At 58.3% G+C, this 115,343-nt stretch carries 99 protein-coding genes, 1 tRNA gene and 4 pseudogenes (1 of these 104 cut by a window edge); 49 read left to right on the top strand and 55 right to left on the bottom strand.

What is annotated here, in order from left to right; translation table 11 throughout:
- The first annotated feature begins 175 nt into the window (after positions 1-175).
- Both A0U92_RS15760 and A0U92_RS15765 read left to right on the top strand, forming a co-directional pair.
- Complete coding sequence (locus A0U92_RS15760; RefSeq protein ID WP_077813948.1) at positions 176-814, top strand: TetR/AcrR family transcriptional regulator; 639 nt, start codon at positions 176-178, stop codon at positions 812-814.
- Between the two features lie 162 nt (positions 815-976).
- Positions 977-1,369, top strand: coding sequence for a YidB family protein (locus tag A0U92_RS15765; RefSeq protein WP_077813949.1), 393 nt, complete (start codon positions 977-979; stop codon positions 1,367-1,369).
- Between the two features lie 122 nt (positions 1,370-1,491).
- Here the strand turns inward: A0U92_RS15765 and A0U92_RS15770 are convergent, their stop codons facing one another.
- The 5 genes from A0U92_RS15770 to A0U92_RS15790 form a co-directional block, all read right to left on the bottom strand.
- Entirely contained in the window at positions 1,492-2,346 is an 855-nt protein-coding gene (locus tag A0U92_RS15770; RefSeq protein WP_077813950.1) for an aldo/keto reductase, read from the bottom strand.
- 324 nt (positions 2,347-2,670) lie between these two features.
- Positions 2,671-3,117, bottom strand: a complete 447-nt coding sequence (locus A0U92_RS15775) for a DNA polymerase III subunit chi (protein ID WP_077813951.1) — start codon at positions 3,115-3,117, stop codon at positions 2,671-2,673.
- Positions 3,118-3,125: 8 nt separating this feature from the next.
- Entirely contained in the window at positions 3,126-4,592 is a 1,467-nt protein-coding gene (locus tag A0U92_RS15780; protein ID WP_077814511.1) for a leucyl aminopeptidase, read from the bottom strand.
- A gap of 211 nt (positions 4,593-4,803) precedes the next feature.
- Positions 4,804-5,847, bottom strand: a complete 1,044-nt coding sequence (locus tag A0U92_RS15785) for an MYG1 family protein (protein ID WP_077813952.1) — start codon at positions 5,845-5,847, stop codon at positions 4,804-4,806.
- Positions 5,848-6,012: 165 nt separating this feature from the next.
- Positions 6,013-7,170: an MFS transporter gene (locus A0U92_RS15790; RefSeq protein ID WP_077813953.1), complete on the bottom strand. Its 1,158-nt coding sequence runs from the start codon at positions 7,168-7,170 to the stop codon at positions 6,013-6,015.
- Between the two features lie 438 nt (positions 7,171-7,608).
- Here A0U92_RS15790 and cysQ point away from each other — a divergent pair, with 438 nt between their 5' ends.
- Positions 7,609-8,400 (top strand): 3'(2'),5'-bisphosphate nucleotidase CysQ, encoded by a 792-nt coding sequence (cysQ, locus tag A0U92_RS15795; protein ID WP_077813954.1) that lies wholly within the window; start codon positions 7,609-7,611, stop codon positions 8,398-8,400.
- A gap of 13 nt (positions 8,401-8,413) precedes the next feature.
- Here the strand turns inward: cysQ and A0U92_RS18055 are convergent, their stop codons facing one another.
- Positions 8,414-8,569, bottom strand: a complete 156-nt coding sequence (locus tag A0U92_RS18055; RefSeq protein WP_222927832.1) for a hypothetical protein — start codon at positions 8,567-8,569, stop codon at positions 8,414-8,416.
- Between the two features lie 12 nt (positions 8,570-8,581).
- Here A0U92_RS18055 and A0U92_RS15800 point away from each other — a divergent pair, with 12 nt between their 5' ends.
- From A0U92_RS15800 to A0U92_RS15810, 3 genes are all read left to right on the top strand, one after another.
- Complete coding sequence (locus tag A0U92_RS15800) at positions 8,582-9,616, top strand: L-threonylcarbamoyladenylate synthase (RefSeq protein ID WP_077814512.1); 1,035 nt, start codon at positions 8,582-8,584, stop codon at positions 9,614-9,616.
- Positions 9,613-10,155 carry a hypothetical protein gene (locus A0U92_RS15805; RefSeq protein WP_077813955.1) on the top strand — a complete coding sequence of 181 codons (543 nt, stop codon included), beginning with the start codon at positions 9,613-9,615 and terminating at the stop codon, positions 10,153-10,155. The genes A0U92_RS15800 and A0U92_RS15805 overlap by 4 nt, the downstream gene beginning before the upstream one ends.
- Positions 10,156-10,383: 228 nt before the next feature.
- The gene (locus A0U92_RS15810) at positions 10,384-11,811 is read left to right on the top strand and encodes an FAD-binding oxidoreductase (protein WP_077813956.1); all 1,428 of its coding nucleotides are present in this window, start codon (positions 10,384-10,386) and stop codon (positions 11,809-11,811) included.
- Between the two features lie 45 nt (positions 11,812-11,856).
- On the opposite strand, the gene A0U92_RS15815 is transcribed toward A0U92_RS15810, so the two are convergent.
- Both A0U92_RS15815 and A0U92_RS15820 read right to left on the bottom strand, forming a co-directional pair.
- Complete coding sequence (locus A0U92_RS15815) at positions 11,857-12,489, bottom strand: LysE family translocator (RefSeq protein WP_077814513.1); 633 nt, start codon at positions 12,487-12,489, stop codon at positions 11,857-11,859.
- A 119-nt stretch (positions 12,490-12,608) separates the two neighbouring features.
- Positions 12,609-14,978: a TonB-dependent receptor gene (locus tag A0U92_RS15820; RefSeq protein WP_236748384.1), complete on the bottom strand. Its 2,370-nt coding sequence runs from the start codon at positions 14,976-14,978 to the stop codon at positions 12,609-12,611.
- A gap of 410 nt (positions 14,979-15,388) precedes the next feature.
- On the opposite strand from A0U92_RS15820, the gene A0U92_RS15830 reads away from it, so the two are divergent.
- The 3 genes from A0U92_RS15830 to A0U92_RS15840 all read left to right on the top strand — a co-directional run bounded on the left by A0U92_RS15830 (position 15,389) and on the right by A0U92_RS15840 (position 17,910).
- Positions 15,389-16,900: a replicative DNA helicase gene (locus tag A0U92_RS15830; protein WP_077813958.1), complete on the top strand. Its 1,512-nt coding sequence runs from the start codon at positions 15,389-15,391 to the stop codon at positions 16,898-16,900.
- A 430-nt stretch (positions 16,901-17,330) separates the two neighbouring features.
- Entirely contained in the window at positions 17,331-17,666 is a 336-nt protein-coding gene (locus A0U92_RS15835) for an oleate hydratase (RefSeq protein ID WP_187668799.1), read from the top strand.
- Positions 17,656-17,910, top strand: a complete 255-nt coding sequence (locus tag A0U92_RS15840; protein WP_077813960.1) for a hypothetical protein — start codon at positions 17,656-17,658, stop codon at positions 17,908-17,910. The genes A0U92_RS15835 and A0U92_RS15840 overlap by 11 nt, the downstream gene beginning before the upstream one ends.
- On the opposite strand, the pseudogene A0U92_RS18395 reads toward A0U92_RS15840, so the two are convergent.
- From A0U92_RS18395 to A0U92_RS15880, 8 genes and pseudogenes are all read right to left on the bottom strand, one after another.
- Positions 17,860-18,274, bottom strand: a pseudogene (locus A0U92_RS18395) (transposase); the annotation flags it as partial. The gene A0U92_RS15840 and the pseudogene A0U92_RS18395 overlap by 51 nt on opposite strands.
- 176 nt (positions 18,275-18,450) lie before the next feature.
- Positions 18,451-18,642, bottom strand: a complete 192-nt coding sequence (locus A0U92_RS15850; protein WP_077813962.1) for a hypothetical protein — start codon at positions 18,640-18,642, stop codon at positions 18,451-18,453.
- Positions 18,643-18,652: 10 nt separating this feature from the next.
- On the bottom strand, positions 18,653-19,789 hold the full coding sequence (cydB, locus tag A0U92_RS15855) for a cytochrome d ubiquinol oxidase subunit II (RefSeq protein WP_077813963.1): 1,137 nt from the start codon (positions 19,787-19,789) through the stop codon (positions 18,653-18,655).
- A 13-nt stretch (positions 19,790-19,802) separates the two neighbouring features.
- The gene (locus A0U92_RS15860; protein WP_077814515.1) at positions 19,803-21,428 is read right to left on the bottom strand and encodes a cytochrome ubiquinol oxidase subunit I; all 1,626 of its coding nucleotides are present in this window, start codon (positions 21,426-21,428) and stop codon (positions 19,803-19,805) included.
- Between the two features lie 89 nt (positions 21,429-21,517).
- Positions 21,518-23,215 (bottom strand): thiol reductant ABC exporter subunit CydC, encoded by a 1,698-nt coding sequence (gene cydC, locus A0U92_RS15865; protein WP_077813964.1) that lies wholly within the window; start codon positions 23,213-23,215, stop codon positions 21,518-21,520.
- Positions 23,212-24,894 (bottom strand): thiol reductant ABC exporter subunit CydD, encoded by a 1,683-nt coding sequence (gene cydD, locus A0U92_RS15870; RefSeq protein WP_077813965.1) that lies wholly within the window; start codon positions 24,892-24,894, stop codon positions 23,212-23,214. Before cydD ends, cydC begins: the two co-directional genes overlap by 4 nt.
- Positions 24,895-25,157: 263 nt before the next feature.
- Positions 25,158-25,562, bottom strand: coding sequence for an ArsR/SmtB family transcription factor (locus tag A0U92_RS15875; RefSeq protein WP_077813966.1), 405 nt, complete (start codon positions 25,560-25,562; stop codon positions 25,158-25,160).
- Positions 25,559-26,215, bottom strand: a complete 657-nt coding sequence (locus A0U92_RS15880; protein ID WP_077813967.1) for a peroxiredoxin — start codon at positions 26,213-26,215, stop codon at positions 25,559-25,561. The genes A0U92_RS15875 and A0U92_RS15880 overlap by 4 nt, the downstream gene beginning before the upstream one ends.
- A 105-nt stretch (positions 26,216-26,320) precedes the next feature.
- Between A0U92_RS15880 and A0U92_RS15885 the strand changes: the two genes are divergently transcribed.
- From A0U92_RS15885 to A0U92_RS15895, 3 genes are read left to right on the top strand one after another with little or no spacing between them, the layout of a single operon-like run.
- Positions 26,321-27,265, top strand: a complete 945-nt coding sequence (locus A0U92_RS15885; RefSeq protein ID WP_077814516.1) for an MBL fold metallo-hydrolase — start codon at positions 26,321-26,323, stop codon at positions 27,263-27,265.
- 43 nt (positions 27,266-27,308) lie between these two features.
- The gene (locus A0U92_RS15890; protein WP_077813968.1) at positions 27,309-28,994 is read left to right on the top strand and encodes a bifunctional protein tyrosine phosphatase family protein/NAD(P)/FAD-dependent oxidoreductase; all 1,686 of its coding nucleotides are present in this window, start codon (positions 27,309-27,311) and stop codon (positions 28,992-28,994) included.
- A 2-nt stretch (positions 28,995-28,996) separates the two neighbouring features.
- Positions 28,997-29,770 carry a sulfite exporter TauE/SafE family protein gene (locus A0U92_RS15895; RefSeq protein WP_077813969.1) on the top strand — a complete coding sequence of 258 codons (774 nt, stop codon included), beginning with the start codon at positions 28,997-28,999 and terminating at the stop codon, positions 29,768-29,770.
- A gap of 283 nt (positions 29,771-30,053) precedes the next feature.
- On the opposite strand, the gene A0U92_RS15900 is transcribed toward A0U92_RS15895, so the two are convergent.
- A complete protein-coding gene (locus A0U92_RS15900) occupies positions 30,054-30,950 on the bottom strand; it encodes a LysR family transcriptional regulator (protein WP_077813970.1) in 897 nt (298 codons plus the stop codon).
- Positions 30,951-31,064: 114 nt separating this feature from the next.
- On the opposite strand from A0U92_RS15900, the gene A0U92_RS18685 reads away from it, so the two are divergent.
- From A0U92_RS18685 to A0U92_RS15915, 3 genes are all read left to right on the top strand, one after another.
- A complete protein-coding gene (locus tag A0U92_RS18685) occupies positions 31,065-31,301 on the top strand; it encodes a hypothetical protein (RefSeq protein WP_077813971.1) in 237 nt (78 codons plus the stop codon).
- Between the two features lie 103 nt (positions 31,302-31,404).
- Positions 31,405-32,082 (top strand): peroxiredoxin-like family protein, encoded by a 678-nt coding sequence (locus tag A0U92_RS15910; RefSeq protein WP_077813972.1) that lies wholly within the window; start codon positions 31,405-31,407, stop codon positions 32,080-32,082.
- A gap of 110 nt (positions 32,083-32,192) precedes the next feature.
- Positions 32,193-32,912, top strand: a complete 720-nt coding sequence (locus A0U92_RS15915) for a glutathione S-transferase family protein (protein ID WP_077813973.1) — start codon at positions 32,193-32,195, stop codon at positions 32,910-32,912.
- A 409-nt stretch (positions 32,913-33,321) separates the two neighbouring features.
- Here the strand turns inward: A0U92_RS15915 and A0U92_RS15925 are convergent, their stop codons facing one another.
- Both A0U92_RS15925 and A0U92_RS15935 read right to left on the bottom strand, forming a co-directional pair.
- Positions 33,322-33,711, bottom strand: coding sequence for a transposase (locus tag A0U92_RS15925; RefSeq protein WP_222927833.1), 390 nt, complete (start codon positions 33,709-33,711; stop codon positions 33,322-33,324).
- Positions 33,712-33,892: 181 nt separating this feature from the next.
- On the bottom strand, positions 33,893-35,167 hold the full coding sequence (locus A0U92_RS15935; protein ID WP_236748184.1) for an MFS transporter: 1,275 nt from the start codon (positions 35,165-35,167) through the stop codon (positions 33,893-33,895).
- Positions 35,168-36,189: 1,022 nt separating this feature from the next.
- Here A0U92_RS15935 and A0U92_RS15940 point away from each other — a divergent pair.
- The 3 genes from A0U92_RS15940 (at position 36,190) to A0U92_RS15950 (ending at position 39,614) form a co-directional block, all read left to right on the top strand.
- Complete coding sequence (locus A0U92_RS15940; protein ID WP_077813975.1) at positions 36,190-37,776, top strand: carbohydrate porin; 1,587 nt, start codon at positions 36,190-36,192, stop codon at positions 37,774-37,776.
- 70 nt (positions 37,777-37,846) lie between these two features.
- Entirely contained in the window at positions 37,847-38,860 is a 1,014-nt protein-coding gene (locus tag A0U92_RS15945; RefSeq protein WP_077814517.1) for a ketopantoate reductase family protein, read from the top strand.
- The gene (locus tag A0U92_RS15950; protein WP_077813976.1) at positions 38,850-39,614 is read left to right on the top strand and encodes a class II aldolase/adducin family protein; all 765 of its coding nucleotides are present in this window, start codon (positions 38,850-38,852) and stop codon (positions 39,612-39,614) included. The genes A0U92_RS15945 and A0U92_RS15950 overlap by 11 nt, the downstream gene beginning before the upstream one ends.
- Positions 39,615-40,014: 400 nt before the next feature.
- Here the strand turns inward: A0U92_RS15950 and A0U92_RS15955 are convergent, their stop codons facing one another.
- The 10 genes from A0U92_RS15955 to A0U92_RS16000 form a co-directional block, all read right to left on the bottom strand.
- Positions 40,015-40,491 carry a MarR family winged helix-turn-helix transcriptional regulator gene (locus A0U92_RS15955; RefSeq protein WP_077813977.1) on the bottom strand — a complete coding sequence of 159 codons (477 nt, stop codon included), beginning with the start codon at positions 40,489-40,491 and terminating at the stop codon, positions 40,015-40,017.
- Between the two features lie 619 nt (positions 40,492-41,110).
- Positions 41,111-41,506, bottom strand: coding sequence for a DUF4440 domain-containing protein (locus A0U92_RS15960; protein WP_077813978.1), 396 nt, complete (start codon positions 41,504-41,506; stop codon positions 41,111-41,113).
- Between the two features lie 28 nt (positions 41,507-41,534).
- The gene (locus tag A0U92_RS15965) at positions 41,535-42,104 is read right to left on the bottom strand and encodes a nuclear transport factor 2 family protein (RefSeq protein ID WP_077814518.1); all 570 of its coding nucleotides are present in this window, start codon (positions 42,102-42,104) and stop codon (positions 41,535-41,537) included.
- A 25-nt stretch (positions 42,105-42,129) separates the two neighbouring features.
- Complete coding sequence (locus A0U92_RS15970; protein WP_077813979.1) at positions 42,130-43,365, bottom strand: amidase; 1,236 nt, start codon at positions 43,363-43,365, stop codon at positions 42,130-42,132.
- 28 nt (positions 43,366-43,393) lie between these two features.
- A complete protein-coding gene (locus A0U92_RS15975) occupies positions 43,394-43,876 on the bottom strand; it encodes a flavin reductase family protein (protein ID WP_077813980.1) in 483 nt (160 codons plus the stop codon).
- A 92-nt stretch (positions 43,877-43,968) separates the two neighbouring features.
- Positions 43,969-44,931: a PDR/VanB family oxidoreductase gene (locus A0U92_RS15980; RefSeq protein WP_077813981.1), complete on the bottom strand. Its 963-nt coding sequence runs from the start codon at positions 44,929-44,931 to the stop codon at positions 43,969-43,971.
- On the bottom strand, positions 44,928-45,662 hold the full coding sequence (locus tag A0U92_RS15985; protein ID WP_077813982.1) for an SDR family NAD(P)-dependent oxidoreductase: 735 nt from the start codon (positions 45,660-45,662) through the stop codon (positions 44,928-44,930). The genes A0U92_RS15980 and A0U92_RS15985 overlap by 4 nt, the downstream gene beginning before the upstream one ends.
- Positions 45,659-46,132 (bottom strand): aromatic-ring-hydroxylating dioxygenase subunit beta, encoded by a 474-nt coding sequence (locus A0U92_RS15990; protein WP_077813983.1) that lies wholly within the window; start codon positions 46,130-46,132, stop codon positions 45,659-45,661. Before A0U92_RS15990 ends, A0U92_RS15985 begins: the two co-directional genes overlap by 4 nt.
- On the bottom strand, positions 46,129-47,409 hold the full coding sequence (locus A0U92_RS15995) for an aromatic ring-hydroxylating oxygenase subunit alpha (RefSeq protein ID WP_077813984.1): 1,281 nt from the start codon (positions 47,407-47,409) through the stop codon (positions 46,129-46,131). Before A0U92_RS15995 ends, A0U92_RS15990 begins: the two co-directional genes overlap by 4 nt.
- A 50-nt stretch (positions 47,410-47,459) precedes the next feature.
- Positions 47,460-48,614, bottom strand: coding sequence for an acyl-CoA dehydrogenase family protein (locus A0U92_RS16000; protein WP_077813985.1), 1,155 nt, complete (start codon positions 48,612-48,614; stop codon positions 47,460-47,462).
- Between the two features lie 568 nt (positions 48,615-49,182).
- Between A0U92_RS16000 and A0U92_RS16005 the strand changes: the two genes are divergently transcribed.
- Positions 49,183-50,751, top strand: coding sequence for an aldehyde dehydrogenase family protein (locus tag A0U92_RS16005; protein WP_269466628.1), 1,569 nt, complete (start codon positions 49,183-49,185; stop codon positions 50,749-50,751).
- A gap of 20 nt (positions 50,752-50,771) precedes the next feature.
- Positions 50,772-52,913 carry a PQQ-dependent dehydrogenase, methanol/ethanol family gene (locus A0U92_RS16010; protein WP_077814520.1) on the top strand — a complete coding sequence of 714 codons (2,142 nt, stop codon included), beginning with the start codon at positions 50,772-50,774 and terminating at the stop codon, positions 52,911-52,913.
- Positions 52,914-53,233: 320 nt separating this feature from the next.
- On the opposite strand, the gene A0U92_RS16015 is transcribed toward A0U92_RS16010, so the two are convergent.
- Complete coding sequence (locus A0U92_RS16015) at positions 53,234-61,105, bottom strand: Hint domain-containing protein (RefSeq protein WP_077813986.1); 7,872 nt, start codon at positions 61,103-61,105, stop codon at positions 53,234-53,236.
- Between the two features lie 527 nt (positions 61,106-61,632).
- On the opposite strand from A0U92_RS16015, the gene A0U92_RS16020 reads away from it, so the two are divergent.
- A complete protein-coding gene (locus A0U92_RS16020; protein ID WP_187668968.1) occupies positions 61,633-62,916 on the top strand; it encodes an autotransporter strand-loop-strand O-heptosyltransferase in 1,284 nt (427 codons plus the stop codon).
- Positions 62,917-63,557: 641 nt separating this feature from the next.
- Here the strand turns inward: A0U92_RS16020 and A0U92_RS16025 are convergent.
- The 8 genes and pseudogenes from A0U92_RS16025 to A0U92_RS16060 all read right to left on the bottom strand — a co-directional run.
- Complete coding sequence (locus A0U92_RS16025; RefSeq protein ID WP_077813987.1) at positions 63,558-64,073, bottom strand: hypothetical protein; 516 nt, start codon at positions 64,071-64,073, stop codon at positions 63,558-63,560.
- Positions 64,070-66,055 (bottom strand): heavy metal translocating P-type ATPase, encoded by a 1,986-nt coding sequence (locus A0U92_RS16030; protein WP_077813988.1) that lies wholly within the window; start codon positions 66,053-66,055, stop codon positions 64,070-64,072. The genes A0U92_RS16025 and A0U92_RS16030 overlap by 4 nt, the downstream gene beginning before the upstream one ends.
- Positions 66,052-67,188, bottom strand: a complete 1,137-nt coding sequence (locus A0U92_RS16035) for an SPFH domain-containing protein (protein WP_077813989.1) — start codon at positions 67,186-67,188, stop codon at positions 66,052-66,054. Before A0U92_RS16035 ends, A0U92_RS16030 begins: the two co-directional genes overlap by 4 nt.
- The gene (locus A0U92_RS16040; RefSeq protein ID WP_077813990.1) at positions 67,185-68,228 is read right to left on the bottom strand and encodes an SPFH domain-containing protein; all 1,044 of its coding nucleotides are present in this window, start codon (positions 68,226-68,228) and stop codon (positions 67,185-67,187) included. The genes A0U92_RS16035 and A0U92_RS16040 overlap by 4 nt, the downstream gene beginning before the upstream one ends.
- Positions 68,225-70,027 (bottom strand): SPFH domain-containing protein, encoded by a 1,803-nt coding sequence (locus A0U92_RS16045; protein ID WP_077813991.1) that lies wholly within the window; start codon positions 70,025-70,027, stop codon positions 68,225-68,227. The genes A0U92_RS16040 and A0U92_RS16045 overlap by 4 nt, the downstream gene beginning before the upstream one ends.
- A 134-nt stretch (positions 70,028-70,161) precedes the next feature.
- Complete coding sequence (locus tag A0U92_RS16050) at positions 70,162-70,848, bottom strand: Fe2+-dependent dioxygenase (protein ID WP_077813992.1); 687 nt, start codon at positions 70,846-70,848, stop codon at positions 70,162-70,164.
- Positions 70,849-70,976: 128 nt separating this feature from the next.
- Positions 70,977-73,148 carry an alkaline phosphatase family protein gene (locus tag A0U92_RS16055; RefSeq protein WP_077813993.1) on the bottom strand — a complete coding sequence of 724 codons (2,172 nt, stop codon included), beginning with the start codon at positions 73,146-73,148 and terminating at the stop codon, positions 70,977-70,979.
- Positions 73,149-73,617: 469 nt separating this feature from the next.
- Positions 73,618-74,172: pseudogene (locus A0U92_RS16060) on the bottom strand (IS701 family transposase); the annotation flags it as partial.
- A 161-nt stretch (positions 74,173-74,333) separates the two neighbouring features.
- Between A0U92_RS16060 and A0U92_RS17555 the strand changes: the two are divergent.
- Together A0U92_RS17555 and A0U92_RS16065 are read left to right on the top strand one after the other, a co-directional pair.
- A pseudogene (locus A0U92_RS17555) lies at positions 74,334-74,432 on the top strand (IS5/IS1182 family transposase); the annotation flags it as partial.
- Positions 74,433-74,471: 39 nt separating this feature from the next.
- The gene (locus A0U92_RS16065) at positions 74,472-74,786 is read left to right on the top strand and encodes a hypothetical protein (protein ID WP_149026502.1); all 315 of its coding nucleotides are present in this window, start codon (positions 74,472-74,474) and stop codon (positions 74,784-74,786) included.
- Between the two features lie 68 nt (positions 74,787-74,854).
- Here A0U92_RS16065 and A0U92_RS16070 read toward each other — a convergent pair.
- The 6 genes from A0U92_RS16070 to A0U92_RS16095 all read right to left on the bottom strand — a co-directional run bounded on the left by A0U92_RS16070 (position 74,855) and on the right by A0U92_RS16095 (position 79,019).
- A tRNA-Ser gene (locus tag A0U92_RS16070) sits at positions 74,855-74,945 on the bottom strand.
- A gap of 57 nt (positions 74,946-75,002) precedes the next feature.
- Positions 75,003-75,638 carry a phosphoribosylanthranilate isomerase gene (locus tag A0U92_RS16075; RefSeq protein WP_077813995.1) on the bottom strand — a complete coding sequence of 212 codons (636 nt, stop codon included), beginning with the start codon at positions 75,636-75,638 and terminating at the stop codon, positions 75,003-75,005.
- 13 nt (positions 75,639-75,651) lie between these two features.
- On the bottom strand, positions 75,652-76,359 hold the full coding sequence (gene pyrF, locus A0U92_RS16080; protein WP_077813996.1) for an orotidine-5'-phosphate decarboxylase: 708 nt from the start codon (positions 76,357-76,359) through the stop codon (positions 75,652-75,654).
- 3 nt (positions 76,360-76,362) lie between these two features.
- A complete protein-coding gene (locus A0U92_RS16085; RefSeq protein WP_077813997.1) occupies positions 76,363-76,734 on the bottom strand; it encodes a lipopolysaccharide assembly protein LapA domain-containing protein in 372 nt (123 codons plus the stop codon).
- Between the two features lie 94 nt (positions 76,735-76,828).
- Positions 76,829-78,229, bottom strand: a complete 1,401-nt coding sequence (locus A0U92_RS16090; RefSeq protein WP_077813998.1) for a glycosyltransferase family 4 protein — start codon at positions 78,227-78,229, stop codon at positions 76,829-76,831.
- Between the two features lie 250 nt (positions 78,230-78,479).
- On the bottom strand, positions 78,480-79,019 hold the full coding sequence (locus A0U92_RS16095; RefSeq protein WP_149026503.1) for a hypothetical protein: 540 nt from the start codon (positions 79,017-79,019) through the stop codon (positions 78,480-78,482).
- A gap of 247 nt (positions 79,020-79,266) precedes the next feature.
- Here A0U92_RS16095 and A0U92_RS16100 point away from each other — a divergent pair, with 247 nt between their 5' ends.
- Positions 79,267-79,656: a hypothetical protein gene (locus A0U92_RS16100; RefSeq protein ID WP_236748185.1), complete on the top strand. Its 390-nt coding sequence runs from the start codon at positions 79,267-79,269 to the stop codon at positions 79,654-79,656.
- 70 nt (positions 79,657-79,726) lie between these two features.
- Here A0U92_RS16100 and A0U92_RS16105 read toward each other — a convergent pair whose 3' ends face one another.
- Genes A0U92_RS16105 through A0U92_RS16120 form a run of 4 tightly spaced genes read right to left on the bottom strand, consistent with a single transcriptional unit; the run spans position 79,727 to position 81,997 of the window.
- A complete protein-coding gene (locus tag A0U92_RS16105; protein WP_077814001.1) occupies positions 79,727-80,251 on the bottom strand; it encodes a 6-pyruvoyl trahydropterin synthase family protein in 525 nt (174 codons plus the stop codon).
- A complete protein-coding gene (queC, locus tag A0U92_RS16110) occupies positions 80,244-80,993 on the bottom strand; it encodes a 7-cyano-7-deazaguanine synthase QueC (protein WP_077814002.1) in 750 nt (249 codons plus the stop codon). The genes A0U92_RS16105 and queC overlap by 8 nt, the downstream gene beginning before the upstream one ends.
- Before the next feature lie 2 nt (positions 80,994-80,995).
- Positions 80,996-81,631, bottom strand: coding sequence for a 7-carboxy-7-deazaguanine synthase (queE, locus tag A0U92_RS16115; protein WP_077814003.1), 636 nt, complete (start codon positions 81,629-81,631; stop codon positions 80,996-80,998).
- A 42-nt stretch (positions 81,632-81,673) separates the two neighbouring features.
- On the bottom strand, positions 81,674-81,997 hold the full coding sequence (locus A0U92_RS16120) for a YnfA family protein (RefSeq protein WP_077814004.1): 324 nt from the start codon (positions 81,995-81,997) through the stop codon (positions 81,674-81,676).
- A 245-nt stretch (positions 81,998-82,242) separates the two neighbouring features.
- Between A0U92_RS16120 and A0U92_RS16125 the strand changes: the two genes are divergently transcribed.
- Positions 82,243-82,638, top strand: a complete 396-nt coding sequence (locus tag A0U92_RS16125; protein ID WP_077814005.1) for a hypothetical protein — start codon at positions 82,243-82,245, stop codon at positions 82,636-82,638.
- 393 nt (positions 82,639-83,031) lie between these two features.
- On the opposite strand, the gene hmpA is transcribed toward A0U92_RS16125, so the two are convergent.
- Positions 83,032-84,246, bottom strand: a complete 1,215-nt coding sequence (hmpA, locus tag A0U92_RS16130) for an NO-inducible flavohemoprotein (protein ID WP_077814006.1) — start codon at positions 84,244-84,246, stop codon at positions 83,032-83,034.
- 121 nt (positions 84,247-84,367) lie between these two features.
- On the opposite strand from hmpA, the gene A0U92_RS16135 reads away from it, so the two are divergent.
- The 7 genes from A0U92_RS16135 to A0U92_RS16165 all read left to right on the top strand — a co-directional run bounded on the left by A0U92_RS16135 (position 84,368) and on the right by A0U92_RS16165 (position 89,659).
- Positions 84,368-84,826 (top strand): Rrf2 family transcriptional regulator, encoded by a 459-nt coding sequence (locus A0U92_RS16135; protein WP_077814007.1) that lies wholly within the window; start codon positions 84,368-84,370, stop codon positions 84,824-84,826.
- A 96-nt stretch (positions 84,827-84,922) separates the two neighbouring features.
- Positions 84,923-85,801, top strand: coding sequence for a metal ABC transporter solute-binding protein, Zn/Mn family (locus A0U92_RS16140; RefSeq protein WP_077814008.1), 879 nt, complete (start codon positions 84,923-84,925; stop codon positions 85,799-85,801).
- A complete protein-coding gene (locus tag A0U92_RS16145) occupies positions 85,801-86,568 on the top strand; it encodes a metal ABC transporter ATP-binding protein (RefSeq protein WP_077814009.1) in 768 nt (255 codons plus the stop codon). The genes A0U92_RS16140 and A0U92_RS16145 overlap by 1 nt, the downstream gene beginning before the upstream one ends.
- A 72-nt stretch (positions 86,569-86,640) precedes the next feature.
- Positions 86,641-87,438 carry a metal ABC transporter permease gene (locus tag A0U92_RS16150; RefSeq protein ID WP_077814010.1) on the top strand — a complete coding sequence of 266 codons (798 nt, stop codon included), beginning with the start codon at positions 86,641-86,643 and terminating at the stop codon, positions 87,436-87,438.
- A gap of 112 nt (positions 87,439-87,550) precedes the next feature.
- The gene (locus tag A0U92_RS16155) at positions 87,551-87,910 is read left to right on the top strand and encodes a hypothetical protein (RefSeq protein ID WP_077814522.1); all 360 of its coding nucleotides are present in this window, start codon (positions 87,551-87,553) and stop codon (positions 87,908-87,910) included.
- A 171-nt stretch (positions 87,911-88,081) separates the two neighbouring features.
- Positions 88,082-88,771: a Fe2+-dependent dioxygenase gene (locus tag A0U92_RS16160; protein ID WP_077814011.1), complete on the top strand. Its 690-nt coding sequence runs from the start codon at positions 88,082-88,084 to the stop codon at positions 88,769-88,771.
- 42 nt (positions 88,772-88,813) lie between these two features.
- On the top strand, positions 88,814-89,659 hold the full coding sequence (locus A0U92_RS16165) for a hypothetical protein (protein WP_236748186.1): 846 nt from the start codon (positions 88,814-88,816) through the stop codon (positions 89,657-89,659).
- Positions 89,660-89,783: 124 nt separating this feature from the next.
- On the opposite strand, the pseudogene A0U92_RS16170 reads toward A0U92_RS16165, so the two are convergent.
- Positions 89,784-90,012 (bottom strand): annotated as a pseudogene (locus tag A0U92_RS16170) (aldehyde dehydrogenase family protein); the annotation flags it as partial.
- A gap of 121 nt (positions 90,013-90,133) precedes the next feature.
- On the opposite strand from A0U92_RS16170, the gene A0U92_RS17910 reads away from it, so the two are divergent.
- Positions 90,134-90,310, top strand: a complete 177-nt coding sequence (locus tag A0U92_RS17910; RefSeq protein ID WP_187668800.1) for a hypothetical protein — start codon at positions 90,134-90,136, stop codon at positions 90,308-90,310.
- Between the two features lie 115 nt (positions 90,311-90,425).
- Here A0U92_RS17910 and A0U92_RS16175 read toward each other — a convergent pair whose 3' ends face one another.
- A complete protein-coding gene (locus A0U92_RS16175) occupies positions 90,426-90,707 on the bottom strand; it encodes an Rdx family protein (protein ID WP_077814013.1) in 282 nt (93 codons plus the stop codon).
- 124 nt (positions 90,708-90,831) lie between these two features.
- On the opposite strand from A0U92_RS16175, the gene A0U92_RS16180 reads away from it, so the two are divergent.
- Positions 90,832-91,632: a deaminated glutathione amidase gene (locus A0U92_RS16180; RefSeq protein ID WP_077814523.1), complete on the top strand. Its 801-nt coding sequence runs from the start codon at positions 90,832-90,834 to the stop codon at positions 91,630-91,632.
- A gap of 218 nt (positions 91,633-91,850) precedes the next feature.
- A complete protein-coding gene (locus A0U92_RS16185) occupies positions 91,851-94,373 on the top strand; it encodes an excinuclease ABC subunit UvrA (RefSeq protein WP_077814014.1) in 2,523 nt (840 codons plus the stop codon).
- A gap of 233 nt (positions 94,374-94,606) precedes the next feature.
- Here the strand turns inward: A0U92_RS16185 and A0U92_RS16190 are convergent, their stop codons facing one another.
- On the bottom strand, positions 94,607-95,809 hold the full coding sequence (locus tag A0U92_RS16190) for a glycosyltransferase family 4 protein (protein WP_077814015.1): 1,203 nt from the start codon (positions 95,807-95,809) through the stop codon (positions 94,607-94,609).
- A gap of 99 nt (positions 95,810-95,908) precedes the next feature.
- Between A0U92_RS16190 and A0U92_RS16195 the strand changes: the two genes are divergently transcribed.
- The 3 genes from A0U92_RS16195 to thrS all read left to right on the top strand — a co-directional run bounded on the left by A0U92_RS16195 (position 95,909) and on the right by thrS (position 99,820).
- A complete protein-coding gene (locus A0U92_RS16195) occupies positions 95,909-96,850 on the top strand; it encodes a tetratricopeptide repeat protein (RefSeq protein WP_236748187.1) in 942 nt (313 codons plus the stop codon).
- 46 nt (positions 96,851-96,896) lie between these two features.
- Positions 96,897-97,814 (top strand): glycosyltransferase family 9 protein, encoded by a 918-nt coding sequence (locus A0U92_RS16200; protein WP_077814525.1) that lies wholly within the window; start codon positions 96,897-96,899, stop codon positions 97,812-97,814.
- A 77-nt stretch (positions 97,815-97,891) separates the two neighbouring features.
- Positions 97,892-99,820 (top strand): threonine--tRNA ligase, encoded by a 1,929-nt coding sequence (gene thrS, locus A0U92_RS16205; protein ID WP_077814016.1) that lies wholly within the window; start codon positions 97,892-97,894, stop codon positions 99,818-99,820.
- A 101-nt stretch (positions 99,821-99,921) separates the two neighbouring features.
- On the opposite strand, the gene A0U92_RS16210 is transcribed toward thrS, so the two are convergent.
- Complete coding sequence (locus A0U92_RS16210) at positions 99,922-100,425, bottom strand: Rrf2 family transcriptional regulator (RefSeq protein ID WP_077814017.1); 504 nt, start codon at positions 100,423-100,425, stop codon at positions 99,922-99,924.
- Between the two features lie 262 nt (positions 100,426-100,687).
- Here A0U92_RS16210 and A0U92_RS16215 point away from each other — a divergent pair, with 262 nt between their 5' ends.
- The 6 genes from A0U92_RS16215 to rimI all read left to right on the top strand — a co-directional run bounded on the left by A0U92_RS16215 (position 100,688) and on the right by rimI (position 105,413).
- Complete coding sequence (locus A0U92_RS16215; RefSeq protein ID WP_236748188.1) at positions 100,688-101,722, top strand: ABC transporter substrate-binding protein; 1,035 nt, start codon at positions 100,688-100,690, stop codon at positions 101,720-101,722.
- The gene (locus tag A0U92_RS16220) at positions 101,719-102,735 is read left to right on the top strand and encodes a FecCD family ABC transporter permease (RefSeq protein WP_077814018.1); all 1,017 of its coding nucleotides are present in this window, start codon (positions 101,719-101,721) and stop codon (positions 102,733-102,735) included. The genes A0U92_RS16215 and A0U92_RS16220 overlap by 4 nt, the downstream gene beginning before the upstream one ends.
- Positions 102,732-103,442, top strand: coding sequence for an ABC transporter ATP-binding protein (locus tag A0U92_RS16225; protein WP_077814019.1), 711 nt, complete (start codon positions 102,732-102,734; stop codon positions 103,440-103,442). The genes A0U92_RS16220 and A0U92_RS16225 overlap by 4 nt, the downstream gene beginning before the upstream one ends.
- 215 nt (positions 103,443-103,657) lie before the next feature.
- Positions 103,658-104,239 (top strand): malonic semialdehyde reductase, encoded by a 582-nt coding sequence (locus A0U92_RS16230; RefSeq protein ID WP_077814020.1) that lies wholly within the window; start codon positions 103,658-103,660, stop codon positions 104,237-104,239.
- Positions 104,236-104,952 (top strand): tRNA (adenosine(37)-N6)-threonylcarbamoyltransferase complex dimerization subunit type 1 TsaB, encoded by a 717-nt coding sequence (gene tsaB, locus A0U92_RS16235; RefSeq protein WP_236748189.1) that lies wholly within the window; start codon positions 104,236-104,238, stop codon positions 104,950-104,952. The genes A0U92_RS16230 and tsaB overlap by 4 nt, the downstream gene beginning before the upstream one ends.
- A 17-nt stretch (positions 104,953-104,969) precedes the next feature.
- On the top strand, positions 104,970-105,413 hold the full coding sequence (gene rimI / locus A0U92_RS16240; RefSeq protein ID WP_236748190.1) for a ribosomal protein S18-alanine N-acetyltransferase: 444 nt from the start codon (positions 104,970-104,972) through the stop codon (positions 105,411-105,413).
- A gap of 10 nt (positions 105,414-105,423) precedes the next feature.
- On the opposite strand, the gene ung is transcribed toward rimI, so the two are convergent.
- Together ung and A0U92_RS16250 are read right to left on the bottom strand one after the other, a co-directional pair.
- A complete protein-coding gene (gene ung / locus A0U92_RS16245) occupies positions 105,424-106,125 on the bottom strand; it encodes a uracil-DNA glycosylase (RefSeq protein ID WP_077814023.1) in 702 nt (233 codons plus the stop codon).
- A gap of 195 nt (positions 106,126-106,320) precedes the next feature.
- The gene (locus tag A0U92_RS16250; RefSeq protein ID WP_077814024.1) at positions 106,321-109,431 is read right to left on the bottom strand and encodes a Hint domain-containing protein; all 3,111 of its coding nucleotides are present in this window, start codon (positions 109,429-109,431) and stop codon (positions 106,321-106,323) included.
- A gap of 417 nt (positions 109,432-109,848) precedes the next feature.
- Between A0U92_RS16250 and thiC the strand changes: the two genes are divergently transcribed.
- The 5 genes from thiC to A0U92_RS16275 all read left to right on the top strand — a co-directional run.
- The gene (thiC, locus tag A0U92_RS16255) at positions 109,849-111,687 is read left to right on the top strand and encodes a phosphomethylpyrimidine synthase ThiC (RefSeq protein ID WP_077814025.1); all 1,839 of its coding nucleotides are present in this window, start codon (positions 109,849-109,851) and stop codon (positions 111,685-111,687) included.
- 210 nt (positions 111,688-111,897) lie between these two features.
- A complete protein-coding gene (locus A0U92_RS16260; RefSeq protein ID WP_077814026.1) occupies positions 111,898-113,064 on the top strand; it encodes a cysteine desulfurase family protein in 1,167 nt (388 codons plus the stop codon).
- A 24-nt stretch (positions 113,065-113,088) separates the two neighbouring features.
- Positions 113,089-113,403: a ferredoxin family 2Fe-2S iron-sulfur cluster binding protein gene (locus A0U92_RS16265; RefSeq protein ID WP_187668801.1), complete on the top strand. Its 315-nt coding sequence runs from the start codon at positions 113,089-113,091 to the stop codon at positions 113,401-113,403.
- Between the two features lie 73 nt (positions 113,404-113,476).
- Complete coding sequence (gene mnmA, locus A0U92_RS16270) at positions 113,477-114,568, top strand: tRNA 2-thiouridine(34) synthase MnmA (protein WP_077814028.1); 1,092 nt, start codon at positions 113,477-113,479, stop codon at positions 114,566-114,568.
- An 83-nt stretch (positions 114,569-114,651) separates the two neighbouring features.
- Positions 114,652-115,343, top strand: partial view of a response regulator gene (locus tag A0U92_RS16275; RefSeq protein ID WP_077814029.1) — the 5' portion only. It continues 97 nt past the right edge of the window; 692 of the gene's 789 nt are visible here — the first part of the coding sequence; its start codon is at positions 114,652-114,654; its stop codon lies beyond the right edge, outside the window.

Here is a 115,343-nt window from a genome sequence, read left to right on the forward strand (position 1 = left end):
ACTGCCAGCAGGCAACCTCCCTCAGGTCGGCCGCCTTCATCTGACGATGCTCGTTTCGCCTCTGTCGCCATGGACGCTCCTTGACGCTGACCGAACCGATCGGTCAGCATGCACCCTATCGGCTTTCCCTAAGGCGTCAATCACGCCTGCATCCCCCACGGCACCAGAGAAGATCATGCAAGACCAGGATACCTGCTCACCGCAACAGCCCGGAGATGCCTCCTCAGCCAAACGGGAGCAGATCCTGAAGGGAGCCCACGATATTTTCGCGGAACATGGCTACGAGGGCGCAAGCATGTCCGTTATCGCGCGCCATGCGGGCGTGTCGAAAGGCACGCTTTACAACTACTTCGAGAACAAGGCCGAGCTCTTCACCGCCGTTGTGAAGCAGAAGGCCGAACGGGATCTCCCGGCAGCCTTTCGCCCGGTGAACGCCGATCTGCCACCTCGCGAAACCCTCAATGCCCTCGCCCGCTCGATCATCGCCCTCATCATCGCCCCGACAGCGCTCGCGCTCTATCGGGTCATCATTTCAGAAGCGCGGCATTTCCCTCATCTTGCCGAGACGTTCTGGGAACACGCGCCCGCCATCTGCATCGACACACTGGCCCGATGGCTGACCGACCGGACCGAGAAAAAGGAGCTGAATGTCCCCGACCCGATGTTCGCTGCCGAGCAGTTCTATACCTTGTGCCAGACCCGTATCATCACACGTCGCCGCTTTGAGCTGCCTGTTTCCACGACGGACGCTGATATCGACCGGATTGCCGACGCAACCGTGACCATGTTTCTGGCAATGTATTCTGCAAGCTGAAATTTTTGTCATGATGTGAATCGTGGCCGAACTCCATGCCCTGCCACCCGTTCAGTCTCCAGACAGACAAGCGGCTCTGCATCCTGTCAGCCCTTATATCAGAAACGCCCTCCGACAGAGACAGTGACGTCCGCTTGCCGTTTACGGTTAAAGGAGACTGTCATGACCAAGAGAATGAACGACAATCTGCCCGGCGTTCTGAATGACGCAGTTGATTTCGTGACAAACGCCCGGAAGGATAATTCAGGACTCGCCTCTGCTGTGAGCGAATATATGGGAAAAGAAGGCGCGGTCGGTATTCCGGAAGTTCGCCACCGTGCTCACGAAGCGGGTCTGGACGGCCTTCTTCAGGGATGGAGAGACGCGATCAGCAAGACGCCAGCCACAGAGGCCGACATCAAAACACTGATTCCCCATGGTGTCATCAACAGGTTTGCAAGGGAAACAGGGCTTTCTCCGGACGCCGTGATTTCAGGCCTCGCTTCAGTCGTCCCCGGCATTGTCTACCGCAACGCCAGACAGGCCGAGGCAAAACAGAAACCAGAAGTCCTGTAAAACGCCGTTATAGCTATAAGAATAACGAGACAGCGTTCCGGCCTGAAGACCATTCTTCAGGCCGGAAACTGTCATGTGAAGAAGGGAAAAAGCGGAGAACTGATCCGATCTCTCCGGCTTCCTCAGATCACCTCAAGAGCAACCTTCTTTCGGGGAGGAGAGAACGCCTTGTCCAGCGCAGTCAGGTCGCCTTCCTTTAATTTGATTTCCTGAGCAGCAATGTTCTCACGAAGATGTTTCTTCGATCCCGCCTTGGGGATGGCAATCAGAGAAGGCTGACGCAGAACCCACGCCAGAGCGATCTGCGCCGGAGTTGCTGGCCCGAGACTTGTAGTGTGGTGCTGGGCAATTTTCGCCAGCACATTATCCTTCAGCATCCCGCCCCCCTGACCAAGCGGCGAGTAAGCCATCGTCACCACCTGACGCGCCTGATTCTCCTTCAGAAGATCGAATTCGATTCCACGATGGCTCAGGCTGTAAAGAACCTGATTGGCAACACAACCGTCACCCTGACCGGTCTGAATCACCTCTTCCATCGCGTCCGTGTCGAAATTCGAGACGCCCCAGCTACCGATCATCCCACGATCGCGCAATGTCTCGAAAGCTTCAAATGTTTCCTCAAGAGGGATATTTCCCTGCCAGTGCAGAAGATAGAGATCCATATGATCGGTACGGAGCCGCTTGAGAGAGTCGGTGCAGCTCTTGAGCACACCTTTGGCTGACGCGTTCGAGGGCAACACCTTGCTGACGAGAAACACGTCGTTCCGTCGCTTCTCTATCGCTTCTCCCACGACACTTTCAGAACGGCCATTGCCATACATTTCAGCCGTATCAATCACGCGCAGCCCCGCATCGAGACCCGCCTGCAGACTGGCGATCTCATCGCTGCGCAGGGAAACATCGTCGCCCATGTTCCATGTGCCCATGCCTAAAGCCGGGACTTCGACGCCATTCTTGAATCTGACCGTGCGTGTCATGACATCTTCCTTTCAGGAAAACTGTCTGCAACATTCATCATACGGGATTTGCGGTCGTGTCGCAGACTATCGTTCGCAATCCGCTTTTGTATTCTCAGAGATGGTCACAACGCAGCAGAACGGAAAATGATCCACGCTCGAGAAAAACTAGCGCCAACCAGAAAGCTGCTCTTCCTAAGCTCTGATAAAAACAAAGTTTTTGGTAAAGCTTTTTTCAAAAAGTTTTAGAGAACGCCCCCTTTTTGAAAAAAGGCGGCACCCAAAAACTTTTCCTGTCTTTACAGAGATGCGTGCGAGCCAGCTTCTGGAAAGCAAGACTTGCCTTCAGCGCGCCCTTGTCCAGCCCTTTGCTTCCTGTTTCCAGTAGGCCAGCGTGTGCCCGGCGTCACGCAACGCCACCCAGCGCACACGCGCCGCCGCGACCGCCGCCTCATCCTGCCCGTCAAACAGATCGAACACACGCTCGAACGGCTCCAGGGGAAGAACCTTGTTCACGCCAGTAAGAAACAGGAAATCTGCCCCATTGGGAACATCATCGCCCGCCGTAATCCACACGGGCTGACGCTCGGGATATTTCCCGCCCGTCGCGGCGTGTGGGAGCCACACAGGCTCCACGACTTTCCAGAGCGCATCATCAAGAGCGGCGACCGTCTCCGGGTCACCGCATCTGACGACGGCTCTCCTGCCCGCGTCCAGTGTGCGGCCCAGCAGCACCGGCAACGCTTCAAACGCGCCGGTGCGTGTCAGATGGTAGAAGCCGACTTCGGCCACCGGCCCTGTCAGCCCTCGAACTGACGCACGAACCGGTCAAGCAGGCGCACGCCGAAACCGGACGCGCCTTTTGGAGAACCGGACTTCGCCTTGGTCGCCCAGGCCACGCCTGCGATGTCGAGATGCGCCCACGGCGTCTCACCCACGAAGCGCTTGAGGAACTGCGCCGCCGTGATGGACCCACCCGCGCGACCACCGCCGATATTCTTCATATCGGCAATATCGGACTTGAGCTGCTTGTCGTATTCCTCGCCCATCGGCATCCGCCAGAGCTTTTCCTGCGTCGTGGCGCCTGCTTCCGTCAGTTTCTCGGAGAGCGTGTCATCGTTCGAGAACAGGCCCGCATATTCGTGGCCCAGACCAACAATGATCGCCCCTGTCAGCGTGGCGAGATCGATCATGTAACGCGGCGAGAACGTCTCACGCGCATACCAGAGCACATCAGCCAGAACGAGACGGCCTTCCGCATCGGTGTTCAGCACCTCGATGGTCTGGCCAGATGCGCTGCGCACCACGTCGCCGGGACGCTGTGCGTTGCCGGACACCATGTTCTCGACGATACCGATCAGACCGACCGCATTCACTTTCGCCTTGCGACCAGCCAGCGCCGCCATCAGACCGGTGACAACACCTGCACCGGCCATGTCCCACTTCATGTCTTCCATGCCGGCGGCAGGCTTGATGGAAATGCCGCCGGAGTCGAACGTCACGCCCTTGCCGACAAACGCCAGCGGCGCGGAGTCATCACCGGCACCATTCCAGCGCATCACCACCATACGCGGCGGGTTGTCACTACCCTGCGCGACACCAAGCATGGAGCCGAACTTCAGCTTCTCAAGCGCGGGAACGTCGAACACTTCGACTTCGACACCGAGTTTTTTCAATTCCTCGGTGCGTTTGGCAAATTCAATCGGTGTCAGGACATTGGCGGGCTCGCTGACCAGATCGCGCGTCAGGGTCACACCCTTCGCCACGGCTTCCCAGCCAGCCCACGCGGCTTTCGCACCCGCCACATCCCTGGTCAGAATGGCGAGAGAAGCCAGCTTCGGCTTGTCGTCCTTCTTCTCCGTCGTGCGGTAGCGATCGAAGTGATACAGGCCGAGTGACGCGCCAAGCGCTACATGCACTGCCAGTTTCGGATCAAGCGCCGCCGTGGACACTGCGCCCTGAACATGCATGGTCAGCGTCTGCGCCGCCGTGCCGCCGATCTGCTCGGCTGTTGTTTCGGTCAGGCTGTCCTTGTCCCCAAGGCCCACCAGCACAACGCGATCCAGCTTCGCACCCGGAGCCAGCACCACGCAGGTTGCGCCACGCTTGAAGGTGAAAGACGCCGCTTCTGCGGCACGGGTGAGAGCCCCGTCGGTCGCCTTGTCCACAGTAGCGAAAAACTCGGACCGCGCCGTATCGGCGAATTCGGGCAGCGCCAGAGCACCGCTGGTAGGGAGCGCGAGGTCGGAGAAGCTGATCTCTGTCACGTTGACGCCTTTTCCTTGTCTGACAGGCGCGACGACGGACCGGTTCCGCTGCCCCACCCGGAGCTATCCACTGTTAGAGGTAGCGAGGGGGACGGTGGTTGGCAACGGCTGGCATTGCTTCACCTGAATGTGTTGCGTGTTTCAGGGTCCCGGGCTCTGCCCGAACCCGGCAGGAACCGCTGGTCCCTGCACCCTGAATGCTGGGTAAAACTCAGGCTGACTTGCCGCTTTTGAGTGACTCGTCGATCTGCAAGGCCAGTTGCGCCATTTTCAGCGCGCCTTCGCGGCTTCCAGCGCCACAGATGAAGCGGGCCGGATGCGCGAACACCGCATCCGGCACACCCGACACTTTCGCCAGTTCCGCTTTCTCCAGACCACCCCACGCTTCCGGAAGGGAGACGCGCTGGCCGAAATCCCCACGTGTCGGCGAAATCGCCTTCACATTCCACTGGCCGTTATTGGTCGGAGACACCACATAAACCACAGGCAGGTCATTCTCGAAGATCATTTTCTCGGTCGGCATGCCCGTGTCCATCAGCAGGATACGCTTGTCTTCGGCCCTGGCATAAGCCTCCATCACCCGGCTCGCAGCTTTCAGGCTGGCCCGCACACGGTCCAGAGAATTGACCAGATGCGCCGCGACGGCACTGGCGGCATTGGCGAAACCAGTGGTTTCACGGGTGTTTGCAACATCCGCTCCGTACAGTTCCGTCGTATCCCACGGCGGATTGCAGGCCGAAACAATATCCGCCAGCGAGAGCTTGCCCATCTTGGCCACGCCATTGTCGTCCAGATCGACAGGAAGGATCAGCGACTTGTCGAGCGTCTGCCAGATCGACGCCACATCGGTTTCACTGACCGGCGTCTTCAGGACCGCGCCGAGAATATTGCGGATCGCAGCCTTGCCGTAATCCTTCCAGAGCAGCCCGGCGGCGCTGTAAGGCGTGCCATCGTCCCGTAGCGGCTTGACCCGCATGTGATGATCGTAACGACCTTTGGGAGGCGCATACTCACCGCCGACATCGAACACGATATCCGCAGCCTGAATGTCTTCCGGATTACGCGAGCGTACAAAGGTGAGGCGTCCGCCATCATGACCGTTCAGCACGCGGCCGCGCAGATCACCCTCCGGCTCAAGCGCGTAATGCAGGATCACGTAGCCCAGCGTTTCATCCGTATGGAAATTCCCGGAATGGGTCAGAGCCCGAACGGGGGAAGCCTGCTGATCCAGACCGATGGGAGTATGTTCTGACATGAAAGAATCCGCTGTAGCCGAAAATAGTTTCAGAGCCCGATCGGGTCAGGCCGTCTCCGCCCGAACCGCACATCAGTCTCTCAGTTCATGACCCGCACCCGATCCGGTGCCGGATACATTCCTGACCTGAGAGCCTCTCATGCCGCAGAGAAACCGGTTACACAATCAGCTTCGCGCGGAAATGACCTGCAGCGTCAGGGCTCCTGCGGCCATCAACCCGCCAAACAACGCAACCGCACTCCAGCCGCCAGTGACCCACGCGGCCGAGGCGCCCGCCGCACCAGTTGCGCCGCCGAGAAACATCACCCCCATGAAAAGCGTATTGAGACGGGAGCGCGCTTCAGGACGCAGGGCGTAGACGATATGCTGATGCGAGACCAACGCACTCTGCACCGCGAAGTCCAGCAGAATACAGCCGACAACCAGCCCGGCCAGAGACAGCCATGTACCAAAAAGCACCCACGACAGAAGCGTGAGAATTGTCCCCGCCAGAATGGCCCGGTGCGGCCCGTGCCGGTCGGCAAACCGTCCGGCGAGCGGAGCCGCCAGTATCCCCACAGCGCCCACGATCCCGAACAGTCCGGCGGACTGCGCGCTGAGATTGAAGCGGGGCTCCTGCAGATGCAGCGCCAGAATGGACCAGAAGACGGAGAACGTGCCAAACAGCAGCGCCTGCGTGAAAGCAGCCAGTCGCAGCGCCGGAAACTCCCGCCAGAGATGCGCCAGCGACACCATGAGACTGGCGTAGCTGTGCTGCGTATCGGGACGACTATAGGGCAGCAGCAGACGCATCCCCGCCCCCGCGCCCAGACTCAGCGGCACGCCCAGCCAGAACATCTCACGCCAGCCCGCGTGATCCGCCACGAATCCGGCCAGCGTCCGGCTGAGCAGGATGCCGCACAGCAGTCCGGACATGACCACGCCCACGACCGCACCGCGCCGTTCCGGTGGCGCTAGATGCGCCGCAAACGGCACGATCTGCTGGGCGACAGTCGCGGCGGCCCCGATCAGCAGCGAGCCGAGCAGTACGATCCCCGCACCGGGGGCGAGCGCCGTCACCGCCAGCGCCACGGCCAGCAGCACGAACTGCCAGACAATCAGTTGACGGCGTTCAAGCAGATCTCCCAGCGGCACCAGCGCGAACAGCCCCAGTGCGTAACCAAGCTGCGTGGCCATGGGGACGAGCGCCGTGAGACTGCTCGGCATCGCCCGCTCCATGACGCCCAGCATGGGCTGATTGTAATAGATACTGGCGACGGCGAGACCGGTGGCGGCGGCCATTGCGAGTGTCATCCCGCGACCGGGAGAAGAAGAGGCGGTCATATGGCTTCCTGAAAGGGACTACGGTCCATGAATAGCAATCTGCCCGAACGATTCCCTACCCTGTTCTCTTTGTGAAGAGGTCCAAAGAGCAATATTCTTTCCTTCGCCCATTGATTTAACAAGTCGGAATCAATGGGGCTGCGTCCTTTTGCGGGGTTCGGGGCAAAGACCTGAAAAGCGGTCTGCGCCGGTCATCCGAAGACCCATCCAAAAGAAGCCAACGCGGACAGTATCCGAAACGGATATTGACCGAGCCAGCTTTCCCGCCGCCCTTTCCTTAACCGGTGTACCTAAAATGGAGGAGACAGAAAATAGATGCCCCGCCTGAAACAGCTGAGCCACTGGACCGTTTCCTGCTCACGCCACAAAAGACAGACTGAAACAGGCGGTCACCAGATAATCAATTGCGCCTTCACTTCTGGGGAGTAAGAAAGAGATATGACGCTTTCCAACGCTCCGGTCTCTGACGCCGCGCTCCTCGCCCTCGCCCTCCGTCTCGCTCGCGAGGCCAGCGACATCATCAACGCCATCCGGGCCAAAGGCTTCGTGACCACCACGAAGTCGGACCGCTCTCCGGTGACGGAAGCCGATCAGGCAGCGGAGAAGCATATTCTGGCCGGACTGCGCGCCGCTGCACCCCACATTCCGGTGATTGCGGAAGAAGAGATGGCGGCGGGCATCCGCGTGAAAGGCGGCGCGGAATACTGGCTGGTCGATCCGCTGGACGGCACACGGGAATTCGCCGCCGGACGTGACGACTTTACCGTGAATATCGGGCTGGTGCGTGATGACCGGGCCGTTCTCGGCGCAATGGCGCTCCCCGCTTACGGACAGTTCTACACCGGCGGCGAAGGGCTGGGAGCGACCCGCTATGACGCCGATGGTGAGCATGCAATCCATGTCCGCAAGGCGCCGAAGGACGGACTGGCGGTCCTCGCCTCCCGGCATCATGGCGACGATCCGGCCCTGGAGAAATTTCTCGGTGAGCGTCCCATCGCCTCGCTGGGCAATATCGGTTCGGCCGTGAAGTTTGTCCGTGTGGCCGAGGGTGTGGCGGATTTCTATCCGCGCCTCGGACCGACAATGGAATGGGATACGGCGGCCCCTCAGGCCATTGTGGAAGCAGCGGGTGGTCAGGTCATGCTGCTCGATGGCAGCGGCCCTCTCCGCTACAGCAAACCCGGCTGGAAAAATCCGTTCTTTGTCTGTACGGGTGATCTTGGCGACTGAGGCGACGGAGCGATCACGCTCCGCTGCCGGTTTTCCTGTCGCAGGACGGGATGGTTCGGTGACAGTCGCGGTTCAGGCTGGGTGGAAAACGGCCGCGTCCTGCGACGGCGAACGCCTGAAATCCAAACTGGCCGTTTGTCGCCATTCCGTGATAAGCCGACAGCCTCATCTGAGGAGCCGTATGACCGACCGCCTTGTTTCCGATGACGCAGAGCAGCCCGAGGGCCTGATCCGCGCCGCAGAACTCCTGCGCGACGGCCGTCTTGTCGCGTTCGGAACAGAGACGGTCTACGGCCTCGGCGCGGATGCGACCAATCCTCTCGCGGTGGCCCGTATCTTCGAGGCCAAGAAACGCCCAAGTTTCAATCCGCTCATCAGCCATTTTCCGAGCGCAGATGACGCCTTCAGACATGTCGTCGCAACACCGCTGGCCCGCACGCTGGCGGACCGTTTCTGGCCCGGCCCGCTGACCCTTGTGCTGCCACGCCGTCCGGACGGTGAGATCTGTGACCTCGCTGCCGCCGCGCTCCCCACAGCGGCCGTGCGTGTCCCGGCACAGGACACCGCGCTCGCGCTGCTGCGCGCCGTCGGACGACCGGTTGCAGCCCCTTCCGCCAATCCGTCCGGCGCGGTGAGTCCTTCCGACGCCGATCATGTGCTGGATGGGCTGGCTGGACGCATTGACGCGGTGCTTGATACCGGCCCGTGCGCTGTCGGTCTGGAAAGCACCATTCTGGATCTGTCCGGCGAGACGCCACGCCTGCTCCGTCCGGGCGGCGTTACTGTCGAGGATATTGAAGCCGTCATCGGTCCTGTGGAACGTCATCGTGACGCGCAGGAAACGGGCGCGCCCGTCGCTCCGGGCATGCTGACCTCGCACTACGCGCCCGGCCTGCCCGTCGTGCTCAATGTCCGGTCAGTGCAGTCCGATGATGCGCTGCTGGCGTTTGGTCCCCCGCTGAACGGTGCGCGCGTGACGTGGAATCTCAGTGAGACCTGTCGTCTGGATGAAGCGGCCTCGCGGCTGTTCGCGGGCCTTCGTTATCTCGACCAGCACGGCACACAGGCCGGATGCAGGCGGATCGTCGTGCAATCGATCCCTGAGACAGGTCTGGGCCTCGCCATCCGTGATCGTCTTGGCCGGGCAGCCGCCCCACGTCCAGCTTCCGATGCCTGTCAGGACGCCCCTTCGACACAGGAGCATCACGTCGCATGAGCGACTCGTTTGATCCGAAAGAGCTGAAAGTCCTCTCCGATATTCTGGCGCTGGTGCTGGAAGATCAGGCTGGCCAGTCGGAAGCCGCTCTTTCCGCCCTGCGCGCGCGGGCGCAACGCAACAAGATCACCGGCGGCGCTCTCAAGAACCTTTTCACGGCGATCGCCCCTAATCCTCCGAAACGGACCGGCGCGGCGGCTCCTCGCCCACGCGCATCCCGCTCGGCGGCGGCAGGGGACGTTCAGCTCGAACGACAGCGTGTAAGGGAGCTTTCAGAAAACCTGAACCGGCTCGACATGGAGTTGCGTAATGTAAGGGCGTCCAACGCGTCCCTGAAGGCGGAACTGTTCCTGACCCAGCAGGCGAGGGCGGAAACCCAGAGCCTGCTGGTGGCCGCGCAGTCAGCCACGCACACCCGGTTCGGCCTGATCGGCGTCGTCCTGCTGGTCGGCTGTATTGCGGGAGTCGCGGGCGGCGAACTGTTTCACTCGCTGAAACCCGCTCCCCACCATGTTCCCAACGCCGTTTATCTTCACTAGGGGCGTTATGCACGTTGCCTCATCCGCTCCCAACTCATGAGGGCGGATTCATCTTTTTCTGGAAGTAAAAAGGCTTTTGCTTATCAGGAGACCAGTCTGCCGCTCTCTGACCCAACAAGGTTTTTTAATTCTTCTTTTCAAAAAAGAACCGGGAACAGCGCCAACTTCAGTTCTGAGTCCTTCAGCATTATATAGCGCCCCTTCAGGCCCATATCCGGACGAACCAGCATGACCAGTCTTCCTCCCGCCCTGCTCGATGCTCTCACAAAGGCTCTCGGCCCCGGTGGTCTGCTGACTGATGCCAGCGACATGACGCCGTACCTGACCGACTGGCGCTCGCTGTTCCACGGCAAGGCCGTCGCCGTCGCGCGTCCGGCCAGCACGGCAGCCTGCGCGGAAGCCGTGCGGCTGTGCGCGAAGCATAACGTCCCCGTCGTGCCGCAGGGCGGCAACACCAGCATGGTCGGCGGGGCGACACCGGATGAGACAGGCCACGCGCTGGTCATCGTCACCAGCCGCATGAACAGGGTGCGCGAGATCGACCCGATCGACAACACGATGGTTGTGGAAGCGGGCGTGACGCTGAAAGCCGCGCAGGACGCCGCGACGGCTGCCGGACTGATGCTGCCGCTGTCCATTTCCTCGGAAGGGTCGGCGGAGATCGGCGGCGTGCTGGCCACCAACGCGGGCGGCAACAACACCGTGCGTTACGGCAATGCCCGTGAACTGGTGCTTGGCCTCGAAGCCGTGCTGCCCGACGGGCAGGTGCTCGATGTGATGCGTCGTCTTCGCAAGGACAACACCGGTTACGCGCTACGCCAGCTTTTCATCGGCTCGGAAGGTACACTCGGTCTCATCACCACAGCCATTCTCCAGCTTCAGCCGAAGCCGAAATCCGTCGAGGCCGCCCTCTGCGCCGTCGCGGACGCCAAGGGCGCGCTGGCCCTGTTCTCGGCCTTCCGCAACACGGAGCCCAGCGCGATTCAGGCGTTCGAATTCATGTCCGGCCTGAGCATGAACCTCGTCAACACGCTGATCCCCGATGCGTCCCTGCCGCTGTCAGAGGCTGCTCCCGGCTATGTGCTGGTGGAACTGGCGAGCCCGCGTGAAGGCGGAGCCCTGCGTGACCTGATGGAAGAAGTGCTGGGCAGGGCCTTCGAGGACGGACTGGTGAGCGACGCCGTGCTGGCGGAAAGCGAAACACAGCGTCTGGCCTTCTGGAAACTGCGCGAGGAACACGCCGAAGCACAGAAGCGTGCGGGGGCTTCCGTAAAGAACGATGTTTCCGTACCGCTCTCCGCCATTCCGACCTTCATCGACCGCGCGACCGCAGCCTGCGAAGCGCTGATTCCCGGCATCCGCGTGGCCCCGTTCGGCCACATTGGCGATGGGAATATCCACTTCAATCTCGTCCAGCCGGAAGGCGCGGACGGCAAGGCGTTCCTCGCCCGCGATCACGAGATGATGGACACGGTTGCGGGTATCGTAAAGGAACTCGGCGGCTCCTTTTCCGCCGAGCATGGCGTCGGTCAGCTCAAGACCTACATGATGCCGGGCTGGCGCGGTGGCGCGGAACTGGACATGATGCGGCGCATCAAGAGCGCGGTGGACCCGGAAGGGATCATGAATCCAGGGAAGATTTTCCCGGCAGCCTGAATGATGACTCTCCCTGCCGGGAATGCTTTTTTCCGGCAGGAAGTTTCATGCAGCCGGTTTCAGTTTCAGCAGGGCCAGTCCGAAACAGGCGAAGATGCCTCCCGTGATCCGGTTGAACCATTTTCTGACTGTCGTGCGCACCAGAAACCGTGACAGTGACCGTCCACCAAAAGCGTAGACGCCATACCAGAACCCTTCAATAGCGGCGAAAGTCACAATCAGAATAAGAAATTTCGGACAGTGCGCCTTTCCGGGGCTGATGAACTGAGGAAGAAACGCAGCCGCAAACAGCAGCAGTTTGGGATTGCTGATACCCACCGTGAACCCTGCACGAAACAGAGTCTTCCCTGACGGTGTTTTCCTGTTTTCCCTATATTGAACCGGGATGGATGAAACTTCCGCACACCATGCTTTGACACCAAGGAAGATCAGATAAGCCGCGCCCATATAACGCAACATGTCGAACACGCCCGGAAGAGCCAGAAGAACTGCCGCCAGCCCCAGAGCAGACGCCATAAGGGTCAATACAACGGCTGAAACACAGCCCAGCATGGCCACAGAGCTCCGTTGCCATCCAACTTCGAGACTACGTGTCATGATGTGCAGCATATTCGGACCCGGCGTGCCCGAAAGCAGGAAGACCGTCGCAACAAACAGCCACCATGTATGAAGAGTCATCAGCCGGATCATCCCGTTTCTGAAAAAAGAACGACAGGCTACCATATGCAGGAAATAGAGCGATATTTCAGGACGATCGAACTCCTGAAAAGGATCGACCGTCCTGAATGCCTTACGGTTTAATAAGCAAAGCTGACTTCACCCATGAACATACGTCCGGCGGACGGTGTTGCACGGTTGGAGAACAAGCTCTGATAGTTCAGACGGTTGGCAAGGTTGTAGCCGTTCATGGACAGTTTCCAGTGCTTGTTGAAACGATGCGAGACCATCGCGCTGAAATCCAGATTGGCTGGCACGCGGTAGGTATTGGCCGCATCAAGCCACACATGCTGACGCCACGTCACACCGCCGCCGACAGTAAAGTTGTAGAGCGTATTCGGGAAGGCGGCATAGGCCGTCCACAGGGTTGCCTGATTATGCGGAACATACTGGATATTCTTGCCACGATTGGCAGCCGTGGCTGAAGAGGTAGTCGAACTGTCGTAAAGCGCATAGGTCGCGGAAACATTCCAGCCCGGCAGGATGATCCCGCCCACGGAAAGCTCCAGTCCCTGATTGCGCTGACGGTCGGTCGAACCTTCGATGGTTCCGGTAACAGGGTCGGCGTTGAGAGCATTGCCTTTCTCAAGCCGGAACAGGGAGCCTGTCACGCCCATGCGTCCATTGAGCAGGCTGTATTTCGCACCCACTTCATAAAGCTGGGATTTTTCCGGACTGGCATAGGAATTTGTTCCAGGCCGGATCGGCACTGAACCGTTGGTGACATACATGCCCATCGGTGTGGTCGAACTGGACCATGTGAAATAGTACATCTGCCTGTCATCAGGTGTGATCATCAGGCTGACATTCGGATTGAAAACACCCGTGGTGTTATGAAAATGCTGGTCAGGGTTGGTCGCCACGTCCCCGCCCTTGAGATTGTAGCTTGTCTGCCAGCGATCCCAGCGGAAACCTCCTTTGACAGACAACCATTTTGTGAACCAGATCTGATCGAACAGGAACAGTCCCGTATCAAAACCATAGCCGCTGCTGTCAGCTTTCGCACCGAGCGAGCCCAGCTTCACCAGTCCAGCAGGATTGGCGTCTCCCGGCACCATGTCCAGATTTCCAACGTGAGGATTGGGGTTGACCAGATTGGCGTAAGGCTTGGAATTCAGGTAGGTGGACTGGGCCCGCACATCATTCACCCGCTCGATATCGAACCCGGCGACCAACTGATGTTTCAGAAAACTGGTGTTGAAATTGGCGACCACGGACGCCACATTCTGCACCGACCAGCTTCTCTGCTGATACGGCAGAGGCGCGAAGTAGGTTCCACCACCCTTGCCATTACCGGCCCCGACCGGGCCGGATCTCGCTACCAGCGCATCGGAAGGATCGCCAAGAAAGTAGTTGTTGACGCAGGTTGCGTCACAGGTGGCCTTGGATGCCGCGAAATTCCGATAATACTCGCCGCCCCGCAGATCATTATAAACCGTGATATTGTCGTTGACCTTATATGTAAAACGCGCTGTTTCCATATTGTCATTTGTGGAATTGTGATCGCTGTCCGTGCCATACCAGTTCGTGCGGCGCACTCCATATTCGGTAATCGGTTTTCCTGTGGATGAGCCGGGCGGCTTCACGACAGGCACGCCAAAGTCAGGAATCGAATCTTCCTGCTGATGCATGTATTGCAGCACCAGTGTTGCGCGTGATCCCAACCCAAAGGCGATCGAGGGCGCGATCCCCCAACGATGCGAATAGAGATAATCGCGACCAACGATGTTATGCTCGTCTCCCATCCCGGTAATGCGGAAAGCCGTTGTCGCGTCGAGCCGCTGGTTGACGTCGATTGTGCCGCGGTAATAACTGCCGGACCCGCCGTTGAACTCGGACCGGTAGTGATTGTCGAGACCGGGCGTCTTGGTCACCATATTGATGGCGCCACCCGTCGTTCCATTTCCAAAGACTTCCGAAGACGGTCCCTTGATGACGGAAACGGATTCAAAATTGAAAGAATCTCTTGAATAGACACCAAAATCACGAAGACCATCTTCATAGATGTCATTCTGTGCCTGAAAGCCGCGGATCAGGAACTGGTCTCCATTCATGCCGCCGGCGCCTTCACCGATCGAGGCCGTGACGCCAGGCACGTTGCGGAGCGCTTCATCAAGTGACTTGACGTTCTGCTGCTGCATAAGAGCCTGCGGAACCACATTGATGTTCTGCGGTGTGTGCATCACATCCTGTGGCATCCGGGAAAGACCGACAGACGCGTGCATCGTGTTGAAACCATGACCGGTCACGGTGACCTGCTCATCGCCATGAGCGATCACGCCGCCGCCCAGCACTGCGCCTGCTTTGGTCTGTTTCCCGTTTTTCTGCATGGCAGAATCCTGGGCTTTTCCGGGATGCTTGCGGTCCACGCCCTCTTTGATCGCGACCGTATCCGCACCGTACGCCTGAGTTGTGATCAGCAAACCTCCCGCCATGGAAAGGGGTTTCATATATGCGCGGATAAAATCACTCACCTGCCGTATCTCTCTCTATGTCAAGGATTACGCTGGCTTCATAAGCGAATTGATAATCAGTTGCAACAACAATGATACACTCGGCATCACTTCTGATACTTTTTTGCAACAGGTGAATTCCCCATATGAGAGGATGCAAAATCTGCATTCATTTCAAATAACCATTTTAATTTATAAATATTGTCATGAAGATATTCAGCAGTCAGTGTCGCAGCCGGATCTCAGACCATTTCAGAGTCGACGCCGCTTTAGTATTCAGCAAAATCAGCCATCCACACTCATGGCCGCCAATGCTCCTGTCACGACCCAACAGATAACGTCATCAGATCTGGATCAAGTCAGGTCTGGGCGCATCGCGTCCCTGATGATAAAGAAGAGCGGTGACCATGACCGACTCTCCCACCACCCCTGCCGCTGACGGCGCACTTCTTGGCGTTTCACTGCGTCAGCCCCCTTCCAATGTGGACGCCGAACAGGCGCTCCTTGGCGCACTGCTGACCAACAACAAGGCTTATGACCGCGTCTCCGACTTCCTGACCGGCGCGCATTTCGCCAATCGGGTGAACGGCGCGATCTATGACGCGATCGCCAAGCGTATCGAGGCAGGAATGCTGGCCGACCCGGTCACGCTCCGAGCCACGCTGGAAAATTCCGGGATTCTGGATGCGGTCGGCGGCCTGCCCTATCTCGCCAGACTGCTGACGGCGACGGTCGGCATCATCAACGCTGGTGACTATGGCCGGGCGATTCAGGATGCCTGGATTCGTCGCCAGTTGATCGATATCGGCGAAACCATCGTCAACAGCGCCTTCGGCAGCACCGATCTCGACGGACAGGACCAGATCGCCGCCGGTGAGGAACAGCTTTTCCGGCTGGCCACCGACAAGGGGCAGGACGGCGGCTTCACCGGCTTTGACCGGGCGCTCGCCTCCGCCATCGAAACCGCCGAAAAAGCCTTCCGCAACGAAGGCGACGTGTCCGGCCTCACCTCCGGTTTGCGCGACTTCGACAGGAAGACCGGCGGCCTGCATCCGTCCGATCTGCTGATTCTCGCCGGCCGTCCCGCCATGGGCAAGACCGCGCTCGCCACCAAGATCGCCTTCTCCGCCGCGCGCGCGCTGCTGAACGCCGCCCGCGACAAAGGTGAAGGCGTGCAGCCGGAAGGGGCTGTCGCGATCTTCTCGCTCGAAATGTCATCCGAGCAGCTCGCCACACGTATTCTCTCCGAGCAGGCCGAAGTTTCCGGTGAGCGCATCCGTCGTGGTGATATCGGACAGAAGGAATTCGACCGGTTCGTGCGCGTCAGCCGTGAGCTGACCCAGATTCCACTGGTGATCGACGACACTCCCGCCATCTCGCTATCGGCCATGCGCACGCGCTGCCGCCGTCTGAAACGGACCAAGGGGCTGAGCCTCGTCGTGGTGGATTATCTCCAGCTCATGCGCCCAGCCGTCGGCACACGTCCGGACAATCGCGTGCTAGAAATCTCGATGATCACGCAGGGCCTGAAAGCCATCGCCAAGGAACTGGAAGTGCCGGTCATCGCCCTGTCCCAGCTTTCCCGTCAGGTGGAAAGCCGAGAGGACAAGCGCCCGATGCTCTCCGATCTGCGTGAATCAGGCTCGATCGAGCAGGACGCCGACGCCGTGATGTTCGTCTATCGCGACGAATACTACCTCCAGCAGCGTGAGCCGAAAGAAACGGCTTATGATTCGTCTGATAAATATCAGGCGGCGCTGGAAGACTGGGGTCGCAAGATGGAGCTGGTCCACAACAAGGCCGAACTGATTCTTGAGAAGCAGCGTCACGGACCGACCGGCACGGTGCAGCTTTACTTCGAAGGCCAGTATACCCGCTTTGCAGATCTGGATACGGTGCATGAAGAGTATGAACGGTAAAGATCTATAATCAATAAGGAATTTTTGAATCGGGATGTTGCTCTTTAAAAGAGTAGTGTTCCTTGATGCTTTTTGGAAAAAACTTCACCAAAAAAAAGTCTTCATGGATATTGCAATATATATATAATTTTTGTAATTTATTTAAGTATATGTATTTTATAGAAGAATATTGAATTTCAGAAAACCATTCTACAAACAAAAAACTTTCCGATCAAGTAAGACTATCTTCTGCCACGACACGCACCTTTCTGATCGAGTTAAAAACAAAATCACTATCCGACCCAGCGAACCAGGTGAGCAGATGAACTACCCAGCCTGACAGCAGCAGTCCTGTGCGGCGATGTGCAGAAAAACCAATCTCTGCCGGATTGGAACGCCCTGACTCTGACCGGCAATGCACGGCGGGAGATCAACGCGCTCATTCTCCCGGATGAGGAAGAAATTCACGAGCAAGATCATCAGCGGCGGGCTGTCCACCGACTTCCGGAAATCGAATTTCTGTCTATTCTGGCGCTCGATGTTCACATTCGAGCCTTCACACAGCGTGATCGAGATGAAGCGCTATCTCGCCCGTTTTGCGCATCAGATCCTCGGACAGAAGGATCTGCACACACTGAAATTCACCAAATATAATCAGCAGGAATCTCTGGACAAACCCTGGCGACATGGCTTGCTGATCAAGGTATGGTGTTTCACCGCAGCGCAGGTCACGAATGTCGCCGTCGATTTGCCGGGTAGAAAGAAAATCACAACCCATGTCGACTGAGTGGAAAGCGGCACGGAACATGGCGTCGATCCTGATCCAGACGAACTGGTTTTCATCACCAACGGCTCAATGGTATAAAATTCCAGTTGGGGTGATCACCATGCCCCTGCGCCGACCGATACGACCCCATCAAGGACGGCAGCATCTGATGGTTGTGGCGCAACATCGCGCCGCAGAATCCGGCGTTCGGGCTGCCCTTTATTTTCTTGCCAGCGTCATAGCCGCACGACCCGCCATTTTCTGAAGTTTTTACCGACTGTCTGTCGACGATATCTACCGAACGCGTAGCATTCCGTCCGTCCAGATCGCGCGACAAGGATCACGAGAATAAGGTTGATTTCATCCCAGCGCCCTCGTGGATCTACTGATGGAAATAGCCCTGCACAGTCGTGAACACCGGAGACTGTCGCGGCAACTGTCGCCACTGGCAGCCGGTCGTAACGCTATGAAAGATCGCCTCCATAGCGCGGTGCAGGTCAATCCGCCATAGTCTCCCACGTTGCTTACTCCCGGACATCAGCGGAGCAATCAACGCTCATACCGCATCGCGCAGCATACTCAAGGTCGTCCCTTTGATGCTGCGCGCGGATGGTTTCAGTCCGGACCATCCAGATCTCTTCAGATTATCGCAAATCCATAAATTATAGCCACTGGAATCACTTAATTCATTCCCTGCCAGACAGTCAGGGAAATAAACGACTGATATATATGACTGCAACAATATAAAAAGTCAGGTAAAGCATGGGAATAAAGAAAATAATTTGTTCCAGATCACCCATCATGATCAGATTTCCTTTTCCGAAATGTGTTCATCCTGAGCGTCCAGCAGGATGGCTCCCGCACCGGAGATGAGAATGATCATCACCGTGCCAACCACCCATGCGAAATACCAGGGCCCCTGATCGCCGACGAAAACGGCGAACAGGAGCGAGACAACCAGAACTGCGGCCAGACCAGCGAGACGTATGATATTCATGACACTCTCCTCAATAACTGTGATTATCGTGAATCACATCCGCAGTGCGGACTTTGCCGCGCATGACGTAATAACACCATGATGTGTAGGACAGAATGATCGGCACGAAGATCGAGGCGACGACCAGCATGCAGGTGAGACCATAGGCGCTGGCCGTGCTGTTCCAGATCGTCAGACTCTGATCGGGTGTTGTAGAAGATGGCATGAGAAACGGAAACATCGCGCTCCCCACGGTGCAGATTGTACCGATCCATGACCCCACACCGATCCACCAGGCGAGGACGGGACGGTTGGTCTTCACCATCATCGTGCCGAGCAGCATGCAGGACACTCCAAGCAGCGGCAACAACCAGAGAGCTGGATGCAAATGGAAGTTTTCCAGCCAGCCACCAATACTGACAGTCACATGCTGCCCCTGCATCGGATTGGCTGGCATGCCGGGATTGCCGTTGTCCAGATGAAAACCGTTCAGACGGCTTATGAAAACACCACCAATCACAAACAGAACAGCAGCCGTCACGCCACCACGCATTGCATAGCGACGGGCACGGCCATGAATGGGGTCCTCTGACCGCAGCATCAGCATGACGCCACCCTGATAGACGCTGAGTGCCACCGACATCAGTCCACACAGGATCGCAAACGGATTGATCAGATAAGAAAAGAACGATTCATCCTGATAATACTGACCGGTCCAGCCGAAATGATAGCCCACCCCCTCAAGCACGTTTCCAAAAGCTGCACCGTAAATGAACATGGGCAGCGCACCGGAGATCAGGAATACGCCGTCCCAACTGGCGCGCCAGTGTTTGCTGTCGGCCTTGGAGCGGTATTCAAAAGCGACCGGCCTCAGAATCATGCTGAACAGCAAAAGGATCATCACAACATAGAAAACTGAGAATGACGTCGCGTAGAGCGTCGGAAACGCTGCAAAAATAGCGCCGCCTCCGAGAATGAACCACACCTGATTGCCGTCCCAATGAGGCCCGATGATGTTGAGCGCCGTGCGACGCTCGCCATCATTACGACCGACAAAGCGCAGCAGGGTGCCCACGCCCATGTCCATGCCGACCATCACGCCCAGTCCGATAAACAGGACGCCCAGAATGCCGGCCCAGACAAGTTTCAGAATTGCGTAAGTATCCATTTCAGATAATTCCTTACGAAGATAGGGAAGATGCAACAGAGAAGGCACTCTTCCCGTCGGGAACGATGCTCAGATGTGTATCGTGCGTTTCATGCGCATCGTGATCGGGACCAAGTCGGGCGTATTTGAACATCAGGAAAAGTTCAGCTGCGATAAAGATTGAATAAAGCAGCGCGAATCCGGCCAGAGAGAAAATCATGTAGCCGACGCCATGGCTGGACGCAGACAGGAAAGTCGGCAGTCGGTTGAAAACGGTCCATGGCTGACGGCCTGCCTCTGCTGTAATCCAGCCAAACTCCGTAGCGAGGATCGGCAGTGGGATAGACCACATGCAAAGTTTCAGTAGCAGACGGTTTTTTTCCAGACGGTTTTTCAGACTGACATAGGCGGAAAAGGCGAAAACGGCGAAGAACCACAAAGACAGAAACACCATGATCCGGAAAGCCCAGAAAGTGACAAACACATTCGGGAGAATATCCGGTTCGGTCTGCTGCACGACGCTGGCCAGCCGGTCCGCAGGAATATTTGTTACATCCTGATTGGGGGCATGACGCATGGCCAGAAAGCCGAAACCCATATCGGCTTCATGCGCTCTGAACTGCTCCAGATCGACGGCATCATGAGTCCTGCTGTATTGATGCAGGGCTGAAACAGCCTGAATACCCGAGATAATATGCGGACCGGCCTGCTGCTCCAGTTCGATCATGCCGGTAACCGGCGTATCAAAACTATGGGTTACAAGTGGCGTGAGAACGAAAGGCACACCTATTTCAAGATGGTTTTCCTGTTTCGCATCGTCGGGAAGGGCAAAAGCCAGCCAGGGCTCGAAGGGTGGGTTGGTGGTGTGCCAAACGCCCTCGATCGCGGCGATCTTGGTGGGCTGGTGTTCGTAATCAAGACGTCCAAGCACGTCACCCAACGTAATCACGGCAACGGTTGAGATGATGCCGAAGAGCGCCGCCATGCGGAAAGAGCGCGCGGCAAAAGCCTTGTGTTTCCCGCGCAGGATATAAAAGGCGCTGATGCCCATGACGAACATGGCGGCCGAGACATATCCGGCTACCGAAGTATGAACGAACTTCGCCTGCGCATCCGGATTAAAGATCACCTTCACCACGCTGTCGAACTGCATACGCATGGTGTCCGGATCGAAATGCGCGCCTTCAGGCATGTTCATGCTGGCATTGGCCACCAGAATCCACAAAGCCGACAGGTTGGAACCCAGCGCAACAAGATAGGTGATCGCCAGATGCGCCTGCTTGCTTAACCGGTCCCATCCGAAAAACATGAGACCAACAAAGGTTGATTCCATGAAGAAGGCCATCAGCCCTTCAATGGCCAGCGGCGTGCCGAACATATCACCGAAAAAACGGGAATACATCGACCAGTTGGTGCCGAATTCAAATTCCATCGTGATGCCGGTGGCGACACCGATGGCAAAATTGATCCCGAACAATTTGCCCCAGAACTGGGCCATGTCCTTGTAGATCTTTCGGCCGGTGACGACGTACACCGTCTCCATCGCCGCCAGCATGAACGTCAGTCCCAGTGTGAGGGGGACAAACATGAAGTGATATAACGCCGTCAGCGCGAACTGGAATCGCGACAGATCAACGACATCCGGATTAATAAGGTCCACGATCATTTCTCCTGATCTCTGCAATCTGACCTGCCCACTCCGTGCGCAGAGTCATCGATCGTACCGTCTGGCACGCAGTCATCGTCATCTCATCGCGGCCTCCCGCGATCTGTCGTGTTTTCATGAAATTGCCGGTTTGCGATTTCCACTGTCCGGTCCAGAAAAGGCAGGACTGTCGTGCGATGCGTGATGCAGAGGAGCGTCACATCATGGGACAGGGAGGCAGTCAGAGCGGTCATCACTGCCCGTTCCGTCTCCGCATCCAGTCCTTCGGTCGGTTCGTCGAGGATCAGCCAGCGCGGACGACGCAGCAGCACGCATGCCAGAGCCAGTCGCCGCCCCTGTCCACCGGACAGGCAGAGACCGGCTTCACCGACAAGAGTATTCAGTCCCGCCGGTGTCTGATGCACGAAGGACGCTAGTTGCGCTGTCTCAAGCGCCGCCCACATCGCGGTTTCGTCTGCTTCGGGACACGCCATTGCCAGATTGCGGCGAATACTTCCCTGAAACATATGCGCGTCCTGCGAGAGTATTCCGACCGTTTCAGGCAGGGTGTCTGTGTCCAGCCTGCTGACGTCCACGCCGCCAAAGCGCATGACGCCTTCCTGATATGCGATGAAACAGAAAAGAAGATTAACAAGAGTGCTTTTTCCCGAACCGGATGGCCCTACAAGCGCCACGCGTTCACCCTGCCGAATTGTCAGGTTGGCGTGCCGCAGCACCCAGCTTTCATCGGACGCATAGCGCGCGCCGAGATTGCACAGTTCCAGATCAAGAGGCGCGTGCGGCAGCGCATTCCTTTCTTCCGGCGTATCATCATTCTTTGGTCCACACAGCGTCAGGAGACGCTGCTCAGAAAGCCGAGCCTTTCTCTCCATCTGTCGGGCTGCTGACAGTGGCGTCACATTTTCAAATGCGGCCAACGCTCCAAGCGCCAGCATCGGCAGGCAGGCGGCGGAGAGAAAGCCTCCCTCTCTGGCAGTCGCTGCGCAGATCAGAACGCCAACTGCGGTCAGCATGGCCAGCACACCAACCAGAGCCCTGTTGGCGCCTTCAATCATCGCAAGCTGCATCCGGGCCTGTCGGACCGCTATCTGCCGCTTTTCCAGTCGCTGTGTCATCGCGGGGCCTGCGCCCAGAAAGGCGATTTCATCCAGACTTTGCAGCACCTCGACCAGATCGCCGTGCATGGCATCCTGATGCACGACCATGCGGGCTGTAGCCCGATCCGAGAGCCATCCCGCCATCCGCGGCAGCACCACGCCGGACAGCAGCAGCCCTGCCGCCAGTACAAGTCCGGCCATCGGCGCGAAAAACGTGGTCAGTGCGACGCAGGTTACACCGCATACTACTGCCGTGACACGCGGCACCCTGACGTCAAGCCAGACATTTCCAGCGCGCTCCGTGTCGGCGACAAAGCGAAAAAGCTGTTCACCACTCCGGCGTCGGGCCAGCAGTTGCGGAGGAAGCGCAACCAGACGCGCGAAGCTCCAGGTACGAACCTGTCCAATCCGACGCAGGGTGACGTCGTGGGTAACCACCCGCTCGCCATAACGGGCCAGAATCCGGGCTGTCGCCAGAAAACGCACCCCGGCGGCAGGAAGAAACATGTTGAAGGCGTCACGGGCCGCCAATCCCGCCAGACCGGCGACGGCCGCGCTCGCCAGCAGCCAGCCGGACAGGAACAGCAGACCGAAATTCGCCAGAGCCGCGAGGGCAGCGAGCGCCAGACCCAAAATCATCTGACGTTCGGTCGAACGGGGCGGCAGGGAAAAATCCTGTTTCATGCCGCAACTCTTTCGTCACAGGTGACAGTCCGTATCGTGCCGCCGTCAATCAACAGCAGATGATCTGCGTCTTTCATCAGTCTCTGCCGGTGCGTTGAAACGATGACGATCCGCCCCTGCACGCAACGACGGATCGCATCCGTCACGCGTTTCTCGCTGTCTGGATCAAGGGAGGCTGTTGGTTCGTCGAGAAACAGGATGTCAGGCTTGCGGATCAGCGCCCGCGCCAGAGCCAGTCGCCTTACCTGCCCACCGGAGAGCCGTGCGCCGTGCTCACCGATAAGGGTTTCAAAACCATTTGGAAGCTTCTCAATGAATGAGAGAGCATCCGCTTCCAGAGCTGCGGCACGGAGGCTGGCGATATCCGCCTCCGGCGCACCGAGGCGCAGGATTTCAGCAACAGTGCCGTAGGGCAGGCAGGGGCGTTGCGGCACCCAGCCCATTCGTGACCATGCGTCGTCGATTGGCTGCCCCTGAGCATCCAGAGCGCGCACGCTGCCTGTGACGGGCGTATGCAGCCCGAGCAGCGTGCGCATCAGGGTCGTCTTGCCGGCGCCACTTTCGCCGATCACAACCGTCAGTTCATCACGGGCAAACCGGCAGGACACGTGAGTCAGAACAGCCGGGTTTGTGCTGTCATAGCCCAGGGAAAGATCGTCACAGACGAGGCAGGCGGCAGGTCGGTTTGAATCATGCTCCGCCGCCGTCACTCTTTTTGGCGTTTCAGGCAGGATCAGGAGAGCATCGATCCGCTCCATCGCGACTGTGGCGTTCTGTCGCGCGTGGTAGCTGGCGGAAAATGCCCTCAGAGGCATGAAATATTCCGGAGCCAGCAGCAGAACGAGAAAGGCGGTGCGGAAATCCGCGTGACCGGCCAGCAGGCGGGAACCGAACACAACCGCGATCAGGGCGATCGACAGGCTGGCGAAAAATTCGAGTGTGGCGGAGGTCAGAAAGGCGATGCGCATGACCGATAGCGTCGACCGCCGGTAATCATCGGCCATGGTTGCAACGACATCCACGGCCTGCCGCGCATGGCCGAAGAGCCGCAGGGTTGTCAGTCCCTGAACAAAATCGAGGAAACCGGAGCCGAGCAGAAGGAGGCGGGTCCATTGCCGGTCCATGATGGCCTGCGCCCGATAGCCAACAAGCGCCATGAACAGGGGAATCAGGGGGCCGGTACAGGCCAGAATCAGAAGACTCCAGCCATCAAGCCCCGCGACGCAGGCCAGAATCATCAGCGGCAGGACGACCATCATCGCGGCTTTTGGCAGATATTGAGCGATATAGGGTTCCAGCGCGTCGATGCCGTCCACCATGGTCGTGACGGTTTCTCCTGCGCCGCGATGTGCAAGACTGACGGAATCGGTCCGCAGCAGATGCCCCAGCACGTCTGCCCGGAGGGTGGTGGTGACTTTCATGCCTGCTGTGGCTGACGCCATATCAGCCAGCCAGACCAGAACTGCGCGCCCGGTCAGAAGTAATACCAGCCACTCAATCTGGCCGACTTCGTCATGAAAGCCGCGCCCCCTGAAGGTCAGGTCATCGACGATCCCACCGAAAACGAACAGTTGCAGCACCAGAAGCGCCGCTGACGCGCTGCCCAGACTCAGCGCCACACCCAGCCACAGTCTGGCGCGTGACGTCAGTCCTTTCAGCTTTCCGTGTCCTGTCTGCATTGACTGCGCACTTCCACCTGCTGCGCGGCAGGATCTGAATTACTTTCAATTATTATGAAAGCATAACTTAAAATAATTATGAAATTATTAAGCGTCAAGAGTTCTCGTCCTCGTGCATCACAATGCTGGAAGGATGCTCTTGCAGTGCTCTCTCCTGGAACAGGCACAAAAAAGAGGGCCTGTGGCCCTCTCCTTATCAAGCAGATTTTCTGAATATGCTTCTGCTTAAGTTACTGTAAGATGAAGAAAATGAATAAGAAACGCTACTCTCGTCTCTCCGCGGGACTGACCCGCGCAAACACGGCCCCGGTCTCGTCTTTTCCTGCATGGTGGATGGGAGGAGGGCGTGTGACCGACCCTGCTTCTGAAGAGGGTTGCGTATCCCACATGCCAAGGAGGGACCGCAGCCATTTCTCAGCTTCGATGTTTGCGAAACTATAAAAAATCGTACGCGAGTCCCGCTCGGTTCGAAGAATACCGGCACGACGCAGGATACCAAGCTGCTGACTGAGGGTCGGCTGGCCAATTCCTGTGCTGCTTTCCAACACGCCTACGGCATGCGGACCATTCAGCAGTTGCGCCAGAATCATGAGTCTCTGCGACTGGGCAAAGAGCTTCAGCCGCTCGGTCAGTCGCCGCGCCTCTTCTGATGTCATGGCGCTGCTCATGAATGATTTTCCTGCCTGATCTGCATGAACCACGCCGGTCCTGCGGCTGCCGCGTCTTCCTGAGTCTGAACGGCCGGCAGAACGGTAGCGTCTCCGGGTTGCCATCCCGCCGGAGTCAGCACGTCATCCTGAGTCACCTTCTGCAGGGCGGCAACCAGACGAAGCATTTCCGTCACCGAGCGACCGACAGACATGGGATACCAGGTAATGGCGCGGATAATCCCCTCCGGATCAAGGATATGGACTGTCCTGACGGTAGCGCTGCTCTGCGCCGTGAGATCCAGCATGCCGTAGGCCCGGGCCACGGCCATCGAGGGGTCTTCGATGATCGGAAACGGAACTGTCACGCCGAACTGGGCGCGGATGGCCTCAATCCAGGCCAGATGGGCGGGGAGGCTGTCCACGGAAAGTCCCAGCAGGGCGCAGTCAAGTTCTTTAAAGCGGTTAAAGGCTTGGGAAAATGCAAGAAACTCGCTGGTGCAGACCGGCGTAAAGTCCGCAGGATGGGAAAACAGCATGACCCAGTGCCCTCGCAGCGAACTCAGCTGCAAGCGCCCATGCGTTGTGCGCGCCACGAAATCGGGCGCCCTGTCGCCAATACGCGGGAAAACTTCAGAGACCTCATTGCAGGCCATCGAAACTGAATTGCTCATTGTCTGGCTTATAAATCCAACTCTCTCCTTGACGCAACAAAGTTTCATTATTAAATAAACAAATAGACCATACTTAAAAAATTAAGTTAATAAATGGGGGCCGCCATGCCTGATCCCACTTCTTCTTCCGATCCTGCGGTGACTGTCGCCGTCGCTCAGATCCGTCAGGTCGAGCAGGGACAGGCCCGTTCTCCGGTTGTCCATACCATCTTTGACGAGGCGACATTCACGGCCAGTCATATCGTTTATGATCCGGTAACACGTGAAGCTGCCATCATCGACAGTGTGCTGGACTATGAGGCTTCATCCGGTCGCACCAGCCACGCTTCCGCCCGGAAAATCGTTGATTATGTGCATTCGGAAAGGCTGACGGTGCAGTGGCAGCTTGAGACCCATGCTCATGCAGACCATCTCTCCGCCGCCCCGTGGTTGCAGCAGCAACTGGCCGGCAAACTGGCGATCGGGGCTGAAATCACGCGTGTGCAGAACGTCTTCGGCAAGATATTCAACGCAGGGACGGAGTTCGCGCGTGACGGCTCCCAGTTCGATCATCTGTTTCGGGATGGTGACCGTTTTTCCGTAGGCGGAATTGAAGCCATTGCCCTGCATGTGCCCGGTCACACGCCTGCGGACATGGCGTTCATCATCGGTGACGCCGCCTTTATTGGCGACACGCTGTTCATGCCGGATTATGGCACGGCCCGCGCTGATTTTCCGGGTGGTGACGCCCGTCAGCTTTTCCGTTCCATCCGTCGGCTGATGGAGCTTCCCGATGCGACCCGCGTTTTCCTGTGCCATGATTACAAGGCGCCCGGTCGTGACCATTTCGCATGGGAGACGACGATCGGCGCGGAACGGACCGGGAATATCCACGTCCATGATGGCGTCAGTGAAGATGAATTCGTCGCCATGCGTACGGCCCGCGACGCCACCCTGTCACTGCCCAACCTGATCATGCCTTCCGTGCAGGTGAACATACGGGGCGGTCACATGCCCGAGCCGGAATCCAACGGCACGCGCTACATCAAGATCCCGATCGACACGCTCTGATTGTCAGCCTTTCTCCTCTCTCAACGACCGGGAAACCTGCCTTATGTCCTTTCGCTCCCTGACACCCGACTTCGCCATTTCTCCTCAACTTTCCGTCGCAGATGTGAACGCGGCGGCGTCACAGGGTTTCAGGACCATCATCTGCGCCCGTCCTGATGGTGAAGGCGCAGGACAGACTCCTGCGACAGAAATAGAGCAGGCAGCGCGCTGTCGAGGGTTGGAATTCGTGGCGATCCCCGTTCGTTCCGGTGCTTCGCCCGATGATAATGCTGTGGCAGCCATGAGCGCCGCATTGAAGCAGATGCCGGGACCAGTGCTGGGCTATTGCCAGAGTGGAAACAGGGCGGCGCGTCTCTGGGCGCTCACGCAGGTAGGCGCCCTGTCGAAAGACGCCATCCTGATGGCGGGAAGAGCGGCGGGAATTGATCTGTCCCCGTTGGGGGACCGTCTGGACGCGGCGTCACACTCCCCCCACAGTTCTGCGGGGAAAGCTCCGTCGCGCCGCTTCAACATCGTGATTGCCGGTGGCGGTGCGGCCGGTCTGTCCACCGCAGCCAGTATCCTGAAACGTCGACCGGATGTTTCAGTGGCGATCATCGAGCCTTCGACCAGTCATTATTATCAACCCGGCTGGACACTGGTGGGTGGTGGTGTCTTTACACCCGAGCAGACACGGCGCTCAGAAGACAGGCTGATTCCATCCGGTGCAATATGGATTCGCCAGTCGGTCGCGGCCTTTCACCCCGATGCGCGGGAAGTGCTGCTGGATGACGGCAAAGTGTTGTCCTACGATATTCTGATTGTCGCAACCGGTCTGTCTCTGGACTGGGCCGGGATTGCCGGCCTGACAGAGACTCTGGGCAGAAATGGCGTCACCTCGAATTATCGTTACGATCTCGCGCCCTATACCTGGCAGCTTGTGCAGGGATTATCGCGCGGCACGGCCCTGTTCACGCAGCCACCGATGCCCATCAAGTGTGCTGGCGCTCCCCAGAAGGCGATGTATCTCTCCTGTGATGCATGGCGGCGACGGGGTGTGTTGAAGGATATTTCCGTTCAGTTCGATACTACCACACCAGCGCTGTTTGGTGTGGCTGCCTATGTGCCCGCGCTTATGAACTATATCGAGCGTTATGGGATCGATCTCAGGCTGCGCTCGAAGCTTATTGCTGTGGATGGACCCCAGCGTGTGGCGACTTTTGAACATGTAACGGATAACGGCACGACGCAGGTTCAGCGTTCCTTCGATATGCTGCATGTCGTGCCACCACAGGTCGCGCCGGACGTGGTCAAAAACAGTCCGCTTGCGGGCGCAGACGGATTCGTATCCGTGGACCCGGCGACCCTGCGTCACACCACCTTTGCCGATGTTTTTGCTTTGGGAGACGTAGCCGGGACTTCGAACGCGAAGACAGCGGCCGCCGCGCGTAAACAGGCGCCTGTCGTTGCGGTCAATGCGCTTGCGGCGCTGGATGGCAAGGCTCCTGTCGCCATCTATGATGGTTATGGCGCGTGTCCTCTGACAGTCGAGCGCGGACGGATCGTGCTGGCCGAATTTGCTTATGGCGGCAAGCTGGAACCCACTCTGCCGCTGTGGCTGTTGCGGGGCACGCAACCAACCCGCCTTGCATGGTTCCTCAAGGAAAAAGTGATGCCGTCACTCTATTGGCATGGCATGCTGCGCGGTCATGAACTGCTGGCATCTCCCCGGAAAGCGCCGGGAGCCTGATCATGAGCATTGATCTTCCCCACCTGTTGCTGGAGATCCTCTCCGGCTCGCTCATCGGCTTCACGCTGGGGCTGATCGGTGGTGGTGGATCGATTCTGGCGGTTCCGTTGATGGTGTATGTTGTGGGCGTGAAAAATCCCCACGTCGCCATCGGCACCAGCGCTCTGGCCGTTGCGGTCAATGCGCTGGCAGGACTTGCACAACATGCGCGCCTCGGCACGGTCAAGTGGCGCTGTGCAGGGCTCTTTGCTCCCTGTGGTGTGTTAGGTGCGTTCGTCGGCGCCACGCTCGGCAAGGCGATGGATGGTGGACGTCTGCTGTTATGTTTTGCGCTATTGATGGTTGTGGTGGGCGTCCTGATGTTGCGGAAGCGGAGCAATCAGGGATGCGTGGGAGCTGCTTGTAACCGTCAGAATGCCCCCCGTGTGATTACCTATGGGTTGGGCACCGGTCTGTTGTCAGGTTTTTTTGGTATTGGCGGCGGCTTTCTGATCGTGCCGGCGCTCATAGCATCCACCGGCATGCCAATCCTGAATGCCATTGGCACGTCGCTGGTCGCTGTTGCGGCTTTCGGGGCCAGTACGGCGATCAGTTATATGACTTCCGGTTTGATTGATTGGAGTCTGGCTTTACTTTTTATTCTGGGTGGGATTATCGGCAGCTTTGGCGGAATGAGGGTCGCCAAGTCACTCTCGGGAACGACCGGTGCGCTGACTGCGCTGTTTTCTTGCGTCATCTTCTGCGTGGCCGGCTATATGATCTGGAAAAATATATAATTGAATTACACAAAACGGGTCATTATTACTTATAGATATCATGATTGATCTGATTCATCTGACTATTTTTTGTAATAAACAGGTTTTCCAAAAAATATTTCCAAGTTTCCAGATTCAAAGTATTTTTGATTGAGGTTTTTTCTATTTAATTCTGATCACGTCGCACATTCAACTCATGGCAGCCCTCGGACTGTCTGTTCGCGGCAGTTGCCAGGTCTTTTCTACCGGGGTGTCTGGAAGACAGGGCGCGCCGGTTGTTTCGAGGACTGAGACGACCCGCGATTCAGACCGGGAGGTGGGTGGTCGCTTTCATGATGCTTTCCACAAAATCTGCAAAATGACGGGCTTTGGCCGTTATCATTCGTCCTGCGGGAAAGACGGCCCATAAATCAATTGACGGCAAAGACCACGCTTCAAGAACACGAACAACAGCACCATTTTCAAGTTCTGGCGCGAACATCCAATCGGACGTGATAGTCAGACCCATATCCGCCAGAACGGCCGCCCTCAGACCCTCAGCCGCGCTGACCCTGAGGCGTCCGTTGACAGAGACCGATGCCGCAGCGCCCTCCCGCAGGAAGGACCACGCGTTTGGCAACTGGCTGTAAATAATCGCTTCATGGTTCGCCAGATCCGCCGGAGAACGCGGCGTTCCAACACGCTTGAGATAGGCAGGCGTGGCGAGGACCGAACGTCCTCCCGTTGCGATCTTCCGGGCGATAGCAGTGGAATCCGCAAGCGTCCCCATCCGCAAGGAAATATCGACGCCTTCCGCCACGAGGTCGATCATCCGGTCATCAAGAATGATCTCCACAGTCAGTTGAGGGTGCTCTGCCAGAAATCGTGGTAATTCCGGAATAATATGGAGCCGCGCGAATGTCGTTGCCGCTGAAACCCGCAACCGCCCTGACAGACCTGCGCTTGTTCCTTTGGCGGCAAGCTCCGCCTCATCAGCCGCCTGAATGGCGTTCCGTGCCCGCTCGTAGAAATTCTGTCCGGCCTCGGTCGGCGTCAGACCATGTGTGGAGCGGATGAGCAGACTGACCTGAAGGCGCTCTTCAAGCTGCGCGACGGTTTTGGATACCGCCGGTTGCCCTACGCCAAGCTGCCGGGCGGCAGCCGAGAACGAGCCTGCGTCCACCACGCGGATGAACGTGACCATTGCCTGATAACGATCCATGATATTCCTCCAGGGAATGATCCTTATCGCCTCAAGCACTCTCCCCTGTCGAGCATGGAAGAGGCATCTCTGGTGTATCACCCCGGGCAGGCCGGGTTTCAAAGGAGCCCAGAGATGTTCGGCCCATTCCTACGCGCTACGTCTGGACCGGTCGTCGCAGACAGTCTGCTGGTTTTTCATCTGACAGGCAGCCTGTTGCACGCCGCCTTCGCCTTTCTGGGATATGTCATTTCCGACCGACCGGACCGTCTGCGACACAACCTGCCGCTCGCCCCATATGATCGTGCAACCTTCTACGTCGGCGGAGCGCACGGATACACCGATTATCCCCACACCAAAGTCTCCGAGTGACAACCATTCCGACATGGAATGACCAATAGTCCTTCATACCGTCATCCCTGAAAAAACCAGCGGCCTTAACGTCAGACGTCGCTTCATCTTAAAGGAATTACCCATGTCTCTTCAGGCAAAACTCGACGCATTCAAAGCAGACTTCGAAGCAGGCAAGCCGCCTTACAATGTGCCCGCTTCTGTGATTGAGGTCATGCACCGTGCGACGGCTGAACTGATCGCCGCGCGCGCAGCAGAAAAGGCGCTTAAAGCAGGCGACAAAGCGCCGTCTTTCACCTTGAACGACCCGGAGGGCAAATCGGTCTCCTCTATCGACCTGCTGCAAAAAGGCCCGCTGGTCATCAGTTTCTATCGCGGTGTGTGGTGCCCCTATTGCAACATGGAGCTTCAGGCTCTCGAGGCTGCGCTGCCATCTTTTCGCGAACTCGGCGCAAGCCTGATCGCCATCTCACCGCAGACGGCGGTGAACAGCCGCAAATCGGTCCGTCAGAATCATCTCGACTTCCCGATCCTGTCAGATCCGCACAACGACGTTGCAGCAGCATTCGGTCTGCGGTTCGTGCTTCCGGACTATCTCGTGGACCTTTATACCAACCTGAAGAACGATCTTCCGTCCTTCAACGGTGATGACAGCTGGACTCTGCCGATGCCCGGCCGTTTCGTCATCGGGCAGGATGGCGTGATCCTCTATGCCGAGGTCAATCCCGATTACACCCGCCGCCCGGAGCCGGAAGACATGCTTCCTGCGCTTCGGAAAGCAGCACAGGCTTCGGTAAAATAACTGCAAGAATTCTGGTTTTCGGATGTGGCCCTGTTGAATATCGGTTCAGGGCCATTCCGGTCGCCATAAGGCAAAAGCTTTTCCTACAACGACCTCGAAGGAACTGGCACATGCTCCATTTCTACTACGGCCCCGGCCCGAACCCGATAAAGATTGCGCTGTTTCTGGCTGAAACCGGAATGCCTTTCGAAGCCATACCGATCGATACCTATCGTGGCGCCCAGCATGAGGCCGCGTTCCGGGCCATCAATCCAAATGGCAAGGTTCCCGCTCTCGTGGATACGGATGGTCCACAGGGCATTCCTGCAACTTTGTTCGATTCTACAGCCATCCTGCTCTATCTGGCCGAAAAAACGGGACAGTTCCTCGGAGAGACTCAGGACCGCCCCCAACTCCTCTCCTGGCTGATGTTTGTTGCAACGGGTCTTGGTCCCTTCTCAGGGCAGGCTGTACATTTCCAGCATGCGGCGCCAGAGGGTCTGGACTACGCGGTCAACCGATACCGCCGTGAAGCGGAACGGCATTATCAGGTTCTGAATGATCATCTGGACGGTCGATCTTTCATTGTCGGAGATCGTTATACGATCGCGGATATGTCCGCATGGGGCTGGCTCGACCGGGCGGCACGCGTCATGAAAAACGAAGACAGACCGCTGGAACGCTGGCCCAGTCTTGCCCGTTTCATGGACATGATGAACGCTCGTCCGGCAGTGGAGCGTGCGCATGCCATCATGAACGGGCACGCATTCAAGACCGTCATGGACACCGACGCGCGCCATGCCATGTACCCGACCAGCTTTCCTCCGGTGTCAAAAGGCACAGTGTCATGAGCGAACCCGAACTCCAAAATTCCCACCCTTGTTGGTCATAGCGGCGAAAAACCTCTGCCCGTTTTTGAATCAGGCTTGATCCTGCTGGATCTGGTCGAAAAATTCGGTGCTTTTATTCCGAAAGATATTACTCATCGGACAGCGTGCCTGAACTGGCTGTCCTCGCAGGCTGGCAGCGCGCCTTGTATTGGCGGTGGTTCTGGGCACTTCCACGCTTATGCACCCGAAAAAAATCGAATAAGCGATCAATCGCTTTGTCATGGAGACCAAATGGCAGTTGGATGTGCTTGAGCGGCGGCTGACAAAGGATGGTAACCACAGTTTTACGGCGGCGAGGTTAAGAAAGGCGAGAAACGATTTTCTTGTCTTGTCATAGCGTGTGGCGATACGTCGAAACTGCTTCAGCCTGTTAAATACGGTTGCACTCCCTGTAACACCGGAAATCGCAGGGACTATCCTCTCTGCGGTTTGAACGCGACAGGATAACAGGAAGAATACCTCGAAAAAGCAGGTTCTCCCGTATCCTGTCGCTATCATACCCCTTGTCGGCCAGAAGTCTGCGTGGCGTCACGACCGGCAGGTCCATCTGGGCATCAGCGCCGGAATAATCAGAACCTTCCCCACCCGTCAGGTCGAAGCAGGAGGGGTCTCTGGCCGTCAGCACGGGCGTGGATCTTGCTCGTAAAGCTGCCACGGCTTCGACCAGAACCTTCCTTGTGAGTCCCTCTTTTGCGCCAGCCACCTGGCTGTGAGTCCGAACGACCGTGCTGTCGATCATGTGCTGCCAGTTATCGCCCATTCTTCGTCCGACAGGTCGGCACGCAATTCACTGGTCTCCGCAAAGACCTGCGTTGAATCACGCCCAAATCAGCCGGAAAGACCCGTTGTCAACAGAACCTAGAAAGCTTCATCATCAAGCCAATCCGTCAGATCCCAGGACTAAACACGTAAACAACTAAAAAAGATTACCGAATTGCCTATCAGACCACCTCTTGTAATGCAGGCATATCTGATATCCGTTCCATTCGACCCAGCCCGTTACAGAGTGTACGGTAAGACGGGATGCATAGCAGTAGTAAAACGCCTCCCAGAATGCTGGCGGTACCAGCCACCAGTGCAATAGATGTGCCGATGCTAGCAGCTGAATGAAAGACATGGTCATTCAGAGCACCGATAAGAAGAGATCCTCCTGACAATCCACCAATGGCGTTGCAGAACAGCATGGCAGCGGAAAAACGTGCCCGCATGGGGGCAGGCACAGCAATCTGGAGAACTGTTGCCGAGGGAGGCATCGGGAAAGAGGCAAAGAAGAAGGCGACGGAAAAAGAGATGATGGCCAGATGGGTGTTCATTGTAGTGACGCTGATGACAAGCGGTATGCTTGCTGCAAAGGCTGCACTGCTTGCTACGAGTTGAGGCGCGTACCAGAGGCCGCGCTTCGTCAGGATGTCAATAAGCCACCCACTTGTAAAAGCTCCGCCACATCCGGCGACAATAACAATTATCCCTAACGTCAGCCCCAGTTCGGTGTGCGACATGTGATGAATACGCATCATCTGTGCAGGCATCCAGCTGAAGAGGGAAAAGAGGGTAACGGCCAGAAGCGTATATCCCAGCATATGCAGGCTGAAAAAAGTGCGGTGATTTCTGAAGAATGAAATCGCCACAGAAGTTGTTGCAGGCCTGGCAGGGACTGTGCGGCAAGAAGGCTCGTGAACTGTAAGGGCAATGATGATACCGAGAAAGATACCGGGAAGCCCGACAACCATAAAGCATATCTGCCAGGCATGCAGGATCATGAAATGGTGTTGCTGCACAAAAGCCAGAAGCCAGCCTCCAAACAGGAATGCGCAACCTGATCCGAGAAAAGATCCCAGAAAAAAGAACGCCAATGTACCCGCCAACCGCTCACGGGGCACCGTGTCTGCAATGTAGGAGTACACCGCTGGCGCAAGAGCCGCCTCTCCCAGCCCTACGAGCACCCGGCACAGGAAAAGTGACCAGAAGCTGTTGCAGAGTCCGCACGCCATGGTCGCAAGGCTCCACAGGATCACACCCCCAACGATGATGGGTGGACGTGGATATCGGTCGCTCATGCTGGCGAGAGGGAAGCCAAGAATGGCGTAAAGCAGAGAAAATGCCAGACCGTTGAGACAGGCAAACTGCGTATCACTCAGCAGCAGATCAGACTGTATGGGCCCGATCAGCAATGCAAGAATTTGTCGATCGATGTACGACAGGAGATAGGCAACCATGAAAAGGCACATGGTATTGATTTGCCTCACGCGCGTCATTTCGTTGCTCCGCAACTGCTTGGACATGCGCCTTTCGGGCTACATGTATTGCATTCAGGGCTTCCTGACCGGGTGTCAGGAAGAATGGGGAAAAGGTTCAACGGCATACTGGTCATGCAACGGATATTCCTCGGACCGACGCTACATGTCGTCGAAATGTACTGAGATGTATGACTTGTTCAGTGTATTAGCGCTGATATCGGTTCGCACCTGCACGCGTCCGGTCAGGAAAAACTGCAACACCAGAGCGTCATGTCCAGTCCTGATGGAATACATCAAACAGGATGCGCTCTTGAATCAAGCATGGCCAGACATAACAACCCCCACACATTTAACAATCCATTTCATGTGATATTGATCCTATTGGTCATTTAAAAACGATCTCGGAACATGATTCGAGGCGATATGATTTCGATATCGCAATGGGCCAGATTCGAAAGCTTCATGTCAACCGCTTTTGCGGGACACAACAAAAGGAATCGAACTCACATCGAGATATCTTATCTTTATAAAAGGATTATTTTAATTCAATTTCATTATTTTATTTTTTTCTCTGAATGATTCGGACATTCTCATCTCGATTGACCGCTATTATATGCACGAGAAATGAGCACAAACCAGAACGAAAACAGCCAAAATGCTCATTTTATGTGCACATTCGAAACGAAAATAATATAATATTTATATTGATGATTTTTCTGTTGAAATTTCTTCTAATTACGGACCTATAATAAATCATCGAGGCACGCACCAACCTGATGGGCGCTCATTGCGGAGTTGCAATTAAACTATGCCAGAGATGGACAAGAGGCAGAAAAAGGGAAAACGATTTCCCTCTCCTGCATGTACCCCCCCTCGCTTTGATCACGACGCCTGAACGCTGTGTTTCTCGTTCTATTTTCGTAGGTTTTTCATTTCAATATCGAAATGATACCGCAGTATCGCTATCCGTCCCAACATCCTCGCGTGGAGCTTTTCCCTACATGCAGCATCGCTTCACAGCTCATGGAGCTTCCTGTTTCGTCCTCGCCGTCTGTAGTCTCCTGTGTGTTCCTGAAGGTCATGCCGCCGTGGCGCATGAGCCGGTGACGTCAAATCGGCAGAAAGCCATTGCCGGCACGTCGGTTTCGATACTGCCGGTACAGACAGGCACATCAGTTGCTGCCGACAACGAACAACGGCGTCACGATGAACTGACGGTTCATGGTAAGGCGCGGATCATGGATGATAGTGACTCCATGTCTGCGCCTAATAACATCAGCACCAAGATCATGCCGGCAGTTCCGGTGGCCGTGGAGGAGAACAAGCCCCAAAAAGGGTTTTTCCATGATGTTCTCTCGCCCCTGAAAGAGCACGGAATCACGTTCCATGCGCTGCTTCTGGACAATTTTGTCAGTAATGTTGTCGGTGGCGTAAAGCCCGGCACACGTCTGCAGAATTCGTTGGGCGTCATTGAGACCCAGATCAATCTCGAAAAACTTCTCGGCTGGAAGGGCGCACAGATCAATTTCGGAGAGGATATCTTCTTCCTGCGCAATAACGACCGTAAATGGTCGCAACAGGTTGGAGACAGCATCATCGGGTACCAGCCTCCTCATCTGTTCCGGGGCAACTATCTGAGCGAACTGACGCTCGATCAGAAACTTTTCAATAACAAGCTCGAAATAGAGGGCGGTCGCGCCAACATATCACGTTACTTTCTAGTCCCGAACTGCAACCAGATCCTGACCTGCTTCAAGGATGTGTGGTCTCAGGACGCCGGTATCAGTACTTTTGTCTATGCCACATGGTCCGGACACGTCGTGTACCATTTCACACCGTCATGGTATTTTCAGGCGGCAGCAACCGAGGTGAACAACACCGTCTATTACACCAACGGGTGGGAATGGAACACGAAGAACGCCAGCGGAGCTACCGGTGTGGGTGAGGTGGGCTACAATCGGGGCTTCGACAAGACGGCTTATCCGTCGATGTTCGAATTCCTCGGGTTCTACAATTCATCTACCGTCACAGATCCGATCAGAACCGTGGCTGGCACATCCAAACTGTACGACAAAAACTCACCCGTCCAGACGCATACGGGAATGTCGGGCATCTTCTTCAGTGGCCAGCAATATGTCTGGCGCAAGGACCACGGCACCTCACGCAATCCGCATGGAATGGCTCTTGCTGTGTATGGTGGCGCCGGTTCCGGTTTCCAGACCTATGCGCCCGTGCAAGCCGAAGCCTATCTGGGAGCTTTCGTGCAGGCTCCATTCGCCTCGCACCCGCTGGACAGCTACGGCATCCAGTTGCACTGGACCAAGCTCGGCTCCCGTGAGGAACAGTTTCTGGCGGAAGCCAACAAGCTGAGCGGAGGAGACGGCCGGCGTCCCAACGCGGCCCATCTCGTGGTTGATGTTCATGCACACACCTTCCTGTTTCCCAATGTGGCGCTTGAACCCAGCCTCCAGTATGTGATCAATCCGAACACATATTACGCTCCGATGACCCGCCAGCATCCGCATGATGCTCTTGAGGTTGGCGCCACGTTGTTCGTCTATCTCGACAAGATGCTGGCATTCCCATGAGAGATGGTGGAGTGACTGGTATGGAAATATTGAGATTTCGACAGATATTGTCGAAATGGATGATAACCGGATGAAGCGTGAACCGCGCATCTGCATCGCGGGGATGGGGGCGATCGGGAGCCTGCTTGCAGCCTCCCTGTCCTCACGGCCGGTAAACCTGTCTCTGGTTGCGCGCGGAGAGACACTCCGCACGCTTCAGCAGAACGGGCTGACGTGCCGAAAAGACGGCCAGGTAACGACGTTCCGTGTTTCGGCGGATATCCGTGCACCAGACGAGATTCAGGACGTCATTCTTCTTGCCGGGAAGGCTCATCATCTGCCGGATCTTGTCCAGACGATCCGGCATGCTGTGGGGCCAGAAACATGCGTGGTACCCGTGGTCAACGGCGTACCGTGGTGGTTACTGCCACAGCTCGGAATCGGACCTGAAGCCGTCGCGCGTGTCAACGGCATCCTTGACCCCGAAAACAGACTGTCCGCTCTGCCTCCGACCTGCATCGTCGGATGTGTGGCCTATGCTTTTGCAAGAGTGGAAAAGCCCGGCGAAGTGTCTGTCGAGGGCCCTTCGCGCTTCGTGATCGGAGATGCTGTCGGGGGAAGCAACACTCAGGCCAGAACCGTCATGGGCTGGCTGGGTGAAAAAGACACGCTGTTTCAGATTTCTACAGATATGAAAACAGAGATCTGGAACAAGCTGTCTCTCAATGTCGCCACCAACTTCCTGTCGGTCCTCTGCGAAACCACTCTTGAGGGGCTGGTGACAGATGCAGCGATCAGACCACTGGTGAGCCGGTGCCTGTCGGAAATTCTGATGCTGGGACAGGCCTGTTCCATCGAAAGGCTTTTTCCGGTCCCGAAAGGCATGGAGATCATCAGTGCAGGCGGGACTCACGCCACCTCCATGCTACAGGACTTTCACGCAGGACGTCCACTGGAACTGGCAGCGCTTGGTGATGTCATCATCGCGCTGGGCCGACACAAGAGTGTGCCCCTGACCACCACCGAAACCCTTCTGGGTTTGACGCGGTATGCCTCGACCAGACGCAACACGACACATACGAAAGGAACACTCCATGTCCATTGATCAGCAGCATGCAGAGAAACGCCTGCGTATCCAGCTTGCAGAGTGTTATCATCTGATCGATTATTACGGCTGGACGGAAATGATCTTCAATCATATTTCCGTACGACTGCCCGGCGAGCCACGGCGTTATCTGGTGAACGCATTTGGACTGAATTACGATGAAGTGACACCGGACAACCTGCTGGTTGTGGATGCGGACGGTCAGTTACTGAGTAACGCCGAGGATAAGCCCAATCCGGCCGGCTTCGCCCTGCATGGTTCAATTCACGGCGCGCGGGATGACATCCACTGCATCATTCACACCCACACGAATGCCGTCTGTGCTGTCGCGATGAAAAAAGATGGTTTCAGCTACGACAATTTCTATGGGGCGCAGCTTTTCGGCCGGGTCGGATATCATGATTTCGAAGGCATCACGCTCTATGATGACGAGCGGCCACGCATGCTCGACAGCCTTGGACAGAAACATGTTCTCGTCCTCCGGAACCACGGTATTGCCGTTGGAGAAAGCGATATAGCCCGTACCTTCTTTCTGCTCTGGGTTGTGCAGCGCGCTGCCGAGATCCAGTGCCAGACGGGGATGATACCGGGAGCTGACATCGTGTTGCCGGACACGATCCGGCAGCGCTGCTCGGAAGATGCGCAATCCGTGATGACCCATTCCAGTGCGGCCCAGAAGATGTTTGATGCGGCGGTCCGGAAGCTGCGCAAGGAACGCGGTCCCTTGTGGAAAGGTGATGAGGGCTGCGTGTAACCGGCTCCCCCGCCATCGGACCAACCGGCGGTTCTCTTGCGGAAAGAGGGGCGAGTCTGTGAGAAAGCGCGTTCCTCACCAAACGGACATACCCTACCCGATCATAAGGCTGAGACCGCAGATGCAGTCTCAGCCTGTTTTATGTCAGCAGAGCAGAGCGCTCAGGCCGGACTGTTTCACACATTTTCTGGCGTGATGAAGGTCAAATGACGTCGGCTCACAGGCGGGGCAGATCAGTCATTCCCCTGCCCCGCCATCGCTGGCTCACCAAACGGGAAATGCGGCGCATCAGGAAAACATATCCGGGGACGTTCATCCCTCAGGATCTTCCGCCGTCTCGCTGTGGAGGGCATGCAACCCGGAACAATCGGAAAAAGGCGCTCAGAACCGCTTGCCGCGATCAGTAAAGATTATGATAGATCTTGCGTGACGCTACCAGAAGATTCTGTATTTCAGTATCTTCGAAGTCATGGAATGCCCGCTCGAAGATGAGAGAGGCAATAGACCTTACGTCTGCAAAGATCTGACGCCCTTTGTCGGTCAGTTGAACCTCGGTCACGCGGCCATCACTTTCGGAGACGGCCGTGCTGATCAGGTCTTCACTCTCCATGCGATAGATCAGTTTGGTCATGGTGGAAATGCGAATGACCGCAAGATCCGCGATGTGGCTTATCGGGGCGCGGTCGTGCTCATGCAGAATCGCCAGGACACGCCAGCGTGAAACATCCATCCCGACACGCTTGAGGTGTCCATCCATGCGCATCTGGTACAGGCCAACCAGCCGGGCAAGATGAAAAAAGGGAGAGGCTTCCGCTGAAAAGAGGGGATCGCGTGGGTCTGCGCTGCGCCATACCTTGCTGCTTCGTCTTCTGACCACGGGCTGCCCTCTTCTGGATCGCTCAACCCCCTAGCTTGTTTGAAGGGGACTGTGAAGCATCTTTATGTGAAGCGTATCCGGGGCCACACGGCTGGAGCAGACGGAATATCCTCCCGCCGGACAGAGTGGGAACGTCCTGTTTTCCAGCTCTTTTCCTGCTGGAAAAGGCATCTGCTTTTTCGTTTGCTACCCTGTTCGGTGGTGATTGGCTGCTGTCCGTCCGCCAGACATCTGCCCGACGACCTGTTTTTTCTGAGCAGAAGGAAGGCGCAATATCCTTTGGGAGGGCAGGACTGTAAGCAGGGACTGCGCCCCAAACCCGGCGGTGTGGGGGCGTTCGGCCTGCATCCTGTCGTTCCTGAAGATGAAATCGGCCAGCCTGTGATAGCGGAGGCCATGGAGATGATGTTGGTCTGCTGCGAGAATAGGCAACACAGCCCGTTTGTCACTTCGTTCATCGGAACGACCAGCGTACGCGCCGTCTTGCTGATCAGATCGCTCGTAACCAGCTTCGGGCGGGTGGCATTTCCGGGTCGGCAACCCGTCTCTGACCCTGCTGCTTTTGGTCTCTCCCTGCCCCGATCACGGACTCGGGCATCGGAACAGGGAGAGGCGTTTGTCAGGGCAGGAAGGTTTCCTGCAGGTAGTTCCAGAGCAGTTTCTCACCCGTGCTGTCGGGGACGAGCAGAACGCCGGACCAGCGTTCCGTGCGGGTGTCGCCCTGTGTCTGCTCCTCGCGGTAGGTGACAAGCAGGCTGTTTCCAACGCTGGCCTGAATGTTCACGTCGTGGATCTTCATCACGAGACCGGGGCGTGAGCCGTACAGTGACGGAAGCACACCCGCGAAAGCATCGCGTCCGATAGGACGACCTGCGGCCCCCACCATGCGGAAATCAGGGGTGAAATGTTCAAGAAGCGCCTGCGGATCGCTGGTTCCTTCGCCGCAGAACCAGTTCTGAAGAAGCACATGCAGTTCAACGATTTCGGCCGAAGCCGCAGATTTCGGATCGGTCATGAGAATGTTCCTTTGTTCAGGAGGACGATCAGGGGTTCATCAGGACCGAATGCGTCGGAACGCTTTCGGCCCAACCGGAAGTCAGCGGCGCGATGAAGACGTTTTCCGTGCGTGTCCGTGCGATTTTCCAGACACCGTCTTCCTTGCGGAAAAGATTGTTGAGCCGACTGGACCGCAGCAGGGAACGACCATCGCTGAAGATCCACGGCTGGCAATGCACCCACTGTCCATCAGCCGTGTCTCCATGGACGTGGATCTGCTCGGAGGTGAGGTAATGCACATTGAGCAGAAGCGCCGGGTCCCGCTTCTCTCCCCAGAAAGCCTCGAAATGACGACGGATGGCGGCTTTGCCAACGCATTGTCCGAACTGGCCGGTGTAGTATTCTCCCACACCCTCCCAGATCGCGTCTTCCGTATAGAGATCCATGATCAGATCGATCCGCCGAGCATCATCCACATTCCCGATTTCCGGGCATGGTGTGTCGCACAGGAACATGTAGCGGGCCTGAATACGGCGCACGGCCGCTTCTCCCTCCAGATCCTCGATGCGTCGTTCAAGAGAAGCGACCAGATCCACCAGTGATGCGTTATTAACCATTTCGATCTCCGTCGTATCCGGGGCGTCAGACATGCACTGACGGGACAGGGCGTGAGGGCAGCACCGTTTCGGCCCAGGCGGCCTGATCAAGCAGGGTCTCGTCCTCTCCGAACGGCGCGAGGAGCTGCACGCCCACCGGCAGCCCATGCAGACCTGTCAGGCCCGGCAGCGTGACAGTCGGTAGTCGTAACAGCGTCCACAGACGGCTGAAGAGCGGGCTTCCTGTGCCTTCGGACAGGAGGGGAGCCACATCGGGAGCGGCGGCGGCGAGAACAGCCGTCCCGGACGGCACAAGAGCAGCAAAGCGGGACCGCAGTTCTTCCGCACGTGCCAGCGCATCCCGATAGGTGGCATAGTCGATGCGCTGCCCGGCTTCCAGAAGTCCGGTGATCTGATCGCTGAGTTGCACACGCCGCTGAGTAAATTCCCACGCGAGAGCCTGCGAGGCTTCATAGCTCATGATCGTGATATGCAGGCTGGCGGCATCCGAAAAGTCGGACAGATCAAGCTCCACAACGTCCACATGCGCACCGAACAGGCGAGCAGCTTCTTCCACGGCATGACGCGTGCCTTCTCCGGCTTCGTCCCAGTGCGGGGTGCGGCACAGAGCGATGCGTGTCGGAGCCGTAGGAGAGAGGTGGCTCGTGGTGGCGACTGGCCCCTTAAGGACGGCGTCAGCTCGAGCCGCAGTTGCGACGTCACGGGTGATGGTGCCCAGCGTGTCAAACGAGGGCGCCAGGCTCTTGATTCCTGCCGCAGCGTAACGTCCGTAGCTCGGCTTGAAGCCGACCGTGCCGCAATAGGATGCGGGGCGTGTCAGGGAAGCCGCCGTCTGGGAAGCGAGACCGATATCGATCATGCCTGCCGCGACTGCTGCCGCTGACCCACTGGAAGAGCCGCCCGGTGTGCGGGTGACATCATGCGGGTTGACGGTTGGACCGGGCCGGAAGAAGGCGAATTCGGTCGTGACTGTCTTGCCCACGCAGACCGCACCGGCATTGCGGAGCTGGGTCACACAAGCAGCATCGCCCCGACTGTGGTTTCCCGTATAGATCGGGGAACCATGCTCTGTGGTGTATCCCACCGTATCGATGATGTCCTTCACCCCGACACTCAGTCCGTTCAGCGGTCCTGCGGGTGCCTGCTCGGCCTCCATCCGGATACGCACCGGGTCATAAGTCGTAAAAGCCCTGACCGTGCCTTCACAGGTTTCAATGCGCTTCAGGAGAGCAGTCGCGGTATCCATCGGGGAGTTGGTCATGTGTCACCTCATGAGTATCGGAAGATGGTCAGGCCGCGAGATCGAAGGCGCCCTTGAAATACAGCAGCGGGAGCGTGGACTCTTCGGTGTGCATGGTGACGCTCACGGGGCGGGCGAGAAAGATCTCGTGGGTGCCGCCACGCAGGGTTTCCACGACTTCGACCCCGATCTGGACAAGCGCATCACGCACAAAGAACAGGCCGTCCTCATGCCATTCGCATTTTTCCTCGAAAGATTTTCCATCCGCCTTGCCCGCGAAATGAAAGGCGAGATCCTGCTGCGTGCTGTTGAGAATGCTCAGGCCAAAACGGCCGGTTTCCTCAATGGCGCTACAGGTGGCGCTTTTGTTGTGCAGGCACACCAGAAGCGTGAGAGGATCGAGAGACACCGAACTCAGGGCGCTGATCGTGGCGCCGCGGTCACCGTCCGTACCACGCGCCGTCACGACGGCAACACCGGTCGCGAAATGGGACATGGCGCGACGGAAAATATCAGGGGTGACGGTGGTCATTGGTCTCTCCAGGCCATGCAGGCGCTTGCCCGCGTCATCTTTACGCCGCCATCGGCACGATGACGGCTGCGTTGCACGGTGGGTTGGCGATGTCAGATATCGACAACCAGAAGGGGGGTTTTGGAGCGCGAGCAGCAGAGTGCGATCTGATCGGTCCGTTCATCTTCCGTGAGGTATTCGTCGCGGTGTTCAGCTTCACCTTCCAGCACACTGACAACGCAGGTGCCGCAGATGCCCTGCTCGCAGCTCAGGGTGACTTTCACGCCCGCCTTGCCGAGAGCGGTGGCGATGGACTCATCCGAGCCCACCTCCACGCGCACGCCGGATTTGGCGGCGAGAACGGTGAAGCCCTCTCCGCCTGTGACGGGCTGGGCTGAAAAGGCTTCACGGTGAAGGAGGCTGTCCGGATAGCCGAGCTTGTGTCCGGCTTCGAACACGGCATCCATCAGCCCGATCGGCCCGCAGGTATAGACATGCGCCTCTGCACTGGCCGCTGCCGGTTTCAGAGCCGCCTCCAGATCGAAGCGGGCGGCATCCTTGCTGCTGCGGTCGTGAACAATCACTGAATCCGCGAATGGCATTTCTGCGAGAAGAGGGGCGAAGACCGGATTGCGCGCCACGTAATGAAGTGTGAAAGCACGTTTGCGGTCGTACAGTTCATAGGCCATCGCGATGAGCGGTGTGACGCCAATGCCGCCACCAACCAGAATGGTGTGCTCACCATCCGGGGCCAGCGGAAAGAGGTTACGCGGCAGACCGATGGTCATCGCCTGACCGGGGCTCACCTGATCATGCACCGCCTGCGAACCGCCGCGCGAAGCAGGCTCACGCAGCACGGCGAGACGGTAACAGGACCGGTCGGCCGGATCGCCGCACAGGGAGTACTGTCTTACCAGACCGTCACCCAGGAACAGATCGACATGCGCTCCGGCTTCCCATGCGGGAAGAGGAGAACCGTCTTCGGAGATCAGCGAAAAGGAGAGGACATCGCCCAGATGTTCGGCGGCGCCTACCTTGACGGACAGGGTCTGTCCCGAGGGTGTGCTGGCATTCATCGCATATAGAGCCCACAGTTGATGTCGATGATGGAACCGGTGATGGAACCGGCGTCCGGACGGGCAAGTTCCGCTACCATCCGGGCAACGGTCACGGGGCTACCCGGCTGTCCGGTCGGCAGGCTGGCCATGGCGCGACGGGCGTTTTCCTCACCGATGGTTTCCGCCACGGAAGGAAGGTCGAGCGGACCGGGCGCAATGGCGTTCACCGTGATGCCGTGCGGCGCCAGATCGCGGGCAAACACCTTGGTCAGCGTGTGCACGCCTCCCTTGGAAGCCGCATAATGCGCGCCCGTTGCCGTACCGCCGTTTTCACCGGCCAGAGAGCCGATATTGACGATGCGGCCACCGATGTCCCCTGCCCGCAGACGCCGCGCGAAACGCTGGCATCCGAGGAAGGTGCCACGCAGGTTCACAGCCATGATGGCGTCGAACGTTGCGATATCGATGTCGAGCACCTTCTCCGCCTTCATGACGGCGGCGTTATTCACCAGAAGCCAGGGGAGGCCGAGGCGCGCCTCGACCGCATCCAGCGCTGTCTCCATGGCCTGTTCCGATGAAACATCCAGAGCCACACCCATGGAGTCCGGACCCAGCCCGGCCGCCATGGCGCATGCCGCCGTCTCATCGAGATCGGCGATGGCGACACGATAGCCTTCGGAGGCCAGATACCGCGCGATGCTGGCACCCAGCCCTCTGGCGCCGCCGGTGACGAGGGCGACGGGCTTCAAAGGATGTAACTCACGGCTGTAAGCGCTTCGGTGGAGGTCAGAAGACGGACGATCTTGCGATCGATCTTCAGCGCCCCATCAATGCGGACCAGCCGGAAGGTGACATTCGCGGAGTAGTAACGCTCGCGCCCCTGACGCAGCTCCGTCAGCATCTGCGCACATCGCAGCGTGCAGCTCTCAGCATTGCTTTCCAGCATACGGTAGCGGGCCTGCAGACGAACCGTTTTGGCGGGAGGTGCCGCCGAAATGGCGCGCCCGTTCAGCAGACGCTCGACCCGCTTTTCACGCATTTCTGCATTGTCATAGGCATAATTCAGAGTTTTTTCGAACTCTTCCGTGTCCGGATCGATGGGAACCACATAGATGCCGCTGGGTGTGTAGAGTGACAGCCACTCCCTGAAGTCGCCATGATCCAGCATGTCGGCCTCAAGTGTGATCATCTCGATGGCTTCGTTGAGGGTAATGCTCATTCCCCGTTCTCCGCTCTGACGGTTTTGCCTGTCATATCGACCAGCCACTGCCGGTAAGCTGCGCGCATACCCGTTTCCGCGCTCACGTCACTGAACAGGTTTCCATCCTCCCGCTGCGCTTCATGGCCAAGACCACGATTGAGCAGGATCGAGATGTCGCGCCCGGCCAGCGAACCGCGCTGCACACGATCCCATGCCTCGGAATCATCCGGTGTCCCAAAGCCCATTGGTCCCTGAAAATGCTCATGCAGACGCAGGCGCATTTCATTTCCGAGTTCCGGACCACCATCCATGCCGATCGCGATATGACGGATTTCCGTTTCCATGACGGCCAGCGGGCGCAGTACCCGGAAGAAGGCCATTGAACAGGCCAGATTGGGGAAGAGATTCAGGTTGAAGCCTGATCCGCCCACGGCGCGCACGATGCGACGCACCTGCTCGTCGGGATAATCCTTCGCCAACTCGTCAGCGAGTTCCTGAAAACGCTCGGGAATGGGTGCTTCAAGATTCTCGTCCAGATCGACCAGATCGGGGATCATCACCATGACGGAGTGACCATGCCCGAGATCCTCGACGTAGCCATTGCCTTCCACGAAATCGAAGGTGTTCTGCGTCTCGCTGTCCACGGAATCCAGAAAGGATTTGTGCACGATCGGGAAGTGATAAGCATCCGTCGTGTTTTCGAGCTGAATTTTCCAGTTACCGGGGAACGTGAACTTGTGTTCGCCCATGGTCTTGATCGGCCAGCCTGCGCCCTGCTTCATGAACAGGTCGATCCACGGCTTTGTGCGACCGAGCCACGCATCCAGCGACATGATGTCATGATCAAAGCTTGCAAAGATCAGGCCGTTATATTCTTCGACGCGCAGCGAGATGAGCGGATAATTGCTCTTGTCGAGCTGGCCCGTATAGCCTTCCTGAAAGGGAACGCCACGCAGAGCGCCGTCGAGACCATAGGCCCAGCCGTGATAAGGGCAGACGAAGCTGGCCGCCTTGCCTTTCTTGTGCTCGCACACCGTCGCGCCACGATGACGGCAACGGTTGAGCATGACGTGGACTTCGCCCTTGCGGTCACGGGAAACGATGACCGGGTGTTGCCCTATGAACGTCGTGATGTAATTGCCGGATTCGGGAAGATCGCTGCGGTGGGCGACCCAGATCCAGTTGTGCATGAAAATGCGGTCCATTTCCATGTCGAACAGATCGGGGTTGCTGTAAATCGAACCATCCGCGCTATCCTCGTTTACGAGAGTGGTCGGGTCCGGAAGAATGTCCATCTGTCTGATCCTTGCTCTTCGTGATCTGATGTCGTGACAGCGTCAGCTGATCAGGGATAACCAGGGCGGCCACCGCGGCCCAACATGACCTTGCCGGCAGCTTCGTAATTTCCGCGCGCCATGAAGGCGTGTTGCGCCACCACGGCACAATCCTGGAAACAGCGCCCAAGAATGTGGTCTGTCTGGACAGCGGCTATGCCACCCAGCGTGAAGCACATCCGTGCGACGTCGAAAGCGGCCTGCGCTCCGTTCGTTGCGGCAAGACGGACCAGGTTGGCTTCCGCATCGGAAATCGCCTGACCGGCACAGAGCTTGCTCCACACGTCCCTGGTTGTTTCATAAAAGAAGGAGCGTGCGGCAGAAAGCTGCGCTTCCGCCTCTCCAGTGATCTGCTGCACATGCGCCCGATCGGCCATGGTCGGTGCGCCCGTAATGGATCGACGACCTGCAGCCATCTGCTTGACTTCCTCAAGGGCGCGTCGTGCGCATCCAAGGCCCACGACAGTCAGCACCTGAGCGGCAAACCCGAGCGATGGATAAGAGTAGATCGGCATGTCGAGGTTGGGCTCGCCGCCACGAATGAAGGTCCATTCCGCCGGCACGAATACGTCCTCGACAACCACATCGTGACTGCCGGTGGCGGCAAGACCGATGGTGTTCCACGTCTCGTCGATGCGCACGGCGGAGGCGGGCATCACGGCTGTCCGGGGCAATCCGCCCTCTTCGCCTTCAACGGCAATACCGACACCGATAAGGGATGCGCCGGGGCAACCGCTGGCATAGGGCCACCGGCCGTTGACGATAAAACCGCCATCGACGGCTTTTGCCTTCTGGGGCGGAAAGATCGCACCGGCAAAAACCACATCCGGGCCTTTGGCATAGAGAGTTTCGAGCGTATCAATGGGAAGCGCTGCGAGATAGGTGGCCGAAACGCCGAAACTTGCGACCCAGCCAGCCGAGGCGTCAGCCTGCGCGATGGCTTCGATCAGTTCCAGAAACTCCATCGGCGTCGCTTCGAGACCACCGAAACGCTGCGCCACAAGAGCGCGATACACGCCGATCTTCTGGAATTTCTCGATGATGGTCTGGGGCACCCGTCTGAGGGCGCGATATTCGAGAGCGTCTTTCCGGATCGTGGCCAGCGTCTCTTCAAGAACGCCGCCAGCCTGAAACGCCTCTGCGACCCGCGGGGTGTCATTCAGCATGTATTCGCGCCTGATCTGTTGCGGAAGCAGAACGTCTGCTCCTCGGTTTCATCAGGGACGCCTCTGTCATCGGGGGGCATCCACCTCTTTTCGTCTATCGGCGATTCATATCCTTTTCAAGTAATTTTTCTATCTTTCTTCTTTCGAAACGATATCCATGAATTTCACCTGTTTCTTAAGGGAAATACTGAGTGAACCGGCAGAATGGCTGGTCATCGCCTCATAACCAGACAGGCTGGACGATTGTGGACCGAAATGGGAGCAGGCGCGTCCTTACCAGCGCCCGCCATCTCATCGGCAGCCGACTCTGGAATCGACCCGGCCACAATCCCTTCCGAGTCTACCCTTTCCTGATTCGAGGCCGAAGAAAGCCATTTTTCCGCATTTCCACGAAAGATTAAGGAGGACCATCTGCACAGATAAAGATAACTGCCAGACAGACGCCCTCCCCCGCCACGCCCGGCGGCTGCGCCACCATCAAGCCTCTCATGATTCGATTTCGCAATATTTAAACGATATTTCGCTTGAATAGGACACAATCAGACGATAGCGTCGTTCCGTATCCGATATGATGATCGTCTCCGGATGGAATGTGGCAGGGCAGTTCTCCGGCATACATCCCGATACGAAGAAAGGTAATGCCGTGACAGAGACGTCCGTACTGCCGGAAGTGCAGGAATTTGTCAGTCGCCAGCACCAGCTCTACATTGATGGTCAATGGATCGAGCCCGTTGGACAGGGTCGCCTCAACATCTTCAACCCGGCCACCGGCAAATGCATCGGTTCCGTACCTGATGCGTCACCTGAAGATGTTGATCGTGCGGTAACGTCCGCTCATCGCGCCTTCAAGTCCGGCGTATGGAGCGCTCTTTCTCCCTGCGCACGTGAGCGCGTTCTTCTTCGACTGGCTGATCTTGTCGAGCGGGATGCCGAGATCCTTGCCCAGCTGGAAACACTTGAGCAGGGAAAGTCTCTCGTCCTGTCAAGGATTCTCGAATCCGGAGGAGCCCAGAACTGGATCCGTTATGTCGCGGGTCTGTCCACGAAGATCACAGGACAGAGTCTCGATGTGTCGATCCCGTTGCCTCCGGGAGCCCGCTATACAAGTTTTACACGCAAGACTCCCGTGGGTGTGGTCGCCGGAATCGTGCCCTGGAACTTTCCACTCGTGATTGCCGTCTGGAAAGTGCTGCCGGCCCTGGCCGCAGGATGCTGCGTTGTCGCCAAGCCAGCCGAAACCACACCACTGACCCTGCTTTACCTCGCCCGCCTTGCAACCGAAGCCGGTGTGCCGGACGGCGTTTTCAATGTCATCACGGGTTCGGGCGGCGTTGCGGGGGATGCGCTCGTCCGCCATCCCGATATCGCGAAAGTCAGCTTCACCGGATCGACCCCGGTAGGAAAGCGCATCGCGGAAATCTGTGCGTCCCGGCTGGCGCGCGTGTCCCTGGAACTCGGCGGCAAAAATCCGGCTCTTGTTCTGGCCGATGCGGATGTCGAGCAGGTGGTCTCCGGCCTCGCCCTCGCAGGCTTCCTCAATCAGGGACAGGTCTGCGCGGCCTGTTCACGCGTTTATGTCGAAGCGCCCCTGTTCGACAAAGTGGCGGCTGGCCTTCAGGCCGTACTGTCCTCAATGCGGGTCGGCCCCGGATTTGACGAAACGGCGCAGATCAATCCGCTGGCCTCCGCCGCTCATCAGCGCAAGGTGAAAGGCTACCTGCAGACCGCCATCGACAACGGAGCCGAAATCCTCTGGGGACAGGAAGTTCCTGAAGGTGACGGCTATTATGTCAGACCGGCCATCGTGCTGAACCCCGATGACTCCCTGCCGCTGGTGCGTGAAGAGGTCTTCGGGCCGGTCATGACCCTGACACGCGTCGAAAATGTGGAAGAGGCTTTGAGCCGGGCCAATGACTGCCGTTTCGGTCTGGCCGCCAGCGTCTGGACCTCCAGTCTTTCACATGCGATGGAGTTGCCGCCCCGTCTCGAAGCAGGCACCGTATGGGTAAACTCGCACGTCATGATCGATCCGAACCTTCCCTTCGGAGGCATGAAGGAATCTGGAATTGGCAAGGATTTCGGCACGGAATGGCTCGACGCATTCACCGAAACCAAGGCGATCTGCATCCGGCACTGATGGGAATGGGAAACAAGACGATGCGGTTTGACCAGATCACACTGACCCGGCGGTTTTTTCTTGCGGCGAGCGCGGCTCTGTCCCTTCTGGCAGGCGGTGCTGCGAAGGCCGACAACGTGCCGGACAGTGACTGGCCGCAGCACGGCAGGACAGCCGCGGAACTGCGCTACAGCCCTCTGACGCAGATCAACACGTCCAATGTCAAACGACTTGGCCTTGCATGGTATCAGGATTTCGACACATTCCGTGGTCAGGAAGGCACTCCGCTTGTCATTGATGGCGTGATGTATCTCACCACCAACTGGAGCAAGGTGGAAGCTGTCAGGGCGGCGACAGGCGAGGTTCTGTGGCGTTATGACCCGCAGGTGCCGGGTGATGTGGCGGTGCGGGGATGCTGTGATACCGTCAATCGTGGAGCAGCCTACTGGAATGGGAAAGTCTTTGTCGGCACCTTCGACGGTCGGCTGATTGCGCTGGATGCGAAGACCGGAAAGCTCGTCTGGAGCGTCAACACCATTCCGCAGGATGCAAACCTGGGAAAGATCCGTTCCTACACGATTGATGGCGCACCGCGTATAGCGAAAGGCACGGTCATCATCGGCAATGGCGGGGCCGAGTTCGGCGTGCGTGGTTTCGTCTCGGGCTTTGATGCAGAAACAGGTTCTCTCAAATGGCGCTTCTACACGGTGCCGGCGCCGGGCAACCGCCCCGATGGCGCAGTATCCGATGAACCGCTGAGCAAACTCGCCTATCATACCTGGAGCCCCACCGGTGCATGGACCCATTCCGGCGGTGGCGGAACGGTATGGGATTCGATCGTCTATGATCCTGAAACCGATCTTGTGTTTCTCGGTGTCGGAAACGGATCTCCCTGGAACTATCAGGTGCGCTCGAACGGAATAGGCAACAATCTGTTCCTTGGCAGCATCGTAGCCATTCGACCTGAAACAGGCGAATATGTCTGGCATTTTCAGGAAACACCGAACGATCAGTGGGATTTTACGGCCTCCCAGCCGATGATGCTGCTCGACCTCGTCATCAACGGCAAAAAACGCCACCTCCTCGCTCAGGCGCCCAAGAATGGTTTCTTCTATCTTCTTGACGCCCGCACGGGAGAATTTGTTTCCGCCATTCCTTATACCAATGTGAACTGGGCCAGTGGAGTCGATCCGAAGACAGGTCGTCCGAAGATCGTGCCTGAAGCAATGTGGTCTCTCACTGGTCAGACATGGATGGGTATTCCGGGCTCTCTGGGTGGCCACAACTGGGCGCCCATGGCCTATAGCCCGAAGACCGGATATGTCTATATTCCTGCCCAGGAATTACCGGAACCATTCAAAGCTGAAAAGAATTTCAGGCTGCATTCCATGGGTGTCAATCTCGGCATCGACATGGCCGGACTGCCAGATGATCCCCATGTGGTGGAGGCGGTAGGCAGCAGCCTGAAGGGCTGGCTGGAAGCCTGGGACCCCGCGACCGGAAAGGTTGCCTTTACTGTTCCCCATGAGACGCCCTGGAATGGCGGCGTTCTGGCTACCGCAGGCGATCTCGTATTTCAGGGCCTCGCGACAGGTGCGTTCGAAGCGTATGACGCGCGGACCGGTTCAAAACTCTACCATTTCGATGCTCACAGCGGCATCGTGGCGCCCCCCATCTCATATGAGGTGAATGGTCATCAGTATGTGGCTGTGGAAGTCGGATGGGGAGGCGCTTTCCCCCTCATGGGCGGTGCGCTGGCAAGGCATCGGAACACGACCATCAACCACTCCCGCCTGCTTGTCTTCGCTCTTGATGGTCATGTCACTCTGCCCGTCGAGACGCATAACACACAGGTGCCATTCCGGACCACGCAGCCATTCGATGCGGAGCGGGTCAATAAAGGTTATGATCTGTATCAGCACTACTGCCTTGCCTGTCATGGCGACAATGCCGTGGCTGGAGGTGTTCTACCGGATCTCCGCTATTCCGGTGCGCTGGAAGACCCGACGGCTTTCTACAACATTGTCGGACGTGGCGCCCTGGGCAACTATGGCATGGTGAGTTTTTCTTCCAGTCTCAAGGAAAGCGAAATCGAGGATATCCGGAACTTTCTCATCAAACGCTCCCAGGGGTCTCATGCTGACAATTTACCGACCCTCGATCAGAAAAAAACATCCCGTTAGAGCATGATGAATTTACATTCGATCATATCCTGATTTTCTCAGGCAGTTGGCACGTTCCTGCGCCGTGTCGGACCGGAGGAGCGTGCCGATTGTCGTACACGCGGCGCTCCTGCTTCGGGGCAGCGGTCTTGCGGATCGCCCGGCAGCAGGGGCTGCACGCGGACCTTCTCGACAGAACGCCCCGTTCCCACAGGATCTTTGGTAAAGGTCAGGCCCAACTTTACACAGGCATCCCCGAAATTGTCGCAGGTCGCCAGAAACCCCTGTGGGGGAGGGATGATAGAGAGCGGCGCATTAACAGTATGCCCCGCTCCTGCCTTTCAACTGATCAATCGTGCTTTTTCCGAACCAGTTTCAGGGAAAAGCGCCAGCGCGTGGCTCAGGGCGCTCTCGACGACGGTGATGTCCTGAGCCGTCAGATTTGTGCAGACCGTCGATTCTGACAATTCCTGATAAACACTGACATCGTTATGGATCTCTACGATCTTTTCTGCCAGTTCGTCGGCTGTTCTGGCGACAAGGGCTGTCAGAGGCCCATCCAGATCGAGCCCTTCGGCTGCGATGGGGGTCATGATGCAAGGGACGCCGCGAGCGTGGCTTTCCAGCACCTTGCCCTTGATGCCAGCGCCAAAGCGCAGAGGAGCGGCGCTGAGACGGGCTGAAGCAAAAAGGACGTCGAGATCCGGGGCGTGCCCGATGATCTCAACCCCCTCCCCTGCCAGGGCCTTGATGCTTTCGGGCATGGCGGCACCAGCGATGCGGAAGTGGATCGAGGAATCGCGCTGACGCACGCGGGGAGCGATCTCTTCGATCAGCCAACGGGCGGCATCGACATTGGGGGCGTGGGTGTAATTTCCAAGAAAGACGACGCCGCTCCTGTCGCTGAACGACCGCGCAGCCGGGGTGGCTGTGATGTCCCATGGAACGACGTGCACATTGGCTCGCGGCATATCACGACGGAGCAGATCGGCCTCAACATTCGAGTGGACCAACACACTGTCGGCATTCGCAACGGCTGTGTATTCCGCCTGTTTCATCAGTCTGGCACGGGCCGCCAGTTCGGGACGCTGCTGCGCCACGGACTGACGCGCCATACGGAGGAAATGGAGATCGGCCATGCTGTAGACGACCCGGGCATTGCGCTGGAATCGCCGGGTCAGCGCCTGATAGCGGGTCGCCATCTCTTCGCGGTGGAGATAGACGATCGCGAAGGCGTCCTCATGTTTGCGGAGCGCGTCCTCGACCCCGGTGTAGAAAGGCGCGGAGAGGACGGTGACGCCCGGAGCGGCTTCGGGAGTGTCCTGCCGTCCGATATCATCCGCAGCGATGAAGAACACGTCGTAACCAAGTCCGATCAGGGCCCGCATGTGTGAAAGAAGCGCACAGGAGCCGGCGTCACGCCGGGCGTCCGGGCGCAGTCCGTCGATGACCAGAGCGCGAGGGCGTCGTGCGGTCTCGGTCACGGGCAGACCGCGACGGCGACGGGCGCGGCTGAGCGCCACGGCTGTATCGCCCCCAAGACGGTCGGCGCGCTGACGCGTCAGACGGTCAAGCTGGCCCATAAGGAAAGACAGGACATGGTCCTGATCCTCGGTCTCCGAGGCAGCCTCGATGACGCGACTGATGGCGGTTTCTGTCGCTGGATCCAGAGCCGTCATGGCCTCGATGACGACCGGGGCTCCGAGGAGAGCGCCGTCATGTTCGCGGCGAACCTCGATGACGTGACGGCTGAGAGGAGACAGACCCTCCGGCAGCAGCACGTCGAAGCCGCAGCGAAGCCCGCGCCCTGTTGTCGCGACGTCCGGACGATGGCCGTTGGCGACGGTGACAGCGATCAGCGTGCCGTTGTCGACGATTTGCAGGGCGACCGGCTGGTCGGGGGTCTGCGGGTCCCAGGCCCAGCCACCGATGCGGCCCCGTGTCGCGATGTCGACATAACCTTCGAGCGTGTCATGGCCCCCCGCCATGCCGGTGGCGGGCAGGATGCGCGTGATGGTGGCCGGAGCGACGGACGCTGTCTGGTCGAGCACCCACGGGCTGTTGCCGAGGCGGGCGTGGTCCGTCGTGCGACGGACTTCGATGACATGACGTTCGAAGGGTGAGAGACCACCGGGAATGGTGAAGGAGAAGCCGACTGCGCCACCTGCGTCCGGACGAAGCTGGCGGGCCGTCACCTCACCCAGCACCACGCCGCGATCGAGCACCTGCAGACGCACGGCGTCGTTTGCGCCGGATGTGCGCGCCCAGCCGCAGATTTCCGTGCGGGTGACAGTGTCGATGAACCCTTCGAGGGGCTGCTCCTCGCTGACTGGCAGGGTCAGACCGGCGATAACCGCAAGGCGGGTGCGGATGGCTTCGAGTTCCGGTCCCTGTTCGCAGCGCGGGGCACAGTAGAGGGCCGGGCCGTTTTTTGCGTCCGGATAAAGCGCGGCATAGGTCGCGGCATTATGGAACATGCCGCGTGAGTTGTCGTCGATGAAGGTTTCGGACTGGACGCCGTTCGCGATGACGACGTCGTGGCTGTCCAGTTCGATGTGGAAATAGGACACCTCGTCCATGCGCCCGGCCTGAACGATGGACGTGCCGTTGACGAGAGTGACGGCCGGGATGAGGAGGCCGTCCAGCAGCATGGCGTGCAGCGGCGAGACCGAGAGGTCCGTATGCGGCAGGTTCTGTCCAAGCGAGCCTTTCCGGAAGATCACGGGCAGCACGTCGCGATTGCCGTGCGCGAACTGGCCGGAATAGGCGCGGCGGCCGATCCAGCGGATGGCGCGGGGACCGTTCTCCGCCGTCAGCACGGTGTCGCCGATGGAGAGCTGTTCGACGGGGACTTCGCCACGCTCGGTCAGGATGAGCGTGCCGCGACCGTAACAGGGGGTGCCATCCTGCACGACCGTGAGCAGGGTGTCGCCCTGTCCGTCATCGGAAAGCGAGAACTGCGACACATCGTAAGTGCCGTCGAGGGCGATGGTAAACTGGCTGTCGGCACCGGTGATGGTCAGGTCAGAACCGCTGGTGAGCGACAGGCTGACATCGGAGCCGAAGACAAGATCGGAGAGATCGATCATGCCGCCGGAGAGCAGCGCCACGTTATCGGCGGAAGCGCCGCTCGCCAGAGAGAGAAGACCGCCGGAGGTGATGGTGGCGTCCTGCACATAGCCGCCGGAAGCGATGCTGACAGTCCCGGCGATGGTTTCATTGACCGCGCCGCCGCGCGAACCGATGGTCTGGGCGCCACCCTGATCGATGATGACGCCGGAGGTCGCGCCGCCGACAATCTGAGTTCCGCCGGACTGGATTTCGACATCCGCCGCATAGCCTGCGTCGCTCGACCCGCCACCGCCTGTTGCGGTGAGGCCGGCATTGGCGGCGTTGATGGTCACACTGACGGAGCCTGCGGCAATGGTCTGCTTGCTGCCCGAGCCGATGATGGTGCCGCTGGCGGTGCCATAGACGGCCTGATCGCCGCCTTCGAGGACGGTGCTGGTGGCTGATCCGTAGACCGACTGGTTACCGCCTTCGAGAATACGGGCGCTGACGACTTTTCCGCCGACGATGACATTCTGGAAAGCGCCATCGCCGATGGTGGCGGAAATGTCCGCGGCTCCGGAAGCGATGGTCTCGCTGCCCTCATCCGCGAGGGTGGTGAGGCTGGCGCCTGCACCGGTTTCGAGAGTGAGCGTGCCCGAAACAGTGGTGTCTGCCGCGATGCCACCGCTGGCGACATCCAGCGTATTGCCGGACCCTATGGTGGCCGAGAGCGTGCCGCCACCGGAGAGAATGAGGAGGGAGGAACTGCCGTCATCGAGCGTGAAACCGCTGACGGGGGCGGCGACAGCGGCGATGGGCCTGCCCGCGCCGTTGAAAAGGACTTCACCCGAGGAGATGACAACGCCACCGGAATCGACGGTGTCGGTCACGGCTGCTCCCGCCATGACGATGAGTGTGCCACCCTCCTCCACGGTCTCGCCGGTGGCCGAACCGCCGGCGCTGACGAGCTCGATGGCTCCGGAAGAAATGGTGTCCGCGCTGGCGACGCCACCCGACAGGATAGTGACAGCACCGCCGGACTTTTCATGCGCGCTGGTCAGTGTGCCTGCGTCCATGATCTGGCCACCGGCTAGAACAGCGGTCTCAATGGCAGCGCCACCCTGCGAGATGACCTGCTGGCCTGTCAGACTGACGACAGTGCGGCTGGCGACACCTTCGACAGTCTGTTCACCCGCGAGGACGAGAGTGAGGTTTGTGACACCGCCTGCCTGAACGTCTTCCAGCCCGGTCACAGCATCGGATACGGCGACAGCGCCGGAAGCGACTGTCAGCACACCATCTGCGGTGACGATGGTGCCTTTAGCCTGTCCCCCGGACTGGAGCGTGGCGGATGTGTGGGCGCTATCGAGCAGAATACCCGAGGCCACGCCCGATACGGCGGAGACGATGGTGGTTCCCGACCAGATCACCATGCCGGAGGTGACGACGGCGCCACCATTCTCGATGGTGTCGGTGGCGCTGCCACCATCGAGCACCACGAGGGTAGCGCCGGAGTTGACGGTCTCGCCGGAAACCACAGCGCCGGAGGAGACAATTTCAATGGCTCCGGAACTGAGGGTATCGCCAATGGCGGTCGCGCCGGTCTGCACGTTGAGGACACCACCATCCTCGACCGTAGCGCCCGTGATGACGCCCAGAACTTCGGCCTGACCGCCGCTTTCGATCTCGGTACCACTGGCGACGCCGTAGACGGTCTGATCGCCACCGGCGGAAACGGTTGTCTCGATTGCAGCGCCACCCGCGGAGACGATCTGATAACCGTCGTTCATGACCTGTGTGGCGGAAGCGCCTCCTCCGCTCTGGATCACTTCAATGGCGCCGTAACCGCTGACGATGGTTCCGGCGGCGACGCCACCGGACAGGATCTCGACATCACCCGCGTCCTGCGTGGCCGCTGCGATGGCTCCTGATGAGACGGTGAGAATGACGCCTTGCCCGATCGTGGAATTTTCAATCGCGCCACCGGGAAGAACCTGAGCGTTTTCTCCGTAACCCTCGATATCGAGACCTGATGCGAGAGTGGAGATACCGGAAATGACGCGACCTGCAGAGAGAACGAGCACGCCAGCGCTGATGATCTGGCCTCCGCTGGCAAGGGTGATATCTGCGACCGAGGCACCGCTCTGGAGGATGAGAGTGCCGCCATTCTCAACCGTTTCATTCGAAACGGTAGCACCGGAATCGACGATTTCGAAAGCGCCGGAGGTGATGGTGTCATTGCTGCCACTGCCACCGGAAAGAAACTCGGTGATACCACCGGAAGACGTCGTAAGGCCGGTCGCAGTCCCGGAAACCTTTTCCGTGCCACCGGAAAGCACGGTGCTGCCGGAACCGGTGGCACCACTCTCGATGATCTCTGTCCCGCCACTGCCGATCTGCGTGCCGATGGCTGCGCCAGACACATCCAGCGTAGCGTAAGCGCCTTTGACAATGGTGCCTCTGGCTGTTGCGCCAGAGGCCACCCTGACGATGCTGCCGTCCTGCGTATTGACCGCGGTGCCACCGGACAGCACGTCGAGCGTGCCGCCGGAAGTGAGAATGGCGGCATCGAGTTCACCACCAGCCATGACGACAGCGCTTTCCGTAACACTGTCGAGGATGATGCCGGAAACCAGTCCCGCAGTCGCAGAGGTGACTGCACCGCTGGACGTGATGAACACACCAGCCGATACGATGCTGCCGCCCTCATCCACAGTGCCGCTGACGGTAGCGCCGGGGAGCACCAGCAGCGTTCCGCCAGTGGACAGAACTTCGCCGATGGCGGAAGCGCCAGCGGAGATGACTTCGATGCCGCCGCTTTCGATCACGTCATATTCGGCCGTTGCGCCGGAGGAGACGATGTTCAGGCCACCGCTTTTCACGGTGCCGCTGATGGTTGTTCCCCTGATCTGCTGGACACCGCCGGACCCGACCGTGATGGCGGATGTTGTAGCGCCCGCCGCGACGTTGAGAGTGCCGCCATCTGTGAGCGTAGCGCTCTCGATCAGGGCGCCTCCACTCATGTTGGCGTAGGCCGAGCCGGAGAAAGCGCCACCGTTCAGGACGCCGCCGGAAGAGACGATGACGTAGCCGCCGCTATCGAGTTCGTAGTTCGAGCCGACGCCGGAAATACGCCCCGAGCCGCCGTGGATTGCGACGTCGATGGCGGTCGCACCGGCGCTGACTCCGAGATAACCATTATCTTCAAGCACGATGTGGGAGAGCACGCCACCGAAGTGCTCCCAGATGTTGCCTCCATCCTCGACTGTCAGATCTTCACCGGTACCGCCTGCCCAGATACGAAGGACACCGGAACTGCCTATGGTGACGCCAATGGCGTCGCCACCGGAGGAAATATGACTGGAACCTGTCATTTCCGAACCGCCGGAAAGCTGCCCGCCAGCCAGGACCGTGACGCTTCCGCCCTGGATGTTCGTGGCCTTGCCGCCGGACAGGATCGTGGCGCTGGCGTTGTCATCAAGGTTGATGTTCTGCGCGGCACCGCCGTCATAGACCGTCAGTTCGCCGCCGCTGCCGACAGCGAGGCGAGAAAGAACATTTTCGGCGGCGTCAACGATGCCGCCATTGGATGTGACGACCACGGTCGCCGAGATGACCCGCGCGCCGGAAGCAAGAGCCATGTCCGAGACTGAAGCGCCGGACATGACGACAAGAGTCGCGCCGGATTCAAGAGTCTCGTTGCTGGCCGAACCACCGGACCAGATGATTTCGATGGCGCCCGAGGCGAGCGTGTCGCTCTCGGCAACACCACCGGCACTGATATTGAGCGAGGCGCCGGACTGGAGGGTAAGACCGCTGACCTGCCCGGTTACGATTTCAATACCGCCAGTCTGCACCGTTGCATTGACGGACCGTCCGCCCGTACTGACAGTCTCGATAGCACCAGACTGCACGGTGGTGCCGGAGGCTGTGCCACTGACATCCAGTTCGGCACCGGAGGCAAGAACGGCGTTGGTAATATCCGCCCCGCTTTCGACAATGACATTGCCTGCATTCTGGACACCGGAAAGGCTCATCCCGGAGAAGACGTCGAGCGTTGTACCGCTGGCGACAGTCAGGCTGCTCAGGTCGCTATCAAGCGCGATGGCGCTGACGAACTGCCCGGCGGACTGGAGAATGGCCCCTGCGCTGATGATGATGCCACCTGCATTGGTGATATCCGCGGCCTGAGCACCCACCGCGATAACCAGCTCGCCTCCGGAAGAGACGGTTTCCCCAGAAACACCCGCACCGGCGCTGACAATTTCCAGACCGCCGTCAGTGATGACGTCACCGCTTCCTGTTGCCCCGCTGGTGAGGATATCGAGCCCGCCGGAAGCAATGATGGCGCTGACTGTTGTGCCGGCGACCTGCTGCTGGCCGCCTGCGCTGACAGTGACGTTACTGGTGGCGGCGCCAGCGGAAACATAAAGGACTGCGCTATCGAGGACGGTGGCCTCATTGATGGTGGCGCCATTGCTCATCATGGCGTAAGCGCCGGTATCGAACCTGGCGTTGCTGAGCACGCCGCCGGAGGAAATCCAGAGATAGGCGCTGTTGGTGAGCGTGTAGTTCTCGCCGGTGCCGGAGATGCGTCCCGAGCCACCGTTGATCGTGACGTCCGAGGCAGCGCCGCCGGCGCTGATGCCGACATAGCCGCCGCTTTCGATCACATCGACACCACTGACATAACCGCCGGAAGAAACCCAGAGATAGGCACCACTTTTCACTGTTGTGTCGAGAGCTTCACCGCCGGATGAGACACGGACAATGCCCGAAACACCCTGGATTGTGGTGTCTGAGGCGATCGCGCCCTTGTAGACATAGATGGTCGTGCCGGAGGTTGTGGAGGCGGAAACGGAAAGACCGCCGGAGCTGATGATGAGGGCTCCAAGACTCTCGCTGCTGACGCCGCCGTTATAGACGTAGAGCATGCCACCGTCGGTGAGCTGGGCATCCTCGATGACGCCGCCTGAGAGAACGCTTCCGACTGCTCCTGACGCAATAACGATATTTTCTGCGTTCCCGTTGGCGGAGATGACAAGCTTCCCTCCTGCCGCGACCGTACCGGCGAGGACGGAGCCACCGGACTGGAGCGTCAACGTGTCTCCAGACTGGATGGAGACGGAGCTTTCTGTCGAAGAAAGTGTGGAGGAAGTCATGAACAGTCTACTCCGCGCACCCGGCAGTCATGGTGTTCGACAGGACTGACCGCACGGGGAAAGGTGACTGTCCGTGTGTTACGAAAACAGCTTCTATCCAGCACGAAAAATCCGGCTTTCAATCCATCGCCAAACATTGGTTTTGATTTTCTGTGATTTTGAGGAATATTTCCGGAACCAGACACACCACGTCACACAGAAAGTTTTTGTTAACTACTTTTGATGACGGCTCATCAGCAAGTGACGTTTCAATGACGGATTTATGTCATTGTTTTTTGTCTCTTTACTTTTATCCGCAATCGGTTTCTCGGTTCCCCAGGTTCTTTTGGTGCCGGAAGATATCGTGAAGCCTGGTTCCCTCTTCGGGGATATTGGCGGATCGACACTCTTTGGGGTCTTGGGTGTTTTAACACGCATGCACGACATTTTCTGGCGGTTCAACAGGTTTGCAGACGGACGGCATGACAGATTCAAATGATGTGACTTCGGGCCCTTCCACTCCCCCTGTCAGTGTTGAGGCCTCTGCGATGACCACCGCCGCGCCTTCGGCGTCCACATCCACGAAAGATGAGAAGAAGGCGTTCGTGAGTCCGGCCACGCTTCCGACACAGGAGGGACCGGATGGCATCCGGTATGATTTCAATCTTGGCTGTCGGGTTCAGCTTCCTGACGGAAAATGGACGATCCGCCTGACTGATCTGGACACAGGCAACATTCTGTTCGAAACCACCGCGGGCAAGGCTACGGTGAACAGCGCCAAGCGGTTTTATGTTCGTTTCGGTATCGAGGTGAAGGACGCGACAGACACTGTCTTCACGCATGAGTTCGACTGCCGGGACCGTGATGTGCTGGTGCAGCTTCCTGTTGGTACGCTGGGCGACACTCTGGGCTGGTTTCCCTACGTCGCCCGTCTGGGCGAGGTGCGTGGCTGCCGTCTGACCTGCGTGATGGCGGCGCCGATCATTCCGCTCTTTCGCGCGACCTATCCTCAGATCACCTTCATCACTCCCGAGGAACTGGAGGGCAGCGATCGTTTGAAATCCTTTTATGCCACCTATACGCTTGGACTGTTTTTCGAAGATTCAGCGCATGTGTGGCAACCGAGTGATTTCCGGCTTGTCGGTCTGCATCGTACGGCGGGTTATATTCTGGGTGTCGATCCGACAGAGGAACCGCCTGAGATTGCGCCGGACGAGGATCCGTCACGACCGATCGAGGAGCCTTACGTCTGTATTGCGGCGCAGAGCAGTTCACAGTGCAAATACTGGAACAATCCGGATGGCTGGCGACAGCTCGTAGCGTTTCTGCAGGAGAGCGGCTATCGCGTGATCTGTATTGACCAGAAACCTGTGCATGGCACGGGTATTGTCTGGAATCACATTCCCTATGGAGCAGAGGATCAGACGGGCAACCGGTCTCTGGCCGAGCGTGTGAGATGGTTGCGTCATGCGGCTTTTTTCGTAGGGCTGTCGAGTGGCCTGTCGTGGCTGGCCTGGGCTGCTCGCTGCAGGGTTGTCATGATTTCGGGTTTCACCCATCCGACAAACGAGTTTCATACGCCCTGGCGCATCATCAACTGGCATGCCTGCAACTCCTGCTGGCATGATCCTGCCTGTCGTTTCGATCACAAGGATTTCCTGTGGTGCCCGCGTCACGCGGGCACTGGGCGACAGTTTGAATGCACGCGGCTGATTACTGTGGAGCATGTGAAGCGGGTGATCAGAACGATTCCGGATTTTTCGTCGGTGAACGTCACTGCGGAGAAGATGGAGGATTCGAAAAACCCCTTTGATGTGAATGTCTGTCAGTAATTCCATATTTTTTGATCTGAATGCGGGAGATGGACCGGGGAATCTGGTTTCTTTGACGTTGAAGATCGTCAGGCTCATCTGAATGGGTATGGCGATCAAACCGAAGCCTTTCCCTTAACTGTGGATTTTGACGTGTTTCACTTCGATCCGTAAAAAGATTGACTCTTTTGGGCGCAAGTAATGGCAGGCGTCTATCATTTGATCCGGACTCTGAGTTATCTCCTCAAAGACCATTTATAATTCAGGAATTTTCTCTATCTTGGACTGTAGCTTCCCATGCCTGATGCCAGTTATTCTCGGTTAGAGCATATCCAGTTTGAATGGACACATTCGAACTGGTGAATATGCTCGATAAACAATGAATTAGAGCAATTCCACTGGGCCAGAGTTCAGTGGAATTGCTCTAGACGCCACATGTTACCGTCTCGGGAAGGTGTCCATGCGCACATCGTGGTGGGTAGTGTGATCAGAAGGGACGGGAAAACCGTGTAAAAGAGAAAACAGCCACAAGAACAGGAGACCTTATGAGAGGATTCGCCCCACGCGGACGAGGCAGCCTGATTCTCTGATGTGTTTTGGCAAAGACGGCTGGCTTTCTGTGCGATGATATCGGCAGTATTCTTCTTGCACCGGCAGGCGCTTCACCAGGCGAGATGCGGGTCCACATGCTTGTGGCTGAGGACGTGAACACTCTCTATTTTTTCTTTTTCCGACAGAGCCGGTGCTGCATTTTTTGAAAGTGCCTGTGCTGTATATATTGAGAAGATCGGTGCGACCTTTTTGATTTCACCGGATCGCTCCAGAGTTACGGCGGCTGGGGTGATGGCTGTGACGGACCATCCGTCCACCTCATCCCCGATCCTGACGACGCGACTTTTCCCGTCGCCTTTCTCCGGTTTGAAGATCGCACGCCAGTCCTGATTTTTCCCCACTATACCCGAGATATGAAAGCCGCTTTCCTCTGCATGAGACACATCTTTCGGGTGGCGGTCGGGTTCGAAAAGCGGGCGTGCAAGAATGCTGTGGATCAGGCTGCCCAGCTCACCGGATTCCGCTGGGGAAGAGACAGTCTGTGCGTGGGCACAAGCAAAACCCATGATGACAGAAAACCCCACCGTCAGGAGCGACAGCAGTCCGGAACGCACACTGTTCTTCATGGTGAACTCTTCTGTCCCGGCAGGTCTGTTTCGTCAAACCGCAGCAGACGTCCGGCATTCGCCAGTCCGGCCAGGGTGGACGCATTATGCAGCACGGCAGCCATGACGGCGCCCTGCGCGCCGAGCAGGCTGAACGCCGCACAGGTGATGAGGATGCCGGTCCAGCCGACGCCCATGGCGACATTGGTCTGAATGGTCCGGCGACAGCGGCGGCTGAGCCGGATGGCGGTCCCGAGGCGGCGAAGGTCGGGCTGCATCAGCACGATGTCAGCGGAACTGAGCGCGACATCGGTGCTTTCGGCGCCCATGGCGATTCCGACAGCGCCGGCGCGCAGTGCGAGCGCATCGTTGATGCCGTCGCCCACGACAAGTGGCAGATGACCGTGCTCAATCTCATTCAGGACGCAGTCCATTTTTCCCGCGGGCAGGACTTCGGCCTCGATTGTGGTGATCCCGACTTTTGCGCCGACACGCTGCGCGACGGTCAGACGGTCTCCGGTGAGAAGGATCTGACGGGACAGGCCAAGATCGCGCAGCGCCTGCATGGCTTGCGGGGCTTCTGGTCGGGCGGTGTCGGACAGCAGCAACCAGCCCATCAGAACACCATTCCTGCTGAGGCAAACAGCCGGGCCGTCATGATCAGGGGCAGGACCGGAGTCGATCCCCTCTCCTGCCAGCAGGGCTGGACGGCCCATGAGGTGGAGGGTGCCGTCAGGTGTTACGGCACGGAGACCGAGACCGTGCTCCTCCTGCACGTCGCTGAAAGTAGATTTCGGCAAAGGCACGGCGCTTTTTGCCAAGGCCCGACTGACGGGATGTGAACTGAGGTTACCGAGTGTGGCGCCGAGGGACAGGAGTTCAGCCTCCGCAACGCCTTGTGCGGTGATGACGCGATCCAGTGAGAGACGGCCCGTGGTAAGCGTGCCGGTTTTGTCGATGACCAGAGAAGTGACATCGGCAAGATGTTCGAGAAAGGCTGTGCCGCGTATGAGGATTCCGTGCCGGGCGGCGACAGCGATCGCGGCGATGGACGCGGCGGGAGCGGCAAGCACGACGGCGCAGGGACAGGAGGCGACGAGCACGGCAAGCATCGCGGAGGTGGAGCCGGAGGCGAACCACACGGCGATGGAGATGGTCATGATGAGCGCCATGTACCGACCCGCATAGCGTTCGAGCAGACGGGTTAACGGTGGTCTGGCCTCTTCAGCAACTTCCATCAGGGCGATGATCTGCCCGAGCGCCGTCTCATCGCCAACACGCGTTATTTCGACAGTCAGCACACCGGAAAGATTGATCGTTCCGGCCAGCACACGCTCGCCCGGCGCAATCTCGACGGGCACGGACTCACCGGTCAGCGACGCCATGTCGAGTGAGGAGTGGCCAGCAAGGATAAGGCCGTCGGCAGGCACGCGATCGCCGGGGCGGAGTTCGACGCGGTCGCCGGGGGCAAGCTGGGAGGCGGTGACGGCTTCCGTCGTGCCATCCGGATTGAGGCGGAGCGAGGTGGTGTCGACGAGGCGTTCCAGCGCCCGGATGGCTTCCTGCGAGCCCAGCAGGGAGCGCTCCTCAAGGACGTGGCCGATGATCATCACGATGGGCAGCAGGGCGGCGGTGAGCAGATCTCCGGACGCCCAGGAGGCGAGCATGGCCACGGCGACAAGCTGGTCGGTCAACCCGTGAAGCGAAGGGCGGCGCAGGCTGGCCACAGCGGCGCTCAGGACTGGAGGCGCGACGAGCAGGGCGGCCCCTGTGGCGGCGAGGTCGGGCACGGCGCTGCCGGCGGAGATCAGATATTTCCAGACCAGCGCAATCATGAGCAGCCAGCAGGCCACCATCGCCAGCACGAGCTGCGTTCCGAGCTTCCAGCGTTCTGTGAGGCTCATGAGGGTGCCGATGCTACCGGATGGCGCCGCCTTCTGTACACGCTGGCTGAGACCACGTCCCGCGTTGGGCGCGGAGGAGAAAGCGGTGGTGGCGCTCATGGACTGGTCTCTCCGTCCTGTGTGGCGGGAGGCGGCGTCGAGATCGGGCCGGGCAGGATGATCTGTCCGGTATCCGGGGCGATGGCGATCATCTGGCCGACCTTCGCAAAGACTTCAGTGACTTTCCTACGCCATGCCTGAAGCGCGACCGCGTTACGGGCGTTTGACGGAGCGGTGCGTGCGGCGTCTTCCACGGCAGTGATCCCGGCTGTCTGTCCGGCGGCCTGACGAACCATTTCGACAGCGGTTGCGGTCGCACCCGCCATGATGCCGTCCCGTTCACGTCCAGCTTCCTGCAGAATCCGTTCCGCATCTGTATGAGCGGCGGCGATATTCTGCGCGGCCGCCTGTTCGGCGGTCAGCACCTGATCGAACGCCTGCTTGGCGCGAGGGGGCAGCACGACCATGAGATCAATGCGGACGACTTCAATACCGGGGTCGGTATAGGAACCGCGCAGAGCTGCAAGGCGGGCGTTTACCATCGAGAGAAGCTGATCCCGCAGAACAGAACGCCGGATCGACAGAGCCTCGTCGGCGTCGGTTGCGTTGAGCGGTGTATGCACGACGAGAAAATCTTCCACCGGATGAGAGGCGGCGACATCAGTTGCAGCGGCGTAAAAGATGCGTCTCAGTGCAGGTGGGATATGATTGCGCGCCTGCATATAGGGGACCGGGCGAACGATGCGGTAGAATAGCGTTGCATCGAGACGGACGACATTGCCGTCGCCGGTCAGCAGATAGCTGGAATTCGCCGCGTCCCGGCTTTTTTCCATGTGGTAGAAATCATCGGATTCCTGAAGTTCGAGATCCGTTTCGTCGCTGTTGTAATCGGTGTTGTCACGGGTGACATGCAGGGAGAGCTGCTTGTCGCGCGCAGGAAGGAAATACACGCTTTCGAAGGGTTTTGGCAGTGCCGCGACAAGACCGGACTGCCTGACGGAGACGATCTTTCCGTAGCGCAGGACAATTGCGTTACTGTCAGCCGGGACGGAACGGATATTGCCTGTCAGCCAGACGAGGCCAAGCAGGATCGTGATACCGCCCAGCACCGTGAATGCGAGGCGGACAGACTGTTCCAGTGCGCCATCCTGCGGAGGATCGCCGTCGGGTATGACAGGCGTGTCAGATGTCATGGACGAGAGCCATTGGCGGGAGTGGGTAGTGACGCCGGGATGCTTTGCGTCGCGTTCTGGAGGCCGGTCAGCGCATTGAAAGGTGGAGCATCCGTGCGCATCACGAGGCGGGTGTTCCGTCCGACGAGGCTGTTCAGCGTGTCGAGTGTGCGCAGGGTGGTGTACAGGTCAGGATTTCTGGCGTAGCTTTCAGCGTAAATCCGGGCCGCGTCCGCACGGGCGCGGGCTTCCGTGGTGGCGGCTTCGGCTTTCGCCTGAGCGACGATGATGCGGGCGTCGCGCTCCGCGTCCGATTTCACTGCTGCGGCCCGACGCAGACCTTCGGCGGTGCGTGCGGCGGCGACGGTTTCACGTTCCGCCCGCATGCGGGCCACTGTCGCGCTCAGGGTCTCAGCGGGCAGGCTGAGCCGTTCGATCCCGACCTGATCGATATGAATGCCGTAAATCGCTTCGACCTGGGCCTGAAGCGCGTTCAGAAGTTTTGTTTCGAATTCGGCGATTCTGACTTCGTGCGGATCGGTATTGACGAGATTCCGCAAGGGGAAATCACTGGCGACGATCTGGAGCATCGAGCCGAGCAGGGATCTGAGCTGGCGTGCGGCCTCGTCCGGCTCGTTGCCGGTTGCCCTCAGAAAGTGCCGGATATGTTCAGGATCACTGGAGACGGACCAGGCCAGATAGGCCTGAATCAGCACGCGCAGGCCGTCACGGGTGCCGACGTCCTGTAATCCGCCAGAGGTCGTGCGGGTCTGAAGGTCCACCACCTGCCCTGTTTCAAGTGGAGCCGGTAGTTTCCAGAGGAGACCTGGTTCCGTGCGAACCCGGACCGGCGCGCCGAACCGTGTCACCACGACGGCTTTGCCGGTTTCGACCGTGAAGGATGTGGCGGCGGACAGGGCGGCGCAGAAGACCAGTCCGGCGATGCTGAAGCGGATGATCAGACCGGAAAGGGTCTTTTTCTTCTCTGTCCCGGTTCCGGAAAGATGGGAGACATGAGCTTCGTCCGCTCCGGGAGGAAGGCGTGTTACCGGTGCGTTCATTTCGGAGCCGTTCTGTCATCAGGAGGAAGCTGACCGGATTGCGTTTCACGCAGATCCAGAAGACTGCGGGAGATATGGCTATCGACCACGGTGACGGCCGCGTCACGAAGGCTGGTTTTCAGAGCCGCGAGGTAATATTCGAACACGAAGGCATGGCCGCCTGCCTGCCAGGCTTTGTCGTCGCCTGTCATTCTGGCGGTGTCGGCGCGGGCGGCGTTCCGGATTGTTGCTGCTTCGGCCAGAGAAGATGACTGCGCCGTATAGGCGTCGCGTCGCGCCAGGGCTGTTGTTCCCGCCGCACGGGTATATTCTTCGGCGATGCTCATCCGGGCTTTGATCTCCGCGGCCTGTACGGCACGCCAGGATTTCGCCGCGGCGGGTGGGGGCTGCACGGAATCGATGAGGAGAGCGACGACCTCTATCCCCGAATGGTTACGGTCGAGATCCTTTTGCAGATTCATCGAGATGATTTCAGCCATTTTATCACGACGTGTCGCCATGACGCCATCCAGAGTCTCCGACGCGAAAAAGGTGACCAGATCGTGGCGTGCGAGTGAACGGACCAGCTCGTTGGGTGAAGAGACGTTATACAGCGCGTCCATGGCTCCCTGGTCGGAGAGGCGGACACGATAGAGAATACGCAGATTGATTGTCAGAGCTTCGAATCCGGCCTGACCGTCATTGCTGCGGGCGACAAGATAGGACGCAGCATCGGACGCGTTTTCCCACAGGCGATTTGCGCTGTCAGGCGCCTCACCTTCCGCAGTGGAAGTGTCGGCGACGATTTTCGTAATGTCCGATGTATCCGCAATAACGGTGGAGCGAATGGTGCCGAACTCGGTCAGTCGGACGTAGCCGAACGGTCGAGGCACGATAAGATGGAGACCCGGGCTCAGAACGGCACGAGGCGCACCGAGAAACTCGTAAACGCCTCTTTGATTCTGGTCTATTTTCACAACACCACTGAACGACCAGACAAGCAGGATCATCGCGATGGTCACAGGCCAAAAAGCCTGACGAACGAATTTGAGTGCCCAGCTTCTTTCGAAATCAACTCCGAACTGTGTTTTCAGAAGGAGAGCAAGGTGAGCGGGGTGCAGGAGGTGGGGGGCATCAAAGAGCAGGTTGCCGATTGCGGATGGAGCTTGACCGGTGGGCAGAAACCAGCGGATGACGCATCTGACAAGGAGTTCACAGGCGGCGCAGATCAGAAGCCAGCAGGGAATTTTCCAAAGCCACATTGGAAGTATCATGCCGCCAGCAGCGCAGCCGGTGAGAAATCCGGCAAGCGCCAGAGAGAGGACAACGCTCCGCAGCAGGGCCATCAGGCCGCGTGCCTCCGGAGTGCTGCTGTGTACCCTGATAGCGAGGGCGCGCTCCTGAAACAGGACGATAAAGGCCAGGAGGAGACTGAGTCCGGAGGCGACACTGAGTGCGTTGTGGCTGAATTGGGCCATATCGCCCGCCTGCCCTGTCGCGCGACCTGCAAGCACGAGGGCGGAGAGGGAGAGCACCCCTGGCAACAGGTCCGTAAGCCAGTTGGAAGCCGTGACAGCATCGGCATCGACAGAAGTGTTTCTCCGGAGACGGAGGCAGAGCAATGTGCCGAAGATTCCAGCGATGATCAGGCAGAGATCGCCAGTCAGGATGCCGGACAGGGGTGTTTTCGCCAGCAGTGCGGCGAAGCTGGTCTGACTGGCCGTGTGTCTACGGGCAACCAGAACGATGCCTGTAATAAGAGGAAGAATGACGAGCGCTATAGCGCCGGTGAGGATCAGTCCTCGCCGTGCTGCGTTCATATGACGGACGGTCTCCGGTTTTTGGCTTTCGTATGTTGCCACAATTACCGTATATCCTCGCCGTACCCTATAAATCTTTCTGCGTTATACGGACGGGAACAGGTTTGTTTATTAAAGTATTGTGAAAGCCGCATTCAGATCTCGCACCATTTGCGCAGCAGATTGTGATAGCTGTTGGTGAGCGTCAGGATCGCCGGATCACCCTCCTTCGTGCGGGAACGCAGATCGATGATTGCGCGGTCGAGGTCAAAAAGGATGGCGCGGCATGATGCTTCAGGCACAAGGGATTGAATCCAGAAAAACGATGCCAGACGCACGCCGCGTGTGACGACCGCTACAGAATGGATCATCGTGGTGGGATAAATGATCAGATCTCCTGCCGGGAGGCGTACCTGCTCGGTACCGGCATTCGTTTCGAGTTCGAGGTCGCCGCCGTCGTACTCCTCCGGTTCGCTGAGAAATAGAGTAGCCGACAGATCGGCACGCATCATCTGACCGTTACTTCCGGGAATGATCTGCACTGAATTATCGACATGTGCGCCATAGGTCATGCCGGTTTCGTAGCGATTGAACATCGGTGGACAGATCAGACGCGGCAGCGCGAGGCTGCGCAGGAGAAGGTTGCGCCCGAGTGCCGCAGCGACGATTTTCCGGGCTTCGGCTGCTTTTTCACATTCCGGATCAAGCTGCCGGTTCTTTTTCACATGAACTGCCTGAATACCGGCTGTTTCGCGCCCGTCGATCCAGCGTCCTTCATCCAGAAGTCTCCGGCATTCCGAAATTTCATCCGGATTCAGGATCTTTTCCATATGGACGGGCATTGGGGATTTTCCTGTGATTGAAGAGACTGAAAACGCAAAATACCGCCGCCTCTCAAAGAGAAAGGCGGCGGCAGTCACGGTGATTGAATTATCCAGACGAAGACGTCCGGCTGATATTTCCTGCCCGTTTATCCAAAGAGGAGGGAGGCGATCGAAGACCAGATGCTCTGGAGCGCAGCTTCAATCTTCGCCATAAGTTGCTGGACCAGACCGGTTTCCGACGTGGAACTGGAGGAGCCGGAGTTCGATGAACCCGACGAAGAAGAACCCGATGACGAGGAACCGGAACTGGAAGAGCCAGAGGAGGAGTTGCCTCCGGTGGTGGAACTGTCGTTACCGGTTGTATCGGATGCTGATGAGAAGTCGAACATATCCATCAGATCGCCAATAGCCGGGCTGTTGATCGGCGCGTATGGATTGCTGCCGGATGTGACAGGGTTAGGCAGATTGTCACGACCCGTGGGAGAGACGACCTGAAGACCCCAGTTCTTTTCGATAAATTTCAGGAAAGAGACATGATCGCCGTAGGTATGGTTGATATGACCGCCTTTGGAGTAAGGAGAAACCATGATCGCCGGAATACGGGTGCCGTCGCCGAAGAAATCCAGCGGCTGGATGTAGCCTGAATCCCAGGAGCCGCCGCCTTCGTCAAAGGTAACCAGAATAGCTGTTTTTTTCCAGATTTCCGGCTTGGCCTTGATCTTCTCGATCACGCGCTTGGTAAATGCTTCGAAGAGTGAAGGCTTGGAGGAAGCCGGGTGACCGTCAAGCAAGGTGTCCGGTTTGACGATGGACACTGCTGGCAGATTGCCCAGAGCCAGGTCGGCTTCAAGGTCGGTGATGTCCTTGATATGCTCCTGACGCTGACGGGCATCCGCCATGATTTTCGTTTCGTACTGGAACGGGTTACAGATATCGCAGTAGACGCCGCCAAGCTGACTGGTCGGGTCCTTGACGTAGTTGTTCCAGCCTGCGCCGTAATACCGCCATGTGACCTTCTTGTCGTTAAGGCGATCGGCAATTGTCGGGACATTTGACGGCGGGATAACGAACGTTCCCGTATTCACCGTGCCGTCACCGAAATAACCGGGGCTATAATTGTTGACGATGTAATAGGCGCCGGTCTTACAGCGTGACGGGTGTTTGCCCGGAAGTGCTTTCAGATAGCTGGTGACTGCTTTGACGCCGGGTTGCGAATCATCGGCGCATTTTACATACGAGCCGCCTGAATAGCCGTCCTGAGTGAACCAGTTCGTTGTGCCACTCTGACGGTTCGGGTTTTCGATCTCGCTTGACGGTGGTGTGGCAATGTTGCCATTGCCATCCGTGTAATAAATGCCGAGCCCGGTGCCCAGGGCGATATGGTTCGCGCCTGTTCCACCCATCACCGACTGATGGAAGTTATCACTGGTCGTATATTTGTCTGAAAGGGATTTGAAATATGGCGCGTCACCCATTGCCATATTGTAGAAACCCATCGCGATCGAGCCTTCGCCGGTGCTCAGATCGGTGAAGTTTGCCGCCTGGGCTCCGCCATTTCCGCCCGTACCACTCTGAATTCCGACCCATGTGAACAGATCGTTCCGGCATCCTGACGGATTCTTCGTGGTCGCATGTGCGACGGAGCAGTCAGTTTGCTGCCACATCTGGAAAAAACGGTGAACAGGACTTCCGACATAAGAATCGTATGGAAGCGATGATCCTGTGAACTGGAAGGGACCATTTGGCAGGTTGTTCGCATTTGTGACGCGTGTGTCAATGCCGGATGAGCCGAGTCCACTGGCGCCGGTGGTCAACTTCTCCCAGTCAGAGCGATTGATTCCGTCATTACCAACGAGTTTTTCGAAAGCCTCGACAGCGGCGAGAGTGGCGAAGGGAGCCGGATCGGTGTCGGACGCCTTTGCCGGAGTGCCGGACAGAGCAGGGGCAGGAAGCTTGCTGTATGCTTTCGGATTCGGCGGAGCGATTTCGTAAGTGTCGGAACCAACGGACTGGCGCTGTGCGGCCTGAGAGAAATTCGGACCAGGTGTTCCGTCTACATTGACAATCTTTTTCGAGAGAATGTTATCGACCGTCTCTCCTGTTTTGGGGATGTACGTCCCATAAAGATTATCAAAAGAGTGGTTTTCGCCAATAATGAGAACTATGTGCTCGATGGGAGTCGCCGTTTTTACGGTCGACGTCCTGGCGAAAGCAGGGGCCGTGACCATAACCGGCGACACGGCCATTGATACTGCGGTGAGATGAGCTACTGAACGCGTCAGCGGCTTTCTTAAACGCTTCCATACGGGAGCAGACATTGTGAGACCTTCTTTGTTATCAGGTTTCGGAGCTACAATTTGGAGATTCAGACAAGGGTATACTGAAGCAAATCGAAAATTCGCCTTCTTTGTCACGAACTGCCAAGCGCCTTCTCTTTCTGTTCGAGACACACTTAGTTAAAGTTTGGTCACATTAAAAATGAACAACTGATTAATGTTTCGTTACAGCGATTGGGCGGGAGTTTTTACCACTACAGTTGCATTTTATGTTCTGGTGAGCGCGGATAGCGTTGGCCTGATGTTTTCGTCGAAAGACGGACCCTCTGAGGATGTGAGCGACGGATAGTCTGCGTTGTGCAGCCTTTACGACGAAGCGCCTGATTTCCTGAATGGACCAGCGGAAGACGATTATCGTGTTCTGCGTTGTGTTTTTTTCGGTTTCAGTGAGTTTGCCTGATACCGGACACTTGCCATGACGGCATAGGCAAGCATGACCAGAGAGACATGCCGAGGCCAGCGCCGGTTTGGTTGCAGACACCACGTCATCGGGAACGTGGGCCTGCTTCAGGCGCTCACGGTTCGATGTCCAGTTTTTTGGAAGATACAGGGCGCGGTCAACAAAGGCATGGCCCCGTTCCGACACATACGCGCCAAATACCCCGATCTGGCAGTTCGTGATCTTGCCGACAGAGCCAGTATACTGCCACCCCATACCGCAGGACCTCTGACCTTATCTTCAGAAAACCGGTCTCATCGATGACCAGCACGCCATCTTCAGTGCTCAGATGCTCAATCGCATGGTCCCTGACGACATCACTCCGGGCGTCGGCATCCCGCTACCCTTGACCAAGAAGCGCCTGTTGCCGCCACAGACCGGGGTCTCCTGCTGCTTCAGCACGCATCCAGCCCGTCTTGCGTGATTCATTGCCAATCAGAACATCATGGAAGACGCACGCAGAAGCCGCGACACGCTTTTGCGTAAACAGCGGCGCGATCCGCTCCTTGGCTGCCCGGACGCCCACAACTCCAGCGCCTCTTCAACAGATGCGCTACCAGTCAGCATAGTCTGAGGCGGTTACTCATAGATTCTGAATTCAATATAAAATGCAACTGTAGTGACAAACAGATAAGGCGTGTCGTCAGTTAACTGATGCTCTTGGCGGTTAAGGGTTATACTTTCTGTCTCCCTGTGCTGACTGTTTTCCCGGTTTTGGGGGCGGACAGATGCGACGCTACGGTTTACGCGATGACCAGTGGGAGCGGATCAAGGATCTTCTTCCCGACCAGGAAGGTCATGTTGGCGGCACGGCTGCGGACATGCGCTGATGTTGGCTGGTGGCCTGCTCACGGGCTGGTGGACTCATGCGGTCCGGATGCACCCGATGGCGCGTCAGAAGATATGTGACGCCGGTCGCATGGTCGATGGATCTTGTGCGCGAAGCGTCTCTGATCACGCTGGCGCAGGCGTATGAATCGGAATTGCTGGCGTTACGTCGTTTACGCTGGCTCACGATGGACACGCTTTCGACGGTTCGGGATGATGAAGCGGACATAATAGCTCCCGTGCCTCATCGTCAGATTGCTCATGTCGTCCATGCCCATCTTCCAATCCTCGGGACAGAAGCAGGCCAAGCCGGTCATGGAGCATCACTGAAAATAGTAACGCTGGACCAGTGACGCACGGTCACAAACACTGTGACACCCACCGGGTGTAACTGGCTGATTTCATTGGGAAACTGAGCATATGGCGGAGAGAGTGGGATTCGAACCCACGGTACGCTATTAACGCACACACGCTTTCCAAGCGTGCGCCTTAAGCCGCTCGGCCATCTCTCCAGCGCTGGGAGCGTTTCATACCAGTATCTGCCGGAGACTCAAGAGGAAAAACGCGTTTTACACATTCCCGGCTGAATGCGCCTGCTCAATGAAGTGCTTTACGGCTGCCGGATCCTTGATTCCCGGCTCACTCTCCACGCCTGAAGCAACATCCACAGCCGGAGCATCACTCATACGGATGGCCAGAGCCACATTCTCCGGTGTCAGGCCACCAGCCAGAATCCACGGTCCCGGCGCGTTCCACCCCTGCGTCACGTCCCAGGGCAACGTCAGACCGTTTCCTCCTGGCCTGCCAGCTTCCTTGGGAGCGCGGGACTCAATGACGAGGCGTTGGACAGCACAGTGGACGGGCAGGTCAGCTCTGATCGACACAGGACAGGAGAGCCAGACCTCCTTGCCAGACATACGAGCAAGCAGGGCCGCCCTCTCCGGCGAGGTGTAGAGCTGGAGCACGTCGAGCGGCACGGTATCGAGCACTGCCGCAACCTCGGCATCTGTGGGTTCGACAAACAGCCCGACGCAGATTGAAGGAGTGCACTCGATCCGCCGTGCGAGTTCGCCAGCACGGGCCGGAGTGACGTGACGAGGCGATTTCGCGAAGAAATTCAGACCGATCCAGTCCGCTCCGTATTCCAGACACGCATCCAGCCCGCGTTCTTCGGTCAACCCACAGATCTTGACGCCAATGGTCATGCCTGCATGGACCTTATGCCGAAAGTTCTGCCGCAATGGCCGCTGCGGCTGCGGCCGGATCTGACGCGCCAGTGATCGGACGCCCGACAACAATCCAGTCAGAACCTGCTGTCCGGGCTTCAGTGGGTGTCATGATGCGTTTCTGGTCGCCCACAGCCGCGCCCCGCGGCCGGATGCCGGGCGTCACCAGCACCGGTTTGTCACCGAATTCCGCCCGCAGCGCCGCCAGTTCATGCGCGGAACAGACCAGCCCGTCCGCACCATTGCGGAGCGCCAGTTCAGCCAGACGGAGAACCTGCGCTTTTACGCCATCCTTGATGCCCATCTCGGCGAGACCATGCTCGTCGAGGCTGGTCAGAACCGTGACCGCCAGCAGGATCGGCTTCCGGTCTTCCGGGAAGCTCTCATCGCAGGCCTTGCGGGCGGCGGCGACCATCGCGCTGCCACCACCGGCATGAATGGTCAGCATGGCGGGTCTGATACGGCCCAGACTTCCGATGGCGGCTCCCACCGTATTCGGGATATCGTGCAGCTTCAGATCGAGAAAGAGATCGCGCCCCGCAGCGACTCGTTCGACGGCGTCAAAACCGGCGGCGTATGCGAATTCCAGACCCAGCTTGATGGCGTCAGCATGAGGCGAGACCGCCGCAGCCCATGTTTCGGCCTGCCCGGGGTCACGCGTATCAAGGGCGGCGATAAGCCGTGTGCGACGCTGCTCCATGCCTCAGACCCCCGAAGAGGATGACGGTGTAATCGGAGTAATGGACGTTATGACTGCCGGGGAAGCATTGGTTGCCATTGCAAGGCGGGCCTGCGCTTGCAGACGCTCAAGCTCGGCGGTCTGGCTGGCGACTGTGGCTTCCAGTTCCCTGTTGCGTGCCTCGGCCTTTCTGGCCCGGCGGCGCTGGTTCAGTTCACTGACCCAGACGCCAAAAGCGCCGAGCAGCAGGCCGCCAAAAGCGATCAGCAGGGCCAGCACGCCCACAGAGGAAGACCAGCTATAGGTCAGGAACCACATCTGCGAGGACTCCTGATTGCTCGCGGCAAACAGGATCAGAGCCAGAAGAAAGGGGACAAGCAGGATAAGACGAATCATGAAGCATTCGTAGCCCCAGCCGTCGCCGGGAGCAAGAAATGCTGTGTCTTTTACTTTTATGACAGGAGTGTGTTCTGCGGTGAACGTCAGGCTGTCAGGGCTGTTTCACGGCACAGAGCATCTGGAGCATATCCTGCGCCGCGAAGCTCCACGGTGTTTCCCTGAAGTCCCGCTCAACCCGTTTCGTCAGTTCCCCAAGTGTTTCGGCACCAAAGATAAGCCGCGTGATCTTTTCCAAGACATCGTTGAGATTGTCCGGGTCAAAATGCACGGCCAATCCTTGGCCAGCCTCCACCAGCGCCCCACGATCGGAAGACAGACAGGCCTTGCCCCGTGTCAGGCTTTCCGACACAGGCAAACCCCATCCTTCGTAAAAAGACGGCACGATCGTAAACAGCGCATGCCGGTAGAGCGTATCGAGCTGCGCGTCGGAAGGGCGCAGGATGAGCGTGATATGCCCTTCCAGAAAATTGCTGTTTCTGAGCTGTCCCATCAGGTCCTCCGCCAACCATCCCGGCGAGCCGACAAGGACCAGATGAGGAATGTCCTCAGGCCTGTGTTCACTCAGTAACCGCCGCCAGAGACGGAAGAGAAACACATGATTTTTGCGGACCTCCAGCGTCCCCACGGACAGGACGTAGGGATGATCCATGACAGACGCAGCATCATCTGCTTTCCGATCGGGGGGGCTCATGGCTCCCATCCTGACCGGCTGCGCGGCTACACCGGGAAACTGTTTCTCAAGATCATGACGGGTGGCGGTCGAGACAGAGAAAACCTGATCAGTGACTGGCAGGGTGGAGGTGAGCCAGCGTCTGAAAACACGGGGAAGACCTGCCGGACACCATTCCGGGTAAAGAAGTGGGATGATGTCATGCACCAGCAAACCAAACTTCACGCCGTGATGGTGACGATAATGGGTGATAAGCGCCCCATAATCGGGATGCGCCCAGGGTGCGCCGAGCGCCAGAATGATATCGTTCGGCGCAGGCAGGAAAGGTCGCCGCACTCTGCCGGCATCCTGTCGCCGGGCCTGACGGACGACGGAAAGAACGCCCCGCACCAGTGGCGGCATATCCCGCAGGACGGCTCTCTGGTGAACGGCCAGTTGCCCCAAAGGCACACGCACGGCTGCCGGAAGCTGCAGGACGAGACGCCTGAACAAAGAAGGAGCCGCGCGCTCCCCGGCCCCGGCGTGACCGGTCTCTCGGGAGCCTTGATCCTTACGGAGCCCGGAATATGTGGTGAGACGCCGGTAAAGCCCATCGACCTCTTCACCCGACACAATGACAAACCGGCGTCCATCCAGGCTGTGTCTCAGAAAGCCCACCCTGTGCGCCATGCCCGGCAGGGCGCGCATAGCGCACTGGATTTCAAAGGCCACCCGCTGGATACCGCTTGGACGGGTATTGGTCCGGCCATATTCCAGCAGATCCTCGACATCGAACCACACGTGTCCGGGTAGAGGCGCTGGTGAAAGAGGCGGGACTGGCATCGGCAGGTGTGTTTCCGTCGTCTGGTTGGAAACTGGATAATGGACCGGTTACGACGATACCAGAATGTCATAACCCGGGGCTCTACTCCACTCGTGCAGAAACACGCCATACTCGTTGAAGCAGGAGCCTCCGGGATCAGACTGCTTTCCCCGAACCCGGAGTTCCGCCGAACATGCTGACTGGCTGGAATCGGGATTCATTCTTCCGTTCAGGGAATGCCTTCTGAACGGGTCGGGATACAGAAGCGTGTCAGGCGTTCTGAAGACCGCGGGCGATGACGGCCTGAGCTGCGGCCGGAGAAAGACTCGCTTTGGCTGTGGTGGATACGCTCCCGATCAGCGCTTCAAGAGCCGGAAGGAGGGCGCTCACAGCCTGCACCATGACGTTGACCTGGGCCGGAAGCACCGACTGGAATGTCTGAAGAATGGTCACGGCCGCCGACGCTGCGCTTTCAGCTGTTGCAATCCAGTTATGGGCGACAGTCAGCGTTACGGTGGATGCGGCAGTCGCCGCGACTTCAGCTGTGACCGCGCTGACCTGTGTGATGGCCGCTGTGATTGTCGCTGAATTTTCCGTGCCAATGACACTGCTGACCGTGGCGGAATTCGCCATCTGGATCAGGCCGGATTCAATGCTGCTGACGATGGAGAGTACTTTTGTAACATTTACACTATAGGTCGTGTTGCCACCCGAAGACGTCACCGTACAGGCGGTCAGGGAGGCCATGGCGCCTGCGCCACTGACAGCAAGTCCGGCACGAAGCAGCGATCGACGGGAAAGATGGGACATGAAATCTCCAGAAATAAAATGAATCAGATAAAAATATGAGAGCTGTTTAAGATAACCGGGCACACGGCAGAGAGCAGGCTGCGGTTGCCAGCACACTGTACTTGTCCACAGAACAAAGGCGGAGAGGAGATTTGCCCGATCTTTACACATCGACGGTAACGGACCTTTTCTCCACCAGATCCTGCCGATAGAGTTCGGCACCGCTACCGGTCCAGCCCGATTGAAGGCCCCGATGAAAGGCTTGCACGTGAAGACTGCCCTGTCTCTTTTGGCGCTGACAGCGTTATCCCTTGCTGCGCCAGCGATGGCGGATGAAACCCTTACCTCCGCCGCGCAGAGCTCGGTCGCCAATGAACAGCTTCGCAAGGAGCTGGCCGTGCTCCAGTCAGATCCCGAACAGGCCAGCGAGGCGTGCGTCAACGCCATGAAGGAACTGCACGATACTCAGGGAAAGATTGCCGCCGCCGAGGAAAGGTCCAGTTCAGCCGACCTCACAGTGGCCAAAGACGTGCTCGAATCGAACTATGAAAACGCAATCGAGATGTGTGGCCCCGATGCACGCCGCATCTGCGCGACCCATGACCAGACGGCAAAACTGGCGCAGGCCTGCACCATTCTGAAAAATGATACTGACTGACCTGAAAAACCTATCCTGATCCTGAGAGGCTGATTTACAATAAAAATCGCGAGATTACGGAGCCGGATTTTTAGTCCGCAACACTCATGTCAGCACGCCGCCACCAGCACTGTTCGGCAGGCCTGGGTGTGGGGAGCATAGGCAGCGGATCGCCTGAAAACTCCACCGTGTTTGTCGGAGTTTCCTGTAACGTAATGGTCGTGCAGCGCAGGACGGCCCCATCGGCAATCAGCATCGCATCGAGCTTGGCTTTCAGCAGGCACGCCATCATCTCTGTGGTCGGATCACCCGGCGTCACAATAATCCGTTCAGCTCTCGCGGGTTCATGGGTGCGGAACCACGTTAGCAGCGGGTCGTCCTCAGCCAGTTGCAGGGCATGGTCCAGCTTCTCATCGACAAATCTGTGCCAGCCGCTTTTCGCGTGCTGAAACGAGACCGGCATATTGGCCACGCCATCGAGCGGCTTCAGGCTGATCGGCTCGAGCCGCACAGTGACGAATTCATTGTGACCATGCGGCAGGGCGCAACTCTCGCTCGCGCCATGGATCAGGCGATGCCCCATTGAAAAGCGCCGGGTGAAGATCAGATCAACCATGACTGTCGCTCCCGCTGCGCGTGTCCTCACTCAGCGCCTCGTAAGCAGACCAGCCCGCCTTGCGCAACTCGCAGGCCGGACAGACACCACATCCATGCCCCCATGCATGCAATGTGCCGCGCGTCCCGAGATAGCAACTGTGGCTTTCATGGTTGATCAGGGTCACCAACGGTTCGCCTCCCAGCGATTCCGCCAGTTGCCATGTCTGTGCCTTGTCGATCCACATCAAGGGGGTGTGCAGGACGAAACGCGTGTCCATACCAAGGTTCAGAGCAACCTGAAGCGCCTTGATCGTATCATCCCTGCAATCGGGGTAACCGGAATAATCTGTTTCGCAGACACCCGTGACAATGTGACGCAAGCCGCGCCGGTAGGCGAGCGCCGCGGCAAAAGTCAGGAAAACAAGATTGCGGCCAGGCACGAAGGTACTCGGCAGACCGGTTGCCGTCATCCGGATTTCGGTATCGCGGGTCAGAGCCGTGTCCGACACTTTCCCGAGAGCATCGAGTTCCAGCGTATGATCAGGGCCAAGACGGTCTTTCCAGTCCTCCTGAAGGGCCACCATGCCGTCACGCAGCGTGTCGCGGCAGGTCAGCTCCACGGCGTGACGCTGCCCGTAATCGAACCCGAGTGTTTCCACGCGGGGGAACCGGTCGAGCGCCCACGCAAGGCAGGTTGCCGAATCCTGTCCGCCGGAGAACACAACAAGCGCGCCATCTGATGCCGAGAGCTGGAGAGTCATGATCAGGGTATTCCGATGAGCTTATGAGTCTGCAGGGAAAGACGCCACCGGGGATGAGCGAGACAGTAGCGAACGACGGCGTCCGTATTGGCAATACGATCAGGCCCGTCCATTGGCTGCAACCAGAACTGACTGAAATCGAGCGCTGTCATATCAGCCGGATCGAACTCAGGCTGTGGATAGACCAGCTTCAGCTCATGCCCGCTTTTCTGAATCCACTCTGAACCGGCTTTCGGGCTGATACACAACCAGTCAATGCCGTCGGGCGCGACAATGGTGCCATTGCTTTCCACGGCGATCATGAATCCTTCCAGATGAACGGCCTCGATAAGCGCGGCATCAAGCTGGAGCAGCGGCTCTCCTCCGGTGAAGACCACAAACCGCTGGGCATGCTCCGGAAGCGCCCAGGTCTCCGCGATTGCCCTGGCAAGGGACGCAGCATCCGCGAAGCGACCGCCTCCGTCGCCATCCGTGCCGATAAAATCGGTATCGCAGAAACGACAGGTGGCTTTTTCCCTGTCAGCTTCACGGCCAGTCCAGAGATTGCAGCCGGAGAAACGACAGAAGACAGCGGCGCGGCCCGCCTGCCCCCCCTCTCCCTGCAACGTATGGAAAAGTTCCTTAACGGAGTAGCTCATGCGTGGTCATGTCGGACAAGATGGCGTGGATGGCAAGAGAAATCAGGTGTTATGCGGTGAAAGCAGGATGACGGCAGTACCTGCAAGGCACAGAACCACACCAATATAGTCAGCCCGGTCGGGTCGGATTCCTTCCACACTCCAGAGCCAGACGAGCGCTACGGCGATATAGATACCTCCGTAGGCAGCGTAGGAACGGCCCGCCGCATTCGTATTGATCAGGGTGAGCATCCACGCGAAAGCGACGAGAGAGGCGCAGCCAGGAAGCAGCCAGAAGATGGACCTGCCTTCTCTGAGCCATGCCCAGAATGAAAAACATCCTGCAATTTCAACGAACGCTGCGAGTGTGTAGATGATCAGGGACATAGCGCTCTCGTGATTAACAAACGATAAAACATACTTATTAAAATCCCCACGATAAAGACATCGTTAATATTTCGGCGGTATTTTCCCTTTCGCTATAACGGTTTTGTGGCGCTTTCTTGATGAACTAATAACATAAAAACCATTGGATTAACGGCCTATTATCTGTGTCGAAATCATCTGTTCTGATAGAAAAAAGATCAACGAGGCGATCAATGAAATCGCCAACACTAAAAGGAAACAAGTAAATGGCCGGAATGCGTGAACTCTCAGTATCTGAACTCAATACTGTTTCTGGTGGTTGCTGTCATTACTCTCAGCCTTCCTGTGGTGGAGCAAGCCAGGTATCGCTTTCCGGAATGATCGGCGCTTATGCAGGCTATCTGGCCGGAATGTACAATGTGGGCGCAGACTACTTCAACCACGCCTCCTGCTCGACCATCGCCAGCGCATGGCAGAATGTCGCAAGCGACGTCAAGACCGGCTACAGCATGGGCGCCAGCATGTCCGTAAGCGGTGCTCTCAATCTCCTGCAGCAGACCATTTCTTCCATCAACTCTGCTGTTTCGGTCAACAGATGTGGCTGGGTCGTCAGCGAGAACCTGATTGCATTTCCGGGATCACCTTCCAATTCGTTTGGTTGATTGATTTTACCAGATTTTTCCCTGCCGCCCTTTTCAGGGGGCAGGGAAAAATTTTCTGAATTCAAAAAATTTTAGAAACAAACGAACTCGTACATCCATCTAAATTGACAAATCTCTTTATCAGAATACGCTTTTCGCATTAAAAAATGCCGACACTATAATGTCTTCCTCTGCTCCCTGCATTTCCTCAGAGCCTGGAATCATACCGGACGTATTGAGACGCAGAGCACGCACAGGCTCGTCAGATGGGACTGCAATCAGTCTCAGCAGGCGGCAGGCCAAACCTGCCAGCTCCAAATCTGTCTTGCGAAACAGGCAGATTCCGATATGCGCCTCAAACGCGAAGAACGGCTTTCTGGACAGCCCGCGTTGTCCACGGGCTGACAGTTTTATTCAGGCGGCAGCGAGCAATGCGGCATCGTCAGCCGAGCCAAAAAACTCATAGCGGATATCAGCGACCGGAACGCCGGCGGCTTTAAGGGCATCCACCATGTCTTCCATGAAGGAATGCGGTCCACAGATACGATAGACCGTATTCGGACCGACCTGCGCCGCAATCCAGTCTTTCGCGACACGACCGGCATGATACCGCACGCCCGACTTGTCCAAAACGCCAGCGGGCACACCTGAACTGAAGAAAATATCAGCGTGCAACAGCCCGGCACCCGCCAGGTTCTGAATGTCCGCACTGAAAGCCTCGGTCTCCGCAGCATGCGTGCCATGGATGAAACGGACAGTCTTTTTCTCGTCGGGCGACAGGGCCTCCACAGCAGACATGAAGGGCGTCAGGCCGACGCCGGCGCTGATAAAGACGGTTTTCTGTTCCGTAGCAGGATCATACACAAAGTCGCCAGCCGGCGCTGACACCTGCAACCCGGCACCTTCGCGCGCCACATCATGAAACCATGAGGAAACGATTCCCCCTTCTTCCCGCCGCACGCTGATCCGATAGTAATCGGAAGAGGGTGCGGAGGAGATGCTGTAGTTGCGGCGCTGCGGACCATGCCCCGGAATATCCAGCATGAAGCTGAGATATTGCCCCGGCAGATGCTTCATCACCGGCCTGCCATCGGTCGGCACGAGTTCGAAGGAACGGATAAGGCTGCTTTCCTGTTTCACGGAGCGCACACGGAAGGAACGCCAGCCCATCCAGCCGCCGGGAGCAGCCTCGTGTTCGTCGTAAATCTGCTTTTCACGACCGATCAGCACATTGGCGAGGAACCAGTAGGCCTTGCCCCACGCTTCCATGATGTCCGGTGTGGCGGCGTCACCCAGCACATGTTCGATCGCCCCAAGGAGAGCCTTGCCGACATGCGGATAATGCTCAGGCAGGATGTTCAGCCCGACATGCTTCTGTGTGATCCGCTCAACCATACCGCCGAGAGCGCCGAGCGTATCGATATTGCGGGCATAGGCCAGCACGGCGAGCGCCAGAGCTTTGGGCTGCTCGCCATCCTTCTGGTGCGACATATTGAAGAGGTCGCGGATCTCGGGATCGGCCAGCAGGCGCTGATACATTTCCTTCGTGATATCCAGCCCATGGGCTTCAAGCGCCGGGACACAGGCCTTGACTATGGAGCGGGTCTTGTCGTCGAGAGGAGCGACCATGGGACATATCCTTTAAGGTGTCTTAACGAGTAATCTTTATATCCAGTTCCACTTAAGGTGTCAAATCAGGTTACCTTAAGTAGGGCTGACAAAGACGTCCCTGAAGGTTTATTGTTCCACGATGCGTCTTACCCAGCATTCCGATTATGCCCTCCGCGCCCTGGTCTTTCTGGCCAGCAATCCCGACCGGCTCTCCTCCATCCGTGAAATCGCCGAGATTTACGGTATTTCTGAAAACTACATGGTCAAGATCATCCACCGCCTTGGGCAGGGCGGGTTTATCGAGACAATCAGGGGACGGAACGGCGGCTTGCGGCTGGGACGACCGGCCGACTCCATCCGCATTGGAGACGTTGTGCGTTTTACGGAGGACGATTGCGCTCTGGTCTCCTGCATGCAGCAGGGGAATGATCAGAAAGGCACACCCCCTTGCCGGCTCATGCCCGACTGCGCCCTGCGCCATACGCTGGGCGAAGCGCTCGGGGCATTTTTCGCGGTGCTGGATAGCCGGACTCTCGCCGACATGGTCGGGCAGGAAGAGAGACGAAAACTCGCGCTGCCGACAGGTGTCGTTCCATAATGTCGCCTTCCGTTCAAGCGCACTGCGGGTCGGGCGTTCCAGCTTCGGCACAATCTCTATTGATATAGTATAACATTGCCTTTAGGGGTTTGTGCCATGCGCTTTCCCCTGCCTCCTGCCGCTGTTCTCGCTATGTGTTTCGGCGTGTTGTCATCCGGTGTCCTGCCCTCCTCTCAGGCCCACGCAGAGACGACGGATGTGACGCGCATTGTCGCCGCAGAGAATGTCTGGGGCGACATCGCCGCCCAGATCGGCGGTCCGGGTGTCGTTGTGGACAGCATTCTCAGCTCACCCGACATCGACCCGCATCTGTTTGAACCCTCCCCCGCAACGGCGCGGGATGTGGAGGCGGCCAGTCTGGTCATTCTGAATGGAGCCGGGCTTGATTCCTGGATGGACCGGATGGCCCATTCCAAATCCACAATCCGGGTTGCGTCGATTGCAGGGTGGCGGGACGGAGAAAATCCGCATTTCTGGTTCGACCCGGTTGTGGTCGACCATGTTGCACGGGACATCGCCCACCAGCTCCGGCTGGATTCCGGTTCATCGAGCGGTCTGACATCTTTTGAAAGCGACCTCGCCCGACTACAGACCCGGATTACCCGCCTGCGACAACGCATTCGTGGTATCCGGATTGCCGCCACCGAACCCCTGGCGGGACGCCTGACAGACGAGCTGGGGCTGGTTACGGGAAACAGCGCGTTCCAGCTCGCCGTGATGAACGATGTCGAACCTGGTCCGGCCGTTGTCGCAGAGTTCGAGGATGACCTGAAAAACGGCCGGATCAGACTGCTGATCTATAACCGTCAGACCATGACACCTTCCGCTTCCCGCCTGCTGGACGTCGCCAGAGGCGCTGGCGTGCCCTGCATGACACTGACCGAGACCCTGCCGCCGGGACTGCACTGGCAGGACTGGATGACCCGCATTCTCGACGAGATTGAAAGCCATCTCCTGAAATCCGACCAGCACTGATGCGGACAGAGGCAATACGCTGCGAGCATGTGACTGTAGAGCGGAGCGGAAAGACCGTACTGGCCGATATGTCCCTGTCCATCCCGGCAGGGCAGTTCGTCGGCCTGTTCGGGCCGAATGGAGCAGGGAAAACCACCTTTCTGCGGACCCTGATGGGATTGCTGCCTCTTCAGCAGGGACATCTCAGCGTGCTGGGACAACCACCCGGCGCACGTACGGCGGACATCGGCTACATGCCGCAGAACCGGAACGCCAACGGAGCCTCCCTCACAGGCTGGGATCTGCTCGCCTCCGGCATGTCCGGCAACCGCTGGGGTCTGCCATGGCTCTCCCATGGCGACAGGCTGTCCATTCAGGAAGCCCTGGATATTGCGGACGCCACCGATCTGGCCGCCCGGCGTCTGGGTGAACTTTCGGGGGGCGAGAGACAGCGGCTGCTGATCGCTCAGGCGCTGATCGGCTCACCCCGGCTGCTGCTGCTTGATGAGCCTCTGGCCAGTCTTGATCCGGTCCGTATGCGCGACATCGCGGAGCGTCTGGGCGCCCTCGTGAAGCAGCGCGGCATGACGGTGCTGTGCTCCGCCCATGACATCAATGCCCTGATGGGCGTCATGGACTCCGTGCTTTACGTCGCCAGAGGGCGCGCCCGACTGGGAAATGTGGATGAAGTGATGACGACGGACACCCTCTCCGCACTCTATGGCGCGCCGGTTGAGGTCTGCCGCACGCCATCGGGACGCCTGCTGGTGAGCGCGGACGTCCTGTGATGCCTGTCCCGCGACAGCAAGCCCCGACATTGCCCGGCACGCTGCGCCACGGCGTCACAACAGGCGGTTCCGATGCTTGATTATGACTTCATGCGGATGGCGTTCGCCGCCTCTGTCCTCGTGGCGCTGCTTGCCGGTCCCGTCGGCTGGTTCCTTGTCCTGCGTCGTCAGAGTTTTGCCGGACACGCGCTGGCGCATATCGCCTTTGCAGGGGCGGCGGGAGCCGCACTCGCGGGCTGGCCGCCGCTGGTCGGGCTTTTCGCATCATCCATTCTGGCGGGCGGCGCAATGGGTCTCCCGGACCAGAAAGCTGCCGAACGGGACGTCGCCATCGGTCTGGTTCTGTCGCTCGCCATGGGCTGCGGGGTGCTGTTCCTCCACCTCATGACGCGTTCGGCTTCCGTGGCGAATGCTCTTCTGTTTGGCAATGTGCTGGGGGTAAGCCCGCAGACGCTGCTTTCCCTGACAGGTTTCACGCTGACGGGTCTCGGCGGACTGGCGGTCCTGTCGCGTCCGCTGCTGTTCGCCAGTCTCCAGCCGGAACTGGCGGAGGCGCGGGGAGTAAGGGTGCGGCTGGTGTCGACCCTGTTCCTGATGCTGGTCGGAGCGGCAACAGCCGAAGCGGCTCAGATAACCGGGGTTCTGCTCGTCTTCACCCTTATGGTAGGACCGGGCGCCACGGCGCATCGGCTTGGACTGTCCCCGCTGGCGGGCCTCGCCTGCGCGACCCTTCTGGCTGTAGCCGAAGCGTGGAGCGGACTGGCGCTGTCGTGGTGGACGGACGCACCGGTCTCCTTCTGGATCGCCCTGCTGAGCACGCTGACTTTCCTTGTTGCGGGCCTTCTGGCGAACTTGCGGCGCAGATCGTGAAAGCCTTCCGGAGCACACGCCCATGCAGCCTTTCGATCAGCGTATCTTGCGCAGGCACCGGAAAATTGGGACAAGCGGCATGATGGATCGGGTTGTTCAGAAGGAACGGCGAATGCGCGGAACCCAGTGGCGTATGTGGAGCGCGGCAGCGCTGGTTGGTGGAATGCTGACGGGGGTTTCCACGGGCGCTCTGGCACAGGGCGCTCCTGATGAGGAGAAAGCCGCAGCACCCGACATGCATGAACTGGCCTCGCGCTTCAATGCGACCCGCGTCAAGAAAGATTACAGCTATATTCACCGCCCTCCCGGTGACAAGGTCGTGGAGCAGCCTGATATGGACCGGCTGCTGTTCTGGACCAAAGGCGGCCAGCCGGACGGTTATGCCCAGAGGCGTGGGGACAGCGTGATCTATTACGACGCCGGTGGACAGGCCGTGCGCGTTCAGCGACTGGCGCCGGGTGAAGGGGACTGATCTGTCCTTGTCTGGCGGCTCGCCTGATCCGATCCTGATCAGACGCCGGAGCGCTGCCCGAAGGGTCGACAGGACAGATATCCTGCTTCCGCTCTGACATCGTGCCGGGACAGATCGGTCCGCAACCAGACCGAGCACCTCACCCACTGACCTCACCGATGGACGTGACCAATGCTTCTGCATATTCCCAAAGTTCTGAATACCGAGGAACTGGCGCAGTGCCGGGCCGTCATGGACACAGCCGACTGGAGCGATGGAAAAGTGACAGCCGGGCAACAGTCGGCCAAGGCGAAAAACAACCTGCAACTGCCACTCAACCATCCCGAACACCGCACTCTGGCCGATCTGGTGCTGAGAGCGCTGGGGCGCAATCCGTTGTTCAACAGCGCGGTCATCCCCCTGCGCGTCGTCCCTCCCCTGTTCAATCGCTATGACCCGGACATGGAATTCCGGGCGCATGTGGATAACGCCGTGAGACCTATTCCCGGTTCGGGAGGCATGCGGATCCGCACGGATGTATCCTCCACCCTGTTCCTCAATGATCCTGAGGATTACGAGGGAGGCGAACTGGTCATTTACGATGAATCCGGCACACGAGAAGTCAAACTTCCTGCGGGTGACATGATCGTTTACGACACCACTGTCCTGCATTCCGTGGAGCCGGTGACGCGCGGCAGCCGGCTGGCCTCCTTTTTCTGGACGCAGTCCATGGTGCGGGACGAAAGCCGGCGGCGCGTTCTGTTCACTCTTGATCAGCAGATCATGGACCTGCGTTCCCGCCTCCCGGACGATGATCCTGCCATTCTTGGTCTGGTCAATGTGTATCACAACCTCATGCGGCAATGGTGCGATGTGATGTAGCCTTGAAAAATCAAAATATTCCCCGGATGATTTTTCCGTTTCGTGAGTGAGGTGATGGTTCCAGACGCGATGTCCAGATTTTCCGACCAGCAGTTAAACAGACTGTTTGAAGTCATTCTGATCAATGACGTCGCGGAGGATCATGTCACTCTTCCGGAGACCATCCCGTCCTCTTTCACAGATGGCGTTGTCAGGGACTGCTTTGATCTCAGTCACGAACTCTGGGCGCGACAGGTGGACCGGAGAGAACTGCTTTCCCTCGTCGATCACCTTATCATCTCCGCCACTCTCAATTCAAAAGAACGCGTAAGTTTCAAGCATATACGGGCAAAATTCAAACATATGCGTTTCGCATGTGTGCTTTATACAACCCGCCATCAATGCCCGATCCTGTTCAAGAGCATGACCACGCTGATGGGACATGCGCAGGATGCCTTCCGCAATGGCCACTCTCTGAAAACACGTTTCTATGCAGTGGCCCTGCGCATGATGATCATCACACCTTACTGGCACATGATGGCGCGAGAATTATCAAAGATGAATCTGGAAACCGGAGCCGCTTTTGAGCAGTTTCTGCGTCGTCAGGTCAGCGCACTTTCCGCCAGCCTGCGCGAAGACAGCCTGACAGCCCACCGTTTCCATGCACTCCGCAAGATTGTCAGTCGACAGGTTTCATTTTTTGACGATTACAGAACTATTTTCCCAAACAGTCAGGCTGATGCAATCGCACGTTATCTCAGCGATCTGAATGGCCGTATGGGACGCATCCATGACGGGCTTGTCCTGAAACATGCTGCAGGTGAAGAGGATTATCATACCTGTCGTTTTCCTCTTGATTCTTCGTTGAGAGAAAAACTGAACCGACTTGCACGTCAGTACCTTGAATAAGGGTGTTTAAAGTTTTCGTCTTCCTGTCATATTCCATTTGAAGTTTATAAAAAATTCTGAAATTTATTGAATTTACTATAAAACAGACATGATGGCGCGATTTACAGATTACCCTACCGTTACACAGTTTTCCCATTTCCAGTGTGCCGGGGCGGGCATATTTATCAATGTCTCGGCGCAGAATTGCCGCCGCAGCATTCATGACTTTCGCACGCTCGGCATAAGGATGTGTCACGCCGGACTTCGAAGGCGGCACGTGCCTCGTCGAGAGCCGCCTGCACTTCTGCATCGGTGACATCAGGAAAAGTCGCGGCAACTTCGTTGATATAGGGATTGGTTGTGGCGTAAGCCATTTCAGTCTGACCTTGATCCGGCACGGTTGGTCTTTATCGACAAAACCGCCGTCTCGACGAAGATGGGCGGCCTGCACGGACGGTCACGTCGCAGCCCGCGCTGTCGGATGTCTCTGCCCCCATGCATTGGCAAACCACGATGTTCACCGACGGGTTGCGCCTGTCCGGCATGACTGCGCCGATGATGCTGGATGGCCCGATGACCGGCGGATGCTTCGCCGCCTACGCCCGCAAGGTGCCTGCTTCAACGCTTCTGCCTGCACACAAGAGTGTTGAAGGGCGCAAGGCAGCCAGTTGAGATGGCCCTGCTATGCTACTGACGGCTTCCCTTTTCCCGGCGAGCCATATTCTGATTCCCGGCCCGGAACCGCCGCAAGAGCAGGCCCCGCAACCGCGTGCCAATGCTCCGGCCCCTACCGGTCAACATGCCCGAGGTCGCGTTCCGGAGCGATTACATCGCGGACCTTCTTTTTCAGCTCCTTCGGGCCGGGAAAACCACCATCCCGCACACGCTCCCAGACCAGAACACCGTTCACGGTGATCTCGAATTTTCCGCCGGTATCAGGACACAGCGCCACTTCGGACAGGTCCGTCCCGAACGTGGACAGAAGCTCCTGCGCCATCCATGCCGACCGCAGAAGCCAGTTGCACTGTGTGCAATAGCGGATCAGAACCCGGTGTGCCGCTTCAGTCATGCAAAACATCCTCCCTGGCGGGCAGGGCGGATATTTTGCCCTTTTGCCGCAATACATCGTAGAAACTCCTGATCGGAGATACCACTCCCCTGATGCTCTCGGGGCTGCCAGAAAGATCACGTCCATGAAAGTCGCTCTCGGACAGTTCGCCGTCGCTCCGGAATGGAGCGCCAATCTTACGCAGTGCGTGTCGCTGATCGACAAGGCCGCGGCGGAAGGAGCAAAGCTTCTTGTCCTGCCGGAGAGCATCATCGCGGCGGACATGAACGATTCCCGCATCACTGTGCGCACGGCGCAGCCTCTTGATGGTCCCTTCGTCACCGGCCTGATCGACGCGCTGGCGGGCAAGGATCTGACGGTCATCTGCTGCATCGCAACGCCGGACGCATCCGGGCTGACACATAACTGCCAGATCGTGCTCAATGCGTCCGGTCTGGTCGCCAGCTATCGCAAGCTGCATCTCTACGACGCCTTCAGCATGAAGGAATCGAACGATTATATTCCCGGCAAGGAACTGCCGCCCATCGTTCAGGTGGGGGACATCAGGGTCGGGCTGATGACCTGTTATGACGTCCGTTTCCCGGAGGTGGCCCGTTCGCTCGCCGTGCGCGGAGCCGATCTGCTGACGGTGCCGGCCGCCTGGGTGCGCGGGCCCGGGAAGGAATGGCACTGGGAAGTGATGGTGACAGCGCGGGCGCTGGAAAACACCTGCTACGTGGCCGCCGTCGGTGAGTGCGGGCCGCGCAATATCGGGTGCAGCATGATGGTCGATCCGCTGGGTGTGGCGGTCGCCCGTGCGGGTATCGCGCCGGATCTGATTTTTGCAGAAGTGGACCTCGAACGGATTCGTAAGACCCGTGAGGTGCTGCCAGTGCTTGCCAACCGTCGCTTCAAGGATCCTGAGCTTGGACAGAGTGGCGCGTAGATGTTTCTGCCTTGTCCAGAATTCAATTGAGAGGAACTCATCTTTTTCTGAAGAAAAAGAAGCAAAAAGACTTTGATTTTTAGGGAATCAATTTTCTCGGCAGCATTACTTTCCAACGTAAAAAAGTTTTTTGGTTCTTTTTTCCAAAAAAGAACAGGAAACAGCACTCATTTCGATTCTGTCCTTAGAAACAGACAACTTATGAAACCGGAGCCATCATGGACACGCTGAACGAGACGAAAGACCTGATCCGGAGCCGGGATGACGGCTTCGTCCATGTTCGGGGCGCACGCGAGCACAATCTGAAAAACGTCAGTGTAGATCTGCCGCGTGACAGTCTTGTGGTATTCACCGGCGTTTCCGGTTCCGGCAAGTCCTCGCTCGCGTTCGGTACGCTCTATGCCGAGGCGCAGCGTCGTTATCTTGAATCCGTCTCACCTTACGCGCGCCGCCTGTTCCAGCAGATGCCGGTGCCGGACGTGGACAGTGTGGACGGTCTGCCGCCTGCCATCGCCCTCCAGCAACAGCGTGGCGGCAGTTCGGGACGATCGTCTGTCGGCAGCATCACGACGCTCTCCAATCTTCTGCGGATGCTCTACTCCCGCGCAGGCACCTATCCGGAGGGCATGGGGCGTCTGGAAGCGGAATCCTTCTCGCCCAATACGCCGATGGGAGCCTGCAAACGCTGTCACGGGCTTGGCCGCATCCACGATGTGACGGAAGCAAGCATGGTGCCGGACGCATCCCTCAGCATCCGCGACCGGGCCGTCGCGTCATGGCCGACAGCATGGCAGGGACAGAACCTGCGCGACATCCTCATCACCAGGGGCGTCGATGTGGATTGTCCGTGGCGGGATCTGCCGAAAAAGATACGTGACTGGATTCTGTTCACTGACGAAACACCAACCTATCCGGTTTATCCCGGCTTCACGCACGAACAGGTGCAGCGCGCCATCGCCCGTGGACTGGAGCCGGGCTATCAGGGCACGTTCACCGGCGCACGTCGCTACATTCTTCAGACATTCGCCAACTCGCAGAGCGCCATGATGCGCAAGCGGGTCGAGGCGTTCATGACCTCCACTGACTGTCCGGAATGTCACGGTCAGCGTCTGAACGCCGGGGCGCTGCGCATAATGTTCGGCGGGTACAACATCGCGGCCATGACGGCCCTGCCGCTGGAAACCATCGCCGGAACATTGCGGGCATCGGTTGACGCGAACCCGGACGAAGATGCGACCGCCATTGCCGCCGGTCGGATTGTCGAGGACATGATCGCACGTATCGGCGTGCTGGAAGACCTTGGGCTGGGCTATCTGCAGATGGATCGTGGCGTACAGACGCTTTCGCCCGGCGAGTATCAGCGCCTGCGTCTCGGCACACAGATTCACTCCAATCTGTTCGGTGTCGTTTATGTGCTGGACGAACCTTCAGCGGGGCTGCATCCCGCCGATACACAGGCGTTGCTTGCTGCGCTTGACCGCTTACGCAATGCCGGAAATTCTCTTTTCCTTGTCGAACATAATCTCGATATTGTCCGCAATGCGGAGTGGGTGGTGGATGTCGGTCCGCAGGCAGGCACCCGTGGCGGCGAGGTGCTGTATTCCGGGCCTCTTGCGGGACTGAAGGACGTCGAGGGTTCCCGCACGCGGGATTACGTCTTTGCCGCCACTTCAGAGGTGCATCATACGCCACGCAAACCATCCGGATGGCTGAAACTGGATGAGATTAACTGGAACAATCTGAACGGCCTTTCTGCTTCGTTCCCACTCGGGGCGTTCACGTCCGTCACCGGCGTGTCGGGTTCCGGAAAATCCTCGCTGGTCAGTCAGGTTCTCACAACCGTCGTCGCCAGGGCGTTGGGGCAGGCGTTGCCGGAAGCGGACGAGGAAGAGAACGCGCTTGTCTCGTCGGCTCATGCAGGGGAACCGGAGGGGCGTATTGTAGGAGGGCTGGAGGTCATCAAACGCCTTGTGGTGATCGACCAGAAACCTATCGGGCGCACGCCCCGCTCAAACCTTGCGACCTATACAGGTCTTTTCGATACGATCCGCAAGCTTTACGCCGGAACGGAACTGGCGCGGAAACGCAAATACGATGCGGGTCATTTCTCCTTCAACCTTCCGAAAGGTCGTTGCCCGACCTGCGAAGGAGCAGGATCGACCATGGTGGAGCTGCTGTTCCTGCCGAGCGTCTATGCACCGTGCCCCGCCTGTCACGGTGCGCGCTACAAGCCGGAGATTCTGGAAGTGACCTATCGCGAAAAATCCATCGCCGATGTGCTCGACATGAATGTCGATGCGGCCTGCGTATTTTTTGCCGAGGATGCCGGTCCGGCGCAGGCATTGACCACGCTTCAGCGCGGTGGTCTCGGACACCTGAAGCTCGGCCAACCCGCAACGGAACTCTCGGGAGGCGAAGCGCAGCGGATCAAGCTGGCGACGGAACTGCAAAAGCAGCGTCGTGGTCACACGCTTTACGTTCTAGATGAGCCGACGACCGGCCTGCACCCATCGGACGCGGACCGGCTGATGGATCATCTCCACGAACTGGTGGATGGCGGCAACACCGTGATCGTCGCGGAACACGATATGCGTCTGGTGGCGCGGGGCGACTGGGTGATCGATCTCGGACCGGGCGCGGGTAATAAAGGCGGTCACATCGTGGCGGAAGGTACGCCGCCAGTAGTCGCGCACAGGGAGGGAAGCGTCACAGCGCCATTTCTGGCGCGCTATACGGGATAGGAAAACGAAGCAATTTTGTCCCATTCACGCACTCAACACCTTTTTTGGCATGACATGGCGGCACTCCCTCGTCCTGAAGCCGCGCTCTTGCTCATGTCTTTGGAGAGTGGCCCGCCAATTGAAGCAAGGAACCTCTGCCGGCCTTCTCGAAGATTGCGGCAATGCTGATTTGTCCTGCGACAGATATGGGACCGCGTCCCTTTGTGGGGCATGGAGCAAAGCTCCGAACTTTTCTATTCCCCGCCGCCCTGCTCCACAAAACGTCCGGCCAGATCTCCCCCCAGCATTTCATCGTAGACCGCCAGCGTCGCCCGCTGCATGGACCGGGTCGTATAATGCTCCAGCACATTGAGGCGGGCTGCACGACCCAACGCCATACGCTCCTCATCCGTCGCCTCCAGAGTGGCGGCGATCATTTCCGCAAGAACACGCGCATCTCCAGGCGGAAACAGCAGACCGGTTTCGCCATGCCGGACCGTCTCCACCGCAGCGCCATGAGCCGAAACAATGACCGGACGCGCCATCGCCTGCGCCTCAACCACCACGCGTCCGAACGGCTCAGGCCGCAGGGACGGCACAACCACCATTTCGGACAGGGCAAGGGCCGCGGGCATATCCGAGCAATGGCCGCCGAAACGGACATGCGGCGTCAGACCGAGTTCGACGGCACGCGATTCAAGCTGGGCCGGAAAGGTCGATTTCTCCGGCGTCTCTCCCGCGAAAACGCAGACCCACGGTCGCGTCGTCCACCTCTCCCGTATCATGATGGACAGCGCTTCCAGCAGCAGCCCCTGCCCTTTCCATTCCGTCAGCCGCGCCGGCATGAGAATGATCGCAGCCCCGTCATCCTCGATGTTCCATGAATTCAGAACGGTGCCGACCCGGTCCCCCCGCACGTTCTCAGGGTCGAACTGCACCGTATCCGCACCCCGCGGGATGGTGCGAAGACGATCCTCCCCAACCGCGTATTCCCGCCTCAGTCGATCCGCGATAAACTGGCTGATGGCGATGACGCGGTCGCCTGCGGCCAGCACGGCGTTATAGGCCCTCTTGCCCCGGAAGTTCGCGTTATGGACCCCGTGCCACGTGGTGATGAAGGGAATCTTGCGGGACCGGCAGGCCAGCTTCGCCGCCCACGCAGGCGCGCGCGAACGGGCATGGACCAGACTGACCTTTTCCTTCCTGATGATCGCCCTGAGTTTCCGGGCATTCCGCAGAATGGCGAAAGGCGACTTCCGGCCCAGTTCCAGCGGGATATGTCTGCCGCCATAATAAGCGATCATCGGGGCCAGCCGCCCTTCCGCGCTGGCGACAAGCGGCGTCCCACCAGCCTTTGCGATGGCCTGCACCATTTCAACGGTGCCCCGTTCCACACCGCCCGCATCAAGGGCCGGCAGAACCTGAAGAATGACTGGCCTACGAGTTAACGCATTCATAATTTTCGCGGATAGCACGGACCAGCCGATCCCGCACCTTGGTTGTCTCTTTTTCGTTCGGCCTTGACCGCAACGCCATCCCTGCCCTCAATGGTTCTCATGACTGGTCCGGCCTCTTCCCCGTCTCTGGTTTCCGAACCTCTGCTTTCATCACATATGACGGCAGGGCAGAGAAAATCCGCCCACCTTTCGGGCAGTCCGACAGCAACGACCCTTATGCTGCTCGCCTCCCTGACGACCGGCGCCTGCGCAGCCCGCGCCGCAGCAACCGTCGCACAGCCCCCGTTTGTCCTGTCCGAATGCCTCGCCCTTCTGGATGACGACCCCTCGGATGTGGACGATTACGTGTCGAGCCACATGGCTACCGGCAACGAACGGGCGATCGGACATTGCAGGGCGATCGCAGACGTCATGACCGGAGACGCCCTCGCCGGAGCAGAGCAGCTCGATCATCTGGCACATGAAGCAGCCAGACACGAAGCGGGTGCGGATGATGATTCCACGGAGGAACGGGCCAATGTCGCCGCCGATGCGGCCCGAGCCTGGTTCGCTGCCGCCATGCCCGGCAAAGCCGCCGACGCCGCTGGATATGGACTGACCCTGACGCCGGAATCCATCGTCCTCCTCCTGCTGAAAGACCGGGCGCTCCTTCAGCTGGACCAGCCTCAGACCGTCATCCGGGATCTGACGCCGCTCGCCGACAACCCGCTTCTCGCGGCGGAGACGCACAGGCTGAAAGCCATGGCGGAAGTTCAGACCAATGCGCTGACGCAGGCGAAAACCGATATTGAGCAGTCTCTGGCGCTGGAACCTGATGACACAACCTCCCTGCTTGAACGTGGCATCATCCGTCAGCGCCTGAACAACCCGGAAGGCGCGCGCTCCGACTGGGAAAAGGTCGTCTCGCTTGAGCCGGATTCGCATGAGGCCGATCTGGCGCGGCAGGACCTGACGGTTCTCGCCTCTGATCCGGACGCGCTTCCGCCGAGCGACGCGACCGGCCATGCCTCTGTCGCGTCTCTTCCTCCAGACGCCCACTGATATGCCGCTCTGGCGTGAAAGGGCAGGGCAGGGCAATCTGCCACCCATGGCGCGCATTCTTGTCATCCGCCTCAGCGCCCTCGGCGATTTCGTGCAGAGCTTCCCTGCCTTCGCCGCTATCCGCGCCCATCATCCGGACGCCTCCATCACCCTGCTGACGACAGCGCCGTTCCGTGCGCTTGCCGAAGCCAGCCCGTGGTTCGACCGGATCGAGATCGATACCCGTCCGAAAATCACCGACCTCCGGGGCATGAAGCGGCTCCGGCGGCAGTTGAGCGTTTTCGACAGGATCTATGACCTCCAGACCTCGGGCCGTTCCAGCGGATACCGTCGCCTTGCCGGAAGGGCGGACTGGTCCGGTATCGGAGGCAATGGCACTCTTTCCCACACCAATCCCAGCCGCACTCTCATGCACACCCGCGCCCGCCAGCGCGACCAGCTCCGGACGGCGGGACTTGCGGAGGTGCCGGAGGTGGCCGACCTCGGCTGGCTCACGGCACAGGGCTCCCGGTTTACCACACAGCTCATCACGCCCTATGCCGTCATCGTGCCGGGAGCAGCGCCGCATCGGCCGGGCAAGAGATGGTCAGCGGAACGCTATGGTGCATTGGCCTCCCATCTTGCGGCGACGGGACTGACGCCGGTTGTCATCGGCAGCGGTGCGGACACACCTCTGGCGGCCGTCATTCAGTCAGTCTGCCCCGAGACCGTTGACCTGACAGGAAAGACGTCCATCCCTGATCTGGGCGGCATCTGCGCGGGAGCCATGATCGCCATCGGCAATGATACCGGCCCGATGCACCTTGCCGCCGCCGTTGGCTGTCGCTGCCTTGTGCTGTTTTCGGCGGAGAGCGATCCCGGCCTTACGGCCCCCATCGGACGGTCTGCCGGGCAGGTTCGTGTGCTCCGGGTGCACGATATGGCAACTCTTTCCGTGGATAGGGTTGTCTCCGCCCTCGGCTGACGCCATTAAAGTCGGCTTTTCCCATGAGGACGTCCATCCCGGCCGTCCGTCCCATTCAATGCCTGGAGCATCCATCCATGCCTGCCATCACCCTGCCAGACGGTTCCGTTCGCCAGTTTGACGGAACGGTGACGGGCACGGACATCGCCGCGTCCATCGGTCCCGGCCTCGCCAAGGCGGCGCTCGCCATCGAAGTTGACGGCCAGCTCCGCGACATGGATCGCGCGATTGAGCAGGACGCGTCCATCCGTTTCGTGACCCGCAAGGATGCGGAAGCGCTGGAAATGATCCGCCACGATGCCGCCCACGTGCTGGCGGAAGCGGTGCAGTCGCTGTTTCCCGGCACGCAGGTCACCATCGGCCCGTCGATCGAAAACGGCTTCTATTACGATTTCTACCGCAACGAGCCGTTCAAGCCGGAAGATTTCACGGCCATCGAGCAGCGGATGCACGAGATCATCAAAGCCAACGCACCCTTCACCCGCGAGGCATGGCCGCGCGATGAGGCGATCAGGTTCTTCGAGGACCGTGGCGAGCGCTTCAAGGCCGAACTGATCCGCGATCTGCCGGGTGATGAGGAAATCTCGATCTACCGTCAGGGCGAGTGGCTTGATCTCTGCCGTGGTCCGCATCTGCGCACCACCGGCGATGTCGGCAACGCTTTCAAGCTGATGAAGGTGGCGGGCGCTTACTGGCGCGGCGATCACCGCAACCCGATGCTGACCCGTATCTACGGCACCGCATGGCGCGACAAAAAAGAGCTGGAAGCGCATCTGCACCAGCTTGAGGAAGCCGAGCGCCGCGACCATCGTCGCATCGGCAAGGAGATGGACCTCTTCCACATTCAGGAAGAAGCCGTCGGTCAGGTCTTCTGGCACGCCAAGGGCTGGCGGCTCTACACGGCGCTTCAGGATTACATGCGCCGCGCCCAGACCCGCGCCGGGTATGAGGAAGTGCGCACGCCGCAGCTCGTGGACCGCGCTCTGTGGGAAGCGTCCGGTCACTGGGACAAATATCGCCACCACATGTTCATCGCCACCGTCGAGGACGAGGACAAGACCCTCGCGCTCAAGCCGATGAACTGCCCGTGCCATGTGCAGATCTTCCGTCATGGCCTGCGGTCGTATCGCGAACTGCCGCTGCGTATGGCCGAGTTCGGCGCATGCCACCGCTACGAGCCGTCCGGTTCATTGCACGGCATCATGCGCGTGCGTGGCTTCACGCAGGACGATGCGCATATCTTCTGCACGGAAGACCAGATCGCGCAGGAGACCGTGCTGTTCGTCGAGATGCTGACGGAGGTCTACAAGGATCTCGGCTTCGAGCATTTCCGCATCAAGTTCTCCGACCGTCCGGAACAGCGCTCGGGTTCGGATGAAGTCTGGGACAAGTCCGAAGCCGCGCTCAAGCGGGCGTGTGAGATCGCAGGTGTGGAGTATGAATACAATCCGGGTGAGGGCGCGTTCTACGGCCCGAAGCTGGAGTTCGTGCTGCGTGACGCCATCGGTCGTGACTGGCAGTGCGGCACGTTGCAGGTCGATCTGGTGCTGCCGGAGCGTCTGGATGCGAACTACATTGGCGAGGACAGCGCCCGTCACCGCCCGGTCATGCTGCACCGCGCCATTCTCGGTTCGTTCGAGCGTTTTATCGGCATTCTGATCGAGCAGCATGCGGGCAAGTTCCCGCTCTGGCTCGCGCCGATGCAGGTCGTCGTGACCAGCATTGTCAGCGACGCCGCACCTTATGCGGAAGAGGTTGTCGCCCGTCTGCGCAAGGCCGGTCTCACGGTCGAGGCCGACACCCGCGCGGACAAGATCAACGCCAAGATCCGCGAACACAGCGTCGCCCGCGTGCCGGTCATTCTGGTGGTGGGCCGCAAGGAAGCGGAAGCCGGAACGGTGGCGATGCGTCGTCTCGGCGGCGCGGATCAGGAAATGCTGACACTGGACGAGGCTGTTTCACGTCTGTCCGAGGAAGCGAAGGCTCCCGACCTCCGCCGGGGCTGAAATCTGTTCCATTGCAAAAGGCCCCGGAGATTTTCTCTTCGGGATCTTTTTCGGGCCGCAACATGTTTTACGGTCCCGACTTTTTCAGGCGAGACCAGATTTCACGATGCTGGCGTCGATGCACACCTGTCGTCGTCAGGCTTTGCACAGCGGGCGCGTGGACTGGTCATGACACCAAGCATCTGCCTCTGTTCATCGAAAATCAGGTCTGAAAGCCGGGTGTCGTCAAGGACGGCCATAAAGGCCACCAGAGCCCTGTTCACCACGCTCTGGAAGCGGCTGTGCGGTACAGTGCGGGAAGACTCCTCTTCTGCATGCGACTTCTTTTCCGCGCCGCTGACACTACCCAGACCTTCTTCGGTCACGCGCACAACGTCTCCGACGCAGATCATGCACGCATCGCGCGCCAGCCTGATGCCTCCATTACGGCCCCGGACAGTTTCAATGAAGCCCTGCTGACCCAGCTTGTGCACTATCTTGACCAGATGGTTTTCAGAGATGCCGTAGGTCGTTGCTATTTCTCGAATGGAAGCAAGACGGTCCGTCGTCCAGGTCAGAAAAATCAGCGCTCTCAGCGCATAGTCCGTATGTAAAGTCAGACGCATGCGGCCATAGGTCCGTTCCAGATGTAGGATTTCACTGTGAACCACGTAAAGTGGGTTACGTCGTCTAACGAAAGAGAAACAGAAAGGTTCCGGGAAAAGTTTCAGTAAAGTTATGGAGTTGTAACTTAATGTAGACCGTTAATAAATCAGAAGGACGTCCTGACAAGACCGGTCCTCGACGTTCACCCGTATCCTGTCTATATCCGGATGAAGTGAGTCCCGACACCGGTCCCTGAGTGGGACAGAAAGGAAAAACATGGAAATGACTAGATATTTTCTCAGGAAAGTAAAAATATTCATCCTTGCCATGACAGCCGGAATCTTTCCTTTCCAGGCCTTCGCCGAAACAAAGACGCTCACGGACATGACTGGCGCAATCAGCGAATTACCCACTCGTCCCGCTCACATTGCTGACCTCTGGTATGCGCATAATGAATTGCTCATCATGCTTGGTGGCGCCTCCACCATCGCCATGACAGTGGAACGGGAGAGCATGTCGCCCTGGATGTACCGTCTGGCGCCGGACCTGCGCGCCGCCATCCAGTTGCCCTCAACAACGCCGACCGCCGAAACCCTGCTGGCGGGTCACGTTGATCTGGTCTTTGCCACACCCTCTCTTTCAGGAATGGAAAGCTATCGCAGGACCGGCATCCCCACGATCGGCGTCGAGTTTCACGACACGGCCGGGCTGCTGCACTGCCTTGACCTGACCGCCGATGTTCTCGGCACGCCCCATGCGCTGGAAGTTGCGCGTAACTATCGCGTCTATCTCGACGCGACAGAGAAAACCCTGGCAGCCCGACTGGCGAACGTCCCCGAGGCGTCCCGCCCGCGCGTGTTGCACATCCTGTCACTTTCTCCTCTGAAAGTTGATGGTTCCGGCACGATGATTGACGAATGGATCCATCTCGCCGGAGGACGCAACGCGGCAGGAGAGATCAAGGGATCCAAGCATCCGGTTTCACTGGAACAGGTTGCCGCCTGGAACCCCGACATCATCATTCTGGGCGGAATGAACGGCGATGCCGCATCCCTTCCTTCCGGACCGGTGTGGAGTGAGCTGAACGCCGTGAAAGCGGGCAGGGTCTATCGCAATCCCGTCGGCGTCTTTCCGTGGGATCGTTACGGAACTGAATTCGCCCTTCAGCTTCAGTGGGCAGCGAGCGTGATTCACCCGGAGCTTTTTCACGACACTGACATGGAGGAGATCACGCGAGCTTTCTATCGTCGCTTCTTCTCCTACGACCTGACACAGGAAGAAGCCCGACGAATTCTGGCTGCCCAGCCACCAGCATGAAAGGATCGGCGACCCTCGCAACGACATTCATCATCCTTCTGGTCGTTGCGGCGGGCTCCCTCTGCATTGGACGCTACCCCATACCGCTTCATGATCTGTCTGATTTCATGCTGTCGTTTTTTAACACCACCAATGCGTCCTGTCAGACTGTCGCCTGTTCCATTCTGGTGCATATCCGTCTGCCGCGACTGGGGGCAGCTCTTCTGACAGGCGCGGCGCTTTCCGTTTCTGGCGCGTCCTATCAGGCCGTCTTCCGCAATCCACTTGTCTCGCCCGGCATTCTCGGGGCTCTCAGCGGTGCGGGATTCGGGGCGGCTCTGGGCATTATCCTGCATGTCCCACAATGGATGATCGGTGCTTCAGCCTTTACGGGTTCCGCGCTGGCTGTCCTGCTGGGAACCGGCATCGCCCGTCTGTCAGGCGACAGTTCAGTCCTGATGCTGATCTTCGGTGGACTGGTCAGCAACGCGCTTTTCACGTCCCTGCTGTCGATCCTCAAATATCTCGCTGATCCCGACAGCCAGCTTCCCGATATCGTTTTCTGGCTTCTCGGCACGCTGTCCCGTGTCACGCCGGAAACCTTATCCCTCGTCACGGCGCCCATGGTCTGTGCAATGATCGCCCTGTGCGCCATGGGACGGTTTCTGGACGCGCTCAGCATGGGCGACGATGAGGCGCGCAGCCTCGGCGTATCCGTGCGTCTTGTGCGGAATCTGGTCGTGGCGCTGGCGACCCTGCTCTGTGCGCTGACTGTTTCCATGACCGGCATTATCGGCTGGGTCGGGCTGGTCATTCCCCATGTCGCCCGACTTCTGGTCGGCCCCGGCAACCGTCTGGTTCTGCCCATGAGCGCTCTGATCGGCGCGATCTTTCTGACCTTTTCCGACGATCTCGCCCGCAACCTGTCTCCGGCGGAGATCCCGGTGGGCATCATGACCGAACTGTCCGGTGTGATCCTGCTTCTGCTGCTTCTGCCGCGCGTGAAAACCAGTCTGCGGGGCAACTGGCGATGACCCTCGCCGCTCGACATCTCACCTGTAAACGGGACCATCGGCTGGTGCTGGACAATGTGTCTTTCACCATCGGGGACGGTGTTCTGGCCTGCCTGCTTGGTCCGAACGGGGCAGGGAAGACGACCTTGCTGCGCGCCGTCCTCGGTCTTGAGAAAGTGGAAGGAAAGGTGCTTCTGAATGGCGAAGACCTCTCCGTCCTGTCGCCCCGCGAAACAGCCCGCCGGATTGCCTATGTCCCCCAGACCCATTCTGTCGCCTTTGCCTATACAGTTGAAGACATGGTCGCCATGGGTCGTTTGTCGCACGCCCGTTTCGGGCTCCTTGCCGGTCAAGGTGATCAGGAAGCCGTTGCAGAGGCCCTGCATCTCATGAACATCGCTCACCTCGCAGGACGGGCTTACGCACAGCTTTCCGGGGGAGAGCAGCAGGCTGTCCTGATTGCGCGGGCGCTGGCGCAGGGCGGGCGGACCCTGCTGCTTGATGAACCGGCTTCCGCGCTGGATTTCGGGCAGCAGAAACGGCTCTGGACCCGGCTCCGTGAACTGGTTGGCGCAGGGTATACGATCCTGTGCACCACGCATGATCCTCTGAAGGCCCGTCAGATTTTTGATGAAGCCCTGCTGATGCGGCGCGGCAGGCTGACGGATATCGGTTCGGCATCGGACGTGCTGACGGATGGAAAGATCGAAGCCCTTTACGCGTCCTGATCGTCAGGCCATTCATAAAGAAGTCTTTGCCGAATGTAATCTTTCTAAAAATATGACACCCAAAAACTTTGACTGTTGCCAATATTCCTTTGAAACAGTCCTGACAAATCCTGCCGTCTGAGCACGATAAAAATACAGCCGGAAGAAACTCGTCACTGGAAACACACTCCACACAACGGTATTCACACAGGCAGAAAGTGGTGAGGAAAGCCGTTATGTCGCTTGATGAGAGTGCTCTGGACCATCTGTTTCGCACGGCACGAACACCGGAAAAATGGACCGACCAGCCCATTCCGGAAGACACGCTCCGGGCGCTGTATGATCTTGTGAAAACCGGCCCGACGTCCGGCAACAGCTCCCCTGCACGCTTTGTCTTTCTCACCAGTCAGGATGCCAAGCAACGGCTGAAACAGGCGCTTTCTCAGGGTAACATCGAAAAGGCCATGACAGCGCCTGTCGTGGCGATTGTGGGATATGATCCTCTTTTCTTTGAATATTTCTCCCGTCTGGGCAGCGATCCTGATCTCCGCACATGGTTCGCGTCGGATGTGGGGCTTTCAGAAGAAACCGCGTTCCGGAACAGCTCGCTGGAAGGCGCCTACCTGATCATGGCGGCACGCGCCCTCGGACTGGATGCTCTCCCCATGTCCGGCTTTGACGCCTCCATTCTCGAAGACACATTCCTGGCCGGAGAAGGATGGCGGGCAAACTTTCTCGTCTGCCTCGGTTATGCCGAACCGGTTGAAACACCCCGCGCACCACGCCTGCCTTTCGACGAAGCATGCCGCACCCTGTGACCACCACTCTGAACACCAGTCACCGTATTGTCGTGCTTGACGCAGCCCCTGCTGAAGTGCGGGCGCGAGTGGCCTGCATAGAGCAGGACAAGAATGGCTTTCACGTTCATTCCGTTCGCACCGAGGCTGGCCACGAAGGCATCGGCAACATGCCGTGCCTGCTGGATGATGTGCTGAAGGAAGCAGGCTGGGAACGGCCTGACCTCGTGGTCGTTGTGATCGGACCGGGGTCGTTTACGGGGTTGAGAACGTCCTGCTCTCTGGCTGCCGGTCTGGCGTTCGGATACGACTGCCCTGTCGTCGGCGTGACACGCGGAGAGGCCCTTGCGGAGGCGCTTTCCGCCTATGCCGCGCAGCATGAATGTGAGGGATGGCTCCATGTGACAGCCGCCAGAAGCGGACGCTGGTTTGTCGAAAGCGCCGCGCCCGATGCCCTGACGCCGGGCTCTGTCGTTGCTGTCAGACAGGTTGACTGGGAACCCCCGTCAGGACGCTGGCTGGTCGCTGGAGATGTGGGCGATGCAGTGCTTCTCAAAGCGCCTGATTTTCTCGAAGCTTTTCCCATTCCGGGAGACGCCGGCATAAAGGACATCGCAAAAGCGGGTCTCAGGCGTTCACAGGGACATATGGGGGACAGGCCCGCGCTTCCCTTGTATGTCGATCCACCTGAAGCCAGACTGCCAGCCGCAGGCTTGCGAGCTCGACCTGAATGATATCCTTTTCAGATCTTATGACATCCGAAAAAGGTTCTGTTTTTTCTCCTGTTTTCGCAACACTCCACGCAACCGCATTTGCGGAGACGGCTCGCTGGACAGAAGACGCTTTTACGCAGCTTTTCGCTACTCCGGGGACTGAGGCATTACTGGCATCCGTAGAGGAAGAGCCTGTCGGTTTCATTCTTGTCCGATCAGTCCTCGATGAAGCTGAAATTCTGACTCTGGCTGTCGTGCCGGAATGGAGACGGCACGGGATCGCCAGAAAACTGCTTCAGAGACTGGAGCAGGAACTGGACCAGAAGCAGGTAAGAAAGCTGTTTCTGGAAGTTTCCACTACAAACACACCTGCAAAAAAACTTTATACGTCAACAGGATTTATTACTGCTGGAATTCGAAAGCGCTATTATGAAGACGGTTCAGATGCGATCGTCATGGCGCGTGAGATTACCAAAGCATAAAATTAAACCGTCAGTCTTCTTCGGGTTCTTCCGGGAGCTGCCAGTCAATCGGTTTCAAACCGTGTTCTTTCAGAAACGCATTGGCTTTTGAAAAATAACGATTGCCGAAAAATCCTGTATGGGCTGAAAGAGGCGAAGGATGAGTGGCCTTCAGCACCAGATGCCGTGAACTGTCGACAAAAGCCGCTTTCTTCTGAGCGTAACTGCCCCACAGGATGAAAACGACTGGCGTTTTCTGCTCATTCACACAGGCAATGACGGCATCGGTAAACCGCTCCCATCCATGCCGCTGGTGAGACGCCGCTTGCCCCAGTTCCACAGTCAGCACGCTGTTGAGAAGCAGCACACCCTGTCTGGCCCATGATGTCAGATTGCCGTGATGAGCGGGCGGAATTCCCAGATCACTCAGCATTTCCTTGTAGATATTCTTTAGAGAAGGGGGTATCCGCACGCCCTTGCGCACACTGAAACACAGGCCGTGAGCCTGACCAGCGCCGTGGTAGGGGTCCTGTCCAAGAATAACGACGCGAACAGAACCCAGTGGTGTCAGATTAAGAGCGCGAAACCATTCCGGACCACGGGGAAAGATCCTCTTTCCCGCCTTCTTTTCTTCCTGAAGAAACGCCTTGAGATCCTTCATATAAGGGGAATCGAACTCTTTCTGCAGAGCGATACGCCAGCTTTCGTCCAGTTTGATGCCTGCCTCCGCCATGAACCGCACTTTCCTCCTCAGATCAATGAAACATCTCTGCCAAGCAAGGTGCCAGATAATTCCAAGAATTTACAGATCCCGCAATCACTCTCCTCATTCAGCAAGACAGCCTGCTTCACAGTCGCCTGTCCCGGAAACAGATATCATGAAGTACTGTTCGGTATAGCGTCTTGATAACAGATGCCTTACCGCAAATCATGCTACCCGTTTCTGCCCTGCATGGAGAGGTGTGACCTGAATATCTTCATCTCCTGCAAGCATCTGTGACCGTGTCAGACCAAATACAAAATATCTCCGATGATCGGCATCTCTCCGATCTGCTGTCACATGGCCGACATGTATCCCATTGACTGAAATGCTCAGGACAAGCGCATCATGACTGACCGGGCCGCCAGTAACATAACCGGTAACATAACCGGCAATCATATTGCCGGTTATGTTCTGGAGGCAGACAGAGACGCATTCCATAATGTCGTCTGAACCATCAAGCTTTTGCCTGATATGTTCCAGAATCACTCCATCTTCCAGTCTTGGCGCACAATAGAGCGCCTCACTCGGGCACACATGGGGATACAGTTCATGGAATGTCCGGGCGTTGTGGAACATGTTCCGGCTCTGATCGTCCACAAAGCTTTCTGCCGGTGCGCCTTCTGCCAGAAGAATGTCATGCGTCTCAAGTTCGATATGGAAATACTCCAGTGTCTCGCCAATAACGCCACGAACAATGGTCGTGTTGTTCACAAGACAATGCGCCGGGATCAGCCATCCTTCAATAAACATGGCATGAAGCGGCGAGACCGTCAGATCACGTTCCGGCACACCGTTGCCCAGAGAGCCTTTTCTGAAAATGACCGGTATCAGGTCAGGATTGCCTCTGGCGAACAGGCCGTCATAGGCGCGGTACCCCACCCAGCGCACGGGGCGATACTGTCCGCCGGCCGTTTTCACCACATCACCTATGACAATATCCTCAACGCATTTCCTGCCGTCCTGCATATCTATCAGGGTGCCACGGCAATAGCAGGGCGCGGGCGTGCCATAGGTGACAAGCACATTACCCTGAACATCATGTGTTATAGCAAAGCTATTGGAATAATCGCCGTTGAGGTGAATTTCCCTGGAAAGATCTCCGTCGGTTATCAGAAGGTTGTCATTGCCATCCAGAGAAACCTGCAAGGCGCTTCCGTCTGCATATTTCATATCCGTTATATAGATACTGCCATTTTTAAAGGTCAGGCCATTGGAAATAATCGTGTCAGACGCCATATTGAGCACACCGCCATCCAGAACGGCGTTGGTCAGTGTTGCTCCGCTTGCCGCGTTGACAATACCGTATTTTGTAATCGTGGTATTTATGGCCGTACCACCACTGTAAATTGTCTCTACAGATTGGGCGTAGGCTGTCACATATTTGGTTTCAGGCACAGAAAATCCTGAGTACTCTGCGCCTGATAATGTTGTGTTTTTTGAAGTTCCACCGAGATAGACATATTGATTGGCAATGGTCCCTGTAGAGTAACCGGGACGCATGGAATAAATGCTTGGTGCAAAAGAGGCGCCATCAGAAATCCCCCCTGAATAGATATACTGGGACGCTCCGACCTCCTGGAAGTTCTCCTGTGTCCATGTCGTGAATTGAGAATTATAGCTATTGCCGTAAACCTGCTCACTTCCACCTGTTACGATGGAGTTGTAAGAAGAAGCCCCCTTCCTGATGACTTCTTCCGTGTTACGAGTCATGTTCGTATAGAATGACTTTGTGCCGTTATACAGAACCAGATGACCTGTCGTTCCATCTCCATACAATGTAGCGGCAGATACGCTCATATTGCTGACGGTAGCGCCATTCACGACGGCGCCAGTGCCACTGACATTGACGTTGGAGGTGTTGCTGGAAAATATCGTATTCCCGATGACACCAGGAGAACTGTTGTCATCAAGAGCAATGACCGTGCCGCCGTCACTGCCTTTACTCAGAACAAAATTAGACCACGTATAGTTGGCGTCGCTAAGATTGACAGATCCCACAACTGTACCGTCAGATCGCGTGATCTGGAGCGTATTGGTACCCTCAAAATGCGTCGTAAAATCATCCTGCCAGATCAGGGAAGACAGCTCTATCGTATCACCGAAATCGATATCTCCGATTACACCGGAAGGAGATGTCGAACCGCTGATGACCAGAGAGCCTGTATGGCCATCCATAAACTCGAGAGAAGCTGAGTGCAGATCAGTAATATCGGAAACAACAAGCTTCCCGTCCGTGACATAGATGATTCCGGAAAACCCGGACAGGCCGTCGTCGCTAGCGATATGGAGTGAGCCGCTTCCTTCCTGTACAATGGTGCCGGACCCTGAAATGACACCACTGCTCAGCGTTGTGTCACCGGTAAAGACGACACTGCCCCCCTCCAGAACAACCACACCCTGTGAAAGCTGTGTGTCATCAGAATTGACTATGGAGCCACCAGATGAAACATAAACACTGCCGCCCCTTTCAAGATGTGTTTCAAAAGCGATCCCGGTGGGGGTGATAACCTGTGTGCCGCCACTCTGAATGATGCTATTCTGGTCGTGAACCCTCACGCCTATGGTTTCCGTGCCAGCAATCACAAGATTACTGGCAGAGTTTCCATTATCGATCGTAAGGGAAACATCCGCAGGAAGATGAAAACCGGATATTGTACCCTGCATTACATAAATCTTCGATCCGGACTGGAATGTTATTCCCTCAAGATCTGAACCCGCAATCACACCCGCACCCGATCCGGCATCCACCAGCAGGACGCCTGAACTCAGCAAGGTAACATTTTCAAATGTCGCACCTTTTTCAACAGCAAGACAAGCACCACTCCCTATAACGGAATTTTCCAGATAACTGCTGTCATCAACACTAAAGCAGCCATATTGCGACGTGGTGGCGGAATTGATCCGGGCTCCATTTGTTGCGGAAACCTGTGCGCCTAAAAGAGCTGTCACAGACTCTACTGTCCCACCATCGACGACAAGACCAGACTGCTCCAGCGTTGCCGACACAAGCGTTCCACCACTTGCGACACTGATAAAGCCGCTGGTGGCCACCACCTGATATTCGATCCCGCCGGAAAGAACATGCTCGCTGGCCGCCGAACTGCTTCCGCCTCCGGGTCCGGGTCCATACAGTTGCGTTCCAGAGGCGCTTCCCGCGACATTCAAAGCTCCACTGAGAATAGTAACGCCTGAGACGGATGTTCCTGAAGCAACTTCATAGGCGCCGCCATCGGAGATAACTGAAGGAATATTTGCACTCGAAGCAGTTCCGCTCATGTCGTATTTCTTTCTATTATCTCATGAAATTTTATTTATTTTACCGTTATCGTATCTACAATCAACCATTTATTAACCTTTTTGCATAAAATGAAATCTTTTGCCCAAAATAAAGACCCCGCCATCACTTCTCTGGCATTCGAAGCCGCCAATCAAAGCTCAGATTGACAGTAAGCTACGTTTGTTGCCTGATAGAGGTCACCAAGGGGGGTTCCGCTCAAGGAACTGAGAGGCTGTTTGTTCCCGCAAAGGAACGGCGCAGCGACCCTGCCAGCGCTTCCATCAGCGTTGGGGAACCTGATCCGGTTAGTACCGGCGGAGGGACTGGTCAGGTCGCGAGCAGCGCCGTGCGTTCCCATACCCACGGCAGACCCATCCGGCTCGACCCGTTCTTCGCAAGCACGCGAGGACGTCGTCATGAACCACATTGCACCCAAAGGCCCCGACACCAAGGCCCCCGCACCGGGCCATGTCACAACCGGTCCCGTCTGGGGCTCAAGAAAAATCCATTCAAGTCCGGAAAATCATCCTGAAATCCGTGTGCCGTTTCGCGAGATCGCACTCGATCCATCAGCGAATGAAGCGCCGGTGCGCCTCTATGATACATCGGGGCCTTATACCGACACCGATGTCAGCATCGACGTCGCCAGGGGCCTGCCAAAAGTCCGTTCGGAATGGCTGGCGAAGCGCGGCTTCAGCAAGGCCACTCCCCGCGCAGTGAAACCGGAGGATAATGGCGGTGCGACCGGCGATAACCTCGTCGATCCGTGTCCCGCGCCCCATACGGTTCTCGAATCAGGCGCGGCAGAGCACGTCACACAATATGAATTCGCCCGCGCCGGGATCATCACCGAGGAGATGATCTATGTCGCTCACCGTGAAAATCTCGGTCGCCTGAAAGCTGCCGAAGGCGCCGCCGCACGCCGGGCCGACGGCGAGGATTTCGACGCCGCCATTCCCGAGTTCGTCACACCGGAATTCGTGCGTGACGAGATCGCCCGTGGACGCGCCATCATCCCGGCCAACATCAATCACCCCGAACTTGAGCCGGTCATCATCGGGCGCAATTTCCTAGTGAAGGTGAACGCCAATATCGGTAATTCCGCCGTCACCTCCTCCGCCGCCGAAGAAGTCGAAAAGCTGGTCTGGTCGATCCGCTGGGGCGCGGACACGGTCATGGATCTTTCGACGGGTCGGAACATCCACAATATCCGTGACTGGATCCTGCGTAACGCCCCGACACCGATCGGCACCGTGCCGCTCTATCAGGCGCTTGAGAAAGTCGGGGGTGACGTCAGCAAACTTTCATGGGAAGTCTTCCGTGATACGCTGATCGAACAGGCCGAGCAGGGCGTGGATTACTTCACCATTCATGCGGGCGTGCGGCTGGCTCACGTTCCGCTGACAGCCAACCGGGTCACCGGCATTGTCTCGCGTGGCGGCTCGATCATGGCGAGCTGGTGCCTGATGGAACACCGCGAAAGCTTCCTCTACGAGCATTTCGAGGACATCTGCGATATCATGCGCAAGTATGACGTCTCGTTCTCGCTCGGTGATGGTCTGCGTCCGGGCTCCATTTCCGACGCCAATGACGCCGCCCAGTTCGCCGAACTGGAAACGCTCGGCGAACTGACGAAAATCGCCTGGGCGAAGGGCTGTCAGGTCATGATCGAAGGCCCCGGCCATGTGCCGATGCACAAGATTAAGGCCAACATGGACAAGCAGCTGAAGGAATGCCACGAGGCCCCTTTCTACACGCTTGGCCCGTTAACGACAGATATTGCGCCGGGCTACGATCACATCACCTCCGCCATTGGCGCCGCGATGATCGGCTGGTTCGGCACGGCGATGCTCTGCTACGTGACGCCGAAAGAACATCTCGGCCTTCCAAACCGCGATGATGTGAAAATTGGTGTGATTACCTACCGGCTTGCAGCCCACGCAGCCGATCTCGCCAAGGGGCATCCGTCGGCGAAACTGCGTGACGATGCGCTGAGCCGTGCCCGGTTCTCATTCCGTTGGGAAGACCAGTTCAAGCTGTCACTCGATCCGGATACAGCCCGCGCCTATCATGATGAAACGCTGCCGAAAGACGCGCACAAGACGGCGCATTTCTGCTCGATGTGCGGTCCGAAATTCTGTTCGATGCGGATTTCGCAGGATATCCGTGACGACGCCCGGCGTATTGCCGGCATGGAGGAGAAAAGCCGCGAATTTCGCGAGGCTGGCGGCAAGGTTTATGTGCCGGCTGAATAGGGACTGATCCTTTACTGAAGTCTCTGGCCAAGCAAGGGATGCGGGCTCTGCCCGAACCCGCAAGGGACCGCATCCCCCTTGCTTGATAACAGGCGGTTTCCAGAGGCGAGCCTTTGGCGGGGTGCGGGGCAGCGCCCCCGCAAGGCAAAAAGATGAGACAGAAGAACCATTTTCCGGTAACATCGCCTCCCGCCGCTACGAAAGAAAGTCATGCAGGAGATCTATCTCGACAACGCCGCCAGCACCCCATGCGATGCGCGCGTCATGGAGGTCATGGCTCCCCTTTTCGCTGAGGAATTCGCCAACCCGCACAGCGATACACATGCGCCCGGCAAACGCGCGGCCGAGGCAGTCGAACAGGCGCGCGCTCATGTGGCGGCGCTGATCGACGCTGATCCGAGAGAGATCATCTTCACCTCCGGCGCGACGGAAGCCAATAATCTGGCCATCAAGGGCGCTGTCCGTTTTCGCAACAGGATGGGCGACGGACGCAGGCGGGTCATCACTGTGGCCACCGAGCACAAATGCGTTCTGGAGAGCGTGCGTGATCTGGCGCAGGAAGGGTTCGAGCCCGTCATTCTCGGCGTGGACCCTAATGGTCAGGTCGATCCGGCCGCTCTCCGGGAGGCCCTCGCCGTTCCAACCGCACTAGTCAGCATCATGGCCGCCAATAATGAGACCGGCGTGAAACAGGACCTGCCCGCCCTTGGACGCATGGTCAGGGAGGCCGGAGCGCTCCTGCACTCAGATCTCGCGCAGGCTGCCGGGAAAATGGCCATTGACGTGCAGGCGCTGGGGCTCGACCTCGCCTCTGTCTCCGCCCACAAGATGTATGGTCCGAAAGGCGTGGGCGCGCTGTTCGTGCGCAGACGTCCTCGCGTCCGGCTTGAGCCGCTATTCTCGGGAGGCGGGCAGGAGCGGGGGCTCAGGTCCGGAACGCTCCCCTCCACCCTGATCGCAGGATTTGGCGAGGCCGCCCGTATCGCCCGCTCAGAGTGGCAGGCCGATGACCGGCATCTCGCCATCCTTGCTGACAGCCTGTTTCATGGTCTGCAGGAACGTCAGACAGCCTTTGTCATCAATGCACGGGAAGCGCCGCGTCTGCCGGGCATCATCAGTCTCCGCCTTCCCGGCGCTCAGGCTGCGCGGGTTATGGAAGCGCTTCCCGACATGGCCCTGTCGATGGGATCAGCCTGCTCATCGGCTGATCTGGCGCCGTCCTACGTGTTGACAGCCATGGGTCTGAGCGCCACGGAAGCAGCGGAAAGCTTGCGTCTCTCGCCCGGACGTTTTACCACGCCCGCCGATATCATGCGTGTGGCGGACCTGCTTGCCACAGCAGCGCAACGGGTGAGAGCCGCAGGCTCCACCCAATAGGACAGACTGAGCGAGAACTCCGAAATGCCCCACATGATTTTCGTCGAGCCCGATGGCACCGAGCGCAAGGTCGATGCGCCCGTTGGTCTTTCCGTTCTGGAGATTGCCCACAAGCATGGCGTCGATCTGGAAGGCGCGTGCGAAGGCTCGCTGGCCTGCGCGACCTGCCATGTGATCGTCGATCCGTCCTGGGCGCCGAAGCTGTCGGAAGCGACAGAGGACGAAGAGGATATGCTGGACCTCGCCTTCGGACTTGAGGCAACATCGCGCCTCGGCTGCCAGATCATCATGAACGATGAACTGGATGGCCTGACAGTCCGTCTGCCGCGCAAAAGTTGAAGAAAAGACCGGTCCCGTCGGAAGAACGACGGCGGGGGCCGGACGTTCCTCCCGGGAAAGGGGCCTGACCATCATGCGTATTCTCGTTGCCATGTCCGGAGGCGTCGACAGTTCCGTTGTCGCCGCGCGTCTGGTCGAACAGGGGCATGAGGTCATCGGCGCCACGTTGCAGCTCTACGACACCCGTGGAGAAGCCAAGAAGGGCGCGTGCTGCGCGGGGCGCGACATCCAGGACGCCCGTGAAGTCGCGGAGCGTCTGAGCATCCCGCATTACGTCATCGACGCGGAGGAACGCTTCCGTCAGAGCGTGATCGAGCGCTTCGCCACATCCTACGCTCAGGGCGAAACGCCTGTTCCCTGCGTGTCCTGCAATCAGGGCGTGAAGTTCACCGACCTGCTCGGTCTGGCGAAGGATATCGGCGCGGACGCCATGGCGACCGGGCACTATGTCCGGCGCGTCGAAGGCTCCAGCGGGGCCGAAATGCACCGTCCCGTCGATGCCGACCGCGACCAGAGCTGGTTCCTGTTCGCCACCACCCGCGATCAGCTCGACTATCTGCGTTTTCCGCTGGGCGAGATGCCCGACAAGGACACCGTGCGACAGGAAGCCGAGCGGTTCGGTCTGCTGGTGGCCGACAAGCCCGACAGTCAGGATCTGTGCTTCATCCCCAAGGGCAACTATTCCGATCTGGTTGAAACGCTGCGTCCCGACACACGAGGCGAAGGCGAGATCGTGGACCGTCAGGGCAACGTTCTTGGCCGTCATGAGGGCGTGACACGCTTTACCATCGGCCAGACCAAGCGCCTCGGCGACGCCGCGCAGATCGCCGGGGAGCGTCAGATGGTCGTGGGGATCGAACCCGGCAGACGACGCATTGTCGTGGCCCCGCGTGAAAGCGCCATGGTGACCGTCTGCCACCTGCGGGATATGAACTGGCTCATCACGCCTCCCACAGAGGCGAGCGGCGAGGGTGTGCGGTGCATGGTGCAGCTCCGCGCCCGCGAGAAGCCCCGTGCCGCGACGGTCCGGCCTCTCGGTGACGGCGCCGAGGTCGTTCTGGACGAACCGGCGCTGCCTGCTCCGGGGCAGGCCTGTGTGCTTTATGACGGCACGCGCGTGCTGGGCGGAGGTCTCATCTGTCGCACAAGTGAACAGGTCGCATAGCTGAGTTGCGTGTCGTTCTCGACTGCCAGCAACAAAGCGATTAAAGTTTGTGTCTGTCTCACGAACCGGACCATGCGAAAAAAATGAATCAACAAGCCTCGCACGACGCCGATTTGCAGGATCTCCCGACCCGCATTCTTGTGGTCGAGGACGATGCCGGCATGCGGACCCTTCTGAGCCGCACCCTTCAGGCGGACGGTTATCGCATCCGTGCGGTTCCTGACGCCCGCTCCATGTGGGACGCACTTGATACCGAAACGGCTGACCTCATCATCCTTGATGTGATGATGCCCGGCATGAACGGCCTCGATCTGTGCCGCAGCCTCCGTCAGGGCGGGATCAAGGGCGGCGTCGAGGACGTGTCCTTTTCCAATATCCCCATCATCATGGTTTCTGCCCGTGGTGAGGAGCTCGATCGCGTTCTGGGGCTGGAACTCGGAGCGGATGACTACGTCGCCAAACCGTTCGGACAGAAGGAACTGCTCGCGCGCGTGCGGGCTGTCCTCCGCCGCGGTCAGAACAGCACGGTGCCGGCCGCAGCAGCAGGGCGTCAGCGCAGGGAAGTCATCAACTTCGCCGGCTGGTCGCTCGATCTGCGCCGCCGTGAACTGTATGATCCCACCGGCGCAGTGGTTGAAATCTCCGGAGCCGAGCATGATCTGCTGGTCAGCTTTCTCGACAACCCGCAGCGTGTGATCGGACGTGACCGGCTGCTGGAGCTTTCCCGCACCCGGCTTGGGGACGTGTCCGACCGTTCCATCGACGTGCTGGTCAG

The sequence above is a fragment of the Acetobacter aceti genome, assembly GCF_002005445.1.
Lineage (GTDB): Bacteria > Pseudomonadota > Alphaproteobacteria > Acetobacterales > Acetobacteraceae > Acetobacter > Acetobacter aceti_B.

Bases quoted from the DNA above. Each gene is read 5' to 3' on its own strand.
- A0U92_RS15805 (WP_077813955.1), top strand. From the start codon at position 9,613: ATGAGCGACTCGTTTGATCCGAAAGAGCTGAAAGTCCTCTCCGATATT.
- rimI (WP_236748190.1), top strand. From the start codon at position 104,970: ATGACATCCGAAAAAGGTTCTGTTTTTTCTCCTGTTTTCGCAACACTC.
- A0U92_RS15880 (WP_077813967.1), bottom strand. From the start codon at position 26,215: ATGAGCAATTCAGTTTCGATGGCCTGCAATGAGGTCTCTGAAGTTTTC.
- cydD (WP_077813965.1), bottom strand. From the start codon at position 24,894: ATGCAGACAGGACACGGAAAGCTGAAAGGACTGACGTCACGCGCCAGA.
- A0U92_RS16175 (WP_077814013.1), bottom strand. From the start codon at position 90,707: ATGACTGAAGCGGCACACCGGGTTCTGATCCGCTATTGCACACAGTGC.
- A0U92_RS16190 (WP_077814015.1), bottom strand. From the start codon at position 95,809: ATGAATGCGTTAACTCGTAGGCCAGTCATTCTTCAGGTTCTGCCGGCC.
- A0U92_RS16220 (WP_077814018.1), top strand. From the start codon at position 101,719: ATGAAAGGATCGGCGACCCTCGCAACGACATTCATCATCCTTCTGGTC.
- A0U92_RS15785 (WP_077813952.1), bottom strand. From the start codon at position 5,847: ATGTCAGAACATACTCCCATCGGTCTGGATCAGCAGGCTTCCCCCGTT.
- pyrF (WP_077813996.1), bottom strand. From the start codon at position 76,359: ATGGAGCAGCGTCGCACACGGCTTATCGCCGCCCTTGATACGCGTGAC.
- A0U92_RS15820 (WP_236748384.1), bottom strand. From the start codon at position 14,978: ATGAAACCCCTTTCCATGGCGGGAGGTTTGCTGATCACAACTCAGGCG.
- A0U92_RS16010 (WP_077814520.1), top strand. From the start codon at position 50,772: ATGCGGTTTGACCAGATCACACTGACCCGGCGGTTTTTTCTTGCGGCG.
- A0U92_RS16210 (WP_077814017.1), bottom strand. From the start codon at position 100,425: ATGCGTCTGACTTTACATACGGACTATGCGCTGAGAGCGCTGATTTTT.
- A0U92_RS16225 (WP_077814019.1), top strand. From the start codon at position 102,732: ATGACCCTCGCCGCTCGACATCTCACCTGTAAACGGGACCATCGGCTG.
- A0U92_RS15990 (WP_077813983.1), bottom strand. From the start codon at position 46,132: ATGAGCATTACCCTCAACGAAGCCATCGAGATGATCACACTTGAGGCC.
- A0U92_RS15935 (WP_236748184.1), bottom strand. From the start codon at position 35,167: ATGGTTGCCTATCTCCTGTCGTACATCGATCGACAAATTCTTGCATTG.
- A0U92_RS16140 (WP_077814008.1), top strand. From the start codon at position 84,923: ATGCGCTTTCCCCTGCCTCCTGCCGCTGTTCTCGCTATGTGTTTCGGC.
- A0U92_RS16015 (WP_077813986.1), bottom strand. From the start codon at position 61,105: ATGACTTCCTCCACACTTTCTTCGACAGAAAGCTCCGTCTCCATCCAG.
- A0U92_RS16250 (WP_077814024.1), bottom strand. From the start codon at position 109,431: ATGAGCGGAACTGCTTCGAGTGCAAATATTCCTTCAGTTATCTCCGAT.
- A0U92_RS15950 (WP_077813976.1), top strand. From the start codon at position 38,850: ATGTCCATTGATCAGCAGCATGCAGAGAAACGCCTGCGTATCCAGCTT.
- A0U92_RS15840 (WP_077813960.1), top strand. From the start codon at position 17,656: ATGTCGACTGAGTGGAAAGCGGCACGGAACATGGCGTCGATCCTGATC.
- A0U92_RS15895 (WP_077813969.1), top strand. From the start codon at position 28,997: ATGAGCATTGATCTTCCCCACCTGTTGCTGGAGATCCTCTCCGGCTCG.
- A0U92_RS16265 (WP_187668801.1), top strand. From the start codon at position 113,089: ATGCCCCACATGATTTTCGTCGAGCCCGATGGCACCGAGCGCAAGGTC.
- A0U92_RS16120 (WP_077814004.1), bottom strand. From the start codon at position 81,997: ATGTCCCTGATCATCTACACACTCGCAGCGTTCGTTGAAATTGCAGGA.
- A0U92_RS16090 (WP_077813998.1), bottom strand. From the start codon at position 78,229: ATGCCAGTCCCGCCTCTTTCACCAGCGCCTCTACCCGGACACGTGTGG.
- A0U92_RS16035 (WP_077813989.1), bottom strand. From the start codon at position 67,188: ATGACATCTGACACGCCTGTCATACCCGACGGCGATCCTCCGCAGGAT.
- A0U92_RS16215 (WP_236748188.1), top strand. From the start codon at position 100,688: ATGACTAGATATTTTCTCAGGAAAGTAAAAATATTCATCCTTGCCATG.
- queC (WP_077814002.1), bottom strand. From the start codon at position 80,993: ATGACTCTCCAGCTCTCGGCATCAGATGGCGCGCTTGTTGTGTTCTCC.
- A0U92_RS15875 (WP_077813966.1), bottom strand. From the start codon at position 25,562: ATGAGCAGCGCCATGACATCAGAAGAGGCGCGGCGACTGACCGAGCGG.
- A0U92_RS18055 (WP_222927832.1), bottom strand. From the start codon at position 8,569: ATGAGGCTGTCGGCTTATCACGGAATGGCGACAAACGGCCAGTTTGGA.
- A0U92_RS15910 (WP_077813972.1), top strand. From the start codon at position 31,405: ATGTCTCTTCAGGCAAAACTCGACGCATTCAAAGCAGACTTCGAAGCA.
- A0U92_RS15800 (WP_077814512.1), top strand. From the start codon at position 8,582: ATGACCGACCGCCTTGTTTCCGATGACGCAGAGCAGCCCGAGGGCCTG.
- A0U92_RS16260 (WP_077814026.1), top strand. From the start codon at position 111,898: ATGCAGGAGATCTATCTCGACAACGCCGCCAGCACCCCATGCGATGCG.
- thrS (WP_077814016.1), top strand. From the start codon at position 97,892: ATGCCTGCCATCACCCTGCCAGACGGTTCCGTTCGCCAGTTTGACGGA.
- A0U92_RS15925 (WP_222927833.1), bottom strand. From the start codon at position 33,711: ATGGGCGATAACTGGCAGCACATGATCGACAGCACGGTCGTTCGGACT.
- A0U92_RS15885 (WP_077814516.1), top strand. From the start codon at position 26,321: ATGCCTGATCCCACTTCTTCTTCCGATCCTGCGGTGACTGTCGCCGTC.
- A0U92_RS15965 (WP_077814518.1), bottom strand. From the start codon at position 42,104: ATGGTTAATAACGCATCACTGGTGGATCTGGTCGCTTCTCTTGAACGA.
- A0U92_RS16145 (WP_077814009.1), top strand. From the start codon at position 85,801: ATGCGGACAGAGGCAATACGCTGCGAGCATGTGACTGTAGAGCGGAGC.
- A0U92_RS17910 (WP_187668800.1), top strand. From the start codon at position 90,134: ATGCATTGGCAAACCACGATGTTCACCGACGGGTTGCGCCTGTCCGGC.
- A0U92_RS16065 (WP_149026502.1), top strand. From the start codon at position 74,472: ATGCGGTCCGGATGCACCCGATGGCGCGTCAGAAGATATGTGACGCCG.
- A0U92_RS15790 (WP_077813953.1), bottom strand. From the start codon at position 7,170: ATGACCGCCTCTTCTTCTCCCGGTCGCGGGATGACACTCGCAATGGCC.
- A0U92_RS15770 (WP_077813950.1), bottom strand. From the start codon at position 2,346: ATGACACGCACGGTCAGATTCAAGAATGGCGTCGAAGTCCCGGCTTTA.
- A0U92_RS15765 (WP_077813949.1), top strand. From the start codon at position 977: ATGACCAAGAGAATGAACGACAATCTGCCCGGCGTTCTGAATGACGCA.
- A0U92_RS15890 (WP_077813968.1), top strand. From the start codon at position 27,309: ATGTCCTTTCGCTCCCTGACACCCGACTTCGCCATTTCTCCTCAACTT.
- A0U92_RS15915 (WP_077813973.1), top strand. From the start codon at position 32,193: ATGCTCCATTTCTACTACGGCCCCGGCCCGAACCCGATAAAGATTGCG.
- A0U92_RS15830 (WP_077813958.1), top strand. From the start codon at position 15,389: ATGACCGACTCTCCCACCACCCCTGCCGCTGACGGCGCACTTCTTGGC.
- thiC (WP_077814025.1), top strand. From the start codon at position 109,849: ATGAACCACATTGCACCCAAAGGCCCCGACACCAAGGCCCCCGCACCG.
- A0U92_RS15815 (WP_077814513.1), bottom strand. From the start codon at position 12,489: ATGACTCTTCATACATGGTGGCTGTTTGTTGCGACGGTCTTCCTGCTT.
- A0U92_RS16185 (WP_077814014.1), top strand. From the start codon at position 91,851: ATGGACACGCTGAACGAGACGAAAGACCTGATCCGGAGCCGGGATGAC.
- A0U92_RS16000 (WP_077813985.1), bottom strand. From the start codon at position 48,614: ATGCTGAATGACACCCCGCGGGTCGCAGAGGCGTTTCAGGCTGGCGGC.
- A0U92_RS16095 (WP_149026503.1), bottom strand. From the start codon at position 79,019: ATGTCCCATCTTTCCCGTCGATCGCTGCTTCGTGCCGGACTTGCTGTC.
- A0U92_RS15835 (WP_187668799.1), top strand. From the start codon at position 17,331: ATGAGGAAGAAATTCACGAGCAAGATCATCAGCGGCGGGCTGTCCACC.
- A0U92_RS16125 (WP_077814005.1), top strand. From the start codon at position 82,243: ATGGCCGGAATGCGTGAACTCTCAGTATCTGAACTCAATACTGTTTCT.
- A0U92_RS15940 (WP_077813975.1), top strand. From the start codon at position 36,190: ATGCAGCATCGCTTCACAGCTCATGGAGCTTCCTGTTTCGTCCTCGCC.
- A0U92_RS16045 (WP_077813991.1), bottom strand. From the start codon at position 70,027: ATGAACGCAGCACGGCGAGGACTGATCCTCACCGGCGCTATAGCGCTC.
- A0U92_RS16180 (WP_077814523.1), top strand. From the start codon at position 90,832: ATGAAAGTCGCTCTCGGACAGTTCGCCGTCGCTCCGGAATGGAGCGCC.
- A0U92_RS16105 (WP_077814001.1), bottom strand. From the start codon at position 80,251: ATGGTTGATCTGATCTTCACCCGGCGCTTTTCAATGGGGCATCGCCTG.
- A0U92_RS16025 (WP_077813987.1), bottom strand. From the start codon at position 64,073: ATGAAGAACAGTGTGCGTTCCGGACTGCTGTCGCTCCTGACGGTGGGG.
- A0U92_RS16085 (WP_077813997.1), bottom strand. From the start codon at position 76,734: ATGATTCGTCTTATCCTGCTTGTCCCCTTTCTTCTGGCTCTGATCCTG.
- A0U92_RS16075 (WP_077813995.1), bottom strand. From the start codon at position 75,638: ATGACCATTGGCGTCAAGATCTGTGGGTTGACCGAAGAACGCGGGCTG.
- A0U92_RS16050 (WP_077813992.1), bottom strand. From the start codon at position 70,848: ATGCCCGTCCATATGGAAAAGATCCTGAATCCGGATGAAATTTCGGAA.
- A0U92_RS16150 (WP_077814010.1), top strand. From the start codon at position 86,641: ATGCTTGATTATGACTTCATGCGGATGGCGTTCGCCGCCTCTGTCCTC.
- A0U92_RS16020 (WP_187668968.1), top strand. From the start codon at position 61,633: ATGACCACCGCCGCGCCTTCGGCGTCCACATCCACGAAAGATGAGAAG.
- A0U92_RS16160 (WP_077814011.1), top strand. From the start codon at position 88,082: ATGCTTCTGCATATTCCCAAAGTTCTGAATACCGAGGAACTGGCGCAG.
- A0U92_RS15980 (WP_077813981.1), bottom strand. From the start codon at position 44,931: ATGAATGCCAGCACACCCTCGGGACAGACCCTGTCCGTCAAGGTAGGC.
- A0U92_RS15995 (WP_077813984.1), bottom strand. From the start codon at position 47,409: ATGGACATTCTTCCGGACCCGACCACTCTCGTAAACGAGGATAGCGCG.
- A0U92_RS15900 (WP_077813970.1), bottom strand. From the start codon at position 30,950: ATGGATCGTTATCAGGCAATGGTCACGTTCATCCGCGTGGTGGACGCA.
- A0U92_RS15850 (WP_077813962.1), bottom strand. From the start codon at position 18,642: ATGAATATCATACGTCTCGCTGGTCTGGCCGCAGTTCTGGTTGTCTCG.
- A0U92_RS16230 (WP_077814020.1), top strand. From the start codon at position 103,658: ATGTCGCTTGATGAGAGTGCTCTGGACCATCTGTTTCGCACGGCACGA.
- ung (WP_077814023.1), bottom strand. From the start codon at position 106,125: ATGGCGGAGGCAGGCATCAAACTGGACGAAAGCTGGCGTATCGCTCTG.
- hmpA (WP_077814006.1), bottom strand. From the start codon at position 84,246: ATGGTCGCTCCTCTCGACGACAAGACCCGCTCCATAGTCAAGGCCTGT.
- A0U92_RS16040 (WP_077813990.1), bottom strand. From the start codon at position 68,228: ATGAACGCACCGGTAACACGCCTTCCTCCCGGAGCGGACGAAGCTCAT.
- A0U92_RS15970 (WP_077813979.1), bottom strand. From the start codon at position 43,365: ATGACCAACTCCCCGATGGATACCGCGACTGCTCTCCTGAAGCGCATT.
- A0U92_RS15810 (WP_077813956.1), top strand. From the start codon at position 10,384: ATGACCAGTCTTCCTCCCGCCCTGCTCGATGCTCTCACAAAGGCTCTC.
- A0U92_RS16195 (WP_236748187.1), top strand. From the start codon at position 95,909: ATGACTGGTCCGGCCTCTTCCCCGTCTCTGGTTTCCGAACCTCTGCTT.
- A0U92_RS16200 (WP_077814525.1), top strand. From the start codon at position 96,897: ATGGCGCGCATTCTTGTCATCCGCCTCAGCGCCCTCGGCGATTTCGTG.
- mnmA (WP_077814028.1), top strand. From the start codon at position 113,477: ATGCGTATTCTCGTTGCCATGTCCGGAGGCGTCGACAGTTCCGTTGTC.
- A0U92_RS16135 (WP_077814007.1), top strand. From the start codon at position 84,368: ATGCGTCTTACCCAGCATTCCGATTATGCCCTCCGCGCCCTGGTCTTT.
- A0U92_RS16005 (WP_269466628.1), top strand. From the start codon at position 49,183: ATGATGATCGTCTCCGGATGGAATGTGGCAGGGCAGTTCTCCGGCATA.
- cydB (WP_077813963.1), bottom strand. From the start codon at position 19,789: ATGGATACTTACGCAATTCTGAAACTTGTCTGGGCCGGCATTCTGGGC.
- A0U92_RS15975 (WP_077813980.1), bottom strand. From the start codon at position 43,876: ATGACCACCGTCACCCCTGATATTTTCCGTCGCGCCATGTCCCATTTC.
- A0U92_RS16155 (WP_077814522.1), top strand. From the start codon at position 87,551: ATGCGCGGAACCCAGTGGCGTATGTGGAGCGCGGCAGCGCTGGTTGGT.
- A0U92_RS16055 (WP_077813993.1), bottom strand. From the start codon at position 73,148: ATGTCTGCTCCCGTATGGAAGCGTTTAAGAAAGCCGCTGACGCGTTCA.
- queE (WP_077814003.1), bottom strand. From the start codon at position 81,631: ATGAGCTACTCCGTTAAGGAACTTTTCCATACGTTGCAGGGAGAGGGG.
- A0U92_RS15945 (WP_077814517.1), top strand. From the start codon at position 37,847: ATGAAGCGTGAACCGCGCATCTGCATCGCGGGGATGGGGGCGATCGGG.
- A0U92_RS18685 (WP_077813971.1), top strand. From the start codon at position 31,065: ATGTTCGGCCCATTCCTACGCGCTACGTCTGGACCGGTCGTCGCAGAC.
- A0U92_RS15960 (WP_077813978.1), bottom strand. From the start codon at position 41,506: ATGACCGATCCGAAATCTGCGGCTTCGGCCGAAATCGTTGAACTGCAT.
- A0U92_RS15760 (WP_077813948.1), top strand. From the start codon at position 176: ATGCAAGACCAGGATACCTGCTCACCGCAACAGCCCGGAGATGCCTCC.
- A0U92_RS16030 (WP_077813988.1), bottom strand. From the start codon at position 66,055: ATGAGCGCCACCACCGCTTTCTCCTCCGCGCCCAACGCGGGACGTGGT.
- cydC (WP_077813964.1), bottom strand. From the start codon at position 23,215: ATGAAACAGGATTTTTCCCTGCCGCCCCGTTCGACCGAACGTCAGATG.
- cysQ (WP_077813954.1), top strand. From the start codon at position 7,609: ATGACGCTTTCCAACGCTCCGGTCTCTGACGCCGCGCTCCTCGCCCTC.